This is a genomic window from Actinomadura meridiana (assembly GCF_039537545.1).
In the GTDB taxonomy this organism is placed as follows: domain Bacteria; phylum Actinomycetota; class Actinomycetes; order Streptosporangiales; family Streptosporangiaceae; genus Spirillospora; species Spirillospora meridiana.
In genome coordinates this window covers 225185-339357 of the sequence record NZ_BAABAS010000005.1, presented here as the reverse complement: position 1 = coordinate 339357, position 114173 = coordinate 225185, and the positions used below count along the sequence as shown (strand labels likewise).

Annotated in this window: 103 protein-coding genes and 1 pseudogene (1 of these 104 cut by a window edge); 42 read left to right on the top strand and 62 right to left on the bottom strand. The window is 70.9% G+C overall.

Annotated features, from left to right (window positions below; all coding sequences use genetic code 11):
* From ABD808_RS10820 to hflX, 4 genes are all read right to left on the bottom strand, one after another.
* A protein-coding gene (locus tag ABD808_RS10820; RefSeq protein ID WP_344893842.1) for a ComEC/Rec2 family competence protein crosses the window boundary here: on the bottom strand, positions 1-385 show its 5' portion. It extends 1637 nt beyond the left edge of the window; the window shows 385 of its 2022 coding nt (coding positions 1-385); its start codon is at positions 383-385; the stop codon falls past the left edge of the window.
* Positions 386-819: 434 nt separating this feature from the next.
* Positions 820-1506 (bottom strand): ComEA family DNA-binding protein, encoded by a 687-nt coding sequence (locus ABD808_RS10815; protein ID WP_344893839.1) that lies wholly within the window; start codon positions 1504-1506, stop codon positions 820-822.
* A 132-nt stretch (positions 1507-1638) separates the two neighbouring features.
* Entirely contained in the window at positions 1639-2853 is a 1215-nt protein-coding gene (hutI, locus tag ABD808_RS10810; protein ID WP_344893835.1) for an imidazolonepropionase, read from the bottom strand.
* A gap of 531 nt (positions 2854-3384) precedes the next feature.
* Positions 3385-4827: a GTPase HflX gene (gene hflX, locus ABD808_RS10805; RefSeq protein ID WP_344893832.1), complete on the bottom strand. Its 1443-nt coding sequence runs from the start codon at positions 4825-4827 to the stop codon at positions 3385-3387.
* A 214-nt stretch (positions 4828-5041) separates the two neighbouring features.
* On the opposite strand from hflX, the gene aceB reads away from it, so the two are divergent.
* The 5 genes from aceB to ABD808_RS10780 all read left to right on the top strand — a co-directional run bounded on the left by aceB (position 5042) and on the right by ABD808_RS10780 (position 11231).
* Positions 5042-6700: a malate synthase A gene (gene aceB, locus ABD808_RS10800; RefSeq protein ID WP_344893829.1), complete on the top strand. Its 1659-nt coding sequence runs from the start codon at positions 5042-5044 to the stop codon at positions 6698-6700.
* Positions 6701-6906: 206 nt separating this feature from the next.
* Positions 6907-8349, top strand: coding sequence for an FAD-linked oxidase C-terminal domain-containing protein (locus ABD808_RS10795; RefSeq protein WP_344893826.1), 1443 nt, complete (start codon positions 6907-6909; stop codon positions 8347-8349).
* Positions 8349-9545 (top strand): FAD-binding oxidoreductase, encoded by a 1197-nt coding sequence (locus ABD808_RS10790; RefSeq protein WP_344893823.1) that lies wholly within the window; start codon positions 8349-8351, stop codon positions 9543-9545. The genes ABD808_RS10795 and ABD808_RS10790 overlap by 1 nt, the downstream gene beginning before the upstream one ends.
* Positions 9545-10834: a (Fe-S)-binding protein gene (locus tag ABD808_RS10785; protein ID WP_344893820.1), complete on the top strand. Its 1290-nt coding sequence runs from the start codon at positions 9545-9547 to the stop codon at positions 10832-10834. Before ABD808_RS10790 ends, ABD808_RS10785 begins: the two co-directional genes overlap by 1 nt.
* 247 nt (positions 10835-11081) lie before the next feature.
* Positions 11082-11231: a hypothetical protein gene (locus ABD808_RS10780; protein ID WP_344893817.1), complete on the top strand. Its 150-nt coding sequence runs from the start codon at positions 11082-11084 to the stop codon at positions 11229-11231.
* On the opposite strand, the gene ABD808_RS10775 is transcribed toward ABD808_RS10780, so the two are convergent.
* The 5 genes from ABD808_RS10775 to ABD808_RS10755 all read right to left on the bottom strand — a co-directional run bounded on the left by ABD808_RS10775 (position 11228) and on the right by ABD808_RS10755 (position 17475).
* A complete protein-coding gene (locus ABD808_RS10775) occupies positions 11228-12898 on the bottom strand; it encodes an ABC transporter family substrate-binding protein (protein WP_344893814.1) in 1671 nt (556 codons plus the stop codon). The two genes, ABD808_RS10780 and ABD808_RS10775, sit on opposite strands and share 4 nt — an antisense overlap.
* Positions 12895-14628, bottom strand: coding sequence for a dipeptide ABC transporter ATP-binding protein (locus ABD808_RS10770; RefSeq protein ID WP_344893811.1), 1734 nt, complete (start codon positions 14626-14628; stop codon positions 12895-12897). Before ABD808_RS10770 ends, ABD808_RS10775 begins: the two co-directional genes overlap by 4 nt.
* Positions 14625-15446 (bottom strand): ABC transporter permease, encoded by an 822-nt coding sequence (locus ABD808_RS10765; RefSeq protein WP_344893808.1) that lies wholly within the window; start codon positions 15444-15446, stop codon positions 14625-14627. The genes ABD808_RS10770 and ABD808_RS10765 overlap by 4 nt, the downstream gene beginning before the upstream one ends.
* The gene (locus ABD808_RS10760; RefSeq protein ID WP_344893801.1) at positions 15443-16402 is read right to left on the bottom strand and encodes an ABC transporter permease; all 960 of its coding nucleotides are present in this window, start codon (positions 16400-16402) and stop codon (positions 15443-15445) included. The genes ABD808_RS10765 and ABD808_RS10760 overlap by 4 nt, the downstream gene beginning before the upstream one ends.
* A gap of 77 nt (positions 16403-16479) precedes the next feature.
* Positions 16480-17475: a hypothetical protein gene (locus ABD808_RS10755; RefSeq protein WP_344893798.1), complete on the bottom strand. Its 996-nt coding sequence runs from the start codon at positions 17473-17475 to the stop codon at positions 16480-16482.
* A 106-nt stretch (positions 17476-17581) separates the two neighbouring features.
* On the opposite strand from ABD808_RS10755, the gene ABD808_RS10750 reads away from it, so the two are divergent.
* Together ABD808_RS10750 and ABD808_RS10745 are read left to right on the top strand one after the other, a co-directional pair.
* A complete protein-coding gene (locus ABD808_RS10750) occupies positions 17582-18193 on the top strand; it encodes a TetR/AcrR family transcriptional regulator (protein ID WP_344893795.1) in 612 nt (203 codons plus the stop codon).
* A 397-nt stretch (positions 18194-18590) separates the two neighbouring features.
* Positions 18591-20567, top strand: a complete 1977-nt coding sequence (locus tag ABD808_RS10745; protein ID WP_344893791.1) for a sensor histidine kinase — start codon at positions 18591-18593, stop codon at positions 20565-20567.
* Positions 20568-20882: 315 nt separating this feature from the next.
* Here the strand turns inward: ABD808_RS10745 and dapF are convergent, their stop codons facing one another.
* Entirely contained in the window at positions 20883-21707 is an 825-nt protein-coding gene (gene dapF / locus ABD808_RS10740) for a diaminopimelate epimerase (RefSeq protein WP_344893788.1), read from the bottom strand.
* Positions 21708-21781: 74 nt separating this feature from the next.
* Positions 21782-22672 (bottom strand): tRNA (adenosine(37)-N6)-dimethylallyltransferase MiaA, encoded by an 891-nt coding sequence (gene miaA / locus ABD808_RS10735; RefSeq protein ID WP_344895367.1) that lies wholly within the window; start codon positions 22670-22672, stop codon positions 21782-21784.
* 116 nt (positions 22673-22788) lie between these two features.
* Here miaA and ABD808_RS10730 point away from each other — a divergent pair, with 116 nt between their 5' ends.
* On the top strand, positions 22789-23028 hold the full coding sequence (locus ABD808_RS10730; protein WP_344893785.1) for an antitoxin: 240 nt from the start codon (positions 22789-22791) through the stop codon (positions 23026-23028).
* 18 nt (positions 23029-23046) lie between these two features.
* Here the strand turns inward: ABD808_RS10730 and miaB are convergent, their stop codons facing one another.
* The gene (miaB, locus tag ABD808_RS10725; RefSeq protein ID WP_344893782.1) at positions 23047-24588 is read right to left on the bottom strand and encodes a tRNA (N6-isopentenyl adenosine(37)-C2)-methylthiotransferase MiaB; all 1542 of its coding nucleotides are present in this window, start codon (positions 24586-24588) and stop codon (positions 23047-23049) included.
* Between the two features lie 268 nt (positions 24589-24856).
* On the opposite strand from miaB, the gene ABD808_RS10720 reads away from it, so the two are divergent.
* The 5 genes from ABD808_RS10720 (at position 24857) to ABD808_RS10700 (ending at position 30765) form a co-directional block, all read left to right on the top strand.
* Positions 24857-25579 (top strand): amino acid ABC transporter ATP-binding protein, encoded by a 723-nt coding sequence (locus tag ABD808_RS10720; RefSeq protein ID WP_344895364.1) that lies wholly within the window; start codon positions 24857-24859, stop codon positions 25577-25579.
* 106 nt (positions 25580-25685) lie between these two features.
* Complete coding sequence (locus ABD808_RS10715; RefSeq protein WP_344893779.1) at positions 25686-26555, top strand: glutamate ABC transporter substrate-binding protein; 870 nt, start codon at positions 25686-25688, stop codon at positions 26553-26555.
* 110 nt (positions 26556-26665) lie between these two features.
* Entirely contained in the window at positions 26666-27349 is a 684-nt protein-coding gene (locus ABD808_RS10710) for an amino acid ABC transporter permease (RefSeq protein WP_344893776.1), read from the top strand.
* Positions 27346-28350, top strand: coding sequence for an amino acid ABC transporter permease (locus ABD808_RS10705; RefSeq protein WP_344893773.1), 1005 nt, complete (start codon positions 27346-27348; stop codon positions 28348-28350). Before ABD808_RS10710 ends, ABD808_RS10705 begins: the two co-directional genes overlap by 4 nt.
* Before the next feature lie 351 nt (positions 28351-28701).
* The gene (locus ABD808_RS10700) at positions 28702-30765 is read left to right on the top strand and encodes a prolyl oligopeptidase family serine peptidase (protein WP_344893770.1); all 2064 of its coding nucleotides are present in this window, start codon (positions 28702-28704) and stop codon (positions 30763-30765) included.
* A gap of 43 nt (positions 30766-30808) precedes the next feature.
* On the opposite strand, the gene rny is transcribed toward ABD808_RS10700, so the two are convergent.
* The 3 genes from rny to recA form a co-directional block, all read right to left on the bottom strand.
* Positions 30809-32380, bottom strand: a complete 1572-nt coding sequence (rny, locus tag ABD808_RS10695; RefSeq protein ID WP_344893767.1) for a ribonuclease Y — start codon at positions 32378-32380, stop codon at positions 30809-30811.
* A 338-nt stretch (positions 32381-32718) separates the two neighbouring features.
* Positions 32719-33225, bottom strand: a complete 507-nt coding sequence (locus ABD808_RS10690; RefSeq protein ID WP_344893764.1) for a regulatory protein RecX — start codon at positions 33223-33225, stop codon at positions 32719-32721.
* A 341-nt stretch (positions 33226-33566) separates the two neighbouring features.
* Positions 33567-34688, bottom strand: coding sequence for a recombinase RecA (gene recA, locus ABD808_RS10685; RefSeq protein WP_344893761.1), 1122 nt, complete (start codon positions 34686-34688; stop codon positions 33567-33569).
* Positions 34689-34934: 246 nt separating this feature from the next.
* Between recA and ABD808_RS10680 the strand changes: the two genes are divergently transcribed.
* Entirely contained in the window at positions 34935-35804 is an 870-nt protein-coding gene (locus ABD808_RS10680; protein ID WP_344893758.1) for an ATP-grasp domain-containing protein, read from the top strand.
* Positions 35805-35817: 13 nt separating this feature from the next.
* Here ABD808_RS10680 and ABD808_RS10675 read toward each other — a convergent pair whose 3' ends face one another.
* The gene (locus ABD808_RS10675; RefSeq protein ID WP_344893755.1) at positions 35818-36012 is read right to left on the bottom strand and encodes a DUF3046 domain-containing protein; all 195 of its coding nucleotides are present in this window, start codon (positions 36010-36012) and stop codon (positions 35818-35820) included.
* 128 nt (positions 36013-36140) lie between these two features.
* On the opposite strand from ABD808_RS10675, the gene ABD808_RS10670 reads away from it, so the two are divergent.
* The gene (locus tag ABD808_RS10670; protein WP_344893752.1) at positions 36141-40724 is read left to right on the top strand and encodes an ATP-dependent helicase; all 4584 of its coding nucleotides are present in this window, start codon (positions 36141-36143) and stop codon (positions 40722-40724) included.
* Between the two features lie 8 nt (positions 40725-40732).
* On the opposite strand, the gene secA2 is transcribed toward ABD808_RS10670, so the two are convergent.
* On the bottom strand, positions 40733-43093 hold the full coding sequence (gene secA2 / locus ABD808_RS10665; protein ID WP_344893750.1) for an accessory Sec system translocase SecA2: 2361 nt from the start codon (positions 43091-43093) through the stop codon (positions 40733-40735).
* A 230-nt stretch (positions 43094-43323) separates the two neighbouring features.
* Between secA2 and ABD808_RS10660 the strand changes: the two genes are divergently transcribed.
* On the top strand, positions 43324-43458 hold the full coding sequence (locus ABD808_RS10660) for a hypothetical protein (RefSeq protein WP_344893747.1): 135 nt from the start codon (positions 43324-43326) through the stop codon (positions 43456-43458).
* Between the two features lie 93 nt (positions 43459-43551).
* Here the strand turns inward: ABD808_RS10660 and ABD808_RS10655 are convergent, their stop codons facing one another.
* Entirely contained in the window at positions 43552-44772 is a 1221-nt protein-coding gene (locus ABD808_RS10655) for an ROK family transcriptional regulator (RefSeq protein WP_344893744.1), read from the bottom strand.
* Positions 44773-45032: 260 nt separating this feature from the next.
* Here ABD808_RS10655 and ABD808_RS10650 point away from each other — a divergent pair, with 260 nt between their 5' ends.
* The 6 genes from ABD808_RS10650 (at position 45033) to ABD808_RS10625 (ending at position 51023) form a co-directional block, all read left to right on the top strand.
* Positions 45033-46301, top strand: a complete 1269-nt coding sequence (locus ABD808_RS10650; protein ID WP_344893741.1) for an extracellular solute-binding protein — start codon at positions 45033-45035, stop codon at positions 46299-46301.
* Positions 46302-46323: 22 nt separating this feature from the next.
* Positions 46324-47295 carry a carbohydrate ABC transporter permease gene (locus tag ABD808_RS10645; protein ID WP_344893738.1) on the top strand — a complete coding sequence of 324 codons (972 nt, stop codon included), beginning with the start codon at positions 46324-46326 and terminating at the stop codon, positions 47293-47295.
* On the top strand, positions 47292-48185 hold the full coding sequence (locus ABD808_RS10640; RefSeq protein WP_344893735.1) for a carbohydrate ABC transporter permease: 894 nt from the start codon (positions 47292-47294) through the stop codon (positions 48183-48185). The genes ABD808_RS10645 and ABD808_RS10640 overlap by 4 nt, the downstream gene beginning before the upstream one ends.
* A complete protein-coding gene (locus ABD808_RS10635; protein ID WP_344893732.1) occupies positions 48182-49639 on the top strand; it encodes a glycoside hydrolase family 3 protein in 1458 nt (485 codons plus the stop codon). Before ABD808_RS10640 ends, ABD808_RS10635 begins: the two co-directional genes overlap by 4 nt.
* 107 nt (positions 49640-49746) lie before the next feature.
* Complete coding sequence (locus ABD808_RS10630) at positions 49747-50211, top strand: RrF2 family transcriptional regulator (protein WP_344893729.1); 465 nt, start codon at positions 49747-49749, stop codon at positions 50209-50211.
* A 332-nt stretch (positions 50212-50543) separates the two neighbouring features.
* Positions 50544-51023: a zinc finger domain-containing protein gene (locus ABD808_RS10625; protein WP_344893726.1), complete on the top strand. Its 480-nt coding sequence runs from the start codon at positions 50544-50546 to the stop codon at positions 51021-51023.
* A 12-nt stretch (positions 51024-51035) separates the two neighbouring features.
* On the opposite strand, the gene ABD808_RS10620 is transcribed toward ABD808_RS10625, so the two are convergent.
* From ABD808_RS10620 to ABD808_RS10570, 11 genes are all read right to left on the bottom strand, one after another.
* The gene (locus ABD808_RS10620; protein WP_344893723.1) at positions 51036-51548 is read right to left on the bottom strand and encodes a hypothetical protein; all 513 of its coding nucleotides are present in this window, start codon (positions 51546-51548) and stop codon (positions 51036-51038) included.
* Positions 51549-51694: 146 nt separating this feature from the next.
* Positions 51695-52162 carry a Dps family protein gene (locus ABD808_RS10615; protein ID WP_344893720.1) on the bottom strand — a complete coding sequence of 156 codons (468 nt, stop codon included), beginning with the start codon at positions 52160-52162 and terminating at the stop codon, positions 51695-51697.
* A 146-nt stretch (positions 52163-52308) separates the two neighbouring features.
* On the bottom strand, positions 52309-52662 hold the full coding sequence (locus tag ABD808_RS10610) for a helix-turn-helix domain-containing protein (RefSeq protein WP_344893717.1): 354 nt from the start codon (positions 52660-52662) through the stop codon (positions 52309-52311).
* A gap of 111 nt (positions 52663-52773) precedes the next feature.
* Complete coding sequence (locus tag ABD808_RS10605) at positions 52774-54078, bottom strand: CinA family nicotinamide mononucleotide deamidase-related protein (protein WP_344893714.1); 1305 nt, start codon at positions 54076-54078, stop codon at positions 52774-52776.
* 473 nt (positions 54079-54551) lie between these two features.
* A complete protein-coding gene (gene pgsA / locus ABD808_RS10600; RefSeq protein ID WP_344893711.1) occupies positions 54552-55160 on the bottom strand; it encodes a CDP-diacylglycerol--glycerol-3-phosphate 3-phosphatidyltransferase in 609 nt (202 codons plus the stop codon).
* Positions 55157-56581, bottom strand: coding sequence for a 30S ribosomal protein S12 methylthiotransferase RimO (gene rimO / locus ABD808_RS10595; protein WP_344893708.1), 1425 nt, complete (start codon positions 56579-56581; stop codon positions 55157-55159). The genes pgsA and rimO overlap by 4 nt, the downstream gene beginning before the upstream one ends.
* Positions 56582-56712: 131 nt before the next feature.
* Positions 56713-57468, bottom strand: a complete 756-nt coding sequence (locus tag ABD808_RS10590) for a helix-turn-helix domain-containing protein (protein WP_344893705.1) — start codon at positions 57466-57468, stop codon at positions 56713-56715.
* Positions 57469-57706: 238 nt separating this feature from the next.
* Positions 57707-60403 carry a DNA translocase FtsK gene (locus ABD808_RS10585; RefSeq protein ID WP_344893702.1) on the bottom strand — a complete coding sequence of 899 codons (2697 nt, stop codon included), beginning with the start codon at positions 60401-60403 and terminating at the stop codon, positions 57707-57709.
* A 100-nt stretch (positions 60404-60503) separates the two neighbouring features.
* Positions 60504-62189: a ribonuclease J gene (locus ABD808_RS10580; protein WP_344893699.1), complete on the bottom strand. Its 1686-nt coding sequence runs from the start codon at positions 62187-62189 to the stop codon at positions 60504-60506.
* Between the two features lie 151 nt (positions 62190-62340).
* A complete protein-coding gene (gene dapA / locus ABD808_RS10575) occupies positions 62341-63279 on the bottom strand; it encodes a 4-hydroxy-tetrahydrodipicolinate synthase (RefSeq protein ID WP_344893696.1) in 939 nt (312 codons plus the stop codon).
* A 237-nt stretch (positions 63280-63516) separates the two neighbouring features.
* Positions 63517-64239 carry a glycoside hydrolase family 18 protein gene (locus ABD808_RS10570; protein ID WP_344893693.1) on the bottom strand — a complete coding sequence of 241 codons (723 nt, stop codon included), beginning with the start codon at positions 64237-64239 and terminating at the stop codon, positions 63517-63519.
* A 228-nt stretch (positions 64240-64467) separates the two neighbouring features.
* On the opposite strand from ABD808_RS10570, the gene ABD808_RS10565 reads away from it, so the two are divergent.
* The gene (locus ABD808_RS10565; RefSeq protein WP_344893690.1) at positions 64468-64644 is read left to right on the top strand and encodes a hypothetical protein; all 177 of its coding nucleotides are present in this window, start codon (positions 64468-64470) and stop codon (positions 64642-64644) included.
* Here the strand turns inward: ABD808_RS10565 and ABD808_RS10560 are convergent.
* Positions 64634-65605, bottom strand: coding sequence for a DMT family transporter (locus ABD808_RS10560; RefSeq protein WP_344893687.1), 972 nt, complete (start codon positions 65603-65605; stop codon positions 64634-64636). The genes ABD808_RS10565 and ABD808_RS10560 overlap by 11 nt on opposite strands.
* Here ABD808_RS10560 and ABD808_RS10555 point away from each other — a divergent pair.
* Positions 65604-66995 (top strand): aminotransferase-like domain-containing protein, encoded by a 1392-nt coding sequence (locus tag ABD808_RS10555; RefSeq protein ID WP_344893684.1) that lies wholly within the window; start codon positions 65604-65606, stop codon positions 66993-66995. The genes ABD808_RS10560 and ABD808_RS10555 overlap by 2 nt on opposite strands.
* Here ABD808_RS10555 and ABD808_RS10550 read toward each other — a convergent pair.
* A complete protein-coding gene (locus ABD808_RS10550) occupies positions 66990-67349 on the bottom strand; it encodes a VOC family protein (protein ID WP_344893681.1) in 360 nt (119 codons plus the stop codon). The two genes, ABD808_RS10555 and ABD808_RS10550, sit on opposite strands and share 6 nt — an antisense overlap.
* A complete protein-coding gene (locus tag ABD808_RS10545) occupies positions 67346-67540 on the bottom strand; it encodes a hypothetical protein (RefSeq protein ID WP_344893678.1) in 195 nt (64 codons plus the stop codon). The genes ABD808_RS10550 and ABD808_RS10545 overlap by 4 nt, the downstream gene beginning before the upstream one ends.
* A gap of 125 nt (positions 67541-67665) precedes the next feature.
* Between ABD808_RS10545 and ABD808_RS10540 the strand changes: the two genes are divergently transcribed.
* The 4 genes from ABD808_RS10540 (at position 67666) to ABD808_RS10525 (ending at position 71485) form a co-directional block, all read left to right on the top strand.
* The gene (locus tag ABD808_RS10540; RefSeq protein WP_344893675.1) at positions 67666-68208 is read left to right on the top strand and encodes a CGNR zinc finger domain-containing protein; all 543 of its coding nucleotides are present in this window, start codon (positions 67666-67668) and stop codon (positions 68206-68208) included.
* A gap of 99 nt (positions 68209-68307) precedes the next feature.
* Positions 68308-68859 (top strand): GNAT family N-acetyltransferase, encoded by a 552-nt coding sequence (locus tag ABD808_RS10535; RefSeq protein ID WP_344893672.1) that lies wholly within the window; start codon positions 68308-68310, stop codon positions 68857-68859.
* Positions 68860-68919: 60 nt separating this feature from the next.
* Positions 68920-70584 (top strand): MFS transporter, encoded by a 1665-nt coding sequence (locus tag ABD808_RS10530; protein WP_344893669.1) that lies wholly within the window; start codon positions 68920-68922, stop codon positions 70582-70584.
* Between the two features lie 34 nt (positions 70585-70618).
* Complete coding sequence (locus ABD808_RS10525) at positions 70619-71485, top strand: 1,4-dihydroxy-2-naphthoate polyprenyltransferase (protein WP_344893666.1); 867 nt, start codon at positions 70619-70621, stop codon at positions 71483-71485.
* Here the strand turns inward: ABD808_RS10525 and ABD808_RS10520 are convergent.
* Together ABD808_RS10520 and ABD808_RS10515 are read right to left on the bottom strand one after the other, a co-directional pair.
* The gene (locus ABD808_RS10520) at positions 71449-72465 is read right to left on the bottom strand and encodes a hypothetical protein (protein ID WP_344893663.1); all 1017 of its coding nucleotides are present in this window, start codon (positions 72463-72465) and stop codon (positions 71449-71451) included. The two genes, ABD808_RS10525 and ABD808_RS10520, sit on opposite strands and share 37 nt — an antisense overlap.
* 126 nt (positions 72466-72591) lie before the next feature.
* Positions 72592-73284 carry a uracil-DNA glycosylase gene (locus ABD808_RS10515; protein ID WP_344893660.1) on the bottom strand — a complete coding sequence of 231 codons (693 nt, stop codon included), beginning with the start codon at positions 73282-73284 and terminating at the stop codon, positions 72592-72594.
* A 114-nt stretch (positions 73285-73398) separates the two neighbouring features.
* Here ABD808_RS10515 and modA point away from each other — a divergent pair, with 114 nt between their 5' ends.
* The 3 genes from modA to ABD808_RS10500 all read left to right on the top strand — a co-directional run bounded on the left by modA (position 73399) and on the right by ABD808_RS10500 (position 75885).
* The gene (gene modA, locus ABD808_RS10510) at positions 73399-74178 is read left to right on the top strand and encodes a molybdate ABC transporter substrate-binding protein (protein ID WP_344893657.1); all 780 of its coding nucleotides are present in this window, start codon (positions 73399-73401) and stop codon (positions 74176-74178) included.
* 93 nt (positions 74179-74271) lie between these two features.
* Positions 74272-74937 carry a Uma2 family endonuclease gene (locus tag ABD808_RS10505; RefSeq protein WP_344893654.1) on the top strand — a complete coding sequence of 222 codons (666 nt, stop codon included), beginning with the start codon at positions 74272-74274 and terminating at the stop codon, positions 74935-74937.
* 75 nt (positions 74938-75012) lie between these two features.
* Positions 75013-75885, top strand: coding sequence for a sigma-70 family RNA polymerase sigma factor (locus tag ABD808_RS10500; protein ID WP_344893651.1), 873 nt, complete (start codon positions 75013-75015; stop codon positions 75883-75885).
* 15 nt (positions 75886-75900) lie between these two features.
* On the opposite strand, the gene dapB is transcribed toward ABD808_RS10500, so the two are convergent.
* From dapB to rimP, 15 genes and pseudogenes are all read right to left on the bottom strand, one after another.
* Positions 75901-76638, bottom strand: a complete 738-nt coding sequence (gene dapB / locus ABD808_RS10495) for a 4-hydroxy-tetrahydrodipicolinate reductase (RefSeq protein ID WP_344893648.1) — start codon at positions 76636-76638, stop codon at positions 75901-75903.
* 39 nt (positions 76639-76677) lie between these two features.
* Positions 76678-77301 carry an FMN-dependent NADH-azoreductase gene (locus ABD808_RS10490; protein ID WP_344893645.1) on the bottom strand — a complete coding sequence of 208 codons (624 nt, stop codon included), beginning with the start codon at positions 77299-77301 and terminating at the stop codon, positions 76678-76680.
* Between the two features lie 97 nt (positions 77302-77398).
* Positions 77399-78697: a M16 family metallopeptidase gene (locus ABD808_RS10485; RefSeq protein ID WP_344893642.1), complete on the bottom strand. Its 1299-nt coding sequence runs from the start codon at positions 78695-78697 to the stop codon at positions 77399-77401.
* 97 nt (positions 78698-78794) lie between these two features.
* The gene (locus tag ABD808_RS10480) at positions 78795-81167 is read right to left on the bottom strand and encodes a polyribonucleotide nucleotidyltransferase (protein WP_425548909.1); all 2373 of its coding nucleotides are present in this window, start codon (positions 81165-81167) and stop codon (positions 78795-78797) included.
* 439 nt (positions 81168-81606) lie between these two features.
* Entirely contained in the window at positions 81607-81876 is a 270-nt protein-coding gene (gene rpsO, locus ABD808_RS10475; RefSeq protein ID WP_344893639.1) for a 30S ribosomal protein S15, read from the bottom strand.
* A gap of 213 nt (positions 81877-82089) precedes the next feature.
* Complete coding sequence (locus ABD808_RS10470; protein WP_344893636.1) at positions 82090-83031, bottom strand: bifunctional riboflavin kinase/FAD synthetase; 942 nt, start codon at positions 83029-83031, stop codon at positions 82090-82092.
* Positions 83032-83120: 89 nt separating this feature from the next.
* Positions 83121-83789 (bottom strand): PAQR family membrane homeostasis protein TrhA, encoded by a 669-nt coding sequence (gene trhA / locus ABD808_RS10465; RefSeq protein ID WP_344893633.1) that lies wholly within the window; start codon positions 83787-83789, stop codon positions 83121-83123.
* Positions 83790-83927: 138 nt separating this feature from the next.
* Complete coding sequence (gene truB / locus ABD808_RS10460) at positions 83928-84800, bottom strand: tRNA pseudouridine(55) synthase TruB (RefSeq protein WP_344893630.1); 873 nt, start codon at positions 84798-84800, stop codon at positions 83928-83930.
* A gap of 17 nt (positions 84801-84817) precedes the next feature.
* The gene (locus ABD808_RS10455) at positions 84818-86014 is read right to left on the bottom strand and encodes a DHH family phosphoesterase (RefSeq protein WP_344893627.1); all 1197 of its coding nucleotides are present in this window, start codon (positions 86012-86014) and stop codon (positions 84818-84820) included.
* Entirely contained in the window at positions 86011-86556 is a 546-nt protein-coding gene (gene rbfA, locus ABD808_RS10450; RefSeq protein WP_344893624.1) for a 30S ribosome-binding factor RbfA, read from the bottom strand. Before rbfA ends, ABD808_RS10455 begins: the two co-directional genes overlap by 4 nt.
* An 83-nt stretch (positions 86557-86639) precedes the next feature.
* Entirely contained in the window at positions 86640-86948 is a 309-nt protein-coding gene (locus tag ABD808_RS10445) for a DUF503 domain-containing protein (RefSeq protein ID WP_344893621.1), read from the bottom strand.
* 341 nt (positions 86949-87289) lie between these two features.
* Complete coding sequence (gene infB, locus ABD808_RS10440; protein WP_344893618.1) at positions 87290-90388, bottom strand: translation initiation factor IF-2; 3099 nt, start codon at positions 90386-90388, stop codon at positions 87290-87292.
* Positions 90389-90497: 109 nt separating this feature from the next.
* Entirely contained in the window at positions 90498-90800 is a 303-nt protein-coding gene (locus ABD808_RS10435) for a YlxR family protein (protein WP_344893614.1), read from the bottom strand.
* A gap of 4 nt (positions 90801-90804) precedes the next feature.
* On the bottom strand, positions 90805-91959 hold the full coding sequence (gene nusA, locus ABD808_RS10430) for a transcription termination factor NusA (RefSeq protein ID WP_344895358.1): 1155 nt from the start codon (positions 91957-91959) through the stop codon (positions 90805-90807).
* Between the two features lie 25 nt (positions 91960-91984).
* Positions 91985-92515 (bottom strand): annotated as a pseudogene (rimP, locus tag ABD808_RS10425) (ribosome maturation factor RimP); the annotation flags it as partial.
* Positions 92516-92888: 373 nt separating this feature from the next.
* Here rimP and ABD808_RS10420 point away from each other — a divergent pair.
* The 3 genes from ABD808_RS10420 (at position 92889) to ABD808_RS10410 (ending at position 95470) form a co-directional block, all read left to right on the top strand.
* Positions 92889-93902, top strand: coding sequence for a ferritin-like domain-containing protein (locus ABD808_RS10420; RefSeq protein WP_344893611.1), 1014 nt, complete (start codon positions 92889-92891; stop codon positions 93900-93902).
* An 85-nt stretch (positions 93903-93987) separates the two neighbouring features.
* Entirely contained in the window at positions 93988-94293 is a 306-nt protein-coding gene (locus ABD808_RS10415; protein ID WP_344893608.1) for a hypothetical protein, read from the top strand.
* A 121-nt stretch (positions 94294-94414) separates the two neighbouring features.
* Positions 94415-95470, top strand: coding sequence for a TRM11 family SAM-dependent methyltransferase (locus ABD808_RS10410; RefSeq protein WP_344893605.1), 1056 nt, complete (start codon positions 94415-94417; stop codon positions 95468-95470).
* A 48-nt stretch (positions 95471-95518) separates the two neighbouring features.
* Here the strand turns inward: ABD808_RS10410 and ABD808_RS10405 are convergent, their stop codons facing one another.
* Complete coding sequence (locus ABD808_RS10405) at positions 95519-96220, bottom strand: HAD family hydrolase (protein WP_344893602.1); 702 nt, start codon at positions 96218-96220, stop codon at positions 95519-95521.
* A 418-nt stretch (positions 96221-96638) separates the two neighbouring features.
* Here ABD808_RS10405 and ABD808_RS10400 point away from each other — a divergent pair, with 418 nt between their 5' ends.
* Entirely contained in the window at positions 96639-96908 is a 270-nt protein-coding gene (locus ABD808_RS10400) for a hypothetical protein (protein WP_344893599.1), read from the top strand.
* A gap of 55 nt (positions 96909-96963) precedes the next feature.
* On the opposite strand, the gene ABD808_RS10395 is transcribed toward ABD808_RS10400, so the two are convergent.
* From ABD808_RS10395 to ABD808_RS10375, 5 genes are all read right to left on the bottom strand, one after another.
* Positions 96964-98190: an ROK family transcriptional regulator gene (locus ABD808_RS10395; RefSeq protein WP_344895355.1), complete on the bottom strand. Its 1227-nt coding sequence runs from the start codon at positions 98188-98190 to the stop codon at positions 96964-96966.
* The gene (locus tag ABD808_RS10390; protein ID WP_344893596.1) at positions 98190-98948 is read right to left on the bottom strand and encodes an ATP-binding cassette domain-containing protein; all 759 of its coding nucleotides are present in this window, start codon (positions 98946-98948) and stop codon (positions 98190-98192) included. Before ABD808_RS10390 ends, ABD808_RS10395 begins: the two co-directional genes overlap by 1 nt.
* Positions 98949-99070: 122 nt before the next feature.
* Complete coding sequence (locus tag ABD808_RS10385; RefSeq protein WP_344893594.1) at positions 99071-100354, bottom strand: sugar ABC transporter permease; 1284 nt, start codon at positions 100352-100354, stop codon at positions 99071-99073.
* An 11-nt stretch (positions 100355-100365) separates the two neighbouring features.
* Complete coding sequence (locus tag ABD808_RS10380; protein WP_344893591.1) at positions 100366-101151, bottom strand: ATP-binding cassette domain-containing protein; 786 nt, start codon at positions 101149-101151, stop codon at positions 100366-100368.
* Between the two features lie 44 nt (positions 101152-101195).
* Complete coding sequence (locus tag ABD808_RS10375; RefSeq protein WP_344893588.1) at positions 101196-102281, bottom strand: sugar ABC transporter substrate-binding protein; 1086 nt, start codon at positions 102279-102281, stop codon at positions 101196-101198.
* Positions 102282-102662: 381 nt separating this feature from the next.
* Here ABD808_RS10375 and ABD808_RS10370 point away from each other — a divergent pair, with 381 nt between their 5' ends.
* On the top strand, positions 102663-103328 hold the full coding sequence (locus ABD808_RS10370) for a hypothetical protein (RefSeq protein WP_344893585.1): 666 nt from the start codon (positions 102663-102665) through the stop codon (positions 103326-103328).
* A 186-nt stretch (positions 103329-103514) separates the two neighbouring features.
* Here ABD808_RS10370 and ABD808_RS10365 read toward each other — a convergent pair whose 3' ends face one another.
* Positions 103515-104189, bottom strand: a complete 675-nt coding sequence (locus ABD808_RS10365; protein ID WP_344893582.1) for a hypothetical protein — start codon at positions 104187-104189, stop codon at positions 103515-103517.
* Positions 104190-104335: 146 nt separating this feature from the next.
* On the opposite strand from ABD808_RS10365, the gene ABD808_RS10360 reads away from it, so the two are divergent.
* Together ABD808_RS10360 and ABD808_RS10355 are read left to right on the top strand one after the other, a co-directional pair.
* Entirely contained in the window at positions 104336-105406 is a 1071-nt protein-coding gene (locus ABD808_RS10360) for an Rv1352/Rv1906c domain-containing protein (RefSeq protein WP_344893578.1), read from the top strand.
* Between the two features lie 90 nt (positions 105407-105496).
* The gene (locus ABD808_RS10355) at positions 105497-106330 is read left to right on the top strand and encodes an SAM-dependent methyltransferase (RefSeq protein ID WP_344893575.1); all 834 of its coding nucleotides are present in this window, start codon (positions 105497-105499) and stop codon (positions 106328-106330) included.
* Positions 106331-106365: 35 nt separating this feature from the next.
* Here the strand turns inward: ABD808_RS10355 and ABD808_RS10350 are convergent, their stop codons facing one another.
* The gene (locus ABD808_RS10350) at positions 106366-106950 is read right to left on the bottom strand and encodes an HAD family hydrolase (RefSeq protein WP_344893572.1); all 585 of its coding nucleotides are present in this window, start codon (positions 106948-106950) and stop codon (positions 106366-106368) included.
* Between the two features lie 81 nt (positions 106951-107031).
* Between ABD808_RS10350 and ABD808_RS10345 the strand changes: the two genes are divergently transcribed.
* On the top strand, positions 107032-107655 hold the full coding sequence (locus ABD808_RS10345; RefSeq protein WP_344893569.1) for a TetR/AcrR family transcriptional regulator: 624 nt from the start codon (positions 107032-107034) through the stop codon (positions 107653-107655).
* Here ABD808_RS10345 and ABD808_RS10340 read toward each other — a convergent pair.
* On the bottom strand, positions 107652-109733 hold the full coding sequence (locus ABD808_RS10340; protein ID WP_344893566.1) for an MMPL family transporter: 2082 nt from the start codon (positions 109731-109733) through the stop codon (positions 107652-107654). The two genes, ABD808_RS10345 and ABD808_RS10340, sit on opposite strands and share 4 nt — an antisense overlap.
* 341 nt (positions 109734-110074) lie before the next feature.
* On the opposite strand from ABD808_RS10340, the gene ABD808_RS10335 reads away from it, so the two are divergent.
* The gene (locus tag ABD808_RS10335; RefSeq protein ID WP_344893563.1) at positions 110075-110302 is read left to right on the top strand and encodes a hypothetical protein; all 228 of its coding nucleotides are present in this window, start codon (positions 110075-110077) and stop codon (positions 110300-110302) included.
* Here ABD808_RS10335 and ABD808_RS10330 read toward each other — a convergent pair.
* From ABD808_RS10330 to ABD808_RS10315, 4 genes are all read right to left on the bottom strand, one after another.
* Entirely contained in the window at positions 110277-110948 is a 672-nt protein-coding gene (locus ABD808_RS10330; protein WP_344893559.1) for a response regulator, read from the bottom strand. The genes ABD808_RS10335 and ABD808_RS10330 overlap by 26 nt on opposite strands.
* A 139-nt stretch (positions 110949-111087) precedes the next feature.
* Positions 111088-111387: a Dabb family protein gene (locus ABD808_RS10325; RefSeq protein ID WP_344893556.1), complete on the bottom strand. Its 300-nt coding sequence runs from the start codon at positions 111385-111387 to the stop codon at positions 111088-111090.
* Between the two features lie 38 nt (positions 111388-111425).
* On the bottom strand, positions 111426-111872 hold the full coding sequence (locus ABD808_RS10320) for a flavodoxin family protein (RefSeq protein WP_344893553.1): 447 nt from the start codon (positions 111870-111872) through the stop codon (positions 111426-111428).
* Between the two features lie 15 nt (positions 111873-111887).
* Positions 111888-112574: a hypothetical protein gene (locus tag ABD808_RS10315; protein ID WP_344893550.1), complete on the bottom strand. Its 687-nt coding sequence runs from the start codon at positions 112572-112574 to the stop codon at positions 111888-111890.
* A 120-nt stretch (positions 112575-112694) separates the two neighbouring features.
* Here ABD808_RS10315 and ABD808_RS10310 point away from each other — a divergent pair, with 120 nt between their 5' ends.
* Together ABD808_RS10310 and ABD808_RS10305 are read left to right on the top strand one after the other, a co-directional pair.
* A complete protein-coding gene (locus ABD808_RS10310; protein WP_344893547.1) occupies positions 112695-113165 on the top strand; it encodes an endonuclease V in 471 nt (156 codons plus the stop codon).
* Positions 113166-113247: 82 nt separating this feature from the next.
* Positions 113248-113823, top strand: a complete 576-nt coding sequence (locus tag ABD808_RS10305; protein ID WP_344893544.1) for a TetR/AcrR family transcriptional regulator — start codon at positions 113248-113250, stop codon at positions 113821-113823.
* Positions 113824-114173: the final 350 nt, after the last annotated feature.

Below are 114173 nucleotides of genomic sequence, written 5' to 3'. Positions count from 1 at the left end.
GCAGCACGCCGCGCTGGTCCGGCGGGAGCCGCGCCGCAGCGGATCGCAGCCTTCCGCGCACGTACTCGGCGGCGCGCTGAACCCTGGACGGCGGCCCGAGGACGGCCGGTGGCCCGCGCACGATCACGACCGCGGCGAGAAGTTCGGCACCGTCCGGCGTCACGAACCGGCCGTGGAGGCGGACCCGCTGGCTGGGAACCAGGGGGAGCCACCTGGGGTCACCCGCGACCAGAAGGACCGGCACCCGAACCCTGGCGTTCGGGATCGTCTCCACCCTGGCTCTAATGGTGATCGTCGGTCGGACGCCGCCGGACTTCGCGTGCGGGTCGCCAGTCACCACCGCCTCCGCGGTAGCCGTGCGGTCGAGCCGTGCGAGGTCCCGCACGGGCCCAGTGCCTACCGCCGTGGCGCGTAACGCCACCCCGGCCGCCGATGCCGCAGCACACACGAGAACAACTCCCGCCCACCGCCGCCGGGACGCCGGGCCGGGACGGCGAGCAGCATCTCCGGAGGTCGGTGACCGTAGGAGAGAGTGAATGACCTCGTTCGACACTAGGCGGGCCCGAGCGCGCCTCCAGGTCGCCGACACCACAGAACACACGAGAGCGACCACCGCCCACCGCCGCCGCGCGGCCGTGGCCGTTCGGCGAGCCGCGCCGGTGCGACATCGCATCGGGATGTGTCGGGTTGTTAGGAGGGCGACGGCCGTCAGGATCAGGGTGGCGGCGAGGGCGTAGATGAAGGGGGTCGGGAGACCGAGGGCGAGGGCGGCCGTCAGCCAGGTGGCGAGGGCTGGGGCCAGCAGGCGTAGGTCGTGGTTCATACGCGGACCATTGGTTTCAGGTCCGCGAAGCGTCGGGCTCCTATGCCACTGACGTCTTGGAGTTGTTCGACCGAGCGGAAGCCACCGTTCTGGGTGCGGTAGTCGACGATGCGCTGGGCGAGGACGGGGCCGACGCCGGGGAGGTCGTCCAGTTGGTCGGCGGTGGCGGCGTTGAGGTCGAGGGGGCTGTTGCCCGCCCCGGCGGGTGTGGACGGGGCCGCGGCTGCGGCGGGGGCGGGTCGGACGACGCCTACCGGGATTTGCTCGCCGTCTACGAGTCTTCGGGCGAGGTTGAGGGTTCCGGTCCTGGCGCCCGGACGCATCCCGCCCGCCGCCTTGATGGCCTCGGCGACGCGAGAGCCGGACGGCAAGGTGATCACCCCCGGGTGCTTGACCTTTCCGAGGACGTGCACGACGACCGTGGCGATCGGGCTCGGGGGCGAGGCGGGGCGTCGTGGTTCGGCGAGGCTCGCGGTCGGGAGTGGGGTGGCGGGCGGCCCTGGACGCGGGCGCGCCAACCACAGGTAGCCCGCGGCCACCAGGGCGGCGACCACTCCGAGCAGGATCAGGACGCGGACGCGCGGGCGTTCGGGCCCGCCGCGCAGGCGCGCCGAGGGCGGCGTCTCGGGTGGGCGTAAGCGGCCCGTCAGCGTCTCAAGGCGGTCCCGGGCGTCGGTTCTCATACGGCCAGACGCTAGGCCGGTCCAACGTCCGGGTTCGCACGCTCCGGGAATTGTGGATAACTCTGGGTCAGCGGCCTTCGACGGCGTCGGGCGAGGGCGTGAGCGTGAGAGGGACCTGTGTCAACGCGCTGGTCAGGGTTGGACGGGGACGCCGCCGCGCCAGATCCGCAGGGCGCGCAGACCGAAGGCCCAGGCGAAGGCGCCCTCGTGGTCGGCGTCCCACAGGACGATGTCGGCGAGCATGCCGGGTGCGAGCGAGCCGCGGTCGCCGACGCGCAGGGCCGCGGCGCCGCCGAGGGTGGCCGCGCGGAGCGCCTCGGTGACGCTGAGGCCGAACATCGCGACCGACAGCCCGATGACCAGCGGCATCGACGTGATGCCGCACTGGCCCGGGTTGTGGTCGGTGCCGAGCGCGACGGTGACGCCGCGGTCGAGCATCTGCCGGACGGGCGCGGGCGCGCGGCTGCTGTTGAGGGCGCTGCCGGGGCAGACGGTCGCGGTGACCCCGGCGTGCGCGAGGGCCTTGATGTCGTCGTCGTTGGCCTGGGTGAGCAGGTCGGCGGACGCGCACCCGACCTCGGCGGCGACCTGCGCGGCGCCGACGCGCTCGTTGGCACAGGCGTGCATGCGCGCCTTCAGCCCGGCGCGCTTGCCGGTGAGTAGGAGGGCGCGGGCCTCTTCGGCCGTGAAGTGGCCTTCGTCGCAGTACACGTCGATCGAGTCGGCGCCCGCGACGGCGGCGTCGCCCGCCCAGAGGCGGACGGCCTCGATGTAATCGCGGCGGCGGCCGAAGAACTCGGGCGGCAGGATGTGCGCGGCGAGGAACGTCGCGTGGATGCGCGGCATGGACGGTTCGCCCTCCAGCGACCGCAGCATCCGGATGTCGGCGAGTTCGCCGTCGCGGGTGAGGTGGTACCCGGTCTTGGCCTCGACGGTGGTCGTCCCGGCGAGGATCCACTGGCGGAGCCGTTCGCGGACGCCGTTGCAGAGCGTCCACGGGTCGGTGCCTCGGGTGACGGTCACGGTGGAGTTGACGCCGCCGCCCGCCGCGGCGATGGCCGAGTGGGACGAGCCACTGGTGCGCATCGCGAGTTCGGCCCAGCGGTTGCCCGCGTAGACGGGGTGGGAGTGCGCGTCGATCAGCCCTGGGGTGACGAGGCCGCCACCGAGGTTCTCGACGTGGTCGACGTCGACGATGTCGTCGATGATGCCGGGGACGCGCTGCGGCAGGTCGGACGCGGGCCCGGCCCACACGATGCGGTCGTCGTGGATGAGCACGGCCGCGTTGCTGCAGACGTCGGTGCCCGTCCAGAGCCTGCCGATGTTCGTCAACAGCCGTACGGTCATAGGGTCACCGGCCCTGGAGGGGCAGGCCGCGCTTCAGCGCGGTGGTGGACGCCGTGTGACGATGCCGCGGGCCGCATGCCCTCGTTCCAGTGTTCGGACCTACCATGGACTGCGCCACCTGCTCTCGATCCGAAACGCCGACTGGGTGCCGACGACTCACCGTCGGTGGGTCGGGTGATCGGGCGACCACCACTGGCAACGAGACCGGAGATATCGGTTTCGTCACGGTAGTGCACTGAAGGCCCGTCCGACAACCTCTGGTCGCAGCACATCGACAGCCATCACCCCGCCCCTTTAGCTCTACAGACCGTACGGATTTCAACCGGGTCGTCAAGCCGAATAGGGAAGCTGTCACCGTTCAGCGACCAGGAACCCACCAGGGACAGTTTTCAGCCATCCTAAATGCGATCGCACGCCGATCCGAAATCCATTAAGCCCATCCGAAACCCTCCCGGCCTCGGACGACCCGGACGTGTCAGCGTCCCGCCCGGCCGATAGTGGGCCGAACGGGACGCTCTCACACGCGGGAACTCACACCGTCGGCGCGGCCGTCTCATACCGGGACAGTTCCCCGGCGAGGTCCACCGGCATCCTGGCATGGAGCATGGTGCCCTCGGCCAGGTGCTCCTGCTTGAGCACCTCACCGCGCTCGTGCACCTGCGCGACGAGGTCGCCGCGCTCGTACGGGACGAGAACGCGCAGTTCGCTCTCCAGCCCGGGCAGGTCGGCCTCGATGGCCGCGCGCAGCTCCTCGATGCCGAACCCGGTGCGGGCGGACACGACGACGCTGTGCGGTTCGCGCCGCTGGAGGCGGGCGATCGCGAGGTCGTCGGCCGCGTCGGCCTTGTTGATCACGACGAGCTCGGGGATGTTATCCGCGCCGATCTCCCGCAGCACCTCGCGGACGGCGTCGAGCTGCGCCTCGGGGTCGGCGTCGGAGCCGTCCACGACGTGCAGGACGAGTCCCGCGTCGGTGACCTCCTCCAGCGTCGACCGGAACGCCTCGACGAGCTGGTGCGGCAGGTGCCGGACGAACCCGACGGTGTCGGCGAGGGTGTACCCGCGTCCACCGGGCGTCTCGGCCCGCCGGACGGTCGGGTCGAGGGTGGCGAACAGCGCGTCCTCCACCAGGACCCCGGCGCCGGTGAGCCGGTTGAGCAGGGACGACTTGCCCGCGTTGGTGTAGCCCGCGATGGCGACGGCGGGCACCGCGTGGCGGCGCCGTTCGCCGCGCTTGGTGTCGCGCGACTTGGCCATCTCGGCGATCTGACGGCGCAGCTTGGCCATCCGGGTGCGGATCCGCCGCCGGTCCAGCTCGATCTTCGTCTCGCCGGGACCGCGGCCGCCGATGCCGACGCCGCCCGCGGCACGCCCGCCGACCTGCCGGGACAGGTTGCCGCCCCAGCCGCGCAGGCGCGGCAGCAGGTAGTCGAGCTGCGCGAGCTCGACCTGCGCCTTGCCCTCGCGGCTCTTGGCGTGCTGGGCGAAGATGTCGAGGATCAGCGCGGTCCGGTCGATCACCTTGACCTGGACGGTCTCCTCCAGGTGCCGCAGCTGGCTCGGGGCCAGCTCGCCGTCGCAGATGACGGTGTCGGCGCCGGTGGCGATGACGATGTCGCGCAGCTCGGCGGCCTTGCCGGAGCCGATGTAGGTGGCGGGGTCGGGACGGGTCCGCCGCTGGGTGAGGCCCTCCAGGACCTCCGAGCCCGCGGTCTCGGCGAGGAGCGCCAGTTCGCGCAGGGAGTTCTCGGCGGCCTCGGCGGTTCCGTCCGTCCAGACGCCGACGAGGACGACCCGTTCCAGCCGGAGCGCCCGGTACTCGACCTCGGTGATGTCGGTCAGTTCGGTGGACAGGCCCGCGACGCGGCGAAGCGCCCGCCTGTCCTCAAGGTCGAGTTCCCCGGTCATGGGCTCGAACTCGGCGTCGTCCGGGGTCTCGAACTCGGTCTGGTCTGCGGAGAAAGGTTGAGTCATAGGTCCTCTGTGCAACGCCACGGCGGTCCCGTGTCTTCCCGCCGATGGTCTCACGCACCGTCCGGGCGGTCACGCGGTTATCGCCGTGGGTTGACGTGGGCGGAGCCGGGGACGTGTGCCGGTGAGCCGGACCTCACGTTGACCGGTCTCACCACCGCCGAGTACCGTTCTCCGCATAACAGAAGTGAAATTTCGCTATACGAAAGGCGAGGCCATGGCTGGACTTGACGGCATCGAGGTCGACGGACCCCTCGGCGACCGGTACGAGGAGATCCTGACCCCCGAGGCGCTCGGCCTCCTCGCCTCCCTCCAGCGCGCGCTCGGCGCCCGGCGCACGGAACTCCTGGAGGCTCGCGCGGAACGTCAGCGCGCGCTCTCCCATGGCGGCACGCTCGATTTCCTGCCAGAGACCGCGAACGTCCGGGAGGACGACTCCTGGCGTGTCGCCGCCCCGGCCCCCGGTCTGGCGGACCGCCGCGTCGAGATCACCGGCCCCACCGACCGGAAGATGACGATCAACGCGCTGAACTCCGGCGCCAAGGTGTGGCTCGCCGACTTCGAGGACGCCAACACCCCGCTGTGGGACAACATGGTCGAAGGGCAGCTCAACCTGCGGGACGCCCTCGACCGCACCATCGACTTCACCGACGACAGAAGCGGGAAGTCCTACGCGCTCAAGGACGACGCCGAACTCGCGACCATCGTCGTCCGCCCGCGCGGATGGCACCTGGAGGAAAAGCACCTCCTCGTGGACGGCGAACCCATGTCGGGTTCCCTGTTCGATTTCGGCTTGTACTTCTTCCATTGCGCGCAACGGCAGCTGGCCAAGGGCAAGGGCCCCTACTACTACCTGCCGAAAATGGAGAGTCACCTTGAGGCGCGCCTCTGGAACGACGCCTTCAACCTCGCCCAGGACGCCCTGGACATCCCGCGCGGCACCATCCGCGCGACCGTGCTGATCGAGACCATCCCCGCCGCGTTCGAGATGGAGGAGATCCTCCACGAGCTGCGCGACCACTCCGCCGGGCTGAACGCGGGCCGCTGGGACTACCTCTTCTCCGTGATCAAGAAGTTCCGGGACCGGGGCGCGGACTTCGTCCTGCCCGAGCGGAACTCGATCACGATGACCGCCCCGTTCATGCGCGCCTACACCGAACTGCTCGTCCGGACGTGCCACAAGCGCGGCGCCCACGCCATCGGCGGCATGGCGGCGTTCATCCCGTCCCGCCGGGACGAGGAGGTCAACCGGGTCGCGCTGGAGAAGGTCCGGGCCGACAAGACCCGCGAGTCCGGCGACGGCTTCGACGGATCATGGGTCGCCCACCCCGACCTCGTCCCCGTCTGCCGGGAGGTCTTCGACGGCGTCCTCGGTGAAAGGCCGAATCAGCTCGACCGGCTCCGCGCGGACGTCCGCGTCTCCCCCGCCGACCTCCTCGACATCAAGGCCACCCCCGGCGACATCACCGAGGCGGGCCTGCGCAACAACATCGACGTGGCGCTGCGCTACCTCGCCGCCTGGCTGGACGGCTCCGGCGCGGTCGCGATCCACGACCTGATGGAGGACGCCGCCACCGCCGAGATCGCCCGCTCCCAGGTCTGGCAGTGGATCCACAACGACATCTCCACCGTCGACGACCAGAAGATTACCAAGGACTGGGTCGAGCGCATCCTGGACGAGGAACTCACGAAGATCCGCGAAGAGCTGGGCCAGGCCTACAACGAACCGCGCTACAACCAGGCCGTCATCCTCTTCAAACAGGTGACTCTGGCCGACGACTACTCCGAGTTCCTGACCGTCCCCGCCTCTGTTTATCTGGGGGGCGCCCCCCAGACCCCCGGCCGCGCGCACGGGTCTCCTCGCTCCACTCGCTAGCGCTCGCTGCACTGTGGGGACGCGGCGCGCCGGGTATTCCCGCTGCGCTCGCTGGCGCTCGCTCCACGTGAATACCCGCACCCCTGTGGCTGGGCTTCAAACCCTGTTGCCAGGGCTCAAGCCTTCTGGCTGGGTCCTGAGCTCTGGGGGCGGGTTAATGGGGTCAATCTTGCGGGGGCTGCGGGAAGCGGAGGATTGTAGGAGTGATGGAATCGTTGCTGGACGTGCTCGGATCCCGGCTGGAACGGCTGCTCGGGAGCGAGCGTGTTGTCACTGACCCGGTGCGGCTGCGGACGTATGAGTGCGATGGGCTGACCAATCATCGGTCGACGCCCGCGATCGTCGTGCTGCCCGACAGCGCCGAACAGGTCGCGGAGATCGTGCGCGAGTGTGTGACGGCGGGGGTGCCGTATGTGGCGCGCGGGTCCGGGACGGGGCTGTCGGGCGGGGCGTTGCCTCGGGCGGACGGCGTGTTGATCGTGACGGCGCGGATGCGGCGGATCCTGGAGGTGGACATTCCGGGGCAGCGGGCCGTGGTGGAGCCCGGGGTGATCAACCTGGACGTGACGCGGGCCGTCCAGCCGTACGGGTACTACTTCGCGCCCGACCCGTCCAGCCAGCAGATCTGCTCGGTCGGCGGCAACGTGGCGGAGAACTCCGGCGGCGCGCACTGCCTGAAGTACGGGTTCACCGCGCATCACGTGCTGGCGTGCGAGGTCGTCACGCCGGAGGGCGAGATCGTCGAACTGACGGCGGACGGGCCCGGATACGACCTGCTGGGGGTGTTCGTCGGCGCCGAGGGCACGCTCGGCATCACCACCAAGATCACGGTGCGGTTGACGCGGGTGCCGGAGACGGTGCGGACGCTGCTGGCGGCGTTCGAGTCGATCGAGGCGGGCGGACGCGCGGTGTCGGCGATCATCGGCGCGGGGGTCGTTCCGGCGGCGATCGAGATGATGGACGCGCTGTCGATCGAGGCGGCGGAGGCCGCGGTGCGCTGCGAGTATCCGCCGGGCGCGGGCGCGGTGCTGATCGTGGAGCTGGACGGCCCGGAGACGGAGGTGGCCGCGCAGTTCGCGGAGGTGGAGCGGCTGTGCGGGGACGCGTTCGAGATCCGCGTCGCGGCGGACGACGCGGAACGCGCGCTGATCTGGAAGGGGCGCAAGTCGGCGTTCGCGGCGGTCGGCCGAATCAGCCCCGCGTACATCGTGCAGGACGGCGTGATCCCGCGGACGTCGCTGCCGTCGGTGCTGGCCAGGATCGACGCCCTGTCGGACGAGTCGGGCGTGCGGGTGGCGAACGTGTTCCACGCGGGTGACGGCAATCTGCATCCGCTGGTGTTGTTCGACGACGCGGTGCCAGGGGCGGAGGAGCGCGCCGAGAAGGTTTCCGGCGCGATCCTCGATCTGTGCATCGAACACGGTGGTTCCATTACGGGCGAGCATGGGGTCGGCGTGGACAAGTCCCGGTACATGCCACGCATGTTCACCGAGGCCGATCTGGACACCATGCAGATGGTGCGCTGTGGTTTCGATCCCATGGGGTTGTGCAATCCGGGCAAGGTGTTCCCCACGCCGCGCCTGTGCGGAGAGGTGCCCGGCGTGCGCCGGGGCGCCCACCCGTACGAGGGAAAGGCGGACCTGTTCTGATGCGGCCCTTGGACGCGCTGGCGAGGGTCTGCGGTGATGTGCGGCCTGGCGAACCGGCGGAGGGTGTGCTCGGTGTGGAGCCCGCGCTGGTCGCCGCACCGAAGAACGTGGCCGAAGCCGCTGAGGTCATGCGCGTTGCCGCCGAGAACGGGTTGGCGGTCGTCCCGCGTGGCGCCGAAACCCGTCTGGACTGGGGCGCGTTTCCGGAACGATGCGATCTGCTGGTGGACACCCATCGTTTGGACGGTCTCGTCGAACACGTCGCAGGCGACCTTGTGGCGAAAGTGGAGGCGGGCGTCCCGATGGAGCGGCTCGGTGAGCTGCTCGCAGAACGCGGACAGCGACTAGCGCTGGACGTACCTCTGCCCGGTTCCACGGTCGGTGGCACGATCGCGACGGGCGCGGCCGGTCCGTTGCGTTCGTTGTACGGGACGCCGCGCAACCTGGTCATCGGGTTGACGATCGTGCGGGCGGACGGTCAGGTCGCGCGTTCCGGCGGGAAGGTCGTCAAGAACGTCGCCGGGTATGACCTGGGACGGCTCTTCTGCGGCTCGTACGGAACCCTGGGCCTCATCGTGGACGCCACGTTCCGGCTGCATCCCGTACCTACGGCGGCTGGGTACGTGGTCTGCGCCGTCACCGGTCCCGAGGACGCGCACGACGCCGTCCAGTCCGTTCTTCATTCCGCTGTGGCACCGAGCGCGGTGGAGTACCTCAGTCCGGGAACGGTCGCGGTTCTTTTGGAAGGCGTGCCGGACGGTGTCGCCGCGCGTGCTCGGCAGACGGCGGAACTCCTGGGTGAGAACGCCGAGATCGCCGATTCCGCACCGGACGGCTGGGGCCGGTACCCGGACGGCACCACCCTCATTGACATCAGCGCCCCACAGTCTGTTCTGCGCGAGCTGCTCAGTGAACTCGGCCCGGACGCCACAATCACCTGGAGCGGAAGTGGACACGGTCACGTGGGTCTCCCCGCCGGGCTGCCGCCGGACGACGTGGCCGACGTCGTGGGTCGTCTACGCGCCGTGCTGGGGCGGCAGCGCGGCGGCGCAGTCGTCCGTTACGCCCCGGAGGACGTGCGCGGTGAGATCGACTTGTGGGGCCCGGTCCCGGCGCTGTCCATGATGCGGCGGGTGAAGGACCAGTTCGACCCGGATCATCGGCTGTCCCCCGGCCGGTTCGTGGGAGGCATCTGATGAGTGACCAGGACGACCTGCCGAAGCTGCTCGGTGACTGCGTGCACTGCGGTTTCTGCCTGCCGACGTGCCCGACGTACGTGCTGTGGGGCGAGGAGATGGACTCCCCCAGGGGCCGCATCCACCTCATGCAGCAACATGCGGACGGAACACCGCTCAGCGACAACATGGTGGAGCACTTCGACGCCTGTCTGGGATGCATGGCGTGCGTGACGTCCTGCCCGTCCGGCGTGCAGTACGACCGTCTGATCGAGATGACACGCGCGGACGTCGAACGCGAACATCCACGCTCGCTGAAGGAACGCGCCATACGGGAAATGGTCTTCCAACTGTTCCCGTACAGGCGGCGGCTCCGTGCCTTGCGCGGACCCCTACGGGCGTACCAGAGATCAGGGTTGGAAAGGCTTGTTCGGCTAAGCGGCGTCCTGAAGCGCATCTCTCCGTCCCTCGCGGCCATGGAGCGTCTTGCTCCGCCCCTGAGCAAGACGGTTCCGAAACTGCCCGAACGGGTCGCCGCGCGTGGAGAGCGTCGCGCCACGGTCGGGATGCTGACCGGGTGTGTGCAGGCGGAGTTCTTCCCGGGCGTCAACGCCGCCACCGCCCGCGTCCTGGCCATGGAGGGCTGCGACGTCGTCATCCCGCGCGGCCAGGGGTGCTGCGGGGCGCTGTCCCTGCACTCCGGCCGGGAGGACGAGGCCCGCGCGTTCGCCCGCAGGACGATCGAGACGTTCGAGTCCGTCGACGTGATCGTGGTGAACTCCGCGGGTTGCGGGTCAGCCATGAAGGAGTTCCGGACGCTGCTCGCCGACGACCCCACCTGGGCGGGACGCGCCGACGCGCTGTCGGCCAAGACCCGCGACTTCGCCGAGTTCCTCACCGAGCTCGGGCCTCGCGCCGAACGCGCACCGCTTCCGGTCACCGTCGCCTACCACGACGCCTGCCACCTCGCCCACGCGCAGGGCGTCCGGGCCCAGCCACGGGCGCTGCTCGCGGCGATCCCCGAACTGACCGTCCGCGAGATCGCCGAATCGGACATCTGCTGCGGTTCCGCCGGAACCTACAATTTGTTCCAGCCGGAAGCCGCCGAAGACCTCGGCGACCGCAAGGCGGTGAACGTGGACGCCACCCAAGCCGAACTACTGGTCGCCGCCAACCCCGGCTGTTCCATGCAGATCGCCACCGCACTGCGCCGCCGCGGCGTCGAGATCGCCGTCGCGCACACCGCGCAGGTTCTGGACGCATCCCTGCGGGGACTCGGGCGCGACGCCCTCCTCGCACGCGATTCGTAACCGCCTGACCTGCGACGTCGCCGAATCAGGCGTTCGGTATCGTGTCCGGCCTGCTGGTGACTGGACGCGCCGACCGAGCCTGGAGAGGGGCCGTGGGAGCACGCAGGACCATGTCCGACAACGACAGAACGCACCGTTCACACCGCCGACGCAGAAGGAGCAACGCGGGACGGCTCGGCCTCGCCGGGGCCGTCGCCGGGACGATGGGATCGGCGGGGCGGAGCCGCCTGTCGACGAGAACGGCAGCATGATGATCCCGGCGGGCGCCTCGTATGTGGTGCGGGTCGCCACCGATCTCCCGGTCAGGGACGACGTCTCCGCCGACGAGCTGCGGCTCTACGTGTGGAACGCCCGGTACACCAGTGACCGCAAGGGCGTTCAGATCGCTTTCCCCTAGGCGTGTTGGTTCGTGAACCCGATGTCCTGGTAGGCGGGTTCGAAGAAACCGCAGGCACCCAGGTTGGCGAGGTCCGCGCGGACGGCGACGAGTTGGGGACGCTGGTACAGGGGCAGAACCGACGCCTGGCGCCAGATGAGCCTGTCGGTCCGGTTCACGAGGACGTGAATCCTGGACGGGTCTACTTCCGCTATGGCCCGGTCCATGGCGGCGTCGATGGCGGCAGTGCCGACACGGGAGTAGTTCTGCCGGACGCGGTCGCCTTGGGGCCGTGCGAACACCGCCCGCATCGGCGACACGGGAAACGACGTGCCGAGCCAGGAGAACGCGACAATGTCGAAGTTCCCGGGGACGACGTACCGGTAGAGCACGTCGTCGTCGGGCACGGATTCGATGTCTACGCGGACACCGATGCGTTCGAGTAAGACGCGGGTCAGTTCCGCTTCGCGTTTGCTGATGGCGACCCCGGACGGAACGACGAAACGTAAGGCGAGGGTCCGTCCGGCCTTGGCGCGGTACTTGCCGTGGAGTGTCCAGCCCGCCTCGTCCAGGAGGGTTCTCGCGCGGTTCGGGTCGTACGATCCGAGGATTCCGGAGTTGTCGCGGTAGCCGACTTGGGTGTTGACGTAGAAGTGGTTGCCGAGCATCTGGACGGGCACCCCGAGACCGGCCAGATCGGCCCTGGCGAGGACACGGCGGTCAATGCCCAGCATGACGGCCCGCCGCACCCGCACGTCGGACAGAGTAGGCGAGGCGGCGTTCAGCGTGAGATTCCGCCAGTCCGGGCCGCCTGCCCGCCGGACGGCGGCGCCCGGGACGCCTTGGACTCGTCGCAGCGCTCCTGCGTCAAGGCCGACATCCATCACGTCGATCTCGTGGTTGGCGAACGCACCGGGCATCGCACGGGTGTCCAAAGCGCGGTAGACGATCCGGTCGAGTTTCGCAGGCGCACCCCACCAGGCCGGGTCGCGGACCACCGTGACCGTCTTGGCCGTCCGGTCGATGCCCTGGAGTTTGAACGGGCCCGCCGTGACGGGTAGGCGGTTCACCCACCCGGTGTTGAACGTGCGTGGGTCGGAGTAAGCCACAGCCGGGTAGAGCGGGCTGAAAAGGCTGCGCCAATCGGCGTACGTCCCGTCGAAGGTCACTTTGACCACGTGGTCGTTCGCGCCTCGTTCAATGCGCTTGATGCGCTGGTACCCGGTGACGGTGGAGACCTCGTATCGCGGGTTACGCCCGGACAACGCATGCGCCTGCGCCACGAAGTCGGCGTATCCGATGGGACGGCCGTCCGACCACGTCGCCCGTGGGTTGAGCCGGTACACGACGGTCTGGCCGCGCCGGGTGCGTTTCAACTTAGCTGACCGCAGATACTCAGGAACGGGATGCGGGACCGCCTTCTCGTCCGGACGCATCAAATACGGCAGAACACCCTGGATAACGTGTTCGACCGCTCCAGTCGTGCCGTTGACATGGTGGAAGTTCCACTGGGACGGGAACTCCGGCAAGGGCCATCGCAGCGTCCCGCCGTCCATAACGCGGTCACGCGGGACGCGATTGACGTCGACAGCGGGAAGCCGCCCGGACGCCGGAGGGGCGAGCGAGCCCCCGACCCCACTGCAACCGCACACGGCCATCACCATGACGACCACGAGCATGCGTCTCATCGTTCGATTCCGGCTCCGATCAGAGGATGGTGGCAGGCGACCGACCATCCGGCGTCCTCGGCAAAATCCACTCGTCGGGTAAGCGGATCGTGCACTTCGCATGCGGGTCGCGCATCTGCGGTGAGGGTGGCGTAGCGCGGGCAACGGGAACGAAAGCGGCAGCCCTTCAGCAACGTCGCGGCATCGGGCGGCTCTGCTTGCGTCAGCGGGGCCGCATCGAGCAGCGCGCGTGTGCATGGATGGGCCGGTGCGCCATACACGTCATCCACGGGGCCGATCTCGACGATGCGCCCCATATGCATGACAGCGATCCGGTCGGCCATGCGGTGGACGACGGCCAGATCATGCGAGACGAACAGGTAGGCCAAGCCGAGCCGCTCGCGCAGACCCTCCAGCAGGGTCAGCACATCGTCTCGAACAGACACGTCCAGGGCGGAGACAGGCTCGTCCAGAAGGAGCAATCGCGGTTCCAAGGCAAGCGCTCTGGCGATACACACGCGCTGCTTCTCTCCACCCGAAAGGCTGTGCGGAAACCGCCGAGCGTGGTCGGGGTCCAACCCCACGAGATCCAAGAGTTCTACAACACGAACGCGGGCCTGGGACGACGGCATGCCATGCGCGGTGAGCGGTTCGGCGATGGTGGAGGCAACGCGCATCCGTGGGTCCAGGGACGCATGTGGGTCCTGGAACACGATCTGGACGTCACGGCGTAGTGCTCTGCGGTGCGCGGATCGCAACGTCGCTGTGTCATGCCCGAAAACAACGACACGTCCGCGCTCTGGGCGCGACAGGCGCATGATCTCCAGCAGGGTCGTGGTCTTGCCGCACCCCGACTCCCCCACGAGTGCGAGGGTCTCGCCTTCCCCGATGTCGAACGAGACACCGTCCACGGCACGTACCGTCCCTGCCTTGCGAAGGGGACGGTGGTGACGGACGAGCGCGTCCACTGCCAGCACGACAGGCCGACAACGCTCCCCTGCCACCTGGCGGACAGGCGGTGCGGATGGCTGCCGATACATCTCTCCAACCAGCCCGCATTCGACGGCACGTCCCGCTCGCATCGCCAGGACGCGGTCGGCGAACCCGGCGACGACGTCGAGGTCATGGCTGATCAACACGATCGCCGCGCCCGCAGCCTCCTTGGCGACCCGCAGCACGTCCAGAACCTGCGCCTGCACGATGGTGTCCAGCGCGGACGTCGGTTCGTCCGCGACAATCGCGACAGGGCTATTCGCGATCGCCATGGCGATCACCACGCGCTGCCGCATGCCGCCGGACAACTCGTGCGGGTAGGCCCGTGCCCACCTGACCGCGTTCGGAACGCCGACCAAGTCCAGCAACTCGACGGCCCGTGCGCGCGCCACCGCACGTTTCACCCTCGAATGGATACGTACGGCCTCTGCGATCTGGTCGCCGACCGTGTGGACGGATGTGAGCGCTGACAGCGGGTCCTGGAAAACCATCGCCAGGTCCTTGCCGCGTACTCGGGAGAGTTCGGCGTCGGAACGTCCAAGCAATTCCTCACCGCGCAGCCGCACGGAACCCTCAACTTGGGCGCTTTCTGGCAGCAGACCCATCAGAGCCAGCGCGAGGGTCGTCTTCCCGCAACCCGATTCACCGACGATCCCTAGCGTCTCGTTGGCCCCTACCTCGAAGCTCACCCCGTCCACCGCGCGCACGTCGTCGCGTGCATGGCGAACCGTCAGATCCGTGACTCGCAGGACGTTCAACGCTTGCCTTCCAGCTCCGAGGTGGGGTCGAGAACGTCGCGCAGACCGTCTGCCAGCAGGTTCACCGCGAGGACTATGACGACGAGCAGTCCTGCCGCGAAACCGAACGGCCACGGGTATGCCGCTGCCGTTCCGCAGGTCTCGGCGATCAGGGTGCCGAGCGACACGTCGGGTGGGCGGACGCCGAAGCCCAGGAACGACAGCCCGCTCTCCGCCATGATCGCGACGCCGACGTTGAGGCTCGCGTCCACGATCAGCAGCGACGCGAGTTGCGGCACGACATGCCGGACGATCACGCGCGGCGCGCCCACCCCGGCGAACCGGGCGGCCAGCACGTACTCGCGGTCGCGCAACGCGACCGTCATCGCCCGCACCGACCGCGCCGTGACCATCCACATGAACGCCGCCAACAGCGGCACGAGCGCGAGGACTCCGCCGCCCAAGCACGGTGCCAGCAGCACGACGACCAGGAGGGACGGCAGCACCAGCAGCAGATCGACGCTCCACATCAGTGCCCGGTCGAGGCGGCCACCGGCGTATCCGGCGACGGTCCCGACAGCGGCGGCTAGACCGGTCGAGGTCACGGCGACTAGCAAGCCGATGAGAAGAGAACGGCGCGCTCCGCGCAGGGTCGTCGCGAACACGTCCCGGCCGCTCTGCGTCGTGCCGAGCCAGTGCCGCGCGGACGGACCCTCGCCGAACGACGCGAGATCCGTGCCGTCCCAACTCCAGGGCGACACGAGCGGCCCTCCCCACACCACCAGAACCACGACCGCGAGCAGACATGCCCCGGTGACGGCCCGGCGGTTCCAGTTCACGTCGCGGCCCTGGTGCGAGGGTCGAGGACGCCGTGCAGGACGTCCGACACCAGCCCCGCCAGCAGCACCCCACACGCGGCGACACAGTCGATGGCGGCGACCACGTTGACGTCACCGCACGCGACGGAGTCGACGAGCCATTCACCGACCCCGTGCCAGCCGAAGACCTTCTCGGTGAAGACGCCACCGAGGAGGAGCAGTCCGAAGGCATAAGCGGAGTACGTCGTCATCGGCGCCAAGGCGGTGCGGAGCCCGTGCCGGAGGAGTGCGCTTCGTCGCCGTAACCCTTTGGCCCGCGCGGTGCGCACGAAGTCGGCGTGCAGAACGTCCAGCATCAGGGCGCGCTGGTAACGGCAGTAGAGGCCGAACTGGGTCAGCGCGATCGTCACCGTGGGAAGTAGTAGGTGTCGAGCCCGATCGCCCAGCCCGTCGGATTCCCCGACCCACACGAACACCCGCACCCCGAAGGTGTCGTTCGTCAGACCTGCCACGACTTGCAGCAACACAGCCAGGACGAACACCGGCACAGCAAGCAGCAGATACGAACCGACGCTGATGACCCGGTCAGCCGCCCGTCCACGCTTCACTCCCGCGTAGGCGCCGAGGGGGACACCCAACACGCTCCCCAAAACCGCGCCAGGGAGGACCAACCTCAGGCTGACGCCGAGCCGACGCCGCAGTTCAGGGCCGACCGCTTCGCCCTCCCACGTCCGGCCGAAGTCTCCGACGAGCACGCCCTCCGCCCATGTCCGGTACCGATCGGCCAGGGGCGTGCGGTCGTTGAGGTTGAGGGCGCTGAGGCGGGCGTCGACCACGGCCTCTGGCGGGCGGGTCGCCCGGTCTTCGACGTTGGCTCGCGGATCGAGCGCGGCGGCGGCCAGCAGGTACGCCAGGCTCGTGGCGATCACGGTCAGCGCCGCGTAGCGCACGAGTCTGCGCACCAGGAACGCCGCCACGATTCCCCTTCGCGTCGCCCAGAAGAATCACAGAATGCTACTGAGCGAACACATACCGCGTGGGAAAACGCCAGATGTCAGGCGAGGACGGGTTCGCGGTCCGACGCGGTGTCGGGCTCGACGCGTCCGCGCAGCCCGCCGACCGTCTGGAGCGCGAGCCCGCCAACCGTCCAGGCGGCCAGGATGACGAGCGGCCCGGCGGCGCCCGCGCCGTCGAAGAACGCCGTTGACCGCAGCAGCGTCACCGCGGCGCCCGGCGGAAGGAACTGGCCGATGTCGCCCCACGGCTGCGGCAACAGCTCCGGCGCCGACGTGGCGGCCGACAGCGGGTTGCCGAGCAGTAGGAACATCAGGCCGCCGACCGCGATCCCGGGCCGTCCGATCGCCGCGGCCAGGCCGACGACCGTGCCGGTCACGGCGAGGATGGTGAGCGCCATGACCCCGGCGACGGCCGGGTAGGGGCCGGGCAGCAGGGACAGCCAGTTCTGCGCGACTCCGGCGACGCCCGCGCCGCCCAGCGCGGCGAACAGGACGGTGCAGGCGGCCCGCCACGCGAGTGCCCGGACCGCGAAGGTCAGCAGCGTCGCGGCCGCGAGCCCGGACATGATCAACGGAAGCGTGAGGGCGCCGAACCCGGATCCGCGCGGGTCGTCGGGGTCGGCGGCCACGACGTCCTCGACGGCGGACGTGGGTCCTCGCGGGGCCTGGCCATCGGCGTTCTGGACGAGCCGTTGCGCCAGCGCGGTGAGCTGCTGGGCGACGACCGGGGAGGCCGCCGAAGCGGTGAGGACCCTCAGGCCGGACGGGCCCGTCACGATCGCGCCGTACGCCTCGCGGTCGGTGAGCGCGGCGCGCGCCGCGGCCTCGTCCCGTCGCGTGGCGATGTCGAACGCGCCGGGGCTCACGCGGTCCAGGCGCTGCGCGACGGCGGCGGCCTGCGGGCCGGTCACGACGATGGGGACGTCGCGCGGCGCGACCCGCGCGGCGGGCCAGGAGAACGCGACGATCATGACGAGCTGCACCAGTGCGGCGGTGACGGCGACGCCGACGGTGCGGAGGAGGGGCGATCGCATCGGGCGGCTCCCTAAAAAAGCGAATGTCCGTTCTTTTAAGCGTCGCCAGCACAGCATCCGTCAGGCGAACTTGTCAAGAACGAACGTCCGTTTTATATTGGCGGCCATGCCGCGAGTCAGCGAGGATCATCTGGAACGCCGCCGTCGTCAGATCCTGGACGCGGCCCGCGCCTGCTTCATCCGCAAGGGCGTCCACGACACGTCGATGCAGGACATCTTCGCCGAGTCGGGCCTGTCGGCCGGTGCCGTCTACCGGTACTTCAAGAGCAAGAACGAGCTGATCAAGGCCAACATCGAGACGGTCGCGGGCGACCTCCAGGCGTTCTTCCGGGAGCTCGCGCACAGCGAGCCGCTGGTTCCGATGGACGAGGTGGTCGAGCGGCTCGCCCTCAAGATCGTCTCACTGTCCGGGGAGAACGGGCCGCTCCGGCTCGCGCCCGAGGCGTGGGCGCTCGGGATGCACGATCCGGAGATCTCCGGCTACATCGCCGACAACATCACCCACATCCGCGAGACGTGGACCCATTACATGGGCCGCCTGGTCGACGCCGGGCTCCTCCCACCGGACACCGACACCGCCGCCACCGGGAAGACCCTCTTCGCGATCGTGCCCGGGTTTCTCCTCCAGCGGCTCATCGTCGGAGACGTCTCGCCGGACGAGCTGCGGCGCGGGATGCGGGCCCTCACCCGCGACAGTGTGTTGACTGCGGGAACCTGACCCGGTGTTCGCGATCGAGGGCCGGGTGTACCGTTCCTTGAACGTGGATGTCCACAATCCCCCGTATTCGGGCGGCCCGGATTACCCTCCCAAGTAAACGGAATTCCGGCCTCCGGCGTCGTGCGGACCCCCGGCGAGCGTCCGGCTCGTGCTCGGTCAGCGGCGGTGGACGGGGCTCCGGACGGTGTCCAAAACGTCCCTCCGGATGACCCTGACCTGGGCCTTCCATTCTCAATACGGGCTCGCCCGGTTACCATCACGGCACGTGTCCACGTACCCGTGACGACGACGTCCGGGCCGACCCCCCGTCCTCGGTGTCCTGAGAAAGACATCTTCGAGACTGCTGGACAGGAACAGGAAGCTTTAACATTCCATTACTTTTGGTTCCGAGGAGTGCATGGTGGAGACGGCAGAACACGATCGCGGAGCGAGCCTCATCGCGTTCCCGCTCGCGCTCGGCGCCGTGCTCATGGTCGCCGCGTCCTTCGTGGTCGGCGTCCAGCTGCCCTCCGACCAGCGGATGGTCTGGTGGCATCCGGAGATCCTCGTCGCCCTCGCCTGGACGCCCGTCGGCGCCCTCCTGGTGCGGCACCCGCGCGGGTCGACCGTCGCCTGGCTGATGCTCGGATCCGGTTTCAGCGCCTCCGTCTACGTCCTGTCACTCAATCTCGCCCCGTGGTTCGAGATCCACCACTGGATGGGAACGGGGTTCGTCAACTGGCTCGCCACCTGGCTGTGGGCCGTTGACACCTACACCCTTACGCTGATCCTCCCGCTGATCTTCCCGAACGGACGGCTCGTGTCGCGCTGGTTCCGGCCCGTGCTCGTCCTCGCCTGCCTCGTCCCGGTCATCGTGTGCGTGCACCTGACGATCGACCCGGGCGTGCGGCGCTGGCACAACGGGGTCTCGGTGTACCCGTTCGAGACGATCCCGGTGCCGATCAGCGTGATCATCCTGTCGACCCTGGCGGCGGTCCTGTTCTCCTTGGCCGTCCGGTTCGTCCAGTCGCCGCCGGACGTCCGACGCCAGATCGGCTGGGTCGTGTACCCCGGCCTGGTCGCCGAGGGGATCATCTACCTCGGGGAGAACGGCCCGATCGGAGATCCGTTGCGAAACCTCACCATCGTCGCCGTCCCGTTCTGCGTCGCGATCGCCATCACCCGGTACCGGCTCTACGACATCGACCTCGTGGTCAGCCGGACGCTGGTGTACGCGGGCCTCGTGGCCGTCATCACCGCCGTCTACTTCGCGCTCGTCGGCGCCGCGAGCCTGCTCGCGCACGGCGAGGGCACCCTCGCCGGGCTGGCCGGCGCGATCGTCGCGGGCGCGTTCTTCGAGCCCGCCCGGCGGCGCCTGCAACGGACCGTCGACGGCCTCATCCACGGTGAGCGCGACCCGTACCGGATCGCCGACCGGCTCAACCGGCGGCTCCAGACCGCCGCCGACCCGGCCGCCGCGCTGGCCGTCGCCGCCGAGATCGCGCGCTCCGCCCTGCACGCCACCGGCGTCGCGATCGAGGTCCTCGACCGCGACGGCCGGACGATCTCCGCGGAGGACGGCATCCTCGGCGGCCGGCCCCAACTCATCCCGCTCGTGTGGCACGGCGAGCCGGTCGGACGGCTGCTGTTCGGCGTCACCCGCACCCCGGACGCCCGCCTGTCCGGCGTCCTCGCCCGCAACCTCGCCGAACTGGCGAACGCGGCCCGGCTCGCCGCCGACGTCCAGCGGTCCCGGGAGCACATCCTGCGGACCCGGGAGGAGGAGCGGCGGCGGCTGCGGCGCGACCTGCACGACGGGCTCGGCCCCACGTTGGCGAGCCTGGCGATGACGGTCGACGCCGCGCGGATCACGTTGAAGTCCGACCCGGAGGCCGTCGACGGGCTGCTGGAGAACCTGCGCGCGACGATGGGCCGCACCATCGGCGACGTCCGGGACCTCGTGTACGGGCTGCGTCCGCCCGCGCTGGACGATCTGGGTCTGGAGGGCGCCATCCAGGCGCTCGGCGGTGTCGTCGCGACGGGCGACGGCCCGAAGGTGGACGTCCACGTCGACGGCGACCTGAAGGGCCTGCCCGCCGCCGCGGAGGTCGCCGCCTACCGGATCGTGCAGGAGGCGCTCACCAACGTCCACCGGCATGCCAAGGCGGGGTTCGCGCAGGTGCGGTTGCATCTGAACGGCGACCTGCACGTCACGGTCGACGACGACGGGGTGGGTCTGCCCTCGCACGTGCGTTCCGGCGTCGGCATGTCCTCGATGCGTGAACGCGCGACCGAGCTGGGCGGCTCGTGCACTGTGGGACCGGGTCCGCACGGTGGGACGCTCGTACGCGCCAAACTCCCCGTGAACGGCTTTCATCCTGACACCTCGCGGTGAACACGTTCCGCCGAGACATCCCGCCTGAGACATTGACCTAGAGATCGCAGGCTCTAGATCGCGGATCCCGCCCGCCCGGGCCGCCGTGTCACCCGGTGGGAGGGCCGGTGACCGCCCCCCGCCAAGAAGGTCGCCACCGGCCCTCGGGCTCCGTACGGCATCGGGGCTCCCATCCCGATCCATACGGGCCATTCACCAGAGGGTGTGCAAGAAAGAAGTTATTCGGTGGAAGGTCCCGTTGGTGAGGGACACCTGTCCCGTTCGAGCCGGGACGAAGCCGAACGCCGTTCGGCCATAGTGGGAAAGGGCGTCACGTCAGATCCAGCCCGGCCGCGTCTCACCCTCGGCGACCAGCACCGCAGGGCCGGTCAGCCGGGCGGCAGTTCCGTCGAACGCGACGGTCACCCGTCCGCCGAGAACGTCCACGGTCCATTCCGACACGTCCCGCGCTTCGTCGGATCCGAGCTTCGCGGCGGTGGCGGCGACCGCGACCGTCCCGGTCCCGCAGGACCGCGTCTCGCCGGAGCCGCGCTCGTACACGCGCATCTCCAGGTGCCGGTCGCCGACGACGCGGAAGAACTCGACGTTCACCCCGTCGGGGAAGACACCCGGATCGAAGTCGGGCGCGCGCGTGAGATCCAGCGTGGCGACCGGACCGTCGATCCGGCACGCCAGATGTGGGTTGCCGACCGAAACACGCTCTCCGTGGAACACCGCGCCCGCCAGGGACGCCTCGCCGGGGCCGAGGAGCTCCGCCGGGCCCATCTGGGCGGTCACGTCTCCGGACGGGCCGAGCGACACCCGCCGCAGCCCCGCCCGGGTCGCCACGTCCCATTCGCCGGGCGCGGCGAGACCCGCCTCGACCAGGTAGCGGGCGAAGACGCGCAGGCCGTTGCCGCACATCTCGGCGACGCTGCCGTCGGCGTTGCGATAGTCCATGAACCAGTCGGCGCCGCCGTACCGCTCCGCGTCGGGGCCCGCGACCTTCGTCCGGACCACCCGCAGGACCCCGTCGGCGCCGATCCCGGCCCGCCGGTCGCACAACCGCGCCACGGCGTCCGGGGTCAGCTCCAGGACGCCGTCCGGGTCGGGCAGAATCACGAAGTCGTTCTCAGTGCCGTGCCCCTTGACGAACCGCATCCTTCGATCATATTGCCCTCGCCCCTGCCCTGGTGGGGGGACGAACCCCACGCCCCCAGAACGGCCGAGGGTGCTCAGCTGATCAAGGCGAGAGCCTGATCGACCAGGTCAGGGGCGTCGAACGGCAGCCACTGGACGCGCGGGTCACGACGGAACCACGACTCCTGCCTGCGGGCGAAACGCCGCGTCGTCCGGACGGTGTCCTCCCGGGCCTGATCCTCCGTCCACTCCCCCGCCAGGAACCTGAGCACCTGCGCGTAGCCGAGCGCGCGTCCGGCGGTCAGGCCATCCCGTAGTCCCCGCTTCTCCAGTTCGCGGACCTCGTCGACCAGGCCCGCGTCCCACATCCTTCGCACGCGGGCGGCGATGCGCTCGTCCAGCGCGTCCCGTTGGACGCTCAACCCGATCTGGACGACGGACCCGTAGCGGTACCGGTGCTCGGGCAGGGACGCGGTGAACGGGCGGCCGGAGATCTCGATGACCTCCAGCGCCCGGACGATCCGGCGGCCGTTGCTCGGCAGGATCGCCTCGGCGGCCGCCGGGTCGAGCCCGCGCAGCCGCTCGTGCAGCGTGCCGGGCCCTGACTCCGCCAGTTCCGCCTCCAAGCGCGCGCGGACGGCCGGGTCCGTCCCCGGGAACTCCAGGTCGTCGAGCGCCGCCCGCACGTACAGACCCGATCCGCCGACCAGCACCGGGAGGTGGCCCCGATCCCGGATGCCCGCGATCGCGTCGGCGCTGAGCCGCTGGTACTCGGCCACGCTCGCCGTGACGGTCACGTCCCACACGTCCAAAAGGTGGTGGGGCACCCCCCGCATCTCGTCGCGGGACAGTTTCGCGGTGCCGATGTCCATGCCGCGGTACAGCTGCATCGAGTCGGCGTTGACCGCCTCCCCGCCCAGCCGCAGGGCCAGTTCCACGGCGAGGTCGGACTTGCCGGCGGCCGTCGCGCCCACGACCGCGATCACATCTGGTGAGCTCACAGGCTTAATTGTGGCAACAGAACGGGTATAGCCGGGTTGTACGGGTGTCGCGCGTCAACGCGCGCCGCCGACGACGACGAGGGATCCGGGGGGAATTTCCAATGTCCATCGTCGACAAGGTCAAGCAGATGCTCGGACAGAGCCCCGACAAGGCCAAGCACGGCATGGAGAAGGCCGGGGACAAGATCGACGAACACACCGGCGGCAAGTACGCCGACAAGATCGACAAGGCCCAGGACAAGGCGGGCGACCACATCGACCGCAACAACGAGGGCGGCCAGGGCGGCGGCAGCGGCAGCCGCCCCGGCGGCGACGAGCCGGGCGGCGGCCAGCCCGCCTGACCGCGCCGCCGCGCCGGGTCAGGGGCCGGTCGAACAGGCCGCCGCGGGCGCGTCCTGGGGGGCGGGGCGACCGATCGACGGTATGCCCAGAGAAACGCCCTTCGGGCCGTCCCCGGCCCCCTGGCGCGCTTCCCAGGCGTCGCCCGCCCGCGTCCGGCGGACGCCCCGCACCGGCTTGTCGGCGACCAGATGGTGCGGCGCGGCGTAGGTGACCTCGACGGTGACCATGTCGCCGGGGCGCACCGGCTCGTCCGGCGCGCCGAAATGGACCAGGCGGTTGTCGGGCGCGCGGCCCGACAACCGGCGCGTCGCCGCGTCCTTACGACCCTCGCCCTCGGCGACCAGGACCTCCAGGACGCGACCCTCCTGCTTGCGGTTCTCCGCCCAGGAGATCTCCTCCTGGAGGGCGACGAGACGCTCGTACCGCTCCTGGACGATCTCCTTCGGCAGCTGGCCGTCCATGGTCGCGGCGGGCGTGCCGGGACGCTTGGAGTACTGGAACGTGAACGCCGACGCGAACCGGGCCTCCCGCACCACGTGCAGGGTCTCCTCGAAGTCGGCCTCGGTCTCGCCGGGGAAGCCGACGATGATGTCGGTGGTGATCGCCGCGTCCGGGATCGCCGCCCGGACCTTCTGGATGATGCCGAGGTAACGCTCCTGCCGATACGAGCGGCGCATCGCGCGCAGCACCGCGTCCGACCCGGACTGGAGCGGCATGTGCAGCGACGGCATCACGTTCGGGGTCTCGGCCATGGCGGCGATGACGTCGTCGGTGAAGTCCTTGGGGTGCGGCGAGGTGAACCGGACCCGCTCCAGCCCCTCCGCTCCCCCGCACGCCCGCAACAGCCCCGCGAAGGCCGACTGCCCGCCCGACGTCATCGACCGGACGTCGCCGGGCGCGTCCGCCAGCGCACCGAAACCGGAACCGTAGGCGTTGACGTTCTGGCCCAGCAGCGTGATCTCAAGGGCGCCCTCCGCGACGAGGGCCTCCACCTCGGCGAGGATCTCGCCCGGACGGCGGTCCCTCTCCTTGCCGCGCAGCGACGGGACGATGCAGAACGTGCACGTGTTGTTGCACCCGACGGAGATCGACACCCACGCCGCGTACGGGGACTCCCGGCGCGTCGGCAGCGTCGACGGGAACGTCACCAGCGACTCTTCGATCTCGACCTGCGCCTCGTCCTGGACGCGGGCCCGCTCCAACAACGCGGGCAGCGACCCGATGTTGTGGGTGCCGAACACGACGTCCACCCAGGGGGCGCGCCGGACGATCGTGTCGCGGTCCTTCTGCGCGAGGCAGCCGCCGACCGCGATCTGCATGCCGGGATGCGAATTCTTCACGGGTCGCAGGTGCCCGAGGTTGCCGTACAGGCGGTTGTCGGCGTTCTCCCGCACCGCGCAGGTGTTGAACACGACCACGTCGGGTTCGGCGTCCCCCGCGCGCACATAACCGGCCGACTCCAGTAGCCCGGACAACCGCTCGGAATCGTGGACATTCATCTGGCACCCGTAGGTACGGATCTCGTACGTACGGGGAGCCGTCTCCAAAGGCGCATTCATGACAGTTACCAAGGGTACGGGCCTGACGTGCCATCACGGAACGGGTCAACGGCGCCGCGGCCAGCACTGATGATCACCCTGTGCCACGGCGGAACCCCGTCCGACATGGGTTTTCGTGATCGTATCGGTACCGCGCGGCGACTTTCGCTCCGCCGCCGATGACGTAAAGTCCGACCGCATGACGGACAGCGAAGGCGGGCCCGACCTCACCAAGGGCGGGCCGGAGGACGACATCGCGCCGGCCGCCTCCGGTGACCGGCCCCTCGTCGTGGTCGAGCACGTCAACAAGTATTTCGGGGAGCTGCACGTCCTCAAGGACATCAATCTCACGGTGGATCCCGGCGAGGTCGTCGTCGTCATCGGCCCGTCCGGTGGCGGGAAGTCGACCCTGTGCCGGTCGATCAACCGGCTGGAGCCGATCGACTACGGCAGGATCCTCGTCGACGGCAAGGAACTGCCCAAGGAGGGCAAGGATCTGGCGAGGCTCCGCGCCGACGTCGGCATGGTCTTCCAGTCGTTCAACCTGTTCGCCCACAAGACGATCCTGGACAACGTCACGCTCGGGCCGGTCAAGGTCCGCAAGCAGGGCAAGCAGGAGTCGCAGAAGCACGCGCTGGAACTGCTGGACCGGGTCGGCATCGCCGACCAGGCGCACAAGTACCCCGCCCAGCTGTCGGGCGGGCAGCAGCAGCGCGCCGCGATAGCGCGTTCCCTCGCGATGAGGCCCAAGGTCATGCTGTTCGACGAGCCGACCTCGGCGCTCGACCCGGAGATGGTCAACGAGGTCCTCGACGTCATGACCGGTCTGGCCCGCGAGGGCATGACGATGATCGTCGTCACGCACGAGATGGGGTTCGCGCGCCGCGCGGCGCGCAAGGTCGTGTTCATGGCCGACGGCCAGATCGTCGAGGAGAACACGCCCGACGAGTTCTTCACCAACGCGCGCACCGACCGCGCCAAGGACTTCCTTTCCAAGATCCTCACGCACTGACCATTCCGTCCGGCGTGTCCGCAAGATCATGGATCATCGAGTCGGCAAGGGCGAAAATGGTCCACGGAGAGCGGGACTCCGGCAGAGAGCAGAGGTAGGACGAGAAATGCGAGTACGTCGTTTCGGTGCCCTCATCGGGGCGGGGATGGCGCTGTCACTTGCGCTCAGTGCGTGTGGCAGCGACACCGAGAAGACCCAGGCCAAGTCGGTCGCGCAGAAGGCCAAGGAAGACAAGAAGCTGACCATCGGCATCAAGTTCGACCAGCCCGCGCTCGGGTTGAAGAAACCCGACGGCACCTACGACGGCTTCGACGTCGACGTCGCCAAGTACGTCGCCAAGCAGCTCGGCGTCCCCGAGAGCGGCATCACGTTCAAGGAGACGACCTCCGCGAACCGCGAGTCGTTCCTCGGCGGCGGCCAGGTCGACCTGATCTTCGCCACGTACTCCATCACCGAGGGGCGCAAGGCCCAGGTGACGTTCGGCGGCCCGTACTACGTCGCGCACCAGGACACGATGGTCAAGAGCGACAACGACGACATCAAGAAGACCCAGGACCTCAAGGGCAAGAAGCTGTGCAAGGCGGCCGGGTCCAATTCGTTCCGCCGCATCACCGAGCCGCCGCCGGACGGCAAGCTCAACATCAAGGGCGTCACCCTCGTCGACGCCGGCAGCTACTCCGACTGCGTCGCCAAGCTCCAGGCGGGCGCGCTGGACGCGGTCAGCACCGACGACCTGATCCTCGCGGGCTTCGCCAACCAGCAGAAGGGCAAGTTCAAGGTCATCAACGACCCCTTCACCGACGAGAAGTACGGCGTCGGCATCAAGAAGGGCGACACCGAGACCTGCGAGGCCGTCAACAAGGCCATCGCCCAGATGTACTCGGACGGCACCGCCAAGACCCTGCTGGACAAGCACTTCGCCGGCACCGGGTTGAAGCTCGTCACGACCGTCCCGCAGATGGAAGGCTGCGCCTGATCCGAGGCTGAGCCGTCACGCCACGCGCACGCCGGGACGCGGCACGCCCGTCCCGGCGCGGCGCCGGTGTGGCCTGACCCGCTGGAACGCCATGATGAGACAGCTGAGCAATGTTTGACTTCGGCCCGTTCTTCGACAACTTCGACGAGATCCTGGACGGGTTCTGGGCGACCGTGCGGCTGGCCGCGGTCTCCGCGGTGCTCTCCATGCTGATCGGCACGATCCTGGTGAGCTTCCGGGTCGCCCCGGTCCCCCTGCTGCGGGCCATCGGCACCACCTACGTCAACGTCGTGCGCAACACCCCCCTGACGCTGGTGCTGCTGATGTGCAGCCTCGGCCTCAACGACGTGTTGGCGCTGAAGTTCTCCGACACCACCTCGACCACCTACTACTGGTGGGCGGTCCTCGGCCTGTCGGGATACACCGCGGCGTTCGTCTGCGAGTCGCTGCGCGCCGGGATCAACACGGTTCCGCTGGGTCAGGCGGAGGCGGCGCGGTCGATCGGGCTGACGTTCACCCAGTCGCTGCGGATCATCATCCTGCCGCAGGCGTTCCGCTCCGTCATCGCGCCGCTCGGCAGCGTCCTCATCGCGATGATCAAGAACACGACGGTGGCCTCCGCCGCGGGCTACGCCGAGGCCGCCACGGTCACCAAGGACCTCCTCGAACTGCCCTCGTTCACCAGTGGGGCGCTCCCGCTGTTCCTGGGCGTGGCCGTCGGCTACATGATCATGACGTTGCCGACCGGGTTCTTCTTCGGCTGGCTGCACAAGCGGATGGCGGTGGCCCGGTGAGCAAGGAAGCGACCGTCCTCTTCGACGTCCCCGGACCCCGCGCGCGTGCGCGGAACATGGTCGTGGCGGTCGTCACGTCCATCGTCCTGCTGGGCCTGTTCGCCGCGCTCGTCTGGCGCTTCAACGAGAAGGGCCAGTTCGCGGGCGAGTTCTGGAGCCCGTTCATCAAGTGGACGGTGTGGGACAAGCTGATCCTGCCCGGCCTGTGGAGCACCCTCAAGGCCGCGGCGGTCGCGGCGGTGCTCGCGATGGTCTTCGGCGTGGTGTTCGGCCTCGCCCGGCTCTCCGACCACTGGTGGATCCGGATCCCGGCGGGCGTCGTCGTGGAGTTCTTCCGGGCCATCCCGCTGCTGATCCTGATCTTCCTGGCGTTCTTCATCCCGAACAAGATCAGCCCGACGATCGCCGACTCGCAGCTCGGCACCTTCCAGCGGGTGCTGGTCGACAACGTCTTCTCGGTCTTCGGCGTGGAGATCAATGCCGGGACGATCACGGTGCCCGCGTTCGCGGCGGTCGTCTTCGGCCTGACGATGTACAACGGCTCCGTGCTCGCCGAGGTGGTGCGCGCGGGCGTCCAGTCGATCCCGAAGGGCCAGTCAGAGGCCGCCTACTCGCTCGGGCTGCGCAAGAACGGCGTGCTACGGCTCGTCCTGCTGCCGCAGGCCGTCACGGTCATGATGCCCGCGATCGTGAGCCAGCTCGTCGTCCTGCTCAAGGACACCGCGCTCGGCTTCATCATCGCCTACTCCGAGCTGCTGTCGGCCGGCTTCCGCGAGGTGCCCGCCAACTTCCACAACAACAAGATCCAGGCGGGCATCGTCGTCGCGGTCATCTACATCGCGCTCAACATGTCGATCAGCCGCATCGCCATCTGGCTGGAGGCCCGCAGCCGCCGCAGCCGCAAGACAACGGGACGAACCCTGGGCGGCGACGTAGGCGCCCCACCCGCCCCCGGCATGTCCATGACCCAAACCACCAAGGCCCCCCCACCCACCGCCTAACCCACAACCACCAGGCACGAACCCACCCACAGGACACCAACCGCAACCACAGGGTCCCAGCCGCAACCACAAGCCGAACCACAACCACAGGGTTCTAACCTCGGCCACAGGAACACGGGTGGGCACGTGGAGCGAGCTCTGCGAGCGGAGCGGGCACGCCCGGGCGCGGGCGCGTCCCCGCAGCGCAGGGAGCGCCAGCGACCGAAGCGAGGAGACCCGAACCGCGCAGCCGGGGGTATGGGGGGTCGTCCCCCCAATAAAAACCAGCCCCCCAATAGGCCGGGTATCTTTCCGAAGTCAAACGGGCCGTCATGGCCCCAACACCTCCCCGTATGCGGGACGATTCCTGGTATGACCGCTCGTGCGACCCTCCCCTATGGCTCATGGCCTTCACCCATCTCTGCGGCAGATGTCGCCCGCGCCCGGCTGCGGCTCAGCTTTCCCACCGTCACGGGCAACGACGTGTGGTGGCAGGAGAGCCGCCCCGAGGAGGGCGGGCGGACGACGGTCATCCATCTCAAGGGCGGTCATCGCACCGAGCTGCTCCAGGCGCCGTGGGACGCGCGCACCCGCGTCCACGAGTACGGCGGGCAGTCGTACCTGCCGGTTCGTGGCGCGGACGGGCGGCTGTCGATCGTGTTCGCCAACTACGAGGACCAGCGGCTTCACCGGCTGGACGAGGGCGACCCGAAGCCGTATCCGCTGACGCCGGAGCCCGCCGTCCCGACGGGGCTGCGGTACGCCGACTTCGTCCTGTCTCCCGACGGGACGGAGATCTGGTGCGTGTGCGAGGGCCACATCGCCGCGCCGGTGGAGACGCCGTCCGACAGCGCGGGGAACGCCGAGGCGGGCACGGAAGGCGCGTCCAGCGAAGAGGGGGAAGAGGCAGACGACGCGGTCGTCGGGATCAGGCGGGCGATCGTCGCCGTCCCGCTGGACGGTAGTGCCGCTGGGGACGCGGGCGCGATTCGCGAACTCGCCACCGGGGCCGACTTCTACGCCTCGCCGTCGCCGTCCCCGAGCGGTGGGCATCTGGCGTGGGTGCAGTGGAACCACCCGCGCATGCCGTGGGACGGCACCGAACTGCGCGTCGCAGCGATCGAGGACGGCACGACGGTCGCGCCCCGTACCGTCAAGGGCGGGCTCACCGAGTCGGCGCTGGCTCCGTTGTGGCGCAACGACGAGTCCCTGTACGTCATCTCCGACTGGCCGGGATGGTGGAACATCTACCAGGTCGGCCTGCACGGCGAGTCGCCGCAGGCGCTGTACCCGGCGGAGGAGGAGTTCGCGGGGCCGCTGTGGCAGCTCGGCGGCATGCCGTACGGGCTGCTCGGCGACGGGCGGCTCGCCGTCCTGCACGGTGAGGGGAACCTGCGGCTCGGCGTGTACGACCCGGAGACGCTGGACCTCGTCGATCTGGAGGTCCCGTACGAGAACTGGCAGACGCAGCTGTCCACGGACGGCACCACGATCGTCGGTGTCGCGGGCGGTCCCGATCTGCCTACGTCGGTCGTCCGGGTGGACACGACGACGGGCCGTGTCGAGGGGCTGCGGAGGGAGCTGGCGGAGCTGCCCGACGTCGCGTACCTGTCCAAGCCGCGCGCCGAACGCCTGGACGGGCCGTTCGGTCGTCCCGTCCATGCCTACGTCTTCCCGCCCGCCAACCCGGAGGCGACCGGGCCGGACGACGAGCTGCCCCCGTACGTGGTGTTCGTGCACGGCGGTCCGACGGGCCGCACGTCCACGGTGCTCAACCTGGAGCGGGCGTTCTTCACCAGTCGTGGCGTCGGTGTCGTCGACGTCAACTACGGCGGGTCCACCGGCTACGGCCGCGCCTACCGTGAACGGCTGCGCCGCCAGTGGGGCATCGTGGACGTGGAGGACGTCGTCGCCGCCGCGCGGGCCCTCGTCGAGGGCGGCATCGCCGACCCGGAACGGCTCGCGGTCCGCGGCGGTTCGGCGGGCGGCTGGACGACGCTCGCGGCGATCACCCGGACCGACGTGTTCAAGGCCGCGACGTCCTACTACGGGGTCAGTGACCTACAGAGCTTCATCGGGACGACGCACGACTTCGAGTCGCAGTACATGTTCGGGCTCATCGGCCCGCTGCCCGGCTTCGAACGCGCCTACGAGGAACGGTCGCCGCTGAACAGCGCCGACAAGACGGCGTGTCCCGTCCTGTTGTTGCAGGGCGTGAACGACCCGGTGGTGCCGCCGGAGCAGTCCGAGCGGTTCGCCGCGGCGATGGCGGCGAAGAAGGTGCCCTACGCCTATCTGACGTTCGAGGGCGAGGCGCACGGCTTCCGCCGGGCCGACAGCGTCATCCGCAGCCTGGAGGCGGAACTCGCGTTCTACGGCCAGACCCTCGGTTTCGAACCCCGTGGCGTCGAACCCATCGACCTGATCGTCGGCTGAGCCCTCCCGGGGGCGGGCGCCGTCCGGGCGCGCCCCCGGACGGTCAGCGCGCGAACTCGATGGCGCGGGACTCGCGGACGACGGTGACGCGGATCTGTCCGGGATAGGTCAGCTCGTCCTCGACCTGCTTGGCGATGTCCCGCGCGATGACCTGCGCCTGGATGTCGTCGACGGAGTCGGGCTTGACCATCACCCGGATCTCCCGCCCGGCCTGCATCGCGAAGACCTTCTCCACGCCGTCGTGCTTGTCGCGGGCGATCTCCTCCAGCCGCTCCAGCCGCTTGACGTAGGCCTCCAGGGACTCCCTGCGCGCCCCGGGACGGCTGCCGCTGATCGCGTCGGCGGCCTGGGTGAGCACCGCCTCGACCGTGCGGACCTCGACCTCGTTGTGGTGGGCCTCGATGGCGTGCACGATGTCCTCGTGCTCGCCGTAGCGGCGCGCGATCTCGGCGCCGATCAGCGCGTGGCTGCCCTCCACCTCGTGGGTCAGCGCCTTGCCGATGTCGTGCAGCAGCGTGCACCGTTTCGCGGTCTCCACCGGCAGGCCCAGCTCGCTCGCCATGATCCCGGCGAGGTGCGCGGACTCGATCAGGTGTTTCAGGACGTTCTGACCGTAGGACGTCCGGTACCGCAACTGGCCGAGCAGCGCGATCAGCTCGGGGTGCATGTCGCCGACGCCGACCTCGACGAGCGCGTCCTCACCTGCGCGGACGCACAGCTGCTCCACCTCGCTCTTGCTGCGCTCGTAGATCTCCTCGATGCGCTGCGGGTGGATGCGGCCGTCCAGGACGAGCTTGTCCAGCGTCAGCCGGCCGACCTCGCGCCGCACCGGGTCGAAACAGCTGAGCAGCACCGCCTCGGGCGTGTCGTCGATGATGAGGTTCACGCCGGTCGTCGTCTCGAACGCCCGGATGTTGCGCCCCTCCCGCCCGATGATGCGGCCCTTCATCTCGTCGCTCGGCAGGTGCAGCACCGACACCACCGACTCGGCGGTCTGCTCGCTGGCGACCCGCTGGATCGCCAGCGTCACGATCTTGCGGGCGCGCTTGTCGCCCTCCGCCCGCGCCGCGTTCTCGATCTCCCGGACGATCGGCACGGACTCCCGTTTCGCCTGGTTCTCGATCGCGGCGACCAGTTCGCCCCTGGCCTGCTCGGCGGTGAGGCCCGCCGTCCGCTCCAGGACCTTGCGGCGCTCCTCCTCCAGGTCGGCGAGGTCGGCCTTGCGTGCCTCCAGCGCCGCGGTGGACTCGGCGAGCCGCTCGGACCACTCCTCCAGCCGCCGGACCTCCGCGTCGAGTCGCTGCTCCCGCTCCGCGAGGCGCGCCTCCCTGCGCTCCAGATCCTCCCGGACGGTCCGCAGGTCCTCCCGGAGGGAACGGCCCTCCTCCTCGGCGTCCGAACGCGCCACCGACGCGATCAGCTGCGCCTGCCGTCCGGCCTTCGCCACGGCGGCCTCGGCCTCGCGTTCCGCCTTCGCCTTGATCTCGTCGGCCTCGCTGCGGGCGCGGGCCATCTCCGCCGCGGCTCTGCCCGGCATGCCCGGACGCCACAGGACGACGATGATGAGAGCGACCAGGGTCACCAGCAACGCTGCACCCAGCAGGACGCTCTCCATGAGGCAGATCCTTCCTCGCCGCGGGCCCGTCGGGAGTCGGGGCCCTGCCTAGCGAGGATTTACTCGCGCCAGCGGACGGCCGGACACGGGATCCGCGCGCGGCGCGTCCCGTTCACTATCCGGTCGACGAACCTGTCCTGGATGCCTCTCAGCTGCTGGAACGTGCTCGATCGTATGGCAATCCGCGAGACGCGGAGTAACTCCTCACTGCCGTAACGGTAAGCGGCATGGAGGTAATGAGCAAGCAAACGCAGGGCATTCCGGACTAACCGAACGTGGACGTGAGGCCTTACTTACTGCGGCTTACCATCTCCCGACATGTCGGTGTGGAACGGCGGTCAGTCGACGGGCGGGTCGTCGGGGAGGCCGTCGAGATCGGTGCCCTCCTCGGCCAGGGACTCGCGCACGATCCGGTAGGAGAGGCCGGGCGGATATCCCTTGCGGGCGAGCATGCCCATCAGCCGCCGCGTCCGCTTGGCGGGGTCGAGCCGCGCCGTGGACGGCATTTTGCGGGCGACCAGGGCACGCGCGGTCCGCTCCTCCTGGGCCGGGTCCAGCGCTTCGACGGCGCCGTTGACGGTCTCGTCCGCGACGCCGCGCCGCCGGAGTTCGGCCGCGAGCGCGCGCTTGGCCAGGCCGCGCCCGTTGTGCCGCGACTGCACCCACGCCCGCGCGAACGCCTCGTCGTCGATGAGGCCCACGTCGCTGAAGCGTCCGAGCACCCGCTCGGCGACCTCGTCGGGAACGTCCTCGCGCCGCAGCGCCTCGGCGAGCTGCGCCCGCGTACGCGGCGCCGCCGCCAACAGCCGAAGACACACCTCCCGCGCCTTGGCCTCACCCTCCACCCCACACCCCCCACCCGCGGAACATGGGAACCGCGGTCAGCGGATCTCCCGTGATCGCTCCGGGCGCCTCCCGCTCGGGGTGCGTAGGAGCTGCGATCGGCGGGCTCTCCGTCCTCATCCCGGACGCTCCCCACCGATGGTGCGTGAGAGCTGGGGGCGGCGGATTTTCGTGGACGCCCGGGGCCCGCACCGCTCGTTGTGCGTGGGAGCGGCGGCGCCATCGGGGAAGGTCCGGCGACCGGGTCGTGCTTGAGGGTGGTGCCGGGTAAGGCGCCGCCGCCCTGCATACGAGATCATCGCTCACTCGTGGTCAAGAGTCACCCTTATCGGGGGATTCCCGGTCAGGAATCACCGACCTTGGCCTTGGCGGCCTTTCTGCTGATGGGCTTCGGGGCGGGGGTGGTGGGGGCGGGGGCCGGAGGCGTGGCGGCGGCGTCGGGGGCGGCGGCCTCGGCCTCCTTGTCGACCTTGGGGCCGATGCCGAGCTTCTCCTTGATCTTCTTCTCGATGCCGTCGGCCAGGTCGGGGTTGGCCTTGAGGAAGTTACGGGCGTTCTCCTTGCCCTGGCCGAGCTGGTCGCCGTCGTAGGTGTACCAGGCGCCGGACTTGCGGACGAAGCCGTGCTCCACGCCGAGGTCGATCAGCCCGCCCTCGCGGCTGATGCCCTGGCCGTAGAGCAGGTCGAAGTCGGCGACGCGGAACGGCGGGGCCATCTTGTTCTTGACGACCTTGATGCGGACGCGGTTGCCGACGGCCTCGGTGCCGTCCTTGAGGGTCTCGATGCGGCGCACGTCCAGCCGGACGGAGGCGTAGAACTTCAGCGCCCGGCCGCCGGTGGTGGTCTCCGGGGAGCCGAACATGACGCCGACCTTCTCGCGGAGCTGGTTGATGAAGACGACGGTGGTCCTGGTCTGGTTGATCGCGCCGGTGAGCTTGCGCAGCGCCTGCGACATGAGGCGCGCCTGAAGGCCGACGTGGCTGTCGCCCATCTCGCCCTCGATCTCGGCGCGGGGCACGAGCGCGGCGACGGAGTCGATGACGACGATGTCGATCGCGCCGGAGCGGATCAGCATGTCGGTGATCTCCAGGGCCTGCTCGCCGGTGTCGGGCTGGGAGACCAGCAGGGCGTCGATGTCGACGCCGATCTTGGCGGCGTACTCGGGGTCGAGCGCGTGCTCGGCGTCGACGAACGCGGCGATGCCGCCCTTCTTCTGGACGCTCGCCACGGCGTGCAGCGCGATGGAGGTCTTGCCGGAACCCTCGGGGCCGTACACCTCGACGACGCGGCCGCGGGGCAGGCCGCCGATGCCGAGCGCGATGTCGAGAGAGATCGCCCCGGTGGGGATGACCTCGACGGGGGCGCGCGCCTCCTCGCCCATCCGCATGACCGATCCCTTGCCGAACTGCCGCTCGATCTGGGCGAGTGCGGTCTCGAGAGCCTTCTCCCGGTCGTTCGCTGCCATGTGAGCTTTCCTTCTCGTCGTGACTGTCGGCTCTCGGGCCGCTGCTTGCGATGTCGACGGCGACGTTACGGCGGGCCTCCGACACTTTCGAGCGCCCGGCGGAATTGTGGATGACGCCGGTGTGTCGGCACCAGCGTACCGAACATCCGTTCGATCATCGTCGGTTACGCCGATTCGGGGTGGAATCTCCGTGCGCTCCATGGTCTCGACCACGTACGCTGGCGCCGTCCACGGAGGGTTCCCATCATGACGCTGACCGTTCTCTTCTGCGTCGATCCGCTCCACCCTCGGCGCGTTGACCCGCACTTCTCCCGCGAGGCCGCGGCCGTCCGGGACCACTACGGCGAGATCGCCCTGATCGACCACGAGGTCCTCCAGCGCGGGGACGTGGACGGCGCGGTGCGCGCGGTGCCGTCCGATCTCGGCCCCGTCTGGTACCGGGGCTGGATGCTCACGGGCGAGGAGTACGCCGCCATCGCCGCGACGTTGAAACAGCGTGGGACGGTGCTCCTCACGCATCCGGACGACTACCGGCGCGCGCACGAACTGCCGGGCTGGCACGACACCTTCGCCGGGCTGACACCGCACAGTGTGTGGCGGCCCTTGGGCACCGGGGAGGATCCCGGCGATCTGACCGAGCTCGGGGAGCTCGTCCGGTCGCTGCGGGGTGGGCCCGGCATGGTCAAGGACTACGTGAAGTCGTGCAAGCACGAGTGGGACGAGGCGTGTTTCGTCCCCGACGTGAAGAACCTCGCGCGGTTGCACGACGTCGCGTCCAAGATGGTGGCGTTGCGCGGCGACCAGTTGGCGGGCGGTCTGGTCGTCCGCGAGTTCGAGGAGTACGACGGGGCGGGCGAGGCGCGCGTGTGGTGGGTGGACGGCGAACCCGTCCTGGTGGGCCCGCACCCTGACAGCCCTGGCGTGGAACCCGATCCCGACATGGACGGGGTGGCCCCGGCGGTGCGCGCGCTGGGCTGCCGGTTCATCACGACCGACCTCGCCCGCCGGACGGACGGCGCGTGGCGGGTCGTGGAGGTCGGCGACGGCCAGGTCAGCGATCTGCCGTCGTCGGTGGACGCGATGGACCTGTACGCGCATCTGCCCGTCCCGGACTGAGCCGGGCGCGCGCCTACTGGAGCTTCGACGGGACGTCGAAGGTGGCGACGACGGCCTGCCAGACCCGCTTGGCGGATTCGCCGTCGGCGAAGGCCTGGTCGATGGTGCGGCCGTCCAGTTCGGCCAGGACGTAGTCCTTGGCCACGCTCTCGGCGTAGGCGTCGCCGAACTGCTGTCTCATCCGGGACCAGAAGACTGTGAGCCGCACCCGACCAACGCTATCCGACGTCGCGGTAAGCGCCGTCCGGCATCGCGACTAGGGCCGTCCGACACCGCGACTAGGGCCGTCCGGCACCGGGGGCGAGGATTGTCGGACCCGCGGGGCAGTATGGACGCATGGGCGGTGACGTGCTCGAACGCTTCTCCCCAGCGACCCGTGCCTGGTTCGCCGGGGCCTTCGCCGCGCCCACCCCCGCCCAGGTCGGGGCGTGGGAGTCGGTGTCCGGCGGCGACAACACGCTCGTCGTGGCGCCGACCGGGTCCGGCAAGACCCTCGCGGCGTTCCTGTGGTCCCTCGACCGGCTCGCGACGGAGGCCGTGCCCGACGATCCGCTGCGGCGCTGCCGGGTGCTGTACGTGTCGCCGCTGAAGGCCCTCGCGGTGGACGTGGAGCGCAACCTGCGGGCCCCGCTGACGGGCATCCGCCAGGCGGCGCGGCGGCTCGACCTGCCCGAACCCGGCGTCCGCGTGGGGATGCGGTCCGGCGACACCCCGGCCGACGAGCGGCGGCGGCTGGCCGTGAAGCCGCCCGACATCCTGATCACCACGCCGGAGTCGCTGTTCCTGATCCTGACCTCGCGGGCGCGCGAGTCGCTGCGCGGCGTCGAGACGGTCATCGTGGACGAGGTGCACGCCGTGGCGGGCACCAAGCGCGGGGCGCATCTCATGCTGTCCCTGGAGCGGCTCGACGCCCTCCTCGAACGGCCCGCCCAGCGGATCGGCCTGTCCGCGACCGTCCGGCCCACGGAGGAGGTGGCGGCGTTCCTGGGCGGGACGAGGGCCGCGCGGGTCGTCCAGCCGCGCTCCGACAAGGTCTTCGATCTCGACATCGTCGTCCCCGTCGAGGACATGGGCGAGATGAGCCGGTTCGTCGACGACTCTGGGGCGGCAGATCCGCGGCAGCGCAGCATCTGGCCGCATGTGGAAGACCGTCTGCTCGACCTCATCGAGGCGCACCGGTCGACGCTGGTGTTCGCGAACTCGCGGCGGCTGGCCGAGCGGCTCTGCGGGCGGCTCAACGAACTCGCCTACGAACGCGCGACCGGCGCACCCTTGCCCGAGAACCACTCCCCTGCGGAGATGATGGCCGAGGCTGGGTCGTCCAGAGGTGCGCCACAGGAGATCGCCCGAGCGCACCATGGTTCCGTCTCCAAGGAAGAGCGGGCGGGCATCGAGAACGCCCTGAAGGAGGGTCGTCTCCCGGCGGTCGTGGCGACGTCCAGCCTCGAACTCGGCATCGACATGGGCGCCGTCGACCTGGTCGTGCAGGTGGAGTCGCCGCCGTCGGTGGCGAACGGGCTCCAGCGGGTCGGACGGGCGGGCCACCAGGTAGGCGCCGTGTCCAAGGGCGTCATCTTCCCCAAGTACCGGGGCGACCTCGTGCAGACGGCGGTGGTGGCCGAGCGCATGCGCGGGGGCGAGATCGAGGAGATGCGCTATCCGCGCAACCCCTTGGACGTCCTCGCCCAGCAGATCGTCGCGATGGTCGCCATGGACGAGTGGACGGTCGACGACCTCGAATCGCTCGTCAAACGCGCCGCGCCCTATGCCACGCTGCCCCGATCGGCGCTGGAGGCCACCCTGGACATGCTCGCCGGGCGGTATCCCAGCGACGAGTTCGGCGAGCTGCGTCCGCGCCTGGTGTGGGACCGGGTGACGGGCGTCCTGCGCGACCGTCCGGGGTCACAGCGCCTCGCGGTGACAAGCGGCGGGACGATCCCAGACCGGGGCCTGTTCGGCGTGTTCCTGGTCGGGGAGAAGTCCTCGCGCGTGGGTGAATTGGACGAGGAGATGGTGTACGAGTCGCGCGTCGGCGACGTGTTCGTGCTCGGCGCCAGCTCGTGGCGCATCGAGGACATCACGCCCGACCGGGTGCTCGTGTCACCCGCTCCCGGCCAGCCGGGAAAGCTGCCGTTCTGGCACGGCGACACCCTCGGGCGTCCCGCCGAGTTGGGGCGGGCCCTCGGGTCGTTCACCCGCGAGCTGGCCCGGCTGCCCGTCGAGGAGGCTCGCGCGCGGGTGTCCGCCGCCGGGTTGGACGACTGGGCGTCCACCAACCTCGTGTCCTACGTGGGCGAGCAGCGGGAGGCCACCGGACACGTACCCGACGACCGGACGATGGTCGTCGAACGGTTCCGCGACGAACTCGGCGACTGGCGCATGGTCGTCCACTCGCCGCTGGGCGCGCGCGTGCACGCGCCGTGGGCGCGCGCCATGGCGGGCCGTCTGCGCGAACGGTACGGCGTCGACGCGCAGGCCATGCACGCCGACGACGGCATCGTCATCCGCATCCCCGACATGGAGGAGCCACCCGGGCTCGACCTGGCCGTCTTCGACGCCGACGACGTCGAACGGATCGTCGTGGACGAGCTGGGCGGTTCGGCGCTGTTCGCGGCCCGGTTCCGCGAGTGCGCGGCGCGTTCGCTGCTCCTGCCCCGCCGCCGTCCCGACAAGCGGATGCCGCTCTGGCAGCAACGCCAGCGGGCCGCGCAACTGCTGGCCGTCGCGAGCAAGTACCCGTCGTTCCCCATCGTCCTGGAGACGATGCGCGAATGCCTCCAGGACGTGTTCGACGTTCCCGGCCTGGTGCAACTGATGCGTGACATGGCCGGGCGCAAGGTCCGCATGGTCGAGGTGGAGACGCCCGAGCCGTCCCCGTACGCGCGTTCCCTACTGTTCAACTACATCGGCGCGTTCATGTACGAGGGCGACTCCCCCCTCGCCGAGCGCCGCGCCCAGGCCCTCGCGCTCGACTCCGCGCTGCTGGCCGAGCTGCTCGGCCAGGCCGACCTGCGCGAGCTGCTCGACCCGGACGCCGTCGCCGAGATCGAACGGGAACTCCAGCGGCTGGCCGCCGACCGCCGCGCCCGCGACCTGGAGGGCGCCGCCGACCTGCTCCGCGCCCTCGGCCCCCTCACCACGGCGGAGGTCGCCCAACGGACGCTCTCCCCCGGCACCGACGAGGAGGACGTGCTCGTACGGGTGTCGCGGTGGCTGGCGGAACTTGAGGCGGCGCGGCGTGCGATCCGCGTCCGGATCGGCGGGGAGGAACGCTGGGCCGCGATCGAGGACGCCGGACGGCTCCGTGACGCGCTCGGCGCACCGCTGCCGGTGGGCGTCCCCGAGGCGTTCCTCGAACCGGTCGCCGATCCGCTCGGCGACCTGATCTCCCGGTACGCGCGCACGCACGGGCCGTTCCGCGCGACCGAGCCCGCTCTACGGTTCGGGCTCGGCGCCGCCGTGGTCGTGGAGACGCTGCGACGGCTGGCGGGCGCGGGACGGGTCGTCGAGGGCGAGTTCCTGCCCGTCGAGGCCGTGACGGGCCCGCTCACCACCGAATGGTGCGACGCCGGGGTGCTGCGGACGCTCCGCCGCCGCTCCCTGGCCCGGCTGCGCGCCGAGGTCGAACCGTCCCCACCGGAGTCGCTCGGCCGTTTCCTGCCGGTCTGGCACGGCATTTCCGGGGGCTCCCGGCTCCATGGCGTGGACGCGCTCGTCCAGGCGGTCGAGCAACTCCAGGGCGCGGCGGTACCCGCGTCCGCGCTGGAGTCGTTGATCCTTCCGACCCGAATCCCCGGCTACACCCCCGCGATGCTCGACGAGCTGACCTCCGCGGGCGAGGTCGTCTGGGCAGGCCAGGGCGCGCTACCGGGCGGCGACGGCTGGGTCGCGCTCTACCTGGCGGACACGGCACCGCTCCTCATGCCGGAACCCACGGAGATCACCCTCACGCCCGCGCACGAGGCCGTCCTGGACGCCCTCAGCGACGGCGGCGCACTCTTCTTCCGAACGCTGTCCGACCGCGTCAACCAGCAGGTGACGACCTCCGACGCCGACCTGGTCACCGCCGTGTGGGACCTCGTCTGGGCGGGTCATCTCACCAACGACACCATGGCCCCGCTGCGCGCCGCGCTGGGTGCGGGCCGTCCCGCGCACCGCTCCCGCACGACCCGCCGGGGCCGTCCCGTCCTGCCGTCCAGGACGGGCCCGCCGACCGTGGGCGGCCGCTGGTGGCCGCTCCCCGGACGCGAGCCGGGCGCCACCCTCCGCTCGCACGCGCTCGCCGAGGCGCTGTTGGAGCGGTACGGCATCGTCATCCGTGGCGCGGTCGCCGCCGAACGGACCCCCGGCGGGTTCTCCGCCGTCTACCCGGTGCTGCGCGCGTTCGAGGAGACGGGCCGGTGCCGCCGTGGCTACTTCGTGGAGGGCCTGGGCGCGGCCCAGTTCGCGCTCCCGGGCGCCGTCGACCGCCTCCGCGCGCTCCGCCCCACGACCGCGTCCCCAGACGACATCTCGGCCATGTGGGAGACACCGCACAAACCGGCGACGCGGGCCCTCATTCTGGCCGCCGCCGACCCCGCCAACCCGTACGGGGCCGCGCTGCCCTGGCCGGAACGGGGCGACGAGACCGCGAGCGGCCACAAGCCGGGCCGCAAGGCCGGGGCGCTGGTCGCGCTCGTCGAGGGCCGACTCGTCCTTTACGTCGAGCGCGGCGGCCGGACCCTCCTCACCTGGGACGACGACCCGGGCGTCCTGCAACCGGCGGTCGACGCCCTGGCGCTCGCCGTCCGCGAGGGCGCGCTCGGCAAGCTCACCGTCGAACGCGCCGACGGCACCGCGATCACCGACTCCCCCCTGGCCGCCGCCCTGGAGTCGGCCGGTTTCCACCCGACCCCCCGGGGCCTCCGCCTCCGCGCCTGACCCGTGGGTCAGTGGCGGCGGGATTTGAACATGGTGATGAGGCCGCGGAGGGCGCGTTCGTCCAGGGAGCCGAAGGGGTTGTCGTGGACGAGGTACGTCCAGGTCGCGGACGGTCGTTGGAGCCCGGCGGCGTCCAGGTCGATGCCGTCCTCCTCGGTGGCGGTGAGGGCCTCGAAGGCTGCGATGGAGCGTTTGCGGGCGTCGGGGAGGATGCGCTTGCCCGCGGGGACGGCCTCGGCGTTGAACTCGACGAGCGGGTCCAGGCCGCGGCCGAGGGACCGCAGGTGGATGCCCTCGCGCAGGTCGGCGAGGTAGGCGAGGTGCTCGGCCCAGCAGCGGTCCAGTTCGTACAGGACGATCTGCCGGGCGGCGTCCGCGACCGCCTCCGCGCCCGCGATCTTGGTGAGTTCGGCGTGGTGGTCGGCGGCGCCCGCGGCCATGGCGCGGTCGGCGGCGTCGCCGTTCAGCGCGGCGTCGCGGTCGGCGAGGACCTCCCGGCGCTGGAGGCCGATCAGCTGGTTGTACCGCCAGGTGTTCCGGTGCAGTTCGAGGTCGACGCCCTCGGCGACGCGCTGCGCGTGCCCGACGACCCAGTGCGCGTTCTTGTCCGTGACGAGCCCGTCGTCGTCGGCCTTCGTGGACGTCTTCTCGTCGGGGGCGTAGCGGGTGACGAGGTCGTCCTGGAGGCTGGTGAAGAACACCGAGCCGCCGGGGTCGCCCTGCCGTCCGGCGCGGCCTCTGAGCTGGTCGTCCAGGCGGCTGCTGTGGTAGCGGCCGGTGCCGATGACGAGCAGGCCGCCCGCCTCGGCGACGCGGTCGTGGTCGGTGCCCCCGGCCTCGGCGGGGGCGGTGCCGGGCGGGGTCGACGGGCTGCCGCCGAGCCGGATGTCGGTGCCGCGGCCCGCCATCTGCGTGGAGACGGTGATCGCCCCGTACGCCCCGGCCTCGGCGATGATCGCGGCCTCCTCGGCGTCGTTCTTGGCGTTCAGCACGACCCGGTCGAGCCCGGCGCGGGCGAGGCGGCGCGCGAGCCGTTCGGATTCGGCGACGTCGCCGGTGCCGACCAGCACGGGCCGTCCGGTGGCGTGCGCGGCGGCGATCTCCTCGACGATCGCGACCTCCTTGTCTGCGGAGGTCGCGTAGAGGCGGTCGGGCTCGTCGTCGCGGACGCAGGCCCGGTTCGGCGGGACGACGGCGATCTGCAACGAGTAGAACTCGGTGAGCTGCCCGGCGACGGCCATCGCGGTCCCGGTCATGCCGCAGCGCACCGGATAGCGTCCGACCAGCTCCTGGACGGTGATCGAGTCGAGGATCTCGCCGCTCGGGGACGCCTCCAGGGCCTCCTTCGCCTCGACCGCCGCCTGGAGGCCGTCCGGCCAGCGTTGCAGCAGCGCGACCCGGCCCCGCGACTCGCTGATCAGCTTCACCTCGCCGTCGCGGACGAGGTAGTCGACGTCGCGATGCAGCAGCACCTCGGCGTGCAGGGCGACGTTCACGGCGGTGAGGGTGGCCAGCTGGTCGGGGGCGTACAGGTCGAGGCCCTCGTCGCCGCCGAGGACGCGCTCGACCTCCTGCGCGCCCGCCGGGGTGAGCTGGACGTTGCGCGACTCGTCGTCGGTGGCGTAGTGCAGGCCCGGCCGGAGGCGGCGGACGAGGTCGGCGTAGCGGGGGTCGGCGGCGTCGAGGTCGGCGGCGCCCGCGAGGACGAGCGGGACCATCGCCTCGTCCACGAGCACCGAGTCGGCCTCGTCGACCAGCGCCACGGACGGCTCGGGCCGCACGACGTCGCCCGGGTCGGTGGCGAGGCGGTCCCGGAGCAGGTCGAAGCCGATCTCGCTGACGGGCCCGTACGTGACGTCCGCCTGGTAGGCGGCGCGGCGCTCCTCCGGCGTGGACGACTGCCCGACCCAGCCGACCGTCACCCCGAGCATCGCGTAGACCGGGCCCATCCACTCGGCGTCGCGGCGGGCCAGGTAGTCGTTGACCGACATCACGTGGACCCGGCGGTCGCGCAGCGCGTACCCGGCGGCGGCGAGGGCCCCGGACAGGGTCTTGCCCTCGCCGGTGGCCATCTCGGCGACATGTCCGGACAGCAGGGCGAGCGTCCCGATGAGCTGGACGTCGAACGGCCGTTCGCCGAGCGTCCGGCGGGCGGCCTCGCGGCCGAGGGCGCACAGTTCCGCGAGGTCATCCTCACGGTGGACCCCCGACTTCCGCAGGGCGGAGGCCGCCGCGGTCAGGTCGTCGTCGGACAGTTTCCGGACGCGCGGCTCCCGCTCGTTCGCCGCGTCCACCAGGGCGCGGAACGGCGCGAGGTCGACGCTGCCGGGCTTCTGGACGAGCCGTCGCAGCCGCTCACGCAGCGCCATGGCGTCCCCTCGGTTGTACGGTCACGACTCCCCCAACGGGCTGGTTCGAGACTGCGTTCCCACCATGATCCCAGGGGTTGCCCCGGGATGTCCCGGGGTGTTCTCCCCACTTGGTCTGACCTCGAATTCATTCCTTCGGCGGATCCCCTCCCGCTCCTCGTTTGAGACGATGAGGTCGTAACGGGGTTTGCGGTGACGCGGGGAAACGTCACCGCGGAACGGGGTTCGTCATGACACCTACGGCTCGCAAGGCCGCCGCGCTTCGGCGCAAGCGTCAGATCATCAGTCAGACCGTCATCGACCGGGCGCTGAACGATCCGCGGCGCCACCAGGAAGAGGCCGCCGTCGCGGCCACCGCCAAATAGCAACGTTTCACCGAGCGCCTCCGCCACCGGGCGGGGGCGCTCACCTGTTTCCGGGCAAAGCTTCCGGCTTCCGGGGACGCGCCAACGCCAGTTTCAACCGGCGGAGGAGAAGACGTGGTCGCGGGCCTGCTCCAGCGCCGCGTACAGGGCGCCGCGCAGGACGGGGTTGCCCTCCACACCGGTCATGGACACGGTGGGACGGGTCGGGCTGATCCGGCCGACGATCTCCTCGATGCGGGCGGCGAGGGGGACGCCCCCGGCGCGGCCGAGGTTGCCGGACAGGACGACGAGCCCCGGGTCCAGGACGATGTTGACCGAGGTCACACCGTAGGAGATGCGGCGGGCGAGGTCGTCCAGAAAGGGGCCGCCGCGATCCTGGTCGGCGGCCGCCGCGCGCACGCAGTCGACGGCCGTCGGCTCCTTGACGCCGTACTCGTGGGCGAGGGCGCGGACCGCGTCCGCGCCGACCAGCGCGCCGTAACCGCCGGCGAGAGTCGGGATGCCCCAGGTCCTGGACGGGGTGACGCCCTCGTCCACCTGGGCCCGGCGGGCGGCGCCGACCGGCAGCGGGGCGCCGGGGACGGGCAGGTAGCCGATCTCCCCCGCGCCGCCCCACCGGCCGCGGTGCAGCCGTCCGCCCAGCATCACCGAGAGGCCCATGCCTCGGTCGAGCCACATGAGGGCGAAGTCGTCGGTGCCGTGCGCGGCGCCGTAGGCCCGTTCGGCGATGGCGGCCAGGTTGACGTCGTTCTCGATCGTCACGGGACGGCGCAGGTCCGTCCGCAGCGCCGCGAGGACGCCCTCATGCCAGGCGGGCAGGTCGAACGCGAACTGGACGTCGCCCGACTGCGGGTCGACGACACCGGGCGTCCCGATCACAAAGGCGCTCAATCTCGACAAGGCGACCTTCGCCGAACGGCACGCTTTCACAACCGCGCTGTGCACCGTCCTGACCGGCTCGTCAGTGCCGTTGGGGTCCACGGTGACCTGCGCGGTGATGTGCCCGGTGATGTCGGCCACACCCGCCGTGACGCCGTCGGGTCCGACCTCAAGCCCCGCCACATAGGCACTGGACGGCACGACGGCGTAGAGCGCGGCGTTCGGCCCGCGTCCCCCCGCCTGCGAACCGACGACCGAGACAAGGCCGCGGTCCTCTAGCCTGGACAGAAGCTGGGAAGCGGTGACCTTGGAAAGACCGGTGTGCTCGCCGATCTGGGCGCGGGTCAGCGGCCCCTGCCGGACGAGCAGGTCCAGCGCCGCGCGATCGTTGAGTTCGCGCAGAAGCCTCGGCGTCCCCGGGCGGTTGGCGACCATGCTGGTACCCCTCGATGTCTCAAGTGTCTCAATCCGCTAACGGCAGTTTTGTTTAGGAAAGTTTCTTGTTAGTTTACGCCCAAGCGCCGACCGGTCCGGTACCCCGGATCGGGGGCGCGCGCAGAGCGCGGACTGGCGAGCAGGGCGCCCGCGAGCGTTGCGAACGCAAGAGGGGCATGGCAGGGACCCTAAAGGGTCACCATCCCCGCTTGCACCGCAGGCCACAAGGCCGCGCGAGGCGATGCCGGAAAGGATCCCCAGTGAAATACATCAAGATTGCGGCCGCGGCGGCCGCGATCGCCCTGGCCGCCACGGCCTGCGGGGGCGATGGTGACGACGCTGACGAGGGCAAGGGTAAGGACCCGGCGCAGCTCAAAGTCTGGATGATGGGCGAGGGAACGCCGGAGCAGACCAAGTTCCTTGACGCCGTCGAGACCGACTTCAAGGCCAAGCACCCCACCACGGACGTGCAGATCAAGTACGTTCCGTGGCCGCAGGTGGCTACAACGTTCCAAAAGGCGGCGGCCGGTGGCGAGGGCCCCGACGTCACCGAGCTGGGCAACACCGACGTCCAGTCCCACGTCGAGCAGGGCAACCTGGCCGAGATCACCGACGACTTCAACGGCTGGGCGGACGGCAAGACGCTGAACAAGACGGCGCTCGCCAACGACCAGGCGGACGGCAAGACCTACGCCGTGCCGTGGTACGGCGGCGTCCGCGCCGTCTGGTACAGGACGGACTGGTTCCAGGAGCTCGGCATCCAGCAGCCGAAGAACTGGGCCGACCTGACCGCCGCGGCGAAGAAGATCCAGGACTCCAAGAAGGTGCCCGGCATCGGCGTGCCGAGCGACCAGACCAACGCGCTGCTCAGCTTCATCTGGGGCAACAACGGCGAGGTCGCCACCAAGCAGGGCGACAAGTGGGTGGGTCAGCTCGACCAGCCCGCCGCCGTCGAGGCCGCGAGCTACTACGCGGGTCTCGTCGCCAAGGAGAAGGTCGCCCCCGAGAAGTACATCGGCAAGAACGAGCTTGAGGGCCCGCAGCGCGACTTCGCGCTCGGCAAGCTCGGCATGTACTTCGACGGCAGCTGGTCGCTCAAGGAGATGAAGAAGATCTCCGACAAGGACGTCGACAAGTGGGGCGTCTTCCCGATCCCGGCCAAGGCCGGCGGGAACGCGCCGGTGATGGCCGGCGGCTCCGACCTCGCCGTCTGGAAGGACAGCAAGGCCAAGTCCGTGGCGTTCGACTACATCACGATGCTCAACAACGCCAAGAACGCCAAGGCGTGGGCCGACTACAGCGGGTTCTCGTCCATGCGTTCGGACGTCTCGTTCTCCGACCCCAAGCTGCAGATCTTCACGCAGATCGCCACCAACACCAAGTTCCCGCCGATCAGCGCGGGCTGGGGCGAGTTCGAGCAGGCCAAGAAGGTGCTGCCGAACGCCATCAAGGCGATCATGCAGGGCAAGCCCGCCGCCGACGAGATGAAGAAGGCGAACGAGCAGGCCAACACCCTGCTGAACCCGTAGTACCCGGCTGATCGGAACGTCCATGCTCGACACCGCTCCAGCGGTGGGGAAATCGCCCGGCCGGAGGTCCTCCGGCCGGGCGCGGTCCCGCCGCAGGCCCCGCCTCGGGCCGTACCTGCTGATCGCGCCGACCGTGGTCGTGATCGCCGTCCTGATGTTCTGGCCCATGATCCAGATCGGGATCATGTCGTTCCAGAAGGTCGGCAACCGCCAGTTGCGCGGGGAACCGGCCGAGCAGGTCGGATCCGAGAACTTCGACACCATCTTCCATGACGAGCTCTTCTGGCAGTCCCTGCGGCACACCGTGCTGTTCGCCGTCGTCGCGGTGACGCTCACGCTGATCGTCGGGACGCTGGTGGGGCTGCTGCTCAACAAGCTCGGCAAGCGAATGTCGTCCTTCGTCGCGGGCGGCGTGATGATCGCCTGGGCGACCCCGCCGGTCACCGCGGCGATCATCTTCACCTGGCTGTTCGGCTCGACCGGCGGCGTCGTGAACTGGTTCCTGGACCTGCTGCCGAACTTCCTCGTCGGCGGCGGCTGGGACGACTACAACTGGTTCGCCAAGCCGCTGTCCACCTACACCGTGCTCACCGTGTGCGTCGTCTGGCAGGCGTGCCCGTTCGTGGCGGTGTCGGTGCTGGCGGGCCTGAAGAGCGTCCCCGGCGAGCTGTACGAGGCCGCCCGGGTGGACGGCTCCGGCCCCTGGCGGACGTTCTGGAGCCTCACCTACCCGATGCTCAAGCCGATCTTCCTCGTGCTGGTCGTCATGTCGATCATCTGGGACTTCAAGGTCTTCACCCAGCTGTTCATCATGTCCGGCCTGGCCAACCGCGACGCCTTCAACCTGTCGCTGTACGGCTATTCCGAGGCGTTCGGCTCGCTGAATCCGAAGCTCGGCATGGGCTCGGCGATCGCCGCGGTCCTCACCGGGATCCTGCTGATCGTCACCGCCCTGTACGTCCGGGTCATGGTCAAACAGGGGGAGACGAAATGACGGCCACGACGGCGCGGCGCCCCGCCGCGCACGCGGGCGGCCGCCGACCCGGCGGCAGGCGCTGGCGGAAGATAGCGCTCAACGGGACGGGCGTGCTCGTCTTCGTCCTCGCGGTCTTCCCGGTCTTCTGGATGGTGTCCACGGCGTTCAAGCCGAACACCGAGATCTTCAGCACCACGCCCAAGCCGCTGCCGTCCCATCCGACGCTGGCGCACTTCGACCTGGTGCTGAACGGCGGCATCGCGGAGGTGTCCTTCTGGGCGTACTTCCGCAACAGCCTGATCATCGCGCTCGTCACGGTCGTGGTGTCGAGCCTGCTCGCGCTGCTGGCCGCCGTCGCGGTGGCCCGGTTCCGCTTCCGGTTCCGCACCACGTTCCTGGTCATGCTGCTGATCGTCCAGATGGTGCCGGCCGAGGCCCTGGTCATCCCGCTGTTCCTCGACCTCAAACGGATCGACCTGCTCAACAGCCTGCCCGGCCTCGTGATCGTCTACGTCGGGTTCGCGGCGCCGTTCGCCATCTGGATGCTGCGGGGATTCGTCGCCGCCGTGCCGCGCGAGCTGGAGGAGGCCGCCGCGATCGACGGCGCCGGGCCGATCCGCACGTTCTTCCGCGTCATGCTCCCGCTCGTCGCGCCCGGACTGGTCGCGACCAGCATCTTCTCCTTCATCACCGCATGGAACGAGTTCATCTTCGCCTACACGTTCCTGGAAGACCAGGACAAGTACACCCTCCCGATCATGCTGCAGTTCTTCTTCGGCCGCAGCGGTAACGCTTGGGGGCCCATCATGGCGGCGTCAACGCTGCTCACCATTCCCGTCATCGCGTTCTTCCTGCTCGTCCAGCGCCGGATGGTGTCCGGCCTCACCGCAGGGGCGGTGAAGGGGTGACGACCGGCGACAACGCGACAGAGGCCGAGATCGGCCGGCTGGCACGCGGCACCCTCCTCCCGTCCTTCCCCGGACCCACCGCACCGCCCTGGCTGCTGGACGAACTGGGAGCCGGCCTGGCCGGCGTCACCCTGTTCGCCCTCACCGGCAACGTGCAGAGCCCCGAGTCGCTGGCCGCGCTGACCGCGCAGATGCGCAAGGCCGGCGACCCGTTCGTCACGATCGACGAGGAGGGCGGCGACGTCACCCGCCTCGGCGGCCACCAGACGGGCAGTCCCTACCCGGGCAACGCGGCGCTCGGCGCCGTCGACGACCCGGAGCTGACCCGGCGGATCTACCGATCCATGGGCGCGGAGCTGGCCGAGGTCGGCGTCAACTTCAACTTCGCGCCGTCGGTGGACGTCAACACCGCCGACGACAATCCCGTGATCGGCACCCGCTCGTTCGGGTCCGACCCGCGGCTGGTGGCCCGGCACGCGGCCGCGGCCGTCACCGGCACGCAGGAGGCGGGCGTCGCGGCCTGCGCGAAGCACTTCCCCGGCCACGGCGCGACCGTGGACGACTCGCACCTGTCGATCCCGCTCGTCGACGCCGACCTGGAACTGCTGGACCGGCGCGAGCTCGTCCCGTTCCGGGCGGCGATCGAGGCCGGCACCCGCGCGGTGATGACCGGGCATCTCAACCTGCCCACCATCACCCGCGGGGTGCCGGCGACCCTGTCGCCCGACGCGATCACGGGGCTGCTCCGCGAGCATCTCGGCTACCGGGGCGTGATCGTCACCGACGCGCTCGACATGCAGGGCGCGAGCGGCGCGATCGGCATCCCCGAGGCGTCCGTGCGGGCCCTCATCGCGGGCGCCGACCTGCTGTGCCTCGGGCCGAAGGAACACGCCGAGACGCTCCAGGCGACGCTCGTCGCCATCGGCGAGGCCGTCCGCGCCGGACGGCTGACCCCGGAGCGGCTGCGGGCCTCCGCGGAGCGCACCGGGGCGCTCAAGGAGTGGCTCGCCGGGCCCTCCCCCGCCGACGTCGACCGCGCCGCCGGGCTGGAGGCGGCCCGCCGCGCCATCCGCGTGTCGGGCTCGCTGCCCGGCTGGGACTCCGCGCCGCTCGTGGTGGAGTCGGAGTCCTCCGGCAACATCGCGGTCGGCCCGACGCCGTGGGGGCTGAGCCCCTGGGCGCCGGACGCGATCCAGGCCAACGGCGCGGAGGGGACGGCGGACCACGCCCTGGACAGGGCCAGGGGACGCGGTCTGATCGTCGTCCTGCGCGACGCGCACCGGCACGCGGGCCAGCGCGCGCTCGCCACGGCGCTGCTCACGGCGCGTCCCGACACGGTCATCGTGGAGATGGGTCTGCCGGTCTGGCGCCCCGGTTCCGCGACCTACATGGCCACCTACGGCGCCGCGGCCGCCAACGCCCAGGCCGCCGCAGAACTGCTCGGGCTGTGCTGACGGAGCGCTGAAGCCCGCGGTGTGCCCACCGGACAAGAGCCCGGTTCCGGTGGGCACACCGCGCCCCGGTTGCCGGAGCAATGTGATCGGCAAGGGATAATGACCATATGAGATTGTCCGCCCGGGTCGACTACGCGTTGCGCGCCGCCGCCGAGCTGGCGGTCGCCGGGAGTAGCCCGGTGACCGCGGTGCAGCTCGCCGAGGCGCAGCAGATCCCACCGAAATTCCTCGAGAACATCCTCGGTCAGTTGCGCAGGTCCGGCATCATCCGGAGCCAGCGGGGGCCCGAGGGCGGCTACTGGCTGGCGCGACCGGCCGAACAGATCTCCCTCGCCGACATCATCCGCGCCATCGACGGGCCACTCCTCGGCGTGCGGGGCGAACGTCCCGAACACGTGGGCTACCAGGGGCCCGCCCGTTCACTCCAGGACGTGTGGATCGCGCTGCGCGCCAGCGAGCGCTCCATCCTGGAACAGGTCACGCTCGCGCACATCGCCGAGGGCAAGCTGCCCGAGCGCATCCGTAAGCTCACCGAAGACCCGTCCGCCTGGGAAAGCCCCTCCTTCATCTAGGCCCATGCCAGAGGGCGACGTCGTCTGGCTGACCGCCCGGCGCCTGCGCGAGGCGCTCGCTGTGTCTATTGCAGTGCACTCCTCCTTCGGGCCCTGGGGGCCCTCCATCGTCGTGAACTGCGGTGCGATCGCTGCATCGCTCTCGACTCGCTTCGCGATCAGGGTCTCGCTTCGCTTGCCCCTGCCTTCGGACGCGATCGCAATGGGTGAGGTCCCTGCGTGGTCTGTGTGGATGGTCGCGGTGGAAGGCTCCGCTACTCGGCACGCGGGCTGAGCGAGTCCGCCTCATCTCGGCGAACGCGGAGTCGCAGGCGGTCGGCTACTCCCTCGGTATGGTCGACCTCCTGCGCACCGCCGACGAGCACAAGGCCGTCGGCCATCTGGGCCCCGACCTGCTCGATCCCGACTGGCGTCCGGCCATGGTCGCGGACGCGGTCGACCGTCTCAACGAGCAGCCTGGGCGGGCCGTTGGCGAGGCGCTGCTGGACCAGACCCGTCTGGCCGGGATCGGGAACGTCTACAAGGCCGAGATCCTGTTCCTGCGCGGCGTCAACCCGTGGACCCTGGTTCGGGACGTCTCTGACCTGCACGGCCTTGTGGAGCTCTCTCACCGACTCCTGGACCTCAACAAGAACCGGCATGGCCACGTCACCACCGGCGACACGTCTCGGGGCCGCGAACACTGGGTCTACGGGCGGGCCCCCAAACCCTGCCGCCGCTGCGGGACGGCGATCAAACGCGCGCCCCAAGCGTCCAACGGCGGACAGCGCACGACCTACTGGTGCCCCCGCTGCCAGCCCGCCCCCGGCTAACCGGCGCGCCACCTACAGCACTGTTACCTCGCCGTGGACGATGGTCAGTCCCGCTTGGGGGGCGCCGACGTCGCAGCCCGGGCCGTTGGGACGGGTCGCTTCAGGGATGAGGTCGACGCGCCGGTCGAAGAACGTCCGGCCGTGCACGTCGCGCAGTCTGAGCGTGACCTGGACGGGTTCGGTCGGCAGGCCCTGGACGTTAGCGAACCCGAACTTGCCCGCGTCGGGTGAGCTGGACGCGGAACACACGGTCGAAGCGTCGGCGTCCGCGTCGCAGTTCTTCGACACGGTCCACGTGGCCGATCGCAGCTCGATCCGGGGCTCGTGGCAGGTGTCGTCCCAGCACACCCGCAGGGACGCGGACGCGGTGCGCGCGGCCTCGGGAGGCGGGACCGTGAGGCTGAGGCCGGGACGGGAGCCGACGTCCGTGCACGGGTGACCCGCGCCGTTCCCCTCGGTGCCGCACGCCGCGAGGGCGAGCAGCGCGGCGGCGAGCGCCACGGATCTCGCCAGCGGGACGGTCATGACACATGATCACCACACTTGGGCCCAACACTTCGCGAAACCCCAAAACCGGACTAAAAGCCGCGCGGCCCCGGCCCGCCGAAACATCGGTCGAGCCGGGACCGCGATCGAACCTCAGACCCAGGTCGGGCCCGGGTTCCGGGTCGTCAGGTCTGTGCCTGGAACATCCAGTGTTGCTTCTCGAGCTCGCGGGCGATGGCGATGAGCAGGTCCTGCGTCACGGGGTCCGGCTCGTCGGTGGCCGTGATGCGCTCGCGGAACCGCGCGATGATCTGCGCCAGGAGATCGGTGATCGCGGCGACGACCTTGTCGTCGGCCAGGTAACCGGCCTCCAGTTGCGGGTTCTTCGTGCGGTCGGCGACCGTGCGGGCACGGCCGTCGGGGTTCACCCCGATCGCCACGGCGCGTTCGGCGACGTCGTCCTGGCCGCCGCGGGCGAGCGCGACGATCTCGTCGAGATGCTCGTGGACGACCTTGAAGTTGCGGCCGGTGAGGTTCCAGTGCGCCTGCTTGGCGGTCAGGGAGAGGTCGATGAGGTCGATGAGGGAACCCTGCAAAGCCTCTCCGGCGACCTTCTGCGCGTCGTCGGGGAGCGGGCTCTTGATCGCCGCCATGATGGGCTCCTTCCGCGTCATTACGGTTATCCGTTACAACACGGGACCCTCCCCGCGAATGCCGCGTTCATGCGTGAGGCCGCGCACACCCGCGGCCCCGGGTCAGGGCATGGACGCTCCGCGTGACACGCGGCGAACGGCCCGGGTCAGGCCGCCACCATGTCGGCGCGGAATTCGCCGGTGATCTCCTCGGGCGTCTCCGGAATGCTCTCGGCCGTGATGCGCTCGTGCTCCGGCGCGCCCGCCATCACGGGCTCGTGCTGCAGCTCGGCGAGGGCCAGCTGGTCCGCCACGTCCCTCAGCACATGGGACAGCGGAACGCCGAGCGCCTTGCAGATCGAGGACAGCAGTTCCGACGAAGCCTCTTTCTGCCCCCGTTCCACCTCGGACAGGTAGCCGAGTGACACCCGCGCCGCCGCGGACACCTCACGGAGGGTGCGTCCCTGGCGCAGCCGCAGCTGCCGCAGTACGTCACCGAGCAGCTGGCGAAGCAGGACCATCGTCTCGCTCCCTCCCTCAGTTCGGACCATCTGCCGGTTCCACCGTACCCGCCTTGACGGTGGGCATGGCAGACCGTTGAATTCGTGTTCGCTCGGAACGTAACGCTGTAATCAGCCCGACTCTTCCCGATCCGCCCGGGCGGACCCGGCCCGATCCTCGACATCGAGCCCAAGCAGGATACGTCTCAGCAGCTCAAGGGCGTGCACGACGGTCATCCGCCGGATCACGGCGCGCGTCTCGGGACCCGGGCCCGGCACGGGAAGTCTCGGACTGGTCACGATGCGGAGTCCCCCCGGACCGGCCAGACCGATGAAGATCGTGCCGACGGGGTGGCCGTCCTGCGGGTCGGGCCCCGCCACACCCGTCACAGCGAGCCCGTACGTCGCGCCGAGCGCGTCCCGTACCCCGGCGGCCATCGCGGCGGCCACGTCCGGGTGGACGGCCCCGTGCTCGTCCAGCAACCCCGCCGGGACGCCGAGGAGCCGGTGCTTGACCTCGGTCGCGTACGTCACCATGCCGCCCGCGAACGTCGCCGACGATCCCGGCGTCGCGGTCAGCTCCGCGCCGATGAGCCCGCCGGTCAGCGACTCGGCCGCCGCGACCGTCGCGGACCGCTCGGCGAGCACCCGGTGCACGACACGGGCGAGCGACTCGTCCTCCGCCCCGTACACGGCCGTGCCGAGCAGGTCCCGGACGCGCGTCTCGACCTCCGCGAGCCGGTCGGCGGCGCCGGGGCCCGCGACGGTGATCCGGATCTTCACCTCGGACGGGTCGGGCAGGTAGGCGAGCCGCACCCCGTCCATCGCCTCCACCTCGGCGAGCCGCGTCGCGACGACCGACTCCCACATCCCGGCGGTGCGCAGCGTGCGGCGCGCGACGGCGGGCAGCCCGGCGATCTCCGCCAGCTCCGGCAGCACCACCTCGTCCACGATCGTGCGCATCTCGAACGGGACGCCGGGCACCGCGTAGACGATCCCGCCGGGCAGTTCGACGCGCAGGCCGGGCGCCGAACCGGCGGAGTTGGTGAGGATCCGCGCGCCCTCGGGGACGTCCGCCATGCGCAGCGCCATCGGCTGCAACTCGCGTCCGGCGCGCGCGACCCGGTCACGGAGCCGCCGCTCCAGCGCGGGGTCGCGGACGAGCCCGACACCCGCCGCCTTCGCCAGCGCGTCGCGCGTCAGGTCGTCGTAGGTGGGGCCGAGCCCACCGGTGGTGATCACCGCGTCGGCGCGGCCGAGCGCGGCGGCCACCGCCTCGATGATCACGTCGAGCTCGTCGCCGACGACGACGCTGCGGGTCACCTCGACGCCGTGGTCGGCGAGCCTGCGGCCGAGCCAGGCCGCGTTCCCGTTGACCGTGTCGCCGAGGAGCAGCTCGTCCCCGATCGTGAGCAGTTCGACCCGCGTCACGTCCATCCCCGCCTTCCCGCTCCGCACCGGTGTCGGTCCCCGTCCGGCCACCCGAATGTAGCGGTACCGGTCGCGGCGGGACGGGCCCGGCCGTCCCCCGGTTGACGGGGAAAAACGACCGATTGAGGACGTGCGCGACGGCGGGTGATCGTATCGGTCCAATGGGATTTCCCAGTTCGCTCGCCCACGAAAAGCGAGGGCCGTGTTTTGTGTCCCGCGACGGAACCGGTTCCGCCTCAGCATGCGGCGGGCATGCTGGTGGGGACACGGATCGTCGCCCCGGGACGATCACTCCCAGTCCACCAATTACCGGAGACGCAGGTCACAATGTGAGTCAAGCCTCATTCGCTCGATTCGTCCGCACGGGGATTCACAGGGATAATTGTTCACGCGGCACCGAAGAGCGGGGCTGCGGGAACACGACCGGGGTGGGCGTGCTCCCGCAGCCCATCGGTACTCAGGACGTCCCGGACGGTTCCTCAGGACGTCTCGGACGGTTCCGCCGCGCCGGGCGCCCGCCAGAGCCGCCACGCCTGGACGAGATAGTCGACCCCCGTGACCACGGTGACGATCAGCGCGGCGCCCATCGTGACCCAGCGCGCGAAGTCGAGCGGCCCCGGCAGGATGTACAGGCCGATGGCGATCACCTGGAGCATCGTCTTCAGCTTGCCGCCCTTGCTCGCCGGGATCACACCGCGGCGGATCACGATGAACCGCAGCACGGTGATCCCGATCTCGCGGACCATGATGAGGGCCGTCACCCACCACCACAGCTCCCCCATGATGGACAGGCTGACCAGCGCCGCGCCGGTCAGCGCCTTGTCCGCGATCGGGTCGGCGATCTTGCCGAAGTCGGTGACCAGCCCCCGGGACCGGGCCAGATCGCCGTCGATCTTGTCGGTGATGGAGGCGGCCGCGAAGACGACGAACGCGGCGAGGCGCCAGCCGGTGCCGTCCACGAAGAACAGCCAGACGAAGACGGGGACGAGCGCGATCCGGACGATCGTCAGCGCGTTCGCGACGTTCCACACGCCCGCCGGGGGCGGATCGTGCGACCCCGCCACCGGCTCCCCGGCGCCCGCGATCATGACAGGTCCGCGACGAGGTCCACGCCGTCGCTGCCGGTGACGCGGGCGGTGACGATCTCGCCGAGGGCGGCGGCCGAGCCGCGGACGCGGACCGTCCCGTCCACCTCGGGCGCCTGGTGCTCGGCGCGGCCCTCCAACTCGCCGCCGTCGCCCTTGTCCTCCAGCAGGACGTGGACGTCGGTGCCGACGCGGTCCTCGGCGCGCTGCGCGGTCAGCTCGTCGGCGAGGCTCGCGAGCTCCTCGACGCGGGCGGCGATCTCGGCGGGGTCGAGCTTGCCGTCCAGGGCGGCGGCCTCGGTGCCGTCCTCGTCGGAGTAGCCGAACACGCCGACCGCGTCCAGGCGCGCGGCGGACAGGAACTCGGCGAGCTCCTCGAAGTCGTCCTCGGACTCGCCGGGGAACCCGACGATGAAGTTGGACCGGACGCCCGCGTCCGGGGCGAGGGCGCGGATCTGGTCGAGCAGGCCGAGGAACCGCTCGCGGTCGCCGAACCGCCGCATCGACCGCAGCACCGGGCCGCTCGCGTGCTGGAACGACATGTCGAAGTAGGGGGCGACGCCCGGCGTGCCGCAGATCGCCTCGATCAGCCCCGGACGGGTCTCGGCGGGCTGGAGATAGCTGACGCGGACGCGTTCGACGCCGTCCACGTTCGCGAGCTGCGGCAGCAGTTTCTCCAGGGCGCGCAGGTCACCGAGGTCCTTGCCGTAGGACGTGGAGTTCTCGCTCACGAGGACCAGCTCGCGGACGCCGTGACCCGCGAGCCACCGGGCCTCCTCCAGCACCTCCGCCGGGGGACGCGACACGTACGCGCCACGGAACGCCGGGATCGCGCAGAACGTGCAACGGCGGTCGCACCCAGAGGCCAGCTTCAACGGCGCGACCGGCCCGCCGCCGAGCCGCCGCCGCAACACCCGAGGCCCGGACGCCGGAGCCACGCCATCCGGAAGTTCGTCCGGTGCCCCGTGCCCGGGGATCGCGGTACGCGAGCCGTGGCGTTCGACCGGGGAGATGGGCAGCAACGTCCGGCGGTCGCGCGGCGTGTGCGCCTCGCGGGCGCGTCCCGCCATGACGTCGTCGAGCCGGTCGCCGATGTCGGCGTAGTCGTCGAAGCCGAGGACCGCGTCCGCCTCCGGCAGCGCCTCGGCCAGCTCCCGGCCGTAGCGCTCGGCCATGCAACCGGCCGCGACGACCTTCGCGCCGGAGCCGTGCGCGGCGAGCAGCGTGTCGATGGAGTCCTTCTTCGCGGCCTCGATGAACCCGCAGGTGTTGACGACCACGACGTCCGCGCCACCGACGCCGTCCGCGCCGTCGCCCGCCAGGTCCCAGCCCGCGTCCTCGATGCGCGCGGCGAGCTCCTCGGAATCGACCTCGTTGCGGGCGCAGCCGAGCGTGATGAGCGAGACCTTGCGGCGTGTGGACATCCCCCTAAGGTAATGGCCCCGGGCCCCCGCGAGCACCAGCGACCTCACCCCGAGGTCAGGCGGATCACCGCGCGATAGGACCCCGCTCGTCCGATCAGGCCAGTCATTGTGGGGACGCCCCCACACCCCGGTCAGGCGGGGGCGGGATCGTCCTTGTCGAAGCTGAGGCGCTGGACGCCCTTGCCCTTGCCGGGCGAGCCGAGGTCCTTGCCGTTGACGGTCAGGTCGAGGCTGCCGCCGACGCCGATCACCAGCTTGACCTTCTTCTTGGCGGTGAAGACCTTCTGCTCGTCCTCGCGGAGCATGCCACTGAAAAGCGTCTTGCCGCCGTCGCCGCGAACGTTCAGCCACGTCGCGTGCTTGGCCTGGACCCGGACCTCGACCTTCGTGCGCGGCGCGACCGCGACCGGGTCACGGTCCTTCGGCGGCGCGGACGTCCTCGGTGCCGACGTCGTCGGCGCCGGCGTCCCGGCGACCTGCTGCGCGGTGCGCCGCTCACCCGCGCCGTCGTGCCCGAAGATCTGGAACACCCCGTAGATCACCACGGCCGCGAGGGCCAGCGCCATCGCGGCGCTCCAGTTCGGCGACCTGCGCTCGCGGAACGCGACGGGCTGCTCCGGCTCGAACGCCGACACCGCCGACACGGGTTGCGGCGCGCCACCGTGCGTCGCGTCGAACTCCGCGACGAGCGGTTCCGGATCGATGCCGATGACGCGGCCGATGCTGCGGATGTGCCCGCGCGCGTAGAAGTTGCCGCCACAGGCGGAGAAGTCGTCGGCCTCCATGCCGCGGATGACGGTCTCGCGTATCCGCGTTTGGAGACTCACCTGGGTCACCGAGAGACCGGCCCGCTGACGCTCCTCCGCCAAGGTCTCACCGATGCTCACGCCGGGCCTCCTTCGAGGGCGTTCGTGGCCGATCTTCCGCGACTCCAGTCTAGGAACGGCAATGCCCACTCGGCGACAGCCAACACGTTCGAAACAGGGCAAGATTTCGCATCATTCCGCAAGGGCTTCGCGACCGTCGCCCCAGCGTCGCCCCAGTGGCACCCGACCGCCGCCCCACCGACACCTGGACGCCGTCCGACCGCACGGCCGGGACGCGCGGCCGGGCAAGGCATCGGGCTCAGCCGCGCAGTTCCGCGAGGACGCCGGGGAGGTCGTCTGGCTTGGCGAGGACGTCCCGCGCCTTGGAGCCCTCGCTGGGGCCGACGATGTCGCGGCTCTCCATCAGGTCCATCAGACGGCCAGCCTTGGCGAACCCGACGCGCAGCTTGCGCTGGAGCATCGAGGTCGACCCGAACTGCGTGGACACGACCAGCTCGATGGCCTGGACGAGCAGGTCCATGTCGTCGCCGATCTCCTCGTCGATCTCCTTCTTCGGCCCGGTGGCCGCGGCGACGTCCTCCCGGTAGTTCGCCGCCATCTGCCCCTTGCAGTGGTCGACGACCCCGTGGATCTCCTTCTCCGCGACGTAGGCGTTCTGGATGCGCATCGGCTTGCTCGCGCCCATCGGCAGGAACAGCGCGTCGCCCTGCCCGACCAGCTTCTCCGCGCCCGGCTGGTCGAGGATGACGCGGCTGTCGGCCAGCGACGACGTCGCGAACGCCAACCGCGACGGCACGTTCGCCTTGATCAGCCCGGTGACGACGTCGACCGACGGACGCTGCGTCGCCAGCACCAGGTGGATCCCGGCGGCGCGGGCGAGCTGGGTGATGCGGACGACCGAGTCCTCCACGTCGCGCGGCGCGACCATCATCAGGTCGGCCAGCTCGTCCACGATGACCAGCATGTACGGGTAGGGCGTGTAGACGCGCTCGCTGCCGGGCGGCGGCTTGAGCTTGCCCGCCTTCACCGCCTTGTTGAAGTCGTCGATGTGCCGGTAGCCGGACGCGGCCAGATCGTCGTAGCGGCGGTCCATCTCCCCCACGACCCAGTCGAGCGCCTCGGCGGCCTTCTTCGGGTTGGTGATGATCGGGGTGATGAGGTGGGGAATGCCCTGGTACATCGTCAGCTCGACCCGCTTGGGGTCGACCAGGATCATCCGCACCTCGTCGGGCGTGGAGCGCATCAGAACGGACGTGATGAGCCCGTTGATGCACGTCGACTTGCCCGCGCCCGTCGCGCCCGCGATGAGGATGTGCGGCATCTTCGCCAGGTTCGCCACGACCGTGCGGCCCTCGACGTCCTTGCCGAGCCCCACGACCATCGGGTGGTGCTCGTTGGTCGCGGCGGGCGAGCGAAGCACGTCGCCGAGGCTGACGATGTCCTTGTCGGTGTTGGGGATCTCCACGCCGATCGCGGACTTGCCGGGGATCGGGGAGATGATGCGCACGTCCGCGCTCTTCACCGCGTAGGCGATGTTCTTGGTGAGCGCGATGACCTTCTCGACCTTCACCGCCGGGCCGAGCTCGATCTCGTACCGGGTGATCGTCGGGCCCCGGGTGAACCCGGTGACCTGCGCGTCGATGTCAAACTGCTCCAGCACGCCGGTGAGCGCGTTCACCACCGTGTCGTTGGCCTTGGTGCGCGGCTTGGACACGCTGCCGGGGCGCAGCACCGTCGGGTCGGGCAGGAGGTAGATCTCGCCGGACGACGACAGCGGCAACTGCTCGGAGCGGCGCGGCGCGGGCGTCGGGTCGGGGACGTCCGCCGTCCCGGCCGGGGATCCGTCCGGCGCGCCCGGGGCGTCCGCGCCCGCGACGTGTTCGTCGTGCTCGTCGGGAAGGGGCGGCTCGTCGACGGGCGGCGCGGGCGGTGGGACCTCGGCCTGGAACGGATCGGGCTCGAACAGCTCGTCGGCCAGGTCGCGGCGCGGACGGTCGGCCTTCTTGGGCTTGTCGTCCAGCAGCGGCGTGTCGTAGGGGCGGGAGTGCTCGCCGACCTCCAGCTCGTCGGCGCCCTCCTTGTCCTTGTCGGACTTCTTCTTGCGGCGGCGCTTCTTCGGGGCCTCGGCGTCGTCGGCGTTCCCGGCGTCGCCTTCCTCGCCGCTCTCGTCCGGACGCTGCGGGCGGCCCTGCAACGTCGCGACGGACCACAGTTCGGAGAGCCGCTCGGGCACCCGGTTGATGGGCGTCGCGGTGACGACCAGCACGCCGAACCCGGACAGGAGCAGCAGCAGCGGGACGGCCACCCACCCGCTGAGCGCGGCCTCGAGCGGCGCCGACACGAGCCAGCCGACGACGCCTCCGGCCTGGCGGACCTCCTCCATGCCGTCGGCGGGCGACGGGACACCGGCCGCGATGTGCAGGATGCCGAGTACCCCGGCGGCGAGCGCGGTCACGCCGATGACGATGCGTCCGGTGTCCTCGTGGTGCTCGGGGTGACGCAGCGTCCGCCACGCCAGCAGCGCCAGCAGGACGGGCAGCGCCATCGCCGAGATGCCGAGGGCGCCGCGCACGACCTGCTCCAGCGCCTTGGTGACGACGCCGTCCGGGCGGAACCAGGTGACCGAGGCCAGCACGATGGACGAGCCGAGCAGCGCGAGCCCGAGCCCGTCGCGGCGGTGCTCCGGGTCGAGGCTGCGGGCGCCGTGCCCGTAGGCCCGAAAGATCGAGCCGACCGTCACGGCCGCCAGCAGGTACAGTTTGAACAGGAGCTTGAAGAACCCGAGGACCGCCTGCGAGATCGGATCGGGCTTCTGCGGGGAACGCCCCCGGCCCGAGCCGCGGCCACCCTGGGCGCCGCCACTCGAACGCTTCCGGGGGGACGACCCTGCCGTCTTACGAGCCGTCCTGCCCCCCGCACGCGAGGAGGTCTGCGTTCCACCCCCATGGCTACGCCCCGCCGCCCCCCTGGTCCCTCCAGACGCACGTGTGGCCATGCTTATGAGAGTAACCGGCGAGCCAAGAGGTTCCCGGGATGCGGACGGGCGTGTTGACGCGGCCTTCCCGAGCCGCCGTCGGCCACGCCCGTCCGTTCCGCTACACCTCCACGACCACCGGGACGATCATCGGGCGGCGCCGGTAGTTGTCGCTCACCCACTTGCCGACGGTGCGGCGGATGAGCTGTCCGAGCTGGTGCAGGTCGTTGACGCCGTCGCCGGCGGCGTCCCGCAGCACCTCCTGGATCCGCTGGATGATCTCGTCGAAGTCCTCGTTGACGATGCCCGCGCCGCGGGCGTGCACCTCCGGTCCGGCGACGAGCTTGCCGGACGTGGAGTCGATCCCGACGACGATGGACACGAAGCCCTCCTCGCCGAGGATGCGCCGGTCCTTCAGGGACGTCTCGGTGACCTCGCCGACCGACAGGCCGTCGACGTACACGTAACCGGCGGGCACGGCGCCGACGATCTTGGCGCGGCCGTTCACGAGGTCGACGACGACGCCGTCCTCGGCGATGACGACGCCCTCGTCCGGGACGCCCGTCAGCGAGGCGAGCTTCGCGTGAGCGCGCAGGTGCCGCCACTCCCCGTGGATCGGCATGAAGTTCGCCGGTTTCGTCACGTTCAGCACGTAGAGCAGCTCGCCCGCCGGGGCGTGCCCCGACACGTGCACGAGCGCGTTGCCCTTGTGCACGACGCGGGCGCCCCACCGGGTGAGGCCGTTGATGACGCGGTTGACCGCGTTCTCGTTCCCGGGGATCAGCGAGGACGCGAGGATCACGGTGTCGCGCTCGGTGATGCGAATCGAGTGGTCACGGTTCGCCATCCGCGACAGCGCCGACATCGGCTCGCCCTGCGACCCGGTGCACACCAGCACCAACCGGTCGCCGGGGATGCCCTCGAGGTCCTTCTGGTCGACCATGATGCCCTCGGGGACATCGAGGTAGCCGAGTTCGCGCGCGACGCCCATGTTGCGGACCATCGACCGCCCGACGAAGCAGACCTTCCGGCCGTTGGCGACGGCGGCGTCCAGCATCTGCTGGACGCGGTGGACGTGCGAGGCGAAGCAGGCGACGATGAGCCGCTCCTGCGCGGTGCGGAACACCTCGTCCACGACCGGGCCGATGGTGCGCTCGCTCGTGACGAAGCCGGGCACCTCCGCGTTGGTCGAGTCCGACATCAGCAGGTCGACGCCCTCGGCGCCGAGCCGCGCGAACCCGGGCAGGTCGGTGAGCCGTCCGTCCAGCGGAAGCTGGTCCATCTTGAAGTCGCCGGTGTGCAGCACCAGACCCGCCGACGTGCGGACCGCGACGGCGAGCGCGTCCGGGATCGAGTGGTTGACGGCGAGGAACTCGCAGTCGAACGGCCCGAACGACCGCCGCTCCCCCTCCACCACCACGTTGGTGACGGGTCTGATGCGATGCTCGGTGAGCTTCGCCTCCACCAGCGCCAGCGTCAGCCGCGACCCCACCAGCGGGATGTCGGCGCGCTCGCGCAACAGGTACGGGACGGCGCCGAGGTGGTCCTCGTGACCATGGGTCAGGACGACGGCCTCGATGTCGTCCAGCCGGTCCCTGATGTACTCGAAATCGGGCAGGATCAGGTCGATGCCGGGCTGTTCGGTCTCGGGGAACAGCACGCCACAGTCGATGACGAGCAGGCGACCGCCATGCTCGAACACCGTCATGTTGCGGCCGATCTCCCCCAGCCCGCCGAGCGCGACGATGCGCAGACCGCCCTCGGGCGGCGCGGGCGGATCCGACAACTCCGGGTGAGGATGACTCACCTGCCCCCACCCTTCTGGGGGGCGACCCCCAGACCCCCGAGGGGGTCCCCCGAAGATCCTCGCTTCGCTGCGGTCATCGGGCCCTGCCCCTCTGGGGGGCGACCCCCAGACCCCCGGAACGGGTCCCCCGAAGATCCTCGCTTCGCTGCGGTCATCGGGTGACCTCCGGGATAACGACCTCCGGCACTTTGACTCCCCCTATCGTCAGGTCTTCACGCAGGCGCGCCGCGAACTCCGGCGTGGCCTCCACGAGCGGCGCGCGGAGCGGGCCGCCGCCGGGGAGGCCGAGCAGGTTCAGCGCTGCCTTGACGGCGATGGCGCCCTGCGTACGGGTCATGATGGCGGCGACGACGGGCAGCAGCCGCCGGTGGATGTCCAGCGCGCGTGCCTGCTCGCCGCCGCGGTACGCGTCGATCATCTCATGCAGTTCGGCCCCGACGACGTGCCCGACCACGCTGACGAACCCGGCGGCGCCGACCGACAGCCACGGCAGGTTCAACACGTCGTCGCCGGAGTACCAGACGAGGTCGGTCTCCGCCATCACCCTGGACGCGCCGAACAGGTCGCCCTTGGCGTCCTTGACGGCGACGATCCGCGGGTGCTCGGCGAGCTGCACCAGCGTGTCGTTCTGGATGGGCACCCCGGCGCGGCCCGGGATGTCGTACAGCATGGTCGGCAGGGCCGTCGCGTCGGCGACCGCCGTGAAGTGGCGGACGAGGCCCTCCTGCGGCGGCTTGTTGTAGTACGGCGTGACCACCAGCAGACCATGCGCGCCGGCGGCCTCGGCCTGCCGCGCGAGTTTCAGGGTGTGCTCGGTGTGGTTGGTTCCGGCACCGGCCACGATCACCGCGCGGTCGCCGACCGCGTCGAGGACCGCGCGCAGAAGCTGCGTCTTCTCGTCGTCGCTCGTGGTCGGCGACTCGCCCGTCGTTCCGTTGACGACCAGGCCGTCGTGGCGCCGCTCGTCGACCAGGTGGGTCGCGAGGCGTGCGGCGCCTTCGTAGTCGACGCCGCCGTCCGGCAGGAACGGGGTGACCATCGCGGTCAGCATCCGCCCGAACGGAGCGTCAGGTGTTGTGCTGGGTGCCATGCACCGAACGGTACCGTTCCGGCCGTACCAGGTGGACCCGCAGGTCCAAGCTCGCCGTCACACTGGTACCGGGCCCGCGCGCGAGCCCGCCGGGAAGCCGGCGTGGAAGAAGCCGCCGCCACACGCTCGGGGGTACGCGTGGCGACGGCCCCACCACCACATCGTGGCACGCAAATGGCGCGTTACGGGGTCAGTCCGGCCACTTCCCGGCCTCGGTTACGTAACATGACCCACCGGTCATGAACCGGTGGCGGCCTCCGCCGTGCGGGGTGGCCATGCGGCGCGATATTGGGCCCATTCGTCCGGATTGGTGGTCCAGTCCGCGTACACGCCGACTCCGTACGGGCGTTTCGGCGGACGCTTCAGGTCGTCGATGCCGCGCCTGATGCCGCGGAGTGCGACGTCCAGGTCCTCCGCCCAGGGCATGGCTGGACGGTACGTCGGCACGCCCATGAACACGGTCGTGCGGTCGCCGATGAGTTCCAGCGTCGTGCGGGTGTGCCGGGCGAAGTGCCATCCGGCGAGCGCGCGGGTCGGCAGGCTGACGTCGTAGGTCATGATCGCGACTTGGTCGGCGATGCGGGCGATGTCGCGGAGGAAGTCCCGGGTCGGACGGGGTGGGTAGTGGTACTTCCCGCCGCGTGGGAGCAGCGCCTTGTAGACGGGTTGGGCGGCGTCCAGAAGTGTTGCCTGTTCAAGGGCGACCGACAGGAGCCGTCCGCGCGAACGGGTCAGTTCGCTGGTGCGCCGTAGCAGCGTCATGAAGGCGTCGTCGTCGGGGTAGATCGGCTCGAAGTCGTAGTGGATGCCGTCGAAACCGGCGTCGAGAATGGCCGCGTCGGTTCTGAGCACCTGGTCGCGCACCTTCGGGTCGTTCAGGTCGATGACGCCTTCGCCGTTCACCACGCGGATCTGCCCGAGGTACGCCTGGGCGTGCACGCCGGGCGCGTACTTGCGCATGGCGGCGAGCAGTTGCCGCGCGTAGCGCGGATCGGACGCGTTTCGACCGGTCTCGGACGGGTCGGGCCGGTGGCCGGGGCAACTCCCGGTCAGGAAACGGCCATGATCGGGATGTGATCGCGCGCCGCGCGGCGCAGCCGTTGACAGCGGCGGAACCCTGTGATGACTAGGCGGTCTCGCCAAGAGCCGCCCGGTCCAGCCGTCCAGCGGGATGGAGGTCGAACCGACATGGGAACACGACCGGACCAGAACGGACCGAGGCCGCTCATCAGCACGCGCGCCCTCGTGATCATCCTCACGGCGATCGGCGCCGCCGCGCTCACCGTCGCCGCCCCGTGGATCGCGATCCCCATCGGGGTGGGCGTGGGCGTCGTCACCCTTCTCACCCAGATCGTCAAGGACTAGGCGTTCGTTCGCGGGCGACGCGGTTCACGGGCCGCGCGGGCGGCGGGGTCCGGTGGACGCGGGCGCGCTGGGTGAGGGCCACGCACACCAGCACGGCCACGGCCGCGAGCGCCGTCGTGCCGTCGATCCGCTCGGAGAGGAAGAGGCCCGACCAGACCAGGGTCATGAGCGGCTGCGCGAGCTGGACCTGGCTGGCGCGCGCGATCCCGGCCCGCGCCAGGCCCTCGTACCAGGCGAAGAAGCCGATGTAGGCGGACAGGGCGGAGACGTAGCCGAAGCCGAGGACGGCGCGTCCCGTCCAGTGCGGGTCGGTGGTGGCGAGCAGCCCGGCGGTCACCGGGACGGTGACGGGCGCGGCCAGCACGAGCGCCCAGGAGATGACGCGCCAGCCCGGCATGCCGCGGGTGAGGCGGGCGCCCTCGGTGTAGCCCGCGGCGGCGGCGACCAACGCGCCGAACAGGAGCAGGTCGGCGGCGGTGAGACGGCCCGCGCCGCGGACGAGCGCGAAGCCGGTGACGCAGCTCGCCCCGGCGGCGCCCGCGAGCCAGAACGCGCGGGACGGCCGTTCCCCCGCGCGCACGACACCGAACACGGCGGTGACGGCGGGCAGCAACCCGACGACGACGGCGGAGTGGGCGGACGAGGCGCCGTGGTCGAGCGCGAGCGTGCTGAGCATCGGGAAGCCGAAGATCACGCCGATGGCGACGACCGCGTACGACGCGAGCTGCTCGCGGCGCGGTGGGCGGGCCCGCACCAGGAGCAGCGCGACGGCGGCGAGCACGGTCGCGGCGGCGGACCGGCCGACGCCGATGAGGTACGGGTCGAGGCCGTCCAGCGCGAAGACCGTGCCGGGGATGGTGAAGGAGAAGACCAGGACGCCGATCGCGGCGAGCCCGAGGCCCCGCAGGGCGCCGGTGTCCGCTATCGACGTGGAGACAGTAGCGCTATCGTGGTCCTTCATGAATAACGATAGCAGTGTGGCGGCGCTTGCCGACTCGCTGCGCTCCGACGTCCGGCGGATGCGGCCCGGGGAACGGCTGCCGTCGAGCCGGAGCCTGGTCGAGCGGCACCGCGTCAGCCCGGTGACGGTGTCGCGGGCGCTGGGGCTGCTGGCCGCCGAGGGGCTGGTCGTGACGCGGCCCGGTAGCGGCGCGTTCGCGGCGGAGCGGCGCGAGGCCGCCGCCGAACCGGCCGACTTCGGCTGGCAGGCCGTGACACTCGGGGACAGGTCCGTCGACGCGGCAGGGGTGTCGTGGCTGCTCACCCCGCCGCCGGAGGGCGTGATACCGCTCAGCGGCGGCTACCTGCATCCGGCGCTCCAGCCGGTGCGGGCGCTCGCGACGGCGGCGGCGCGCGCGGCCCGCCGTCCGCACGCCTGGGAGACGCCCCGGCTCGGCGGCATGCCCGAGCTGCGCGCCTGGTTCGCCCGGACGGTCGGCGGCGCCGTCTCCCCCGCCGACGTGGAGATCACCAGCGGCGGGCAGCAGTCGCTGACGACCGTGCTGCGCGCGCTGCTCCCGCCGGGCGCTCCGGTGCTCGTCGAGTCGCCGACGTATCTGGGCGCGCTCGCCGTCGCGCGGGCCGCCGGGCTGCATCCGGTGCCGGTGCCGGTCGACGCGGACGGCGTCCGTCCCGACCTGCTGGGCGAGGCGTTCGCGCTGAGCGGCGCGCGGGTCTTCTACAGCCAGCCGACCTTCCACAACCCGACCGGCACGGTCCTGAGCGAGGAGCGGCGTGCCCGGGTGCTGGACGTGGCGCGCGCGGCGGGTGCGTTCGTGATCGAGGACGACTTCGCGCGGCACCTCGGCATCGCCACTCCCCCGCCGCCACTGCTCGCGGGGGACACCGACGGCCGCGTCGTGCACATCGCGTCGCTGACCAAGGCCACGGCGCCGAGCCTGCGGGTCGCCGCGGTGATCGCCCGCGGCCCGGTCGCCGAGCGGATCCGCGCGACGCAGCTCGTCGGGGAGTTCTTCCCAGCCAGGCCACTCCAGGAGACGCTGCTCGAACTGGTCAGCTCGCCCGGCTGGCCACGGCACCTGCGGGCCGTGCGGGCGGCGCTGCGGTCACGGCGCGACGCGGCCCTCGCCGCGTTCGCCCGCGAGCTGCCCGAGCTGCGGGTGAACCGTCCGGCGGGCGGCCTGCACCTGTGGGTCCGGCTGCCGGACGGCGTGGACGACACCGCCCTCGCCGAGGCGGCCCTGCGCGACGGGGTCCTGGTCAGCGCCGGACGGCCGTTCTTCCCCGCCGAGGCCCCCGCCCCGCACCTCCGGATCAGCTACGGGACGGCCGATTCGGAGGCGGAGCTGGCGGAAGGCGTCCGCCGTCTCGGCGAGGTCCTGAACTCATGAGCTGGTGCAGAAGCAGAACTCGTTGCCCTCGGGGTCGTGCCACACCTGGAACGGTCGCTCCGGGTTCCCCATCGGCTCCCCGGCGGGCGTGGCCCCGAGCCCTCGCGCCCGCTCCCCCGCCGCGTGGATGTCGGGGACATCCAGGTCGAGATGGATCCGGTTCTTGATCTCCTTGCCTTCGGGGACCAGTTGGAACGCGAGCACCGGCCCCCCTGCGAGGGGTTCAAGGTCTAGCCAGTCGTCTTCGCGCGAGGTCTCGGACATGTCGAGCAGCCCGCCCCAGAAGGACTGCATGACGTCCAGATCGACGCAGTCGAAGACGACTGTCGTGACCTTCGGGACGGCGCCCGTCATCGGGCCCGCCCCGTGGGGATCCGCTCAGGCACCCCGTCGAGCAGCCACCGGCGCACGCGCGCGGCGCGTCCCAGCGACCGCGAGCGGGCGGTGAGCCGCGCGTCGACGACGTCGGCCCGTAGCTTCGCGTGGGCACGGCCCGCCCAGGCGCGGCGCGCGGCGAGGTCCGCCGGGTTCGGCAGCGCGGTCATGGTCGTCCTCCCGTTCGTTGACACCACCTAAACCCTAACGCTGGTGTCGTGATCCTGCAACCGGCTAAACACGAATGATGGTGTCTCACGTTGGTAGACTGCGTTTCGCAAAGGCAGGAGGGGTGATGGCCGACGATCAGCATGACCCCGCGCCGCTGCTGAGGGACTTCGTCAACACGCTCAACGTCGAGGACGCCGCGGACGAGCTCACGACCCCGGCCGCGCTCGCGGGATGGCTCGCCGGGCGCGGGCTCGTCCAGGACGGCGCGCGGGTCTCCGGCGCCGACCTGGCCACCGCGGTCGCGCTCCGGGAGGGGCTGCGCGAGGCCATGGCCGCGCACCACGGGCCCCAGGAGGCCGACTTTCCGGACGAACTGGAAGACGCCCTGGCCGCCCTGCCCCTGCGGGTCACGCTCACCGGGACGCGGCCCCGCCTCGTCCCGCTCGACCCGTCGGGAACGGCCGCCGCCGGGCTGTCCCGCCTCGCCGCCGCGATCATGGACGCGGTCGCCGCCGGAACCTGGCCGCGTCTGAAGATCTGCCAGGAGCACACCTGCCGGTGGGCGTTCCTGGACACGTCCAAGAACCGGTCCCGCTCCTGGTGCTCGATGAGCGTCTGCGGGAACCGCACGAAGACGCGCGCGTACCGGGCCCGCCGCCGGGCCTGACCGCGCTGTCCAACCGCGCTGTCCGACCGCGCCGTCTGACTGGGGGCGGTCTGAACCCTAGGGTGGGCGGTGATCCCGGACGAGAGGACGTGCCACGTCATGGCGGATGTCGGAGTGCGGCCCGCGCGGCTCGCGGACGCGGCCGCGGTCGCGGGCGTCCAGGTGCGGGCGTGGCGGCACGGTTATCGCGACCTGCTACCGAAGGACGTCCTCGCCGAGGTGACCGGGCCCGAGGCGACGGAGACCTGGCGGGAGCGCTGGGCGGAGGCCGCGACGGCGCCGCCGAGCCCCCGGCACCGGCTGCTCGTCGCCGTGGCGTCCGACATCGTCGTCGGGTTCGCCGCGCACGGACCCGCCGAGGAACCCGATCTCGACGCGGCGGGCACCGCGGAGCTGATCACGCTGCTGGTCGACCCGCTGCACGCCCGCGCCGGGCACGGCAGCCGCCTGCTCGCCGCGACCGTCGACCTGCTGCGCGAGGACGATTTCACCACCCTGGTCACCTGGGTGTTCGAGGACGACGAGGTCACCCGGACGTTCCTCGGCTCGGCGGGCTGGGCCCCCGACGGGACGGCCCGGACGCTCGACATGGGCGAAGAGGTCCGGCAGATCCGCCTGCACACCGACATCAGCGTCCACGCCGACGGCTGAGCGGGCCCTTGGGCAGGGGCCGGTGCCGAGGACCGGTGCCCCGGCCATATCTTTGAATCCGTGCCCGAGTCCACCTACGTGACGCCGCCGCGCGCCGTCCCGGCGCCGGACGCCGACGCCGCGCGCCGCCGCTGGCTCGGCATGGCCGTCATGAGCCTCGGCGTCTCGCTGATCGTGGTGGACGCCACGATCGTGGGCGTCCTGCTGCCGAGGATCGTCACCGACCTGCGTCTGACGACGACCGGCGCCGAATGGGTCACCTCGGTCTACTCGCTGGTGTTCGCGGCACTGCTGATCCCGTTCGGACGCGCGGGCGACCTGTTCGGGCGCCGCCGGATGTTCGTGGTCGGCGTCACCGTGTTCGCCGCCGCGAGCGTCGCCGCCGCACTCGCGGGCGGCGGTCCGGCGCTGGTCGGCGCCCGCGCGCTGCAAGGCGTCGGCGCCTCGATGATCCTGCCCGCCGCGTTGTCGACGGTGAACGCGGTGTTCACCGGCCGGGAGCGCGCCATCGCGTTCGGGATCTGGGGCTCGCTGATCAGCGGCATGGCCGCGCTCGGTCCCCTGGTCGGCGGCGCCCTCGCCACCGGCGGCGGCTGGCGCTGGGCGTTCGGGATCAACCTGCCGCTCGGCGCCGTGCTGATCGTCGCGGCGCTGCGGCTGATGCCCGAGACCCGGCGGGCGACCGCCCCGGGCGACCGGCTCGACATCGACTGGGCGGGCGGCCTGCTGTCCGCGCTCGGGCTCGGCGCCCTCGTCTTCGGGATCATCGAGGGGCAGACGTACGGCTGGTGGGCCGCGACGCGCCCGTTCTCCGTCGCCGGGCTCGACTGGCCCACCTCGGGGATCTCGCCCGTGCCGGTCGTCTTCGCGCTGGGGCTCGTGCTCCTCGCGGGCCTCGTCTCCGTCGAACGGTCCCGGGCGGCGGCCGGACGCTCCGTCATGCTCGACTTCGGGCTGTTCCGCGTCCCGAACTTCCGGCACGGGAACCTGGCGTCGGCCCTCATCAACGTCGGCGAGATCGGGCTGCTGTTCGTCCTGCCGCTGTTCCTGCTCGGCGTGCACGGGACGAACCCGCTCCAGATCAGCGTGGCGATCCTGCCGCTCGCCATCGGGGCGTTCCTGTCCGGCGGGTACGCGGGCAAGCTCGCCAACCGGCGCGGCGCGCACCGGGTCGTGCAGCTCGGCATGGTGCTGGAGGTCACCGCGGTCATCGCGCTCGCCCTCACCGTGTCGGCGACCACCGGCGGGCTCGGGATCGCGCCGTGGATGCTGCTGTACGGGCTCGGGCTCGGCCTGACGTCCGCGCAGCTCACGAACGTTTCCCTGGCCGATGTCCCCGCCGAGCAGGCGGGGCAGGCGTCCGGTACGCAGTCCACGGCCCGGCAGGTCGGCGCGGCGCTCGGCATCGCCGCCATCGGGACGGTGTTCGCCACGAGCCTCGGGCACGCCATGACCGACCGGCTCGCCGACTCCGGGCTGCCCGCCGACCAGCGCGCCGCCGTCGCCCACGACCTGCGGGAGAGCGCCGGGACGTACGGGCGCCACCTGCACGAGACGCCCGCGCTCGCCGCCGAGGCCCACGCCGCCGACGCCAGCCTCGCCGTCGCGACCCGGAACGCCGCGCTCACCACCGCCGCGATCCTCGCGCTCGGGCTCGGCATGTCGCTGCGGCTGCGCCCCGGTGGTGATCGCCGGGGTGATCATCGGGAAGAATCGAAGGGATAGTCCCCCTGTCGCCCCACGAGAACGAGCGGTAACTGTGGCCACCCTTTCCGAATGGGTCGCCGGATCCCGGCCCCGCACCCTGCCCACGTCCGTCGTCCCCGTCGTCGTCGGCACGGGCGTCGCGGCGGGCGAGGGCGACGCCATCTGGTGGCGTGCCCTGCTCGCCGGATTCGTCGCCCTCGTCCTGCAGATCGGCGTCAACTACTCCAACGACTACAGCGACGGCGTCCGCGGCACCGACGAGAAACGCGTCGGCCCGCTCCGCCTCGTCGGGTCCAGGGTCGCGCCGCCGAAGCAGGTCCTGGCCGCCGCGTTCGGCTGTTTCGGGGCCGCCGCCGTCGCCGGGCTCGTCCTCGCGGCCGTGACGACCTGGTGGCTGCTGCTCGTCGGCGCGGCCTCGATTCTCGCCGCCTGGTTCTACACCGGCGGCAAGAACCCGTACGGCTACCGCGCCCTCGGCGAGATCTCGGTGTTCGTCTTCTTCGGCCTCGTCGCCGTCGTCGGAACGGTCTACGTGCAGGTCGAGGGCCTGCCCTGGGAGGCGTGGGCGGCGGCGGTGCCGCTCGGGCTGCTGGCCTGCGGGCTGCTCGCCGTGAACAACCTGCGCGACATCCCCACCGACCGCGAGTCGGGCAAGAAGACCCTCGCGGTCGTCCTCGGCGACCGCTGGACCCGCGTCATGTACGCGGCGTGCACCGCTCTGCCGTTCATGGTCGTCCTGGCGATCAGCGCCCCGCATCCCTGGGCGCTGATCGCGCTGCTCGCCGCGCCGCTGTCGCTGCCGCCGACGCAGAAGGTGCTGAACGGCGCGACCGGCCCCGCCCTGATCCCCGTGCTGGGCGAGACCGGTCGGCTGCAGATCGCCTACGGCGTTCTGCTGGCGGTCGGGCTGGCGCTCTGAGCGTGCGCGTCCCGCTCGGTGAGCAGGACGGCCCCTGTGACGCCCATGAGCAGCCCGGCGATCAACCCGGCCAGGCCCGACAGGTTGAGCGCGCTCGCCGAACCCGAGTCGAGGAACTCCGGGTCGCCGAGCTTGGTGATGAGTTCGAACAGCGTCCAGGTGAACGTGGTGCCCGCGCCGAGCCAGACCCCCGCCAGCGGGACGGCGAACCGGGGCGGACGAGCACCGCGCCGCACGATCGCGACCAGCGCCGCCGCGCCCACCAACGCCAGCACGCCCATGATGCCGTCGGCGAGCCGCTGGACCGCGCCCCGGTAGTCGAGTTCGTCGGCGGTGAGCCCCGACGTCCCGCCGAACGCCCAGTAGAACTGCGCGGCCGCGAACACGAGAGCGAACACCGTCGCCGTGTAGGCCAGGAGCGCCTGTAGCGAATGTGTCGCGCCTCTGGGGACATCCTTGGTGCGGACGGTGAAGACGTCCGGCCAGCGTCTCCGCGCGTAAAGGACGAACGCGGTGATGAGGCCGACCGCCTGGAACGAGAACCCGGTGTACACGACGCCGTACACCCAGCCTTGGAGCGGGTTGTCGGACGCGGTGAGCGGCGCGGACGAGAAGAGCGTCTGGACGAGCGCGCCGATCGGAACGGCCACGACGATCGGGGCGAGCAGCCCCGCCCCGATCCACATCGGAGTCAACACCAGCCAGGCCGGGAGCCGCAGACCCCAGCGGAACGTGAACGCCACGACCACCGCCACGGCCACCGCGTCCATGCCCATGGTGATCGCGTTGCCCACGTAGAGGGCCGAGTCCTTCGCCGCCTCCGGGTCGTCCCACCCGACCGTGCTGCCGGACAACCACGCGAGCTTGATCGTGAGGTAGGGGACGCACGCGGCGACGGTCGCCAGGCAGACGCCCAGCCGGAGGCGCCCCGGACCCCCGCCCGCGACGGGCGCGGGCCGCAGAGGAGCTGAAACGGTCATGGCATCGACGATGGCCCGGACCACCCCCGCGCCACTTCCCGCCGCCGGGGGAAACCGCCCCCGCCCCTCCCCCAACGGAGTGAGACGGCCCCGACCTCAACCGGCCAGGGCCCAGCTGGCCGGCGCTCAGCTCGCGGGCGGCCGCGAGCCCCAGTCGATCTCGGTGAGACCGGCGTCCACGAGGGCCTTGTTCACCGCGCTGAACGGCCGCGTCCCGAAGAACTTCTTGGCGCTGAGCGGGCTCGGATGCGCCGACTCGATCACGGTGTGGTGCGCGCCGGTGATCAGCCGGGCCTTCTTGCGCGCGTAGGCGCCCCAGAGCACGAACACTACGCGCTCCGACTTGTCGTTCAGCGCCTGGATCGCGGTGTCGGTGAAGTCTTCCCAGCCCTTGTTCGCGTGCGAGCCCGCCTCGCCGCCCCGGACGGTCAGCACCGCGTTGAGCAGCAGCACCCCCTGGTCGGCCCAGCGGGTCAGGTCACCGGACGTCGCGACCGGCACGTCGAGATCGGCGGCCAGTTCCTTGTAGATGTTGCGCAGCGACGGTGGCAGCCGGACGCCGTCGCGCACGCTGAAGCTGAGGCCGTGCGCCTGGCCGGGCCCGTGGTACGGGTCCTGGCCGAGGATCAGGACGCGCGCACGGTCGAACGGGCAGTGGTGGAACGCGCTGAACAGGTCGTCGCGCGGCGGGTAAACGGTCTGCCCGGCGTACTCCCCCTCGACGAACGCCCCCAGCGCGGCCGTGCCGATCGGGTCGAGCAGCGGGTCGAGCCGCTCCCGCCAGTCGCCGGGCAGCAGTTCCATCAGGTCGAGCGACATCGTCGGGCCTCCGCGAACGTGATCTCCAGTGCGCCGCTCACATTAGCCCGCGACACTGACACGCCAGGTTCGAATCCAGGGGCCGAACCCCTCCCGGTCCTAAGATGACGTCGTATGCCCGATTCCCCCCGTCGGCGGCGGCTCCGCGCGTCGCTGCTGCTCGCCGTGCTCGCCGTCGCCGTCCTCGGCGCGGGCTGCGGTGGCGCGTCCGGGCCGACGACGCTCACCGTCCTCGCGTCCGCGTCGCTGACCGAGGCGTTCGGCGAGATCGGCACGGCCTACCAGCAGGAGAACCCCGACGTCAGGTTCCGGTTCGAGTTCGGCTCGGCGCCTGAAATGGTCGAGCGGCTGTCCGAGCACTATCCCGGCGACGTCGTGGTGACGGCCGACAAGGCGAGCATGAACGAGGCCGACGAATACCTGGCGGGACGCCGCCGGACCATCGCGAACACCTCGCTGACCATCGCCGTCGCCCCCGGCAACCCGCGCCACATCAACGAGCTACGCGATCTGAGGCGACGAGGGCTCCGCGTCGCGGTCGGCGCAGGGACGGTCCCCGTGGGCCGCTACACCCGCCAGGTCCTCGCGAAGGCGGGGGTGTCGGTCCAGTGGAGCTCGCAGGAGATCAGCGCGCGGGCCGTCCTGGACCGGATCAGGTCCGGCGAGGCGGACGCCGGGATCGTCTACGTCACCGACCTGCGCTCGGCGGGCGTCGCGGTCAGCAGCGTCCCCATCCCGGCGGACGTGAACGTCACCGCCGCGTTCCCCGCCGCCGTCGTCCGCGACGGCGACCACGAGGACGCCGCGAACGAGTTCGTCTCGTGGCTGGTCACCGCCCCAGCACAGAAGTTGTTCAACAAGTACGGCTTCGCCACGCCGTCCTCCCCGCAGTGACTCTCCGCGAGGCGATCACCGAATCCGGGTACGCTGACTACGCACGGTCCTCTACGATGTCGGGAGCCGAACGTGACGGAGGAAACACCCAAAGTGAGCACACTAGCGATAGCTCACCACCACCACGAGCTCCCCGACACCCCCTTCAACCTGTGGATGCGGGACGAACTCACCGATGTGCTGGATCTCCCCCACGACGGCACCCGTGTCGAAATCATCGGTGGGGAGATCATCGTGTCCCCAGGGCCGGACTATGGCCACAACGCGGTCGTCCGTGGCATCCAACAGCGGTTCTTCGCCGCGGAGCTGACGGATCCCTCATTCCCATGGCGCTGCATCACCACACAGGACGTGAAGCTGAGCGATATCAAAGATGGTTACATCCCCGACCTGTGCGTGCTGAGCGTGGAGAACGACAAGCGGGCACGGTCGGCCCAGCTCAAGAAGCTGCCCGTCCAGGGGCTCGAACTCACCGTCGAGGTCACTTCGCCGAGCACCGTCCACGACGACCGCGAGCCTCGTCGCGGCTTTTCCGGGCTCACGAAATGGAACGGGTACGCCCGGGTGGGCATCCCGTACTACCTGCTGGTCGACCGTGACCCGCAGGAGACGCGGACGACGCTGTTCACCGACCCCGACACCGCCGACGGCAAGTACCTGTCCTCGGTGAGCTGGGCGTTCGGGGAGGCGGTCAAGCTTCCCGAGCCGTTCGGGCTGGAGATCCCCACGGACGAATGGGAGCCCTGGCAGCGGACCTGATTGGGTCGACCAGCGCCTGTCACATCCCCAACGTTCGATTCGTCAGTGCTACGACATTGATGAGAGAGGGATGCGATGGATCAGCGCGAGTTCTTGGCGGGCGAGCTCGAGCGGCACCGTGTCCACCTCAGGGCGGTGGCCTACCGGATGCTCGGCTCGCTCACCGAGGCCGACGACGCCGTCCAGGAGGCGTGGCTGCGGCTCAGTCGCTCCGACGCGGACGCCATCGAGAACCTGGGCGGCTGGCTGACCACGGTCGTCGGACGCCTGTGCCTGGACATGCTGCGCTCGCGCACCGCACGCCGTGAGGATCCGCTGGAGGAGCGGCTCCCCGATCCGATCATCAGTCCGGAGTCCGGCGCCGATCCCGAGCACGAGGCGCTGCTGGCCGACTCGGTGGGCCTCGCGTTGCTGGTGGTCCTGGAGTCGCTCACCCCGGCGGAGCGGCTCGCGTTCGTCCTGCACGACACCTTCGCCATGCCGTTCGAGGACGTCGCCGCCATCGTCGGACGGTCCCCGGCCGCCGCGCGGCAGCTCGCCAGCCGGGCCCGCCGCCGGGTGCGGGGCGCCGGGCCCGTCCCCGAACGCGACCCGATCCGCCAGCGCGAGGTCGTCGACGCCTTCCAGGCGGCGGCGCGCGGCGGCGACTTCGAGGCCCTCGTCGCCGTCCTCGATCCCGACGTGGTGCTGCGCGCCGACGTCGGCGGGGCGGACCGCAGGGTCGTGCGCGGCGCGGCGGCGGTCGCCGGCCAGGCGATGATGTTCCGCCAGGGCGGCGGGCAGACCCGACCGGTCACGGTCAACGGCACCGCCGGGGTGATCGGATATGTGGAAGGAAAGCCCGCCTCCGTGCTGTCCTTCACCGTCGTGAACGGCAAGGTCACCGCGATCGACATCCTCGCCGACCCCGAACGGCTCGCCACCCTCGAACTCAGCGCGTTCGGCTGACCCCGCCGGACGGGGTCACAGGCCGAGGAGGCCCTCGATGCCGAGGGTCAGGCGGTCGAGGTCAGGCACCCTGCGGACGGCGAGCAGCACGCCCGGCATGAAGGACGCCCGGTCCATCGAGTCGTGCCGGATGGTGAACAGCTCACCGTGCCCGCCGAGCAGGACCTGCTGGTGGGCGACGGCGCCGGACAGCCGGACGGCGTGGACGTGGACCCCGTCCACGTCGGCGCCGCGCGCGCCGCCGACCTCGGAGGTGGTGGCGTCCGGGGACGGCCCCACCCCGGCCTCGGCGCGGGCGGCGGCGACCAGTTCGGCGGTGCGGTAGGCGGTGCCGGACGGCGCGTCCGCCTTGTTCGGGTGGTGCGTCTCGACGATCTCGACGGAGTCGAAGAACGGCGCCGCCTTCTGCGCGAAGGCCATCATCAGCACCGCCCCGATGCCGAAGTTCGGGGCGATGAGCACGTTGCCGCTCGACCCGTCGGTCAGCCACGACCGGACCGTGTCGAGCCGGGACGGGTCGAACCCGGTCGTCCCCACCACGACGTGCAGGCCGTGCTCGACGCACCACCTGAGGTTGTCCATGACGACGCCGGGGTGGGTGAAGTCGACGACGACCTCGGCCGCGGTCAGCGCGTCGAAGTCGTCGCCCTGGTCGACGGCGGCGACGAGCTCCAGGTCGTCGGCCCCCCGCACGGCGGCGCACACCTCGGTCCCCATGCGGCCTCGCGCGCCCAGCACCCCGACCTTGATCACGTGTGTTCCTCCCGTTCGGCGTCCCGGCCGAGCCTATCGTCAGAAGCGCTTGCCCAGCTCGCGTGCCTCGGCGTGCGCGGTGCGCCGTCCGGTGTCGGCGTCGGCGGTGGCGAGGTTCGGGCGGAACATGACGGCGCTGATGTCGTCGACCCCGGCCCAGCGCAGCCAGCCGTCCAGGAACGGCTCCTGGAGGTCGGTGCCGAACGCGGGCGGACGCCCTTCGCCGTACACGGCGCTGGTGTAGACGGCGGCGGCCTTCTTCCCGCGCAACAGGCCGGTGTAGCCCTTCTCGGGGTCGAAGCCGAACACCCACCCGGGCTGGGACACGACGTCGACGAACTGCTTGAGGATGTACGGCACACTCGCGTTCCACATGGGCACGCTGAACAGGTAGCGGTCATAGGAGTCGAAGCGCTCGAAGACCCGCCGCGCGGCGTCCCAGGCGGCTACCTGCTCCCCGGACAGCTCCTCCCCCGCGAGGACGGTCATCTTGGCGGTGGTACCGGCGGGCCCGAACGCGGGAAGCGTGCCGTCCCACAGGTCGTAGTGGTCGACGACGTCACCGTGGGCCTCGCGATAGGCGCCCACGAAGGCCCCGGCGAGCGCCAGTGACTCCGACGCGTTCCCCCGCGGCGACGCGGAGATGTGCAGCAGACGAGACATGACCAACCCCTCCACAAATATACGGACCAAGGTCCGGTTACTGGTGAAGAGATTAACGGACCTTGGTCCGCTTATCAAGCGAGCGGTCGGGCTCCGATCAGGCGGGGCCGATGACGGTGAGGGCCTGGGGGGAGGTGAGGACGTCCTGGGCGATGGCGCGGATGTCGTCCAGGGTCACCGACTCGATGCGGGCCAGGACCTCGTCCACGGGGAGAAGCGACTCGTAGACCAGCTCGCTCTTGCCGATGCGGCTCATCCGGGAACCGGTGTCCTCCAGGCCGAGGACCATGGCGCCGCGCAACTGCCCCTTCCCGCGCTCCACCTCTTCGTCGGTGAGCCCGGACTCGACGGCCTTGTGCAGCTCGTCGCGGCAGATCGACAGAACCTCGTCGGCCTTGGCGGGCTGGCAGCCCGCGTAGACGCCGAAGATCCCGGAGTCGGCGTACTGGGCCGTGTAGCTGTACACCGAGTACGCGAGGCCGCGTTTCTCGCGGATCTCCTGGAAGAGGCGGGACGACATGCCGCCGCCGAGCGCCGCGTTCAGCACACCGAGCGCGAACCTGCGGTCGTCGGTGCGGGACACCCCGGCGCCGCCGAGGATGATGTGGGCCTGCTCGGTGTCCTTCTCGATCACGACCTCGCGCGGGTCGACCGGCGCGGGCGTCCCGTCCAGGCGGGGCGCGGCGGGCTCGGCGTCGCCGGTCAGGTGCGGTTCGAACGCGCGGGACACCAGGCGGACGACCTCGTCGTGGTCGATGTTGCCCGCCACCGACACCACCAGGTTCGACGGGACGTAGTGCCTGCGGTAGTAGCCGTGGATCCGGTCGCGGGACAGCCCGTTGATGGAGTCTTCGGTGCCGAGGATGGGACGTCCGAGCGGGGTGTCGCCGTACAGCGCGGTGGCGAACTCGTCGTGGATGAGGTCGCCGGGGTCGTCGTCGCGCATGTGGATCTCTTCGAGGATCACGCCGCGTTCGGCCTCGACGTCCTCGGGACGGTTCAGCGACGCGGCGACCATGTCGGAGACGACGTCCACGGCGAGGGGCAGGTCGGCGTCCAGGACCCGCGCGTAGTAGCAGGTGTACTCCTTGGCGGTGAAGGCGTTGAGATCGCCGCCGACCGCGTCGATCGTCGCGGAGATCTCCAACGCGGACCGCCGTTTCGTGCCCTTGAACAGCACGTGTTCCAGGTAGTGGCTGGCCCCGGCGTCGGCGGGGGCCTCGTCGCGGGAGCCGACCGCGGACCAGATGCCGAACGCGGCGGACCGCACGGTCGGCATCGTCTCGGTGATGACGCGCAGCCCGCCGGGCAGGACGGTGCGGCGCACCGCGCCGGCGCCGTCGGTGTGGATCGTGGTGGTGGTGCCGGGCTCCTGCGCCCTCGCCGGCAGGGTCACGTCTCGCTCACTTCTCGTCGTCGAAAGCGCCGACCGGCCCGCCGCGGCACGGACGAGCTGTGCTCGCCCGGCGCGGCGGACCGGTCGGTCATCGGGGTCAGGAGTTGCGCTGACCGGAGTCGTCGCCCCGGCGGGTGCGGCGGCGGCGCGGGCGGCGCTCACCGTCGTCGTCGTCGCGACGCTCCCGGCGCTCGCCGGACTCGCCGTCGGCGGACGCGGCCTCGGGCGCGTCACCGGAGCCCGAGCCGGAGCCGGACCCGGAGTCGGCCCGGTCGGCGGCCTCGCGCTGGACCACCTCGACCGGCACCAGCGACAGCTTGCCGCGCTGGTCGATCTCGGTGACCTCCACCTGGATCTTCTCGCCGACGCCCATCACGTCCTCGACGTTCTCGATCCGGGCGCCGCCGTGCAGCTTGCGGATCTGCGAGACGTGCAGCAGGCCGTCCTTGCCGGGCAGCAGCGACACGAACGCGCCGAACGTGGTGGTCTTGACGACGGTGCCGAGGTACCGCTCGCCGATCTCCGGCATGTGCGGGTTCGCGATCGAGTTGATCGCCTGCCGGGCGGCCTCGGCGGACGGGCCGTCGGTGGCGCCGACGTAGATCGTGCCGTCGTCCTCGATCGTGATGTCGGCGCCGGTGTCGTCCTGGATCGAGTTGATCATCTTGCCCTTCGGGCCGATGACCTCGCCGATCTTGTCGACCGGGACCTTGATGGTGATGATCCGCGGCGCGTAGGGGCTCATGTCGGCGGGCGCCTCGATGGCCTCCTGCATCACGTCCAGGATCGCCAGCCGGGCGCCCTTGGCCTGCTTCAGCGCGGCGGCGAGCACCGAGGCGGGGATGCCGTCGAGCTTGGTGTCGAGCTGGAGCGCGGTGATGACGTCGCGGGTGCCGGCGACCTTGAAGTCCATGTCGCCGAAGGCGTCCTCGGCGCCGAGGATGTCGGTCAGCGTGACGTACTCGTCGCCCTCGTTGATCAGGCCCATCGCGATGCCCGCCACCATCTGCCTGAGCGGGACGCCCGCGTCCAGCAGCGACATGGTGGACGCGCACACCGAGCCCATCGAGGTGGACCCGTTGGACCCGAGCGCCTCCGACACCTGCCGGATCGCGTACGGGAACTCCTCGCGGGTCGGCAGCACCGGGATCAGCGCCCGCTCGGCGAGCGCGCCGTGCCCGATCTCGCGGCGCTTCGGCGAGCCGACGCGGCCGGTCTCACCGGTCGAGTACGGCGGGAAGTTGTAGTTGTGCATGTAGCGCTTGGTGCGCTCGGGGTTGAGCGTGTCGATCATCTGCTCCATGCGGAGCATGTTCAGCGTGGTCACGCCGAGGATCTGCGTCTCGCCGCGCTCGAACAGCGCCGAGCCGTGCACCCGCGGGATGACGTGCGCCTCGGCGGTGAGCTGGCGGATGTCCTTGGTGCCGCGGCCGTCGATGCGCAGCCCGTCGCGGATGACGCGCTCGCGGACGAGCTTCTTGGTGACGGCGCGGTAAGCGGCGGAGATCTCCTTCTCGCGACCCTCGAACGTCTCGGCGAGCTTCTCGGCGGCAGCCGCCTTGATCTCGTCGAGCCGGGACTCGCGCTCCTGCTTGCCCGCGATGGTCAGCGCCTGGGCGAGGTCGCCGCTGACGGCGTCGGTGACGGCGGCGAGCACGTCGTCCTGGTAGTCCAGGAAGATCGGGTACTCGGCGGTCTCCTTGGCCGCGACGGCGGCGAGGTCGCTCTGCGCCTTGCACAGGGCCTTGATGAACGGCTTGGCCGCCTCCAGGCCCGCGGCCACCGTCTCCTCGGTGGGGGCGGTGGCGCCCTCGCCGACGAGCTTGAGGGTGTCGCGGGTGGACTCGGCCTCCACCATCATGATCGCGACGTCGCCGTCCTCCAGGACTCGACCGGCGACCACCATGTCGAAGGTGGCGTTCTCCAGCTCGGGGTGGGTCGGGAACCCGATCCACTGGCCCTCGATCAGCGCGACGCGGACGCCGCCGATCGGGCCGGAGAAGGGCAGGCCCGCCAGCTGCGTGGACATCGAGGCCGCGTTGATCGCGACGACGTCGTACAGGTGGTCGGGGTTCAGCGCCATGATCGTCTCGACGACCTGAATCTCGTTGCGCAGGCCCTTGGTGAAGGACGGGCGCAGCGGCCGGTCGATGAGACGGCAGGTCAGGATCGCGTCCTCGGAGGGACGGCCCTCACGGCGGAAGAACGAGCCGGGGATGCGCCCGGCCGCGTACATCCGCTCCTCGACGTCCACGGTCAGCGGGAAGAAGTCGAGGTTGTCCTTCGGCTTCTTGGACGCGGTGGTCGCCGACAGCACCATCGTCTCGTCGTCGAGATAGGCGACGGCGGAGCCGGCGGCCTGGCGGGCCAAACGGCCCGTCTCGAAGCGGATGGTGCGGGTGCCGAACGTGCCGTTGTCGATCACGGCCTCGGTCGTCTGGGCGCCGTCGATGCGCACAGCTTCTGTCACGGGAAACCTCCTCAAGGTTCCATGTCGGTCCTCGCGGCCGTTTCCCGTTGGTCTTCCACGTTGCCGGTCTTCGATCGAAGCGCCCGGATTCGAGAGGTCCGCGTGTGCGGCGGAACGGATCCGGAAGCCACTACCGAGGACCGGCCCGCACCAGCGGTGTCCACGAGGCTTGATTCTTCAGTTGTGCGGCCGCCTCCGCCTGCCGGGGCGGCGGGCGGCCTGGTGGGCGGCCCGGCCGGTCTCGTCGGCCGGCCCGGTGGGCGGCTCCGTGTGCCGGTGGCCGCCGGTGGCCGGGCCCGGTGCGTCTGGACGGCGCGTCCGGACGGTGCGTCGCTCACCCCGTCCGGCCACCCCGTTCGGCTCTGGAACCCGTACCAGGCCATACCCCTACCAGGCCATAAAGGAAGGGAGTGGCCGCGTGGGCCACTCCCTCACCGTCCTAGCGGCGCAGGCCGAGCCGCTCGATCAGCTGCCGGTAACGGCTGATGTCCTTGTTCGCGAGGTACTTCAGGAGCCTGCGACGACGGCCGACCAGCAGCAACAGGCCGCGGCGGCTGTGGTGGTCGTGCTTGTGCTCCTTGAGGTGCTCGGTCAGATCGTTGATCCGACGGGTGAGCAGTGCGACCTGGACCTCCGGGGAACCGGTGTCACCCTCAGTGGTCGCGTACTCGGAAATGATCTTGTTCTTGGTGGCGGTGTCGAGCGACACGTGGCTCCTTCGATGCGATCGTCACCCGCAGATCCGGGCCCGGTGGGCGCACGGGTCCGCATGGTGCGTTTTAAGGGAGTGGCGGGCCACATGAGGGTGCAGCCAGCCGCGCCGGAACCCTATCCCGGCGACTATTCACCGTACCATGTCGGAAAGGCCCCCGGTTACGAAGCGGAAAGCCCCGTTGTCGCAGGGTACGCGCTTCGCGGCGCGCTAAGCGGAGGTGAGCTCCCGTGCCCGCGCCACGTCCCGGCCCATCTCCTCGACCAGGGCGTCCACCGAGTCGAACTTCAGGGTGTCGCGGATGCGGTCGGTGAAGTCGACGGCCATGTGCTCGCCGTACAGGTCGAGGTCGTCGCGGTCGAGCGCGTACGCCTCGACGGTCCGTTCCGCGCCCTCGAACGTCGGGTTCGTGCCGATGGAGATCGCGGCGGGCCAGCGGAAGTCCGGGTAGCGGTCGGAGTCGCAGACCAGCCAGCCCGCGTACACGCCGTCCGCGGGGATCGCGGTGTGCGGCAGCGTCTCCAGGTTGGCGGTCGGGAAGCCGAGCGCCCGGCCCCGCTGGTGGCCGCGCACCACGACGCCCTCGACGCGGTGCGGACGGCCGAGCGCCCGCGCCGCCGCCGCCACGTCGCCCGCGTCGAGCCGCCCGCGGATGGAGGTGGACGAGATCGTGTCGCCGTTGGCCACCAGTGGCACGCCCTCGGCGGTGAAGTCGTACTTGTCGCCCAGCTCGCGCAGCAGCGTCACGTTGCCCTTGGCCTTGTGCCCGAAGCGGAAGTCCTCGCCGACGATGACGTGCGCCGCGTGCAGCCGGTCGACCAGGACGGACTGGACGAACTCGTCCGGCGCCATCCGCGACAGCTCCAGCGTGAACGGCACGACCACGACCGCGTCGGTGCCGAGCCCTTCGAGCAGTTCGACCCGCCGCGCGGTGGAGGCGAGCAGCGGCGGATGCGTGCCGGGCCGGACGACCTCGTCCGGATGCGGGTCGAACGTGATGACCACGGACCTCAGCCCCCGGCGGCGCGCCTCCTCGGCGGTGGAGCCGACGATCCGCTGGTGGCCGCGGTGCACCCCGTCGAACACCCCGATCGTGATCACTGAACGGCCCCAGTCTGCGGGAACCTCGTCGAGGCCATTCCAGCGCCGCACCATTCACTCCCTGCGTAGGACGTGCCCTTCCGGTTCATGCTGCCGTCCTTAAGAGTGCCATGCGCGGGTGGACGAGGCGGAACCCGGGTTCAGGCGGACTGGTAGACGACCAGCGAGACGGCGATGTACTGGAGGACGTACGCGGCGAGGGTGCAGGCGTGGAAGACCTCGTGGTAGCCGAACCAGCGCGGCGACGGGTCGGGACGGCGCAGCCCGTACACGACCCCGCCGACGCTGTAGCAGACGCCGCCGACCGCGACCATGACGCAGGCCGCCAGGCCGGCACCGGTCAGGAAGTGCGGCAGGAAGAACACCGCGACCCAGCCGAGCACGATGTAGAGGGTGACGTAGAGGGCACGGGGGGCGCCGATCCAGGCCGTCCGGAAGACGACGCCGCCGACGGCGCCCGCCCACACGGTGGCGAGGACGGCGACGCGGACGCCCCCGTCCAGCGCGAGGACGGCGAACGGCGTGTACGTCCCCGCGATGATCAGGTAGATGTTGGCGTGGTCGAAGCGGCGCAGCACCTCAAGGAGCCGGACCGAGGTCTGCCGGTGGTACGTCCCCGAGATCCCGAACAGCATTCCCGACGTCGCCACGTACACCGCCGACGCGAGCCGCGCCTGCGTGGTCGGGCCGAGCGCGACCAGCACGAGCCCGGCGACGAGCACGGCGGGGAACGCGCCGATGTGCAGCCAGCCGCGCAGCCGCGGCCTGGTCGGGGACGCCGCCCGGGCGCCGTCGTTCACGGTGGTCACGGACACCTCCTCACAGAAACCTACGCACTGGTAGGTTACGTGACCGTAGGTTGGTATGCACCGGTTTCCCCGGTGATGATGGCCACGCGGAGGTCATGATGGTCAGGCTTGGGCGCTTCGTCCAGGTTCCGCGGCTGATCAGGAGATGAATACCGCGAGAGGTTTGGCGAGCGGGCCGTGCTCCTCGACGAGCGCGAGCAGCGATCCGTCGGGCGCGAAGACGCCGACCGGGCCCGGGCCGAGACCCGCCGCCGGGAGGCGCCCGCCGTGCGCGACCTTGCGGGCGTCGTCGGCCGAGACGTCCCGGCGCGGGAACGCGGCGGCGACCGCCTCGCCGATCGGGACGACCTCCAGCTTCTCGGCGAGCTGGTCGAGCGTCCGGGCCAGGCCGAGGTCGTACGGGCCGACGCGAGTGCGGCGCAGCGCCGTCAGATGGCCGCCGCAGCCGAGCGACGCCCCGAGGTCGCGGGCCAGCGCGCGGATGTAGGTGCCGGACGAGCAGGCCACGGAGGCGTCCACGTCGATCACATCGCCGTCGCGGCGGACGTCCAGGATCGTGAAGTCGTGCACGGTCACTGGGCGGGCGGCCAACTCGACCTCCTCGCCCTTACGGGCCTTCTTGTAGGCCCGCTCACCGTTCACCTTGATCGCGCTGACCTGCGGCGGGACCTGCCTGATCGGCCCGCTCAGCGCCGCGACGCCCGCGCGCAGCGCGTCCTCGGTGACGGACGCGGCGGACGCGGTCGCGGTGACCTCGCCCTCGGCGTCGTCGGTGTTGGTGGACACGCCCAACCGGATCGTGGCGTCGTAGCCCTTCTCCGTCAGCGCGAGATGGCCGAGCAGGCGCGTGGCCTTGCCGATCCCGAGCACGAGGACGCCCGTCGCCATCGGGTCCAGCGTGCCCGCGTGCCCGACGCGCCGGGTCGCGGCGAGCCGCCGCGTTCTGGCGACGACGTCGTGCGACGTCCAGCCGCCGGGCTTGTCGACGATGACGAGTCCCGAGTTGTCCACACCCGCTCCGAAGTAGGTCAGTCCTGGTCACCGGGCAGGCGCAGCGCGGCGCGCAACCGGTCGATGATCCACGCGGGCTCGCCGCCCATGGTGAACGCGGCGGCCGTGCGGTGCCCGCCGCCGCCGAGCTCGACGCAGGCGCGGCCGACGTCGATCGAGCCCTTCGAGCGGGTCGACACGTACCACTCGCCGCGGTCGTTCTCCTTGCACACCACCGCGACCTCGGCCTCGTCGGTGCGTCTGAGCTGGTCGATGACGCCTTCGAGCTGGTCGTAGTCGACGTCGCGGGAGTCGCGGTCGGCGCGCGCGACCGTCGTCCACACCAGGCCGCGGCCGCCCGCGGCGTCGCGTTCCAGCCGGGCCCGCGCCAGCGCGCCCGCGAGGACCTGGAGGTAGCCGAACGGCGCCCGGTCCCACAGCTCCCGGCTGACCGCCTCCGGCTGGACGCCCGCCGTCAGCAGCCGTCCCGCCAGGTCGTGGACCTCGGGGGTCGTGCACGGGTACTTGAACGAGCCGGTGTCGCTCGCGAGGCCCGCGTACAGGCCCTGCGCGATGTCCCGGTCGAGGGGGACGCCGAGCCTGCGGATCAGCTCCTCGACCAGCACCGCCGTCGCGGCGGCGTCCGGGTCGACGATCCGCACGCCGCCGAACCCGACGTTGGAGCGGTGGTGGTCGATCACGATCAGTGCCCCGGCCCGCTCGGCGGGACCGGCGAGCGCGCCGAGCCGCGCCTGTCCGGCCGCGTCCAGCGAGATCATCAGCTCCGGGGCGGCGGGCACCCGGGCGGGTTCGACGAGGAGTTCCTGGCCGGGCAGGAAGCGCAGGATCGCGGGCACGGCGAACGGCTCCCCGAACGAGGCCACGCACCGTTTGCCCAGCGCGTGCAGCGCCTGCGCGAGCGCCAGCATCGAGCCGAGCGCGTCGCCGTCCGGCGCCACATGGCAGGCGAGACAGACCTCGCTTGCCGCGTCGATCAGTTCGACGGCCCGTTCCCACTCCAGTTCGGCGGACGCGCCGTCCGCCTCCGGGGGCGCGATCGGCCGGACGGGGGCGGGCGGTTCGCCGGGCGCGGGCGAGGCACCGAGGCGGAGTCCGACTCCGGCGCGGGGGACGACGTCATGCCCGTTCCCGGAATGCCCGCCCGCGTCGTGCGGCGGGAACTCCTGGCCCCAGCCGGTGCTCGGCGCCTCCGCGCGCCCCTCGGGTCCGGTCACGATGGCGGGCGTCCCGAACGGTCGTCCTCACCGTCCTCCGCACCGACGCGCCCGTCGACGTCGTCGTCCTCGTCGGCGGCGTCGGCGTCGGCCGCGTCATCCTCGGCGAGGTCGTCGTCCTCGGGGTCGGTCGCGCGGTACGGGTTGGCCTCACCGGCCGGGGCGGCGCCCTGCGCGGCGCGCGCCACCTCCGCGTCCCGCGCGCGGGCCTTGGCCAACAGGTCGTCGATGTGCGCCACGTTCTCCATCACGGAGTCCATGACGAAGGTGAGGCTGGGCGTGTGACGGACCCCCGTCTTCTTGCCCACCTCCGACCGGATGACGCCCTTGGCGCTCTCCAGCGCGGCGGCCGTCTCGGCGCGCTCGTTGTCCGACCCGTACACCGTGTAGTAGACGGTCGCGTCACGCAGGTCGTTGGTGATGCGGGTGTCGGTCACGGTCACGAAGCCGAGCCGCGGATCCTTGATCCGCCTCTCCAGCATCTCGGCCACGATCTGCTGGATGCGGTCGGCGAGCTTGCGCGCCCGAGCTGCGTCCACCATGATCGCACTCCCTTTCTATGGTCTGACGACCCGTCCAATGGTCTAACGACGCTCCGGTCCCCGGCGCTCCGGTCCGGGGCGGTTCACTCGTCGCTCTGAAAGAGCCGCTGCCGCGCGGACAGCAGTTCGATCTCCGGCCGACCGGCGACGAGCCGTTCGCACCGGTCGAGCACCTGGGTGCAGTTCGCGGCGGTGCCGGACACCACCGCCACCCCGATCTCCGCCCTGCGGTGCAGGTCGTTGCCGCCGGTCTCGGCGACCGCCACCCCCGGGAAGTGCCTGTGCACCTCGGCGATGAGGGGCCGCAGGACGGACCGCTTCTGCTTCAGCGAGCGGACGTCCCCCAGCAGCAGGTCGAGCGTCAGCGCACCCACGTACACCTGGTCGATCACCTCGGGATCCTCAGAAGGTGGAACGACGATGGTCACCCACCGTGTTCCCGGCCACCGCCCCACATCAGGGACGGATCGGACATGACAGACGCCAGGCTAGAAGATCCGCCCGGCGCCATGTCACCCGAATAAGCGATCACGTCCCGAGAAGCCCGACCGGCCCGGGCCCGGGAACGTTCCCACGCCCCGCCCGCCCTGGATCGCAGGGCCGTCGTCGACGGGGCTCACCGCCGCACGAGCGCGCTACCTGGCCGGGGATGCGACGCCGCGCTCGCGGAGTCACGGTCAGGGGTGCGAACCGCCGGGCTCGCACCCCTGGACCGTGATCGTGCTACCACCGCTCAGTCGCGGGGCTTCTCGCGCATCTCGAAGCACTCGACGACATCGCCGAGCTTGATGTCGTTGTAGCCCACTCCGATACCGCACTCGAAGCCCTCGCGGACCTCGGTCGCGTCGTCCTTGAAGCGGCGCAGCGACGACACCGTGAGGTTGTCGGCGACCACGACGCCGTCGCGGACGAGGCGCGCCTTGGCGTTGCGCTGGATGACGCCCGAGGTGACCATCGAACCGCCCACGTTGCCGATCCGCGGCACCTTGAAGATCTCGCGGATCTCCGCGGTACCGAGCTGGACCTCCTCGAACTCCGGCTTGAGCATGCCCTTGAGGGCCGCCTCGATCTCCTCGATCGCCTGGTAGATGATCGAGTAGTACCGGATGTCGACGCCCTCGCGGTCGGCCAGCTCCTGCGCGTTGCGCTCGGGCCGCACGTTGAAGCCGATGATGACCGCGCCCTCGGACGCCAGCGACAGGTTGACGTCGTCCTGCGTGATCGCGCCGACACCGCGCCGGATGATCCGCAGGTTGACCTCGTCGCCCACGTCGATCTTGAGGAGCGAGTCCTCCAGCGCCTCGACGGAACCGGACACGTCGCCCTTGAGGATGAGCAGCAACTCCTGCCGGTCGCCGCGCTCCAGGTCCTTGAACAGCTCTTCGAGGGAGCTGCTCTTGCGGCTCTTGAGCAGTTCGGCGTTGCGCTTGCGCGCGACCCGCTTGTCGGCGATCTGCCGGGCGACCCGGTCGTCCTCGACGACCAGGAAGTTGTCGCCAGCGCCGGGCACGGCGGCGAGGCCGAGCACCATCACCGGACGGGACGGGCCCGCCTCCTCGACGGTCTGACCGTTCTCGTCGAGCATCGCCCGGACGCGGCCGTTGGCCACGCCGCAGACGATCGAGTCGCCGATCCGCAGCGTGCCGCGCTGCACCAGCACGGTCGCCACGGCGCCCCGGCCCTTGTCCAGGTGGGCCTCGATGGCCGAGCCCTGGGCGGGCATGTCGGGGTTGGCCTTCAGGTCGAGCTCGGCGTCGGCGGTCAGGACGATCGCCTCCAGCAGCCCGTCGATGTTGATGCCCTCGCGGGCCGACACGTCGACGAACTGCGTCTGACCGCCGAACTCCTCGGCGACCAGGCCGTACTCGGTGAGCTGCGCGCGCACCTTGTTCGGGTCGGCGCCCTCGACGTCGATCTTGTTGACCGCGACGACGATCGGGACCCCCGCCGCGGTGGCGTGGTCGATCGCCTCGGTGGTCTGCGGCTTGACGCCGTCGTCGGCGGCGACCACCAGCACCACCAGGTCGGTGGTGTCGGCGCCGCGGGCACGCATGGCGGTGAACGCCTCGTGACCCGGGGTGTCGATGAAGGTGATCCGGCGCTCCTCGCCGTCGACCTCCGTCTCGACCTGGTAGGCGCCGATGTGCTGGGTGATGCCGCCGGCCTCGCCCGCCTGCACGTTGGCGTTGCGGACGGCGTCCAGCAGCTTGGTCTTACCGTGGTCGACGTGGCCCATGACGGTGACCACCGGCGGACGGGACTGGAGGTTCTCCTCGCCGCCCTCGTCCTCGCCGTACTCGATGTCGAACGACTCGAGCAGCGCGCGGTCCTCGTCCTCGGGGCTGACGACCTGGACGTCGAAGTCCAGCTCCACCCCGAGCGCCATCAGGTCGTCGGGGTCGACGGACTGGGTCGCGGTGACCATCTTGCCGAGATGCATCATGATCGCGACGAGCGACGCCGGGTTGGCGCCGATCTTCTCGGCGAAGTCGGTCAGCGTCGCGCCCTGCGGCAGCCGGATGATCTTGCCGTTGCCGCGCGGAGCCGAGACGCCACCGGCCGCGGGGGCCTGCATGTTCTCGAACTCCTGGCGACGCGCCCGCTTCGACTTGCGACCGCGCGCGGGGCGTCCGCCGGGACGGCCGAACGCGCCCTGCGTGCCGCCGCGACCGCGACCGCCGCCACCGGGACGGGGGCCGCCGAAGCCGCCGGGACGACCGCCACCACCGCCGCCGCCCGCCGTGCGGGGGCCGCCGAAGCCGCCGGGACGACCGCCACCGCCGCCGCCCGGGCCGCGACCGCCGCCCGCGCCACGGCCTCCGCCGCCACCGCCGGGACCACGACCGCCACCGCCGCCGGGACCGCCGCGCCCGGGGGCGCCGGACGGCCGCGAGGACGGCATGTTCATCGGGCTCGGACGCGGACCGCCGGGACCGGCGCCGCCACCCGGGCGGGGACCTCCGGGACGCGGACCACCGGCACCTGCGCCGCCACCTGGGCGGGGACCGCCGGGACGCGGACCACCGGGACCACCACGGTCGGGACGGTCGGGACGGTCACCGCCGCCCTGACGCGGGCCGGGACGCGGCCCCGGCTTGGGCGCCTGGCCCATGCCGCTGGCGTTCGAGCTGAACGGGTTGTTGCCGGGACGCGGACCACCCGGACCGCGACCACGGCCGCCGTCCTGACGGGGGCCGGGACGCGGGCCCGGCTTGGGCGAGCGCGGACCGGGCTTCGGACCGCCGGGCGCGCGACCGCCACCACCCGGGCCGTCGCCTGGGGCACCGGCACCGGCACCGGCACCGGGACCGGCCGCGGGCGGAGCGCTCGGGCCCTGCGCCGCGGGCGCTTCGACCGGCGTGCTCGGCACCGGCGGGACCGGCCGGGGCGGGCCGGGACGCGGGCTGCCGCCCGGGCCGCCAGCACCACCGGGACCATCAGCACCACCGGGGCCACCCGCGGGCACACCGGCGCCGTTGGAACCGCCCGCGCCACCGGGGCCACTGGGGCTCGGCTTGGGCGAGGCGGGACGCGGCGCGCCGGGACGGGGCGCCTGCCGCCGTCCGCCCTGAGAATCGGAGCCGCCGCCGGGAGGACCCGGACGCGGCGCGGCGGGCCGTGGAGCCGAAGGACGCTTCGGCGCGGCCCGCCTGTCCCCCTGCTTGGAGGACGACGAATTTGAGAAGGCTTCTGTCAGCCTGCGTACGACCGGCGCCTCGATCGTGGAGGACGCCGACCTGACGAACTCGCCCATTTCCTGGAGCTTGGCCATGACGACCTTGCTCTCGACACCGAACTCTTTGGCGAGTTCGTACACCCGGACCTTGGCCACTGCACTCCCTAACTCGGTCCGGGGGTGCGGCCTCCGGACCGTCGCTAACTTGCCGTACTCATCGCGGCGTGCTCATCGAGCGCTCATAGCAATCTCGACCTGCTTCCGACTAGACGTCGCTTACTGTTCTGCCATCCTGCTGCCGCGCGGCACGTGCCGCAAGCCGATCCCGCAGCGCTTCACCGTCGAGCGGCCCCGGAAGGCGAAACGCCCTCGGGAACGCCCGACGCCGCTCTGCGAGCTCGAGACACGCCAGATCGGGGTGCAGATGCGCACCCCGTCCTGGCAGCCGCCCGTGCGGGTCGGGGACGATGACGCCCTCGACCACCACCAGGCGCAGCAAGTCGGACTTGACCGAATGACCCCGACAGCCCACACACGTGCGAACAGGGACCGTCCGGCCACGGTTCATGAGTCTACCGCGCCGAGGCGTCGGCGGGACCTGTCGCATGGGCTCCTGGCGTAGAAGATCCGGATTCGCCGGGGTCGGCGGCCTTCGACTGTGTCTGTTCTGGCTCGGCTGGCGCCTGTTCCGGCTCGGCAGATGTCCGTTCTGGCTCGGCAGGTGTCCGTTCTGGCTCGGTGGACGTCTGCTCAGGCCGGGTGGGCGTCTGCTCCGGCTCGGTGTCGGACCTGATGTCGATCCGCCAGCCGGTGAGCCGGGCGGCGAGGCGGGCGTTCTGACCCTCCTTGCCGATCGCGAGGGACAGCTGGTAGTCGGGCACCACGACCCGGGCGACCCGGGCGTCGGCGTCCACGACCACCACATGCGAAACCCGCGCGGGCGACAGGGCATTCCCGACGAACTCGGCGGGGTCGTCGGACCAGTCGACGATGTCGATCTTCTCGCCGTGCAACTCGGCCATCACGTTGCGGACCCGGCTGCCGAGCGGCCCGATGCAGGCGCCCTTGGCGTTCACGCCCGACTTGCGGGACCGCACCGCGATCTTGGTGCGGTGCCCGGCCTCGCGGGCGATCGCGGCGATCTCCACCGTCCCGTCCGCGATCTCCGGGACCTCCAGCGCGAACAGCTTGCGCACGAGGTTCGGGTGCGTCCGGGACAGTTGGATCGACGGCCCGCGGTGGCCCTTGCGGACCTGCACCACATAGGCGCGCAGCCGCTCGCCGTGGTCGTAGCGCTCGCCGGACACTTGCTCCTGCGGCGGCAGCACCGCCTCGATCTTGCCGAGGTCGACCAGCACGTTCCGCGGATCCTTGCCCTGCTGGATGATGCCGCTGACGATGTCGCCCTCGCGTCCGGCGTACTCGCCGAAGGTCAGCTCATCCTCGGCGTCGCGCAGGCGTTGCAGGATGACCTGCTTCGCGGTTGTCGCGGCGATGCGTCCGAACCCGGTCGGGGTGTCGTCGTACTCCCGGAGGGTGTCGCCCTCCTCGTCGGTCTCGGCGGCCCACACGGTGACGTGGCCGCTCTGACGGTCCAGTTCGACGCGCGCCTTGGGCGCGGCGCCCTCCGTCCGGTGGTAGGCGATCAGCAGTGCGTCTTCGATGGCCTTGACGGCCACGTCGAGCGAGATGTCCTTCTCGCTCTCCAGGCCCCGCAGGGCGGTCATGTCGATGTCCACGAGGTTCCCCCCTCTAGTCCGGCTCAGCCGGAGAACGCGGTTCCTCGGCCACGGGCGGGGGCGCGAACTCCACCTGCACGCGGCCGCGCCCCAGCTCGTCGAGGCCGAACCGGCGCCGCACGGTCTCGTTCCCGGCGCCCTTGGTCCGGCGCTTCTGGACGACGTCGATCTCGACGGCCGCGTCGTCGGCCGCGACCACCCGGCCCTCCACCTGGCCTCCTTCGGCCAGCGGGGCGACGACCAGCCGGCCGACGGCACGGCGCCAGTGCCGTGGCTCGGTGAGGGGGCGGTCGACGCCCGGAGAGGACACCTCCAGCACGTACGGCGAGGTCCCCATGACCTCGGTGGTGTCGAGCAGCCCGGAGGCCAGGTCGCTGATCGCGGCGATGTCGTCGAGCCCGACGCCCGCGTCGCCGTCGACGACGATCCGCACGAGGCGGCGCCGCCCGGCGGGCCGCACGTCGACCTCCTCCAGGTCGAAACCGGCCTCGTCCACGGCGGGCGCGAGGAGCCGGGTCAGTTCGGCGGCGGTGGCGGCGGCGCCTGCGGACCGCGCCGGTCGCGCCGGGGCCTGCCCTCCGCCCTTGTCAGCGCCCTTGTCGGCGCCCTGCCCACCGCGCGGGTCGGCGTTCCGCGCGCGGGTCTGGCCGCGCCGGTTCTGGCCGCGCCCCCCCTGAGCGCGGCCGCCGCGGGACTCGACGCTCATGGGCCCTCCTCTGTTGTGCCGCCTGCGGTCGCGGAATGTCACCGCTCGTCCGGTGACACCTCAAGACTATCGACAGCCGGAGACCACGGCGGTCTTTCGGACGCCTCACCGGCGCGGCGGATATGGAATGCTTGAGCAGGCCCGACGGCCGTGTCCAGGGACCGGGCCCGCGGCGGGCCGCCACCACCCCACCACCGGTGCGGAGACTCCCTTGCCCCAGGCCACGCCATGCCCGCCGGAGGTCCTGTCACGCCGTCTGCTGCTGGGCCGGGGCGTGGCGCTCGGCGGTGGCGCGCTAGTCCTGCCGTGGCTGGCGGGCTGCACGGCGGAGGGCAGGGCGGAGGGCGCGTCGGCATCGCGTCCCGACCTGGCGACGTTGGTCGGGGCGATCGCGTCCGAGCAGAACCTGATCGCCGCGTACGAGGCGGCGCGGTCGGCGGACGCGACACTGGCCGGACGACTCGATCCCGTCCTCGCGCACCATCGCGAGCATCTGGCCGTTCTGAAGCGGCACTACGTGCCCGGGTCGGGTGACCGGGCCGACGAGGGCGGCGGCATCCCGTCCCCGAGCACGTCCCTGCTCGGAGGCGACGGCGGGACGCTCGCGGAGTTGCGTGACGCCGAGGACCGCGCGGCCCGGGAGCGCATGGCCGACGCCACCAAGGCCGCCCCCGGTCTGGCGCAGTTGCTGGCGAGCATCGGCGCCTGCGAGGCGGGCCATGCGATGGCGGTACGCAGGACGGTGCGCGCGGTGGCCCCGCCCGTCCGGTCGAAGTCGGGTGTCGAGGCCGTCCAGGCGGTGCTGGCGGTGGAGCACGCGGCGGTGTACGGGTACGGGGTCCTCGGCGCGCGGCTGCGGGGCGCGCTGCGCGCGACCGCGACGACGATCTGGAACGATCACCGGGCCCGGCGGGACGAGCTGATCTCCGTCCTGGCCGTCACGCCCGTGGCCGCCGCGCCCGCGTACCGGTTGCCGGTCAAACCCGACACGGCCCGTGACGCCGCGCGGCTGGCGGCGGCGCTGGAGGACGGTCTGGTCCCCGCCTACGTCGGTCTCGCCGGGGCCTCCTCCCCCGGCCTGCGCGCCTTCGCCGCGGACGGGGCGCGGCGGGCCATGGCGCGGTCGGCCGCGTGGCTCGCCAAGGCGGGCGCGCCCGCTCCACGGGACGCGTTTCCGGGGTTGCCGTCCGGGGCGCTGTCGCCGCGTCGCGAACCGGGTGAGTGATCTTCCGCACGCGGGGAACGATGCGCCCAGTTAGTCACGTTAGTCCTTTTACACGGGATGACTCGGGGGAGGAGTCCGGAGCAGCATGACCACCACGCAGGGGAGCGCCCTCGACGAACTGCGGGCCGCCTACCACGAACAACTGACGCAGCTCGCGACCGAACGCGACGCCGCGCGGCGCCAGGCGCGCCGCGCCCAGGCCAGGGCCGACGTGGCGCAGGCCGATCTCGCCAGCCTGAAGAGCCGGGTCGCCGAACTGCTGGAGGCCGCCGCGCGGCACCTTCCGGCCCTGGAGGCACCGGCGGCCCCGGCGGCCGCCGCGCCGGTGGAGGCACCGGCCGCGCGGGCCCTGCCCGCCGCGCCTCAGGACCGTCCCGTCCGAGCCGCCTGACCGGGGAAGGGAACGGCCCGCACATGGGCCGTGCGGAGGCCGCCGGGTGCTTCGACCCCGGCGGTCTCCGCCTTTCTTCCAGGTGGTTTCGGGGCCGTGAGAACGCTGTAAGGTCGACCAGATGACCGCGTACGGGCTCCTTGTCTCCCCCTCGCACAACCGGGTCTACGCGCAGTCGGCGGCCGACCTGGTGAAGGCGGAGCTGGCGGTGTTCGGTGAGCGGGCGCTCGGCGGGCGAGTCCACGACATTCGCGAGACCGAGATCGGCGGCGTCCCGTACGTGACGTTCTCCGGCGACCTCGCGGACGACGACCTCCGCCTCCTGTCGAACCTGTCGTCGTTGTACGCGCTGTTCCAGATCGAGGGGGAACTGCTCCGGCCCGTCGCGCTGCGGCCCCTCGACCTGTTCGGCAGCGATCTGCTCACCATCCAGAAGTACTCGGGCAAGACGAACGAGTACTTCACCAAGCTGCTGCTGAACGTCACCGCGATGGCGACCGACTCCCCCATGGACCTGGTCACGGGCCGTGCACGCGTCCTCGATCCCCTGTGCGGGCGCGGGACGACGCTCAACCAGGCCATGATGTACGGCCTGGACGCCGCCGGGATCGACATCGACGGCAAGGACTTCGACGCCTACGCGGCCTTCGTCAAGACCTGGCTGCGCAACAACCGGGTGAAGCACCAGGCGGAGATCACCAACATCCGCCGGGAGAAGGCGGTGCTGGGACGCCGTCTCCACGTGACCCTCGGAGCGTCCAAGGAGCGGTACAAGAGCGGCGAGACGATGGAGATCGTCGTCGTGAACGCCGACTCGCTCGACGCGGGCAAGTTCTTCCGGCCGTCGTCGTTCGACCTGATCGTGACCGACGCGCCGTACGGCGTCCAGCACGGCAGCCGTCCCAAGGGCGAGCGGCCCGGCCAGAAGGGCGGGCCGACCCTGTCGCGCAGCCCCGTCGAATTGCTCACGGCCGCCGTCCCGGAATGGGTTCGGCTGCTGCGTCCCGGCGGCGCCGTCGGAATCTCCTGGAACACCTACGGAGGGCGGCGGGACGAGCTCGCGGGCATCCTCGCGTCGAACGGCCTCGACGTCCAGGACTCGGACGCCTACCGAGGGTTCCGTCACCGCGTGGACCAGGCCATCACCCGCGACCTCATCACCGCCCGCAAGCGCTGACCGTCACCCCCCCTCGGGCCCACGCCGTCGTGGAGCGTGCCATCGTGATCATGGAGCGTGCCATCGTTCGATGTGCGGAAGCAGCTCCGTCAGGTCGTGGATGAGGGCGTCGGGGGGCGTGAGCCCGGGACGTTCGAAGGCGTGGGTGGTCTGGTGCCGGATCTGGACGGCGCGCAGCCCCGCCCCCTTGGCGCCGTGGATGTCGTCGTACGGGCGGTCGCCGACGAAGACGCAGGCGGCGGGGTCGGTGGCGCCGACGGCGTCCATGGCCGCGCGGAACGCCTCGGCGTGCGGCTTGGTCCAGGGGATCTCGCTGGAGTAGACGGCGCCGTCGAGCAGGTGCAGGACGTCGTCGCGGGCGAAGATGCGTTCGTGCAGGTCGCGCGACCAGATGGTGTTGGACAGCACGCCGATCCTGATGCCCCGGTCGCGTAGGGCGTGGAACAGGCCGGGGACGGCGGGGTGGGTGTGGGTGTGCGGCGTCCACGTCTCGTAGTGGCTGGCGAGGATCGCCTCGGTGGGCTCGACCCCGGCCAGCTCGAACAGTTCGGCGAGGGTGGCGCTGCGCTGCTCCTCGTCACCCCGGCGCCACAGCCGAAGCTCGGCGTCGGCGAGCGCGACCGCGGCCTTCTCGACGCCGTCCGGGGGAAGGTGCGCGGTGCAGATCGCCCGCCACATGTCGGCCAGTTCGATGTCGTGCCACGGGGTCAGCGTCCCGCCCCAGTCGAAGATCACAGCTTGTACGCCCATGATTCGGATCGTAACCACAGGAACCGACCCAGAGCTTGAACCCCAGCCACCCGTTTCGAACCCCAGCCCACCGGTCTGAACCCAGCCACCGGTTCGAACCCAGCCACCGGTTCGAACCCCAGCCACCAGTTCGAACCCCAGCCACCAGTTCGAACCCCAGCCACCAGTTCGAACCCCAGCCACCAGTTCGAACCCCAGCCACCAGTTCGAACCCCAGCCACCAGTTCGAACCCCAGCCACCAGTTTGAACCCTCGCCACAGGGTCACGGGTATTCCCGTGGAGCGAGCGCCAGCGAGCGCAGCGGGAATACCCGGCGCGCCGCGTCCCCGCAACGGAGCGCTAGCGGAGTGAGGAGACCCGTGCCGCGCAGCCGGGGGGAATGGGGGGTCGCCCCCCCAATAAACAAGGGAGGACGCCATGAGAGCGCGCGAGCCCGGTGAGTCCAGGGACTTCCGCGACGACATCGACGACATGGGCGACAACACGCAGGACGAGCAGATCGCCCTGACCGACGAGTACGTCACCGATCCCCCCGAGGAACTCGACATCGAGGAGCCCGAGCAGAGCAGGGACGGCCTCGGCATCACCGAATACGAACAGCAGGAGGCCGGGGAGGACGAGGAGGAGCGGCCGCTTCCGGACACGCCCGCCGAGTCCGATGCCGTGAACCCCACCCGAAGACCCTGAACCCCACCCGAAAGCTCTGAACCCCGCCGGAGGACCTGGTCGCCGACCGGCCGTCCTAGACGGGGCTGTCTTCGGGCGCCTTCAGGCGGGCCAGGACCTGGACAGGGTCGGCGAGCACCTCGGCGAACGCGAACTCGGCGGCGCCGACCAGGGTCGTGTCGTCGCCGAGCGCGGCGGTGCGGAGCTTGACCTTGTCGCGGGGAGCGGCGAGAGCCCCGGTCGCCAGGACGCTGCGGACCTGCGCGGCGGCGCCGAGGTAGATGTCGCGGAGCGTCCCCCCGAAGACGACGAGCCCCGGGTTGAAGATGTTGACGAGGTTGGCGACGCCGAACCCGAGCCAGGTGCCGACGCGCTGCAGCGCCTCCCGCGCGGCGATGTCGCCCGCGTCGGCGGACGCCACGACGTCACGGACGGCGTCGCGCCCGGGTCGCCCCGGCACCTCCTCCCGGCCCGCGAGGGCGAGCAGCGTCCGCTCCCCCACCTCCGCCTCCAGGCAGCCCTTCGAGCCGCAGGCGCAGGGCCGCCCGCCCGGGTTGACGATCATGTGGCCGATCTCGCCCGCGTAGCCCTCGTCGCCGCCGAGCAGCCGCCCGCGCGCGATGATGCCGCCGCCGACGCCGACGTCGCCGTGCAGGTAGATGAGGTCGTCGCAGTTGACGCCCGCGCCGCGCTCGTGTTCGGCGAGGGCGCCGAGGTTGGCGTCGTTGCAGACGGAGACGGGGATGCCGAGGCCGAGACGGCGGGCCAGCGCGTCGCCGATCCGCAGGTCGCCGACGTCGATGTTGGGGCCGATCATGATGGTGTCGTCGGAGCGGCGGACGACGCCGGGGAACCCGACGGCGGCGCCGACGCACACGGCGTCCCGCTCGGCCTTGCGGATGAGGGAGCGGGCCCCGGCGACGAGCACGCCGAGCAGGTCGGCGGCGTCGGCGTCGCGGGACCTGACGCCCTCGCGGCGGTCCAGCACGACCCCGCCGAGTCCGACGCGGGCGACGACGAGCCGGTCGACGCCGATCTCGAACGCCAGCACGTACACCCGGGTCGACTCGGGCCGCACGACCAGTGACGGCCGTCCGGCCCGGCGTCCCGGGCCGCGCGGCAGTTCCTCGCGGACCAGCCCGGCGGTGGTGAGATCCGTGGTCAGCGCCATGATCGTGCTGCGGTTGAGGCCGAGGGACTCGGCGAGCGTCGCCCGGGACGCGGGTCCCCGCAGATGGACGAAGCGCAGCAGCGTCCCGAGGTTGTGGCGCCGGATCTCCTCCTGTGACGGGCCGCCCTTCATCATCGGCGCTGCCCCAGCGCCTCGCCGGTCCCCGCGGTGATCAGCTCCACGACCTGCCGGTGGGTGACGTCGGCGGTCCGCACCTGGGCGACCATCCGGCCGAGGTACAGCACGGAGATCCGGTCGGACACGGCGAACACGTCGTTCATGTTGTGCGAGACGAGCACGACGGCCAGCCCCCGGTCGGCGAGCCGCCGGACGGTCTCCAGCACCTGCTGGGTCTGCGCGACGCCGAGCGCGGCGGCGGGCTCGTCCAGGACCACGACCTTGCTGTCCCACAGGACGGCGCGGGCGATCGCGACGGTCTGCCGCTGCCCGCCCGACAGCGTCGAGATCCGCTGCCGGACGGAGCCGATCGTGCGGACCGACAGCCCCGACAACGCGGTGCGGGCCATCTCTTCCATGGTGTCCTCGTCGAGGGCGAGGCCGCGGTGCCGTTCCCGGCCGAGGAAGAGGTTCTGCACGATGTCGAGGTTCTCGCAGAGCGCGAGGTCCTGGTGGACGATCTCGATGCCGAGCCGCGCGGCGTCGCGGGGCCCGCAGACCCGCACCGGGTTGCCCTCGAAGCGGTACTCGCCCGCGTCCGGCGGATGGACGCCGCCGATGCAGCGCACCAGGGTCGTCTTGCCCGCGCCGTTGTCGCCGACCAGCGCGGTGACCTCGCCGGGATACGCGCGGAACGCGACGTCGTGCAGCACCCGCACGGAACCGAAGCTCTTGTCGATGCCGCGCAGATCCAGGGCTGGCGTCACTGACATGCCGAGAGGCTCCCACCGTGCCACACCGCCGCCGCGCGCCAGGCGGTCGTGGTCCGTGAGCGTATCAGCAGCGTTCCACGGCGCGCCGGACGAACCGTGCTCGCCGAAGGTGCCGTCCGACGTCATCGTCCCGTGTTCGACCGGCGGCGCCGGGCCAGCGCGTCGATGCTGGCGGCGAACAGCAGTACCAGTCCGGTGATCAGGTAGCTGAGGTAGGCGCTGGTGCCGAGCAGCCCGAGCCCGTTGTCGATGAGCGCGATGACGAGCCCGCCGAGGACGGCGTCGCGGGCCTTGCCGCGCCCGCCGAACAGGCTCGTCCCGCCGATGACGGCGGCGCCGACCGCGTACAGCAGGGTGTTGCCGCCGCCCGCGTCGGTGGCGACGGAGTTCAGCCGGGACGCCGCGACGATCCCGCTGACCGCGGCCAGCCCGGACCCGATCATGAAGACGGAGATCCGGATGCGGGCGACGTTGATCCCGGCGCGGCGGGCGGCCTCGGCGTTGCCGCCGACCGCGTAGATGTGCCGCCCGTAGGCGGTGCGGCCGAGGACGAACGTGCAGACGATCAGCAGCGCGCCGACGAGCGGCACGCCCCACGGGATGCCGCCGAGGGTGATCAGCGGGCTCGGCGCGCGGTCGAGGCTGAGCACATAGGTGCTGATCAGCAGGGCCGCGGCGACGACGGCGCACTGCGCGAGCACGAACTGGAGCGGCTTGGAGTGCAGGTCGCGGACGCGCTGGCGCCGCCACCGCAGCAGTTGCGTCGCGGTGTACCCGGCGACGCAGAGGGCGGCGAGCGTCCACCCGAGCCAGATCGGCATGTTCTTGTTCGACAGCGCCACGATGACGTCGTCGCGGACGGCCACCGTCCCGCCCTCGCCGATCAGCTTCAGCGTGACGCCCTGCAACCCGAGGAAGAACGCCAGTGTCACGACGAACGACGGGATGCGCAGCACCGACACGAGCCAGCCGATGGCGGTGCCGATGACGACGCCGATCGCGACGCCGCTGAGGACCGCGACGTACCAGGGCTGGTCGGCGTCGGTGATGAGTTTGGCGAGCACCGCCGCGCACAGGCCGCTCGCCACGCCCGCCGACAGGTCGATCTCGCCGAGAAGCAGGACGAACACCAGCCCCATCGCGAGGATCGTGATGGGCAGCGCCTGCACCGACAGGTTCGCCATGTTCCCCTTGCTGAGGAACGTGTCGGGCTTCAGCGCGGTGAACAGCACGACCAGCGAGATCAGGCCGAGGACGGCGGGCAGCGCGCCGAGCTCGCCCGCCTTGATCCGGTGCCAGTAGTCCAGCAGCGCGGAGCCCATGTCGTGCGTGCGCCGGTCGGCCGCGAAGTCCGCCTCCGCCAGCGTCAGGGCGGTCTTCTCGCCGCCCGGGATGTCGGTGGACATGGCGTCCTCCCTCAGAAGCTCTCGGCGGCGGTCCGCGGCGCGAGGCCGAGATCGCCGGAACGGCCGGAGGTGATCAGCTCGACGACCTGACCGTGGGTGACCTCGGCGCGGGCCACGTCCGCCGCGACCCGGCCGAGGTACAGCGCGGTGACGCGGTCGGCCACCGCGAACACGTCGTTCATGTTGTGCGAGATCAGCACGACCGCGTGACCGGTGTCGGCGAGCCGCCGGACGAGGTTGAGGACCTGCTGGGTCTGCGCGACGCCGAGCGCGGCGGTGGGCTCGTCCAGGATCACGACCTTCGACTCCCACAGTGCCGCCTTGGCGATCGCGACCGTCTGCCGCTGCCCGCCCGACAGGCTCGCCACCTGCTGCCGGACGGACTTCACGGTGCGGATCGACAGCCGCGCCAGGGTCTCGCGGGCCGCCTCCTCCATCGACGGCTCGTCCAGCACGATCCCCCTGCGCCGCTCCCGGCCGAGGAACATGTTCTGGACGATGTCGAGGTTGTCGGCGAGCGCGAGGTCCTGGTAGACGACCTCGATGCCGAGCGCGGCGGCGGCGCGCGGGCCGTCGACCGTGACCTGGCGGCCGTCGAACTCGATCCGTCCCGAGTCGAACGGGTGGATCCCGGCGACGCACTTGACCAGGGTCGACTTGCCCGCGCCGTTGTCACCGACGAGGGCCATCACCTCACCGAGCCGCACCGTGAAGTCCACGTCGTGCAGCACATGGACGGCACCGAAGCTCTTGTTGAGCCCGGTCACCCGGAGGACGGGATCTCCGTTCTCAGCCACGTGTCTCCTTTCGCGTCTTCTGGCGTGTCAGTTGGACGGGTGCGCTACTGGATGCCCGCGTCCTTGCACTTGGCGGCGTACGCGCCTTTGCACAGGTCGGCCGTCTTGATGAAGCCGTCGTCGACGGGCTTCTTGACGTTGTCCTTGTAGACCGGGATCGGGGTCAGCAGCACCGACGGGACGTCCCGCTTGCCGGTCGGGTCGTTGACGGTGCCGTTGGTCTCGCCCTTCTGGCCCTTGATGAGGGCGACGGCGAGTTTGGCGACGGCGTCGGCCTCCTGCTTGACGGGCTTGTAGACGGTCATGCACTGGGTGCCGTCCAGGATGTTCTGGAGGCCCTGGAGCGACGCGTCCTGTCCGGTGACGGCGACCTTGCCCGCCTCCTGGTTCTTCTTGAGGATGGACACCACGGTGTTGCCGAGCGCGTCGTTGGCGGCGACCACGCCGTCGATCTTGCCGTGCTGTTCGGTCCACATCTGCTCGAAGAGCGTGGCGGCCTTGTCGGCCTTCCATTTCTCGACGGCCTGTTCGGCGACCTTCGTGTACGCGCTCACCTTGTCGAGGACGCTGTGCGCGCCCTGCGAGAACAGGGTCGCGTTGTTGTCGGTGGGGGCGCCGTTCAGGTAGACGATGTTCGACTTCTTGTCACCGAGGCATTTCTGCAAGCCCTTGCCGAGATCCTCGCCGACTTTCACGTTGTCGAACGACACGTAGTAGTCGGCCACCCCGCCGAGGGTCAGCCGGTCGTAGTCGATGGTCTTGACGCCCTGCGCCTGGGCCTTGCGCTGGACGGCGGCGGCCGAGTTGGAGTCCAGGCCGTCCACGACCAAGACGGTGACGCCGCTGGTGAGCATCTGGTCGGCGATCGTCTGGAACCGCTGCGCCGACCCTTCGGCGTTCTGGATGTCGTAGCCGACGCCCGCCGCCTTGAACGCCTGCTCCAGGTAGGGCCGGTCGAAGCTCTCGTAGCGGACGGACGAGGTGGTGTCGGGCAGGATGACGCCGACCTTGCCCTTGGCCGCCGCGGAGTTCGCGGAGCCGCCGGAGTCGCCGGAGTCGTCGCCGCACGCGGTGAGGCCGACCGCGGCGGCCGTGGTGAGGGCCATCAGGCTGAGGATCCCCTTGCGCATCGCCCGGGTCCTTTCTGGGGGTGGCCGCCGTGCCGCGGCCGAGGGGGTGGGCCGTAAATGTTGTGCCCCGCAACTTATGTCGGCTTCGTCCGTGACGCCAGACCCACCACCGGCCCAATTTGTTGCGTGCGGTAACAATCACATAACGCGAGATCACCACGGGGGAATCGGGACGCGCCCCGGCGAGCATGGGGAGGTGGCGCGCGGTTCGACCGTCCAGGCGAGCGACTCGAATGTTCGTCGCCTCAACATTCATCCCGGCCTCCGGCGCGCGTGTCGAGCCGGGACGCGGGCGTCCCGAGGTGGGCTCGGGGCCAGCGGGCGACGCCTCGTCCGGGATATCTTGCGCTTAGCAGCCGAACGCGACCTTGGGGGCGAAGTATGACGCTGGGCCCGGATCCTGCCGCCGACCCGGACGCCACTCCGGTCCTCGGCATCGCGGCGGGCGCCGTCCCGCCACCGGGACAGGCCGCCGGACCCGCCGGGCCCCCGCCGAGCCCGCGGACACGCGCCTCACAGACGTGGCACCGGTTCCACTACGCCGTCGGGGTGTTCCTCATCGCGTACGGCGTGACGGGCCTGGCGAGCGCGGTCGCGCTGTGGGACGACCGGCGCGACGAGATCGACGCCTACTTCGGGTCCGGCCCGGTGACGGCCGTGCTCGTGCTGGCCAAGCTGGTCGAGGCGGCGCTCGTCCTGTCCGCCGTGGCGGGCGTCGTGCTGCGCCGCGACCTGCTGTTCGTACCGTCGATGGCGGGCTGGATGGCGGGGTTCGCGATGTTCGCCGTCCTGGACGTGTTCACCACCAGGTGGGGAGGGCTGTTCGAGCACCTGCTCTACCTGGCGGGGTTCGTGGCGCTGCTGTTCCTGTCGTACGGGCTGAGCGCGAAGGCCCAACTCGCGGGCGCGCCCCGCCGGGACGTCGAGCCCGGCTCGCCGCGCGGCCCGAACGGGCTCACCAGGACGCAGGAGTTCGCGCTCCAGGCGATCAACCGGGCCGCCGCCCTGCGAACCGGCCCCCGGCCCCGCCCCGAACAGCGCGGCTGACGTTGGCAGACCTTGCCGACGTGATCGACAACCCGCGCGGGCTGCCGACCGACCATCATCCGTTCGCGGGAAGGCTTCCCTCCCTCATCCGCGCGGCGGGCATCGCCCCGGTCGCAGTCACCCTCCCCTGACCGAGCGGCGTGCCGGGGCTGACCGGCCCCGGCGCGCCCCCTACTCGCGCACGATCTACTTGCGCACGATCCAGGCGATGGCGGTCATCGTGCCGGGCGGCACCTCGGTGAATCCGCCGTCGCGGACCGCCACCGTCGCCTTCTTCACGCACTGCCGCCACGGCACGTCCCGCGCCAGGTGGACGGGGGCGCCCGCCTCCACCCAGGCGGTCACGTCCTTGCGCCGTCCCTGCCGCAGCAACAGCTGGGCCGCGTGCCCGCACTGGGCGGCGGCCTTGCCCGTCGTGATCGTCACGTCCGGGTTGAGCGCGATCGCCGCGTACGGCGGCTCCGGCTCCGGGGCGGGCACCTCGGCGTCCGCGAGATCGAGCCCGGCGACCTGGAGTTTTGCCAGCTCGGGCGGGACGTCCGCCACCGGCCCCGGCGGGAACGCCCGCACCTGCGCGCCCGCGTGCTCGACGGTCACCCCGGGAAACGCCTGCGCCTCCGGCCACCGCACGCCCCGCGCACGCCGCGTCACCTTCCGGATACGGCGCGACTCCCATGCGTGGACGGCCTCGCGCCACTCCCCGTCCGGCTCCACCGCCCGCGGGTCGGTCAGCAGCCGCACCACGGCGGTCGCCGCCGCCTCGCAGACCGCGCCGTGGCCGGGCGGATCGGCCTTCTCGGCGCGTACCACCAGTTGCATCGCCCACGGCGGATCGTCAAGGGGGTCGTAGTCGGGTCGCACCCGTGGAGTATTCCAAAGCGGCTTCCCGGGCACGGATGTGGGTACTGCAACTTGTGCCGTCCCTTGGACGTCTTTCCTGTAACGGACTGGGCCTTCGCCGGGGACGGCGAGGGGGCACGCCGGAGCAGTCGGGTCGGAGGTCGCCGGTGACCAGTGGCACGTGGAGTGATTCCATACCCGGAGTCGGAACGTTCTTCGTGGGGATCGACGTCGCCCCGGGTCGCTACCGGTGCGACGACGGCAAGGGAGGCTGGTGGGTGCGCTTCACCGGCCCGGGCGGGGGCGACCCGGTCGGCTCGTGGCCGCTGCCCGCCGGTCCCACGGAGATCGAGATCGCGCGGACCGACTTCGCGTTCGAGACCCATGTGTCCACGTACTGGCGGCGGATCGCGCCGCCCCGCGCCCCCGAGGACGGCTCCCCCGCCGAGGCCCGTCCGGTCGCCGACCCGGCGCTGCGCGCCGAACTCGACACGATCGTCGCGCGCCGCAAGCCGCTGCTGTGGCTGACGCCGCTGACCGTCCTCGGCCTCGGACTGGTCGGCTCCCCGTTCCTCGGCTCGCTGTGGCTGCTCGGCCTCGGCATGCTCGCGGTGCTGGTCGCGCTCGGCACCCCGTCGGTGTCCCTCGACCTGCGCCGCGCCCGCGAACTCGAACGCCGCCGCGACCGCTACCTCACCCCCGAGGACCTCGACGACGAGGGCCGCGCGATGCTGGCGCGCGTCCAGGCCGCGGTCGACGCCGTCCGCGACTCCGAGGTCAACCGCGAGGGCCTGCTGGACGCGGTCGACAACGCCGTCACGCTGCCGCGCCAGGAATGGGAGATCGCACAGGTCCTGGAGAAACAGTCGAAACTACGCGCCGACCACACCGGGCTGGAGAGCGCCGCCGTCCTCCCCGAGGTGGAGCAGGCGCTGCGCCCGCTCCGCGCCAAACTCGACATCTCCGTCGAGGCCGTGACCCGCCGCGTCGAGGCCCTGGAACGCTACGCCGACCGCGCCCGCGAGGCCGACGAGGTCCTGCGCGCCCAACGCCACCTGGAGGCCATCGCGGAGAAGGCCCACGAGTACGACGAACTCCTCGCCGACACCGTCCGCGACGACCTCGCGCTCCCCGCCATAGAACGCCTGACCGACCAGAGCGACGAACTCCTCCGCACCCTCCGCGACCGCCTCACCAAGGCGACCGAGGCCGCCAACGAACTCCCCCCGCACCCCTAGCCCACCGTCCTGCGTCCACATCGCGCCGAGGCCGATGGGCGGGTTTAGGGTTGTTCGCGGCACCTTGACACGAGCCTCGGGAGGGCCGTCATGGCGGAGGAGCGCGGGACGTCGCCGGTCGCGGACATCGACACGGCGAGGCCGCATCAGGCGCGGTTGTGGAATCACTGGCTGGGCGGCAAGGACACCTATCCGATCGACCGCGAGATCGGTGACAAGATCGCGGCGGTGTATCCGGAGATCGCGGACGTGGCGCGGCACTCGCGGGCGTTCCTGGCACGCGTCGTGCACTTCATGACGAGCCAGGGCGTCCGGCAGTTCCTCGACATCGGGACGGGGCTGCCCGGCGTCGACAACACGCACGAGGTGGCGCAGCGCGACGTCCAGGGCTCGCGGGTCGTCTACGTCGACAACGATCCGCTGGTCGTGGCGCATGCCCGCGCGTTGCTGTCCAGCGCTCCGGGCGGGGTCTGCTCCTACATCGAGGCGGACATCCGCACGCCGGATGCGATCATCGAGGGCGCCGCGTCCGTCCTCGACTTCACCGAACCGGTCGGGCTGCTGCTGCTCGGCATCGTCGGCAACGTCGCGGACGAGGACGACCCGCCCGGGATCGTCCGCCGCCTGGTCGCCGCGCTGCCGTCCGGCAGCCATGTGGCGATCAACGACGGGACGAACGTCCTCGGCGTGACCGAGTGGACGCCCGCCGAGGCCACCGCGCGGGGCGAGGCGCTCCGGCTGTGCGCCGAGGCCGGGACCGTCCCGTACCACGCCCGGACCCCGGAGTACATCGAGGCGCTGTTCGAGGGCCTGGAGCTGGTCGACCCCGGCGTCGTCTCGACCCCGCTGTGGCGGCCCGACTTCCCCGAGGTCGGTAAGCCCCGGGCCATCGACTCGTTCGGCGGCGTGGCCCGCAAACCCTGACCGGACGTCCGGCCGCGTTCACAGACCGGCCGCGTTCAGAGAATGGCGCGGATCTGGTCGGGTGAGGTGAAGAGTTCGGCGCGCATTCCGGTTTCGCGGGCGGCGCGGACGTTGAGTTCGTTGTCGTCGAAGAACAGCACGTCGGAGAGTTCGACGCCCAGGCGTTCGGCGCAGATCTGGTAGGCGCGGGGGTCGGGTTTGGCGACGCCGATCCGGCAGGAGTAGGTGAGGGCGTCGAAGCGGGACAGCCATGCGTCGTGGCGGGCCTCGAAACGGGGCACGAGGTCGCTGATGATGTTCGACAGGAGGCCGAGGGTGCGGCCCTTGTCGGCGAGTTCGTGAACGAGGTCGACCATGGTGTCGTCCACCGCCGTCCAACTGTCGAGATCGGCCTCGATCAGCGCGGGGACGTCGGAGAACTCGGCGCCTAGGACGCCCGCGACGTCCGCCCAGTACAGGGCGCTCTCCCGTCCGGCGTCGTAGGGGGGACGGCACGACCAGTAGGCGTCCCAGAATCGGGGGCCGCCGACGCCCGCGACGTCCTCGATGCGCCGCACCCCCTCGGGGGTCTGGGTGCGGGCGATCACTCCGTACAGGTCGAAAACGATCACATTGGACATGCCTTCGAGCCTAGACGGCGGCACCGACGGCGCGGCGGCGGAGAACGGAACGACGGGTGGACGGCGCGGCATAATGGCGGGGTGACGACGAGCGCTGATCGCGGTGGCCGGGCGGGGCACGCCGCGCCACGGTCGGAGCGGCGCGAGCATCTCGTCCGGCTGGCCGGGGAGTTGTTCGCCGAGAAGGGCTTCCAGGCCACGACCGTCCGCAACATCGCCACCGAGGCGGGCATCTTCTCCGGCAGCCTCTACCACCATTTCGACTCCAAGGAGTCGATCGCCGACGAGATCCTGTCCTGCTTCTTCGACCAGCTCATGGCGTCCTACCGAACGGTTCTCGACGAGGGCGCGAACCCGCGCGACGCCCTCGCCGGGCTGGTCAGGGTCGCGTTCGGCAGCCTGGAACGGCACCGGGCCGCGATCACGGTCATCCAGAAGGACTGGAACTACCTGAAGGGCCTGGACCGCTTCGCCTACCTGACCAAGTTCGAGGACGAGGTCGAACGCATGTGGGTGGACGTCCTCAGCACGGGCCGCGAGCAGGACTTCTTCCGCGCCGACCTCGACCCGAAGATCACGTATTTGATGATCCGCGACACCGTCTGGGCGGCGGTCCGCTGGTTCCGGCCGGGAGGGCGCCTCGACGCCGACGCCCTCGCCGGACACTACCTCGGGGTCATCTTCGACGGGATCGACCGGCGCTAGACGCTCACCCGGTCCGGGTCGGCGTGCACGGTGCGGGACGGCAGCAGCCGCGCCAGCGGCCGTGGCAGCCACCAGTTCGCCTCGCCGAACAATTCCATCAGCGCCGGGACGAGCACCAGCCGCACGATCGTCGCGTCGATCAGGATCGCGATACCCATGCCGAGCCCCATCTGTTTGACGGCGACGTCCGCGCCGAGCAGCACCGACAGGAACACCATCACCATGATCGCGGCCGCGGCGGTGATGACGCGGGCGGTGCGGGACAGGCCGAGCGCGACGGCCTCCCGGGTCGGCACGCCGGTCTCGTAGTTCTCGCGGATGCGGGAGACGAGGAACACCTCGTAGTCCATCGACAGCCCGAACAGGATCGGGAACATCATCAGCGGCACCCAGGTCGTGACCGGCATGTCCATCGGGAACCCGAGCAGGCTCCCCGCCCAGCCCCACTGGACCACGGCCGTCAGCACCCCGTACGCGGCGGCGATCGACAGCAGGTTCATCAGCGCGGCCTGCAACGCCACCGTCACCGACCGGACGAGCACGACAAGCAGGAGCAGCGACAGCCCGACGACGACGGCGATCAGCCAGGGCAGCCGGGTGCTGACCTCGTCGGCGAAGTCGATCGAGGCCGCGTTCTGGCCGCCGACGTAGGTCTGGGCGTCGGTGCCGCGTTCGACGCGCGGAATGACGTTGTCGCGCAGTTCGTGGACGAGTTTCGGTGTCGCCTCGTCCTGCGCGCCGGTCGTCGGGAACGCGATGATGACGGACGCCGCGCCGTCCTGACTGGTGCGCGGCGGCTGGACGGCGGCGACGCCGGGCGTCTGCCGGACGGCGGCGGCGAGCCGTCCCGCCTCCGCGCCGGTGCCCCCCTCGGTGACGAGGATCAGCGGCGCGGAGGCGCCGGGCCCGAAGCCCTTCGCCATGATCTGACTCGCCCGGTACCCGCTGTGGTCGTGCGGCTGGGTGCTGGAGTCGGGCAGGCTGAGCCGCATCGACAGCGCGGGCACGGCCAGCACCAGCAGCACGGCGGCCGCGCACAGGCCCGCGACGACCGGGTGGGCCTGGACGGTCCGGGCCCACCGTTCGGCCAGCGGACGGCCCCGCGTCCGGCCGAATCCGGGCACGCGGAGCCGGTCGATGGAACGTCCGGTGAAACCGAGCATCGCGGGCAGCAGCGTCACCGCCGCGAGCATCGTCATCAGCACGGTGACCCCCGCCGCGACCGCGACGGCGTTGAGCAGGCTCTGCTGCATGACGAACAGGCCCATCAATGCGATCACGACGGTGGTCCCGGCGAACAGCACGGCGCGTCCGGCGGTGGCGACGGCGGTGACGGTCGCCTCCTCCGGGTCGTTCCCGGCGTGCGTCTCCTCGCGGTAGCGGGTCACGATGAACAGCGCGTAGTCGATGCCGACGCCGAGCCCGATCAGCGCGGCGACGATCGGGCTGAACGACGGCGCGGGCAGCGGGTGCCCCAGCAGCATGATCAGTGAGAGGCCGGACCCGATGCCGAACAGCGCGGTCAGGATCGGCAGGCCCATCGCGAGCACCGACCCGAACGCGACCAGGAGGATGACGATGGCCGCGAGCACGCCGATGCCCTCCGACGGGCCGCCGCCGGGCGTCTCGGCGACGTCCACGGCGGCGCCGCCGAGCTGGATCTCGACGGGCCCGTTGTCCGAGCGGACGTCGTCCAGGAGCGCGTTCACGTCCGACTTGGACATCTCGTCGGACGTGACGTCAAGGCTTCCGGTCGCGAACGCCGTCTTCCCGTCCTGCGAGATCTGACCGGGCGTCTGGTAGGGCGACGACACCGACGCCACGTGCGGCGTGTCGGCGAGCCGGGCGACGGCCCGCTCCACCCGCGCCTTGACCTGCGGGTTCTGGACGCCCGCGTCGGCGTGCACCGCCAGCGTGATCGAGTCGCCGCTCTCGTCCTGGAAGTGCTGCTCCAGCAGGTCGGAGGCTTTCGCCGACCCCGAGTCCCCACCGGAGAAATCGTTCAGCGGTTCGGCCGCGAAGCCGAAGCCGAGGATCATCACGACGATCGTGCCGACGAGCCAGCTGACCAATGTCAACCGCCGCCTCCGATAACAGAGCCGGGCAAGCCTGGCCAACCTCATGGAAACCACCTTCGTCGGACAAGTCGCCCCTCAGCTGGGGCGTTGGTGGTTCCAACGTTGCCGGTAGGCGGGGTCTGACACATCGCACGGACGGTGTCATCGAGCTCCCCGGATACATCCATTGGAGTACATCCGGCGCGGTATCCCACGGTGCGAGTCCCCTAACCCCCATAGTGTGCTTAGTCACAACTTGCCGATTAGGGGTGACGCCTTGGCCCGTGGGGACGCTGTTACTGGAGAGACCGCTGAGCCGATGGTGTCGGCGGGCGGGGAACGGCAGGCGGGGGGAGCGTGAGATGACGGCTGAGCGAGGTGCCGCCGGTCGCGAGCCCACGCCCGCAGCCCTGCGCGCGGCCACCGCGCGCGGCTTGCAGGAGCAGTTCCCCGGGGTCCGGGTCTGGTACGGCGAGGCGACCGGGTCGTGGTGGGCGATGGTTCAGGTGCGCAGCGGCCCGCGGCTGCTGGAGGCGCCGACGCCGCAGGAGCTGCGCGACGAGATCATGAGCCTGCGGAGCCGGGGATGACCAGCCCCGACTCGTAGGCCAGCACCACGAGCTGCGCCCGGTCGCGCGCCCCGAGCTTGCCCATGGCGCGGCTGACGTGCGTCTTCGCGGTGAGCGGGCTGAACAGGAGCCGTTCGGCGATCTCGCCGTTGGACAGGCCCCGTCCGACCAGCCGGACGACCTCCCGCTCCCGCGCGGTCAGCGTCCCGAGCGCGACGGGCGGCCGGTCCGGCTCACGGTGCCGCGCGACGAACCCCTCGATCACCGTCCGGGTCACGGCGGGCGCGAGCAGCGACTCACCGGCCGCGACGACCCGGACAGCGCGCAGCAGGTCGTCCGGCTCGATGTCCTTGACCAGGAACCCGGACGCGCCCGCACGCAACGCCAGATACACGTAGTCGTCGTCGGTGTAGGTGCTGAGCACCACGACCCGCACGTCCTTCAACGCGGGGTCGGACACGATCCGGCGGGTGGCGGCGAGCCCGTCCACCTCGGGCATCCGCATGTCCATGAGGACGACGTCCGGGCGCAGCGCCTGGGCCAACTCGACCGCGACCCCACCGTGCTCGGCCTCGCCGACGACCTCGATGCCGTCACCGCGGGCCAGCAACGAGCGGAAACCGGCGCGGACCAGCGACTGGTCGTCGGCGAGCACAACGCGGATCACGGCCGTTCCTCGCGGGACGCACGACATACCGCCCCCCGAGGACGGGGCGCGATCCGTCCCCGGAGGGCGTCTGTGGCGACCGTAACCCGAAAAACGTTCAGGCTCAAGCGCTTGCTCGGTTCCCGGCGACCGCGCACGCTCACGGTTCGTACTGCACGACGGTGCGCTCCGCGGTGATCGGCGTGAGGTACCGGTCGACCACCTCCCGGTGGGACGGATGGTCGCGATAGACCAGGTAGGCGTCCTGATCGGCGAAGTCCGCGATGATCGCGAAGTCATGGGCGGCGGGCGACAGACCCACGTCGGCGCCGAGGCTGTACCCCCGGATCTCCGGGATCACGGCGGGCAGTTCACCCAGCCGCGCCGCCAACTCGTCCTGCTGGCCGGTCGTCGTCCCCTCGGCCCATTTGATCAACACCACATGCCGGAATCCGCTCATGGCGGCACGCTACCGCCCACCACGCCAAGATCAACGGTTCAGAGTTCCGCGGCCGTGACCGCGCCCAACTCCCAGCACGCCTCCAGGTCGGCCTTGGACGGCTCCCCCATCACGGCCACCGTCGGCTGGACGGCCTTCCACCTCAACCCGGTGGTGATGGATTCGAGGGCCCGCAGCGCACCCGTCGCGTCATTGTTGCCATGCAGGAACGCCCCGAACGGACGCCGGACGGTCTCCTCCAGGCACGGATAGTAGATCTGGTCGAAGAAGTGCTTGAGCGCCCCGGACAGGTACCCGAGGTTGACTGGCGACCCGAGCAGATAGCCGTCCGCCTCCAAGACGTCCACAACCGAGGCGGTCAGCGCCGGACGCGTCACCACCTCCACGCCCTCGATCTCATCAGTGGACGCGCCCGCCCGCACCGCCTCCAACATCCCCTGCACGGACGGCGACGGCGTGTGATGAACGATCAGCAACCTCTTCATCACCACGAGCCTACGTCAGCCACCATTCACGATCTTGCCCACGGCCTTCGACGCGAGCTTCTCCAGAACATCACTCGGAACGGACCCCCCAGCCGAGTTCACCGACATAAAGACGATGGTCCCACCCACCCGGACGAGCAGCGTCTCGGCATCAGAGCCGGAAGTCGAATCCGTGGGGTCATAGTCCAGATTGTGCGCCTTCATGCGAAGGCTGCTGTCACCGAAATTCGCCCGCTCAACGGTCACCGACACCCGCTGCTCACCGTCGACCTTGTATTCCTTGCACTTCGCGTACTGGCTCTCATACTCGTTCATGAATTTGATCGCCATTTTCTTGGGGAACACCATGAGCACTTCGGAGAACAGCGGCCACTCCGTCCCCTGATTGAACGCGGCCTGCGCGATCGGATACTCAAGCGACAGCTCCGCTGTCTCCTCTGGCGCACAGGGCGTCAGCGCCGGTATCGGGCTCTCCTTGTCGGTGTAGGTCCCATCGCTCTCCACGCTCTCGGGCTTCACGGTCAGCCCCGCCGTGAGCTCGCCCGCGGCGAGCAGGTACGTCTCAAGCTCCTTCCCGGTACGGACCTTCAGCCCACGGTCAATGGAGCCGTCGAACGAGTCAGGCCCTCCCCCGCCCGACCCGTCCGTGACGAGCACGATCAGCGACCCGACGAGAACAAGACCCACCACCGACGCGATCACCAGAACCACCGGCCGCCGGAAGAACGAGGGCCTCGAAGGTAACGGAGGCTGAGGGTAACCCATACACAAATCCATTCTGACGAGGCATGCTGACCTCATTCTACCGATAATGTGCGCCCTATGAAGGTGCATGAACTTCATTCATGGCCGACGTCGCCCGAGGAGGCGGAGGCGATCCAGTACCGCCTCCGCCCATTGCTGATCTTGGACGCCCCCGGCCCGTCCACCCCCCGCACCGTCGCAGGGCTCAACGTCTCCTACGCACCCACCAGCGTGGCCGCAGCGGCAGTCGTCCTGGACACAAAAACCCTGGAGATAATCGACAAATCAGTCAAAATCGGCACCCCCACCTTCCCCTACATCCCCAGCCTGTTCGCGTTCCGAGAGCTCCCCACCCTCCTAGAAGGAACCACCACCATCGGCCGCGTACTCAGAACCCAGAACAACGTGAAACCGGTCTTCGTCTCCGTCGGCCACCGCACCAACCTCGACACCGCCTGCCGGAACGTTCTCGACCTGGCACCCGAGTACCGCCTGCCGGAGACGACGCGCAGGGCCGACCGGCTCTCCCGCGATGCGCTGGCCGGGTAGCGCTCCCTTCCCGAAGATGGCACCCTCGTCCAGAAGCAGACGGAGACACCCAGGTCATCCGCGACACCGCTGGACGGTGCCCATGGACACCAGGCCGATGCGGGCCGACGCCCGCCGCAACTACGAGCGCCTGATCACGACGGCCCGCATCGCCTTCATGGAGCACGGCACGGGCGCGTCCCTGGACGACATCGCCAAACGCGCCGGAGTCGGCTCGGGAACGTTGTACCGCCACTTCCCCACCAGAGACGCGCTGCTACACGCCGTCCTCCACGACCGCATCGAGGGCCTCCTGGCCCACGCGGACGAACTCCTCGCCACCGAGCCCTTCGACGCGGAAGTCGCCCTGGACCGCTGGCTGCGCACCTACCTGTCCGGCGCCGAGACCCCCCGCGGCACCTCCACAGTGATCATCGAAGCGATGTCCGGAGAATGGGCGGAAACCGGCCTAGGCAACGCCGCAACCACAATCTGCGCCGCCCTGGGCCGCCTCCTCAACCGCGCCCAGAACGCAGGCGCCATCAGCACCGCCATCGACCCCCGCGATCTCCTCCGCATAACCAACGCCATAGGCGTAGCCGCCGAACGCACCACCGACCCCAACGCCTACGCCGACCGCATGCTGGCCCTCCTCTTCGACGGCCTCCGCACCCGCTGAACCGCCCCCACAAAGATCTCTGGCCCGCACGGCCCCAGAGCGGGGTGACGGGGCCGTGCGGGCCAGAAACCTGTCTCAATCAGGAACCTCAGTCGGAACCTCAGCCGACGTTCGCTCTGCTCTCCGCCTGTGCACCTCCGCCGTGTCTCCGATCTGACACCCACCACGCTAAGCCCACCCACCCGCCCACAGCCCCCCCTTAACCCTCACTTAGGGATGGGCTGAGCCACCCTTATTCACACCCCGTCCGGCACCGTCCGGGGAAGTCGGCCAGAGAGCCGCTCACCTGCGAAAACAAGGGAAGGAGCCCACGGGACCAGTCCGGGCCCGTCCAGCGCCGTCGAACCAAA

What these genes read in the sequence shown, in the direction of transcription:
- ABD808_RS10350 (WP_344893572.1), bottom strand. Translation starts at nt 106,950, where the DNA reads ATGTCCAATGTGATCGTTTTCGACCTGTACGGAGTGATCGCCCGCACC.
- ABD808_RS10715 (WP_344893779.1), top strand. Translation starts at nt 25,686, where the DNA reads ATGCGAGTACGTCGTTTCGGTGCCCTCATCGGGGCGGGGATGGCGCTG.
- dapA (WP_344893696.1), bottom strand. Translation starts at nt 63,279, where the DNA reads ATGGCACCCAGCACAACACCTGACGCTCCGTTCGGGCGGATGCTGACC.
- ABD808_RS10730 (WP_344893785.1), top strand. Translation starts at nt 22,789, where the DNA reads ATGTCCATCGTCGACAAGGTCAAGCAGATGCTCGGACAGAGCCCCGAC.
- ABD808_RS10370 (WP_344893585.1), top strand. Translation starts at nt 102,663, where the DNA reads ATGACGCTGGGCCCGGATCCTGCCGCCGACCCGGACGCCACTCCGGTC.
- ABD808_RS10795 (WP_344893826.1), top strand. Translation starts at nt 6,907, where the DNA reads ATGGAATCGTTGCTGGACGTGCTCGGATCCCGGCTGGAACGGCTGCTC.
- ABD808_RS10605 (WP_344893714.1), bottom strand. Translation starts at nt 54,078, where the DNA reads ATGGACGTGACGCGGGTCGAACTGCTCACGATCGGGGACGAGCTGCTC.
- ABD808_RS10410 (WP_344893605.1), top strand. Translation starts at nt 94,415, where the DNA reads ATGACCGCGTACGGGCTCCTTGTCTCCCCCTCGCACAACCGGGTCTAC.
- rny (WP_344893767.1), bottom strand. Translation starts at nt 32,380, where the DNA reads ATGGAGAGCGTCCTGCTGGGTGCAGCGTTGCTGGTGACCCTGGTCGCT.
- ABD808_RS10660 (WP_344893747.1), top strand. Translation starts at nt 43,324, where the DNA reads ATGACACCTACGGCTCGCAAGGCCGCCGCGCTTCGGCGCAAGCGTCAG.
- ABD808_RS10710 (WP_344893776.1), top strand. Translation starts at nt 26,666, where the DNA reads ATGTTTGACTTCGGCCCGTTCTTCGACAACTTCGACGAGATCCTGGAC.
- ABD808_RS10540 (WP_344893675.1), top strand. Translation starts at nt 67,666, where the DNA reads ATGGCCGACGATCAGCATGACCCCGCGCCGCTGCTGAGGGACTTCGTC.
- ABD808_RS10520 (WP_344893663.1), bottom strand. Translation starts at nt 72,465, where the DNA reads ATGACCGTTTCAGCTCCTCTGCGGCCCGCGCCCGTCGCGGGCGGGGGT.
- miaB (WP_344893782.1), bottom strand. Translation starts at nt 24,588, where the DNA reads ATGAATGCGCCTTTGGAGACGGCTCCCCGTACGTACGAGATCCGTACC.
- ABD808_RS10565 (WP_344893690.1), top strand. Translation starts at nt 64,468, where the DNA reads ATGGGAACACGACCGGACCAGAACGGACCGAGGCCGCTCATCAGCACG.
- ABD808_RS10670 (WP_344893752.1), top strand. Translation starts at nt 36,141, where the DNA reads ATGGGCGGTGACGTGCTCGAACGCTTCTCCCCAGCGACCCGTGCCTGG.
- rimO (WP_344893708.1), bottom strand. Translation starts at nt 56,581, where the DNA reads ATGTCCACACGCCGCAAGGTCTCGCTCATCACGCTCGGCTGCGCCCGC.
- ABD808_RS10625 (WP_344893726.1), top strand. Translation starts at nt 50,544, where the DNA reads ATGGTCGACCTCCTGCGCACCGCCGACGAGCACAAGGCCGTCGGCCAT.
- ABD808_RS10305 (WP_344893544.1), top strand. Translation starts at nt 113,248, where the DNA reads ATGGACACCAGGCCGATGCGGGCCGACGCCCGCCGCAACTACGAGCGC.
- ABD808_RS10395 (WP_344895355.1), bottom strand. Translation starts at nt 98,190, where the DNA reads ATGAAGGGCGGCCCGTCACAGGAGGAGATCCGGCGCCACAACCTCGGG.
- ABD808_RS10500 (WP_344893651.1), top strand. Translation starts at nt 75,013, where the DNA reads ATGGATCAGCGCGAGTTCTTGGCGGGCGAGCTCGAGCGGCACCGTGTC.
- ABD808_RS10560 (WP_344893687.1), bottom strand. Translation starts at nt 65,605, where the DNA reads ATGAAGGACCACGATAGCGCTACTGTCTCCACGTCGATAGCGGACACC.
- ABD808_RS10390 (WP_344893596.1), bottom strand. Translation starts at nt 98,948, where the DNA reads ATGTCAGTGACGCCAGCCCTGGATCTGCGCGGCATCGACAAGAGCTTC.
- ABD808_RS10310 (WP_344893547.1), top strand. Translation starts at nt 112,695, where the DNA reads ATGAAGGTGCATGAACTTCATTCATGGCCGACGTCGCCCGAGGAGGCG.
- dapF (WP_344893788.1), bottom strand. Translation starts at nt 21,707, where the DNA reads ATGCGGTTCGTCAAGGGGCACGGCACTGAGAACGACTTCGTGATTCTG.
- ABD808_RS10815 (WP_344893839.1), bottom strand. Translation starts at nt 1,506, where the DNA reads ATGAGAACCGACGCCCGGGACCGCCTTGAGACGCTGACGGGCCGCTTA.
- secA2 (WP_344893750.1), bottom strand. Translation starts at nt 43,093, where the DNA reads ATGGCGCTGCGTGAGCGGCTGCGACGGCTCGTCCAGAAGCCCGGCAGC.
- ABD808_RS10610 (WP_344893717.1), bottom strand. Translation starts at nt 52,662, where the DNA reads ATGGTCCTGCTTCGCCAGCTGCTCGGTGACGTACTGCGGCAGCTGCGG.
- ABD808_RS10555 (WP_344893684.1), top strand. Translation starts at nt 65,604, where the DNA reads ATGAATAACGATAGCAGTGTGGCGGCGCTTGCCGACTCGCTGCGCTCC.
- ABD808_RS10400 (WP_344893599.1), top strand. Translation starts at nt 96,639, where the DNA reads ATGAGAGCGCGCGAGCCCGGTGAGTCCAGGGACTTCCGCGACGACATC.
- ABD808_RS10700 (WP_344893770.1), top strand. Translation starts at nt 28,702, where the DNA reads ATGACCGCTCGTGCGACCCTCCCCTATGGCTCATGGCCTTCACCCATC.
- ABD808_RS10750 (WP_344893795.1), top strand. Translation starts at nt 17,582, where the DNA reads ATGCCGCGAGTCAGCGAGGATCATCTGGAACGCCGCCGTCGTCAGATC.
- ABD808_RS10415 (WP_344893608.1), top strand. Translation starts at nt 93,988, where the DNA reads ATGACCACCACGCAGGGGAGCGCCCTCGACGAACTGCGGGCCGCCTAC.
- ABD808_RS10490 (WP_344893645.1), bottom strand. Translation starts at nt 77,301, where the DNA reads ATGTCTCGTCTGCTGCACATCTCCGCGTCGCCGCGGGGGAACGCGTCG.
- modA (WP_344893657.1), top strand. Translation starts at nt 73,399, where the DNA reads ATGCCCGATTCCCCCCGTCGGCGGCGGCTCCGCGCGTCGCTGCTGCTC.
- nusA (WP_344895358.1), bottom strand. Translation starts at nt 91,959, where the DNA reads ATGACCGCCCTGCGGGGCCTGGAGAGCGAGAAGGACATCTCGCTCGAC.
- hflX (WP_344893832.1), bottom strand. Translation starts at nt 4,827, where the DNA reads ATGACTCAACCTTTCTCCGCAGACCAGACCGAGTTCGAGACCCCGGAC.
- ABD808_RS10515 (WP_344893660.1), bottom strand. Translation starts at nt 73,284, where the DNA reads ATGTCGCTCGACCTGATGGAACTGCTGCCCGGCGACTGGCGGGAGCGG.
- ABD808_RS10550 (WP_344893681.1), bottom strand. Translation starts at nt 67,349, where the DNA reads ATGACGGGCGCCGTCCCGAAGGTCACGACAGTCGTCTTCGACTGCGTC.
- ABD808_RS10585 (WP_344893702.1), bottom strand. Translation starts at nt 60,403, where the DNA reads ATGGCCACACGTGCGTCTGGAGGGACCAGGGGGGCGGCGGGGCGTAGC.
- ABD808_RS10405 (WP_344893602.1), bottom strand. Translation starts at nt 96,220, where the DNA reads ATGGGCGTACAAGCTGTGATCTTCGACTGGGGCGGGACGCTGACCCCG.
- ABD808_RS10375 (WP_344893588.1), bottom strand. Translation starts at nt 102,281, where the DNA reads ATGCGCAAGGGGATCCTCAGCCTGATGGCCCTCACCACGGCCGCCGCG.
- ABD808_RS10785 (WP_344893820.1), top strand. Translation starts at nt 9,545, where the DNA reads ATGAGTGACCAGGACGACCTGCCGAAGCTGCTCGGTGACTGCGTGCAC.
- ABD808_RS10745 (WP_344893791.1), top strand. Translation starts at nt 18,591, where the DNA reads ATGGTGGAGACGGCAGAACACGATCGCGGAGCGAGCCTCATCGCGTTC.
- ABD808_RS10435 (WP_344893614.1), bottom strand. Translation starts at nt 90,800, where the DNA reads ATGAACCGTGGCCGGACGGTCCCTGTTCGCACGTGTGTGGGCTGTCGG.
- ABD808_RS10640 (WP_344893735.1), top strand. Translation starts at nt 47,292, where the DNA reads ATGACGGCCACGACGGCGCGGCGCCCCGCCGCGCACGCGGGCGGCCGC.
- ABD808_RS10615 (WP_344893720.1), bottom strand. Translation starts at nt 52,162, where the DNA reads ATGGCGGCGATCAAGAGCCCGCTCCCCGACGACGCGCAGAAGGTCGCC.
- recA (WP_344893761.1), bottom strand. Translation starts at nt 34,688, where the DNA reads ATGGCAGCGAACGACCGGGAGAAGGCTCTCGAGACCGCACTCGCCCAG.
- ABD808_RS10335 (WP_344893563.1), top strand. Translation starts at nt 110,075, where the DNA reads ATGACGGCTGAGCGAGGTGCCGCCGGTCGCGAGCCCACGCCCGCAGCC.
- ABD808_RS10325 (WP_344893556.1), bottom strand. Translation starts at nt 111,387, where the DNA reads ATGAGCGGATTCCGGCATGTGGTGTTGATCAAATGGGCCGAGGGGACG.
- ABD808_RS10320 (WP_344893553.1), bottom strand. Translation starts at nt 111,872, where the DNA reads ATGAAGAGGTTGCTGATCGTTCATCACACGCCGTCGCCGTCCGTGCAG.
- pgsA (WP_344893711.1), bottom strand. Translation starts at nt 55,160, where the DNA reads ATGATCGCGGGCGCCGGGGAGCCGGTGGCGGGGTCGCACGATCCGCCC.
- ABD808_RS10620 (WP_344893723.1), bottom strand. Translation starts at nt 51,548, where the DNA reads ATGACCGTCCCGCTGGCGAGATCCGTGGCGCTCGCCGCCGCGCTGCTC.
- ABD808_RS10780 (WP_344893817.1), top strand. Translation starts at nt 11,082, where the DNA reads ATGATGATCCCGGCGGGCGCCTCGTATGTGGTGCGGGTCGCCACCGAT.
- aceB (WP_344893829.1), top strand. Translation starts at nt 5,042, where the DNA reads ATGGCTGGACTTGACGGCATCGAGGTCGACGGACCCCTCGGCGACCGG.
- ABD808_RS10630 (WP_344893729.1), top strand. Translation starts at nt 49,747, where the DNA reads ATGAGATTGTCCGCCCGGGTCGACTACGCGTTGCGCGCCGCCGCCGAG.
- hutI (WP_344893835.1), bottom strand. Translation starts at nt 2,853, where the DNA reads ATGACCGTACGGCTGTTGACGAACATCGGCAGGCTCTGGACGGGCACC.
- ABD808_RS10645 (WP_344893738.1), top strand. Translation starts at nt 46,324, where the DNA reads ATGCTCGACACCGCTCCAGCGGTGGGGAAATCGCCCGGCCGGAGGTCC.
- ABD808_RS10535 (WP_344893672.1), top strand. Translation starts at nt 68,308, where the DNA reads ATGGCGGATGTCGGAGTGCGGCCCGCGCGGCTCGCGGACGCGGCCGCG.
- ABD808_RS10775 (WP_344893814.1), bottom strand. Translation starts at nt 12,898, where the DNA reads ATGAGACGCATGCTCGTGGTCGTCATGGTGATGGCCGTGTGCGGTTGC.
- ABD808_RS10790 (WP_344893823.1), top strand. Translation starts at nt 8,349, where the DNA reads ATGCGGCCCTTGGACGCGCTGGCGAGGGTCTGCGGTGATGTGCGGCCT.
- ABD808_RS10570 (WP_344893693.1), bottom strand. Translation starts at nt 64,239, where the DNA reads ATGCGCAAGTACGCGCCCGGCGTGCACGCCCAGGCGTACCTCGGGCAG.
- ABD808_RS10385 (WP_344893594.1), bottom strand. Translation starts at nt 100,354, where the DNA reads ATGTCCACCGACATCCCGGGCGGCGAGAAGACCGCCCTGACGCTGGCG.
- ABD808_RS10755 (WP_344893798.1), bottom strand. Translation starts at nt 17,475, where the DNA reads ATGCGATCGCCCCTCCTCCGCACCGTCGGCGTCGCCGTCACCGCCGCA.
- ABD808_RS10655 (WP_344893744.1), bottom strand. Translation starts at nt 44,772, where the DNA reads ATGGTCGCCAACCGCCCGGGGACGCCGAGGCTTCTGCGCGAACTCAAC.
- ABD808_RS10680 (WP_344893758.1), top strand. Translation starts at nt 34,935, where the DNA reads ATGACGCTGACCGTTCTCTTCTGCGTCGATCCGCTCCACCCTCGGCGC.
- rbfA (WP_344893624.1), bottom strand. Translation starts at nt 86,556, where the DNA reads ATGGTGGACGCAGCTCGGGCGCGCAAGCTCGCCGACCGCATCCAGCAG.
- ABD808_RS10355 (WP_344893575.1), top strand. Translation starts at nt 105,497, where the DNA reads ATGGCGGAGGAGCGCGGGACGTCGCCGGTCGCGGACATCGACACGGCG.
- ABD808_RS10545 (WP_344893678.1), bottom strand. Translation starts at nt 67,540, where the DNA reads ATGACCGCGCTGCCGAACCCGGCGGACCTCGCCGCGCGCCGCGCCTGG.